Below are 92,185 nucleotides of genomic sequence, written 5' to 3' on the forward strand. Positions count from 1 at the left end.
CACGGCGCGCAGCCCCATCACCGAATTACACAGGAACATTTGCATCGATGCGTCAAGCTGCTCGAGCCGTAGATCGGTCACGCAGGGGTTCAAGCCGTGCGCCGGCGCGATGTCGAGCACCGCCTCGCGCACCACGCCGGCGATACCGCAACGGGACAGGTCCGGGGTCAGCAAGCTGTCGCCCTGCACCACGAACACATTGCTGCGTATGCCCTCGATGACGCGATCGTCGATGTCCAGCATCAGTCCTTCGAAATATTCCGGCGCCGGCCACTCGGCGCTCGCCAATACCTGCTCGAGACGGTTGAGATGCTTGATGCCGGCGAGCCGTGGCTGGTGCCCAAGTCGCTGGCGGCAAACCCATACGCTGACGGGCCGCGCGACGTCCGCCTCGAGGTCGCCAGGCCATGCCTGCAGGCTGACGATGCGGCGCGGACGAGCCTCGGCGGGTGGACGGTAACCGCGCCCGCCGCTGCCGCGGGTCACGACTATCTTGATGACCGCCTCGCTGTGCGAAGCCAGCAACGCAAGCGCTTCGTGGCGCAACAGTGCGGGCTCGGGCGGCGGTAAGGACAGCGCCACGCAGCCACGAGCGAGGCGCGCCATGTGCGCGTCCCACGCCAGCAGCCGGCCGTCGCGCACGGCCACGGTCTCGAACAGGCCGTCGCCGTAGGCGAGACCGCGATCGAGAAGCAGTGAACTGTCGCAAGGTTGTCCGTCAAGCAGCATCATGGCGGCGTGCCCGGGTGGGCGACGCGTGTGGCTGACGTCACACGCGCCATGACAGCGTCAGAACTGGCGGAACACCAGCGTGCCGTTGGTGCCACCGAAGCCGAACGAGTTGGAAAGCGCCACCTTGATCTTCATCGGACGCGCCACGTTCGGCACGTAGTCGAGGTCGCACTCCGGATCGGGCGTGGTGAGATTGATGGTGGGCGGCGCCACCTGGTCGCGGATCGCGAGGATGGAGAACACCGCTTCGGCGCCGCCGGCCGCACCCAGCATGTGCCCGACCATGGACTTGGTCGAACTCATGGCGAGCTTGTAGGCGTGTTCCTTGAATACGCGTTTGACCGCTTCGGTCTCGGCCTTGTCACCGGCCGGCGTCGACGTGCCATGGGCGTTGATGTAGTCGATGTCTTCCGGATTGAGCTTGGCATCGGCCAGCGCCAACTCCATGCAATCGGCCGCGCCTTCGCCGTTCGGCGACGGGGCGGTCATGTGGTAGGCATCGCTGTTCATGCCGAAACCGACCAGCTCGGCATAGATGCGCGCGCCGCGCTTCTGCGCATGCTCGAGCGACTCCAGAACCAGCACGCCGGCGCCGTCGGCGAGCACGAAACCGTCACGCTCGGCATCCCACGGACGGCTGGCCGCCGTCGGGTCGTCGTTGCGCGTCGACAGCGCCTTGGCCGAAGCGAAGCCGCCGATACCGGTCGGACAAGTGGCGAACTCCGCGCCGCCGGCGATGATGATGTCCTGCTCACCGCGCTCGATGGTGCGGGCAGCCAGACCGATGCAATGCGCGCCGGTCGAACACGCCGACACGATGGCGTAATTCGGTCCCTTGAAGCCGTATTTGATCGAGAGATTGCCGGACACCATGTTGATGATGTTGCTCGGCACGAAGAACGGCGAAATGCGCCGCGGGCCGCCATCGAGAAAGGACTGGTAGCCTTTCTCGATGCCCGGCAGGCCGCCGATACCGGAGCCGATGATGGTGCCGATGCGCTTGGCGTTGGCTTCCGTGACCACCACGCCGGCGTCTTCAATCGCCTGGATGGCGGCCGCCAACCCGTAATGGATGAACGGGTCCATCTTGCGCGCTTCCTTGGCGGGAATGAACTGCGTGATGTCGAAATTCTTGATTTCGCCCGCAATCCTTGCGGAAAACCCGGACGCGTCAAACGACACGATCGGCGCAATGCCGCTCACCCCGTTCTTCGTGTTTTGCCACGACGACTCGACCGTGTTGCCATTGGGCGCAACCAGTCCCATGCCTGTAACCACCACCCGCTGCGCCAACTTGACTGTACCTCTTGCCGGGATCTAGAAATGGAAAAGGCCGCGTTCTGGAACCGAATCGCGGCCTTATCGCAAATGCTTGTGGGTATTATGAATCCAGATGATCGTTGATGTAATTGATGGCCTGCTGAACGGTCGTGATCTTTTCAGCTTCTTCATCAGGAATTTCAGTCTTGAATTCCTCTTCGAGCGCCATTACCAGTTCGACCGTGTCAAGCGAGTCCGCACCCAAATCATCGACAAATGATGCTTCGTTAGTGACCTCTTCTTCTTTGACCCCTAATTGCTCGACGACGATCTTCTTGACACGTTCTTCAACGCTACTCATCGCTTGAAGTTCCTCCCAATGATGGTGCCGCCTTGATTGCGGCGCATGCTAGTTTAGTGAAAACCGACCAAACTGCAAGAAAACTTTAATGGTTTGCTTGCAGTAACCCTTTGAAATCAACTTTAAAAACTTCACAGACCCGTATCGCCGGGCACGCGCTGTCGAGGCTCCTCGGGGAACCGCGGCGACGATTATGTCAGGCCATGTACATCCCGCCATTGACGTGGATCGTCTCGCCGGTGATATAGCCCGCCAGCGGCGAAGCCAGGAACGCGACCACCGCCGCCACCTCCTCCGCCGAGCCCATGCGTCCCATCGGGATCTGGCCCAGGGCGGCGTCGCGCTGCTGCTGGGTCAGCTTGCGCGTCATGTCGGTGTCGATGAGTCCCGGCGCGACCGCGTTGACCGTGATGTTGCGGCTCGCCACTTCGAGCGCCATCGATTTTGTAAAGCCGACCACGCCGGCCTTGGCCGCCGCGTAGTTGGCCTGGCCGGCATTGCCGGCGGCGCCGATCACCGAGGTGATGTTGATGATGCGGCCGAAGCGCGCCTTCAGCATGGTGCGCACGCAACGTCGGCTCAAGGAGAACACCGCGCTCAGGTTGGCGGCGATGACCGCGTCCCATTCGTCGTCTTTCATGCGCAACAACAGGTTGTCGCGGGTGATGCCGGCATTGTTGACGAGAACGTCTGGCGCCAGGCCGCGCTCGTCCATCTGCGCGAAGAAGGCGTCGATGGAGGCGCGATCGAGTACGTCGAGCGTGAGGCTTGCACGCAGCGCGCCACTCGCGCCGAACGCGGCCTCGATGGCATTCGTACCGGCTTGCGAGGTGGCCGTGCCGACCAGTTCGAAGCCGTCCTTCACCAGCTGTTGCGCGATGGCGAGACCGATGCCGCGGCTGGCACCGGTGACGAGAGCGAGACGTTTGGCGGTCATACCAGTTCGTTCCGAGCGAGGGCGATGAAATCACGCAGGCCGGCCGGCTCGTTCAAGGCCACGGTCTGCAGGTTCTTGTCGATACGCTTGATGAGCGGCGCCAGCACCTTGCCGGGGCCGCACTCCGCGACGTGCGTGACACCGGCGCGCGCGAACTGCTCGATGGTCTCAATCCAGCGCACCGGCGAGTAAAGCTGGCGGATCAGGGCATCGCGCATCGCGGCGGCCTCGCCGTGACTGGCGACGTCGACATTATGCAGCACGGTGATGCGAGGCGTCTCGAACTTGACCTCGGCCAGGCGCGCGGCAAAGGTTTCGGCGGCCGGCGACATCAGCGCGCAATGCGCGGGTACGCTGACCTGCAGTTTCATGGCGCGCTTGGCGCCCTTGGCACTGGCGATCGCGCAGGCCCGATCGACCGCCGCGCTGCTGCCGGCGATGACAATCTGGCCGGGGGCATTGAGATTCGCGCAGGCGCAAACGCCGCCCTCGGCCGCGGCTTCGGCACAGGCTGCCTGCAAGGGTTCAAGGTCTAGACCAAGGATGGCGGCCATCGCGCCTTCGCCCGGTGGCACCGCCTGCTGCATGAGGCGACCGCGTTCGGCGACCAGGCCGACGGCGGTGGCGAACTCGAGCGCGCCGGCACACACCAGGGCCGAGTACTCGCCGAAGCTGTGGCCGGCGATCACCGTGGGCAACGCGCCGCCTTCCTTCAGCCAGATATCCCAGGTCGCCACGCTCGCGGCAAGCAGCGCCGGTTGAGTGTTCTGGGTGCGATTGAGTTCGTCCTCGGGCCCGTCGTTGACGAGCTTGAACAGGTCGAAGCCCAGCACCTCGCTGGCCGCTTCATAGCGCGCCTTCACTTCGCCGAATTCGCCGGCGAGCGCGGCGACCATGCCCACGCTCTGCGAACCCTGGCCGGGGAAGGCGAAAGCGAGTCGGGATGAGGTCTGGGTCTGGCTCATGTGGCTTCGTTACCGGCAAGCATTTCTTCGAGAAGATGGCTGATGCGCTCCGGCACCGCCTTTTCGGTTTCGAGCACGGCGACGTCGATGGCATGGGCGAACGAAAGCGCGTCGGCGCTGCCGTGACTCTTGATGACGATGCCGCGCAGGCCGACCAGGCTCGCGCCGTTGTAGTTGCGCGGATCGGCACGGTCTTTCAGTGCCCTCAAGGCCGGCCGCGCCAGCAGGGCGCCGAGCTTGGACAGGAGGCCACGGGTGAATTCTTCCTTGGCGATGTCGCCCAGCATGCGCGCCACGCCTTCGCTGGCCTTCAAGGCCACGTTGCCGACGAAGCCGTCGCACACGATGACATCGACCTTGCCGGCGAAGATGTCGTCGCCCTCGACGAAGCCAACATAGTTGAGTGCGCTCTGTTCGAGCAGCACAGCGGTCTGCTTGACCCGGTCATTGCCCTTGATTTCTTCTTCGCCGATGTTGAGCAGGGCGACCGTCGGGTTCTGACGATTGTCGACCGCTTCGGCGAGCACCGCGCCCATCACCGCGAAGCGGAACAATTCCTCGGACGTCGAATCGACGTTGGCGCCGAGGTCGAGCACATGGGTCGATTTCAACTTGCCAGGCAAGGTCGCGCAGATCGCGGGGCGGTCGATGCCGGGCAGGGTCTTCAGCACGAAACGCGCGATGGCCATCAGCGCGCCGGTGTTGCCGGCGCTGACACAGGCCATGGCGCGTCCGTCCTTGACCTGGTCGATGGCCTTGCGCATCGACGACTCGCGCTTGCCGCGCAAGGCCGACGACGGCTTCTCGTGCATCTCCACCACCTGCGACGCGTGCTCGATGCTGACGCGGGCATGGCCGCCGAGACCGCTGGCGGTCAGGGCCCGCTCGAGGGTCGGTTCGTCGCCCACCAGCACCAGTTCCAGGTTGGCATGGCGGGCAAGCGCCTGCGCGGCCGCGGCCACGGTTACCACCGGGCCGTGATCGCCGCCCATGGCATCGATTGCGATGCGTATCGTCACTGGAGGACGTGAGTGTCTTTCAGATCGAGGATGGAATGGTGTGAGTGCGGCAGCGAACGGTGCGACGTCCCCCCAAGGACGTCGAGCCGCTCACCGGGCGACTGGATTATTCTTTGTCCGCCAGGACCTTCTTGCCACGGTAGTAGCCGTCGGGGCTGACATGGTGGCGCAGATGGGTCTCGCCGGTGGTCGGCTCTTCCGACAGGGCCGGGTTCTTCAATCGATCGTGGGAACGACGCATGCCCCGGCTCGAAGGGGTCGGTTTGTTCTGTTGGACTGCCATGATGCACTCTCCGCTTCAAATATTCCGTCTGTCTTCACTCTTGCTCGCGTGACTTGAGCAGATCCGCCAAGCCCGCGAACGGCTGCTTGCGATCGCTTGCGACCGCCTGCGCCTCGAAACTGTCGTCTGCCGGGCAGTCCTTGCGCTCATGCATGGGCGCCAAGGGACAACTCAACAAAATTTCGTCCTCTATCACCTCGCGCAACGGCAGCATGCCGTCGACGAGTTCCACACTGTCCTCTTCGTCGTGATCCTGCGACGCTGGCGCCTTGACATGCGCGACCAGGTCCATGTTCACGGTCACCGGCCATGCCGTCCATTCGAGACAGCGCTGGCAGTGGGCTTCGAGCGGCGCGGTTATGCGCGCCTCGATGCGAAAGCCGCCGCCGTCTCGCGCGCTGCAACCAAGCTCCACCGTCACCGCGCCGGTCACCCGGTAGGGCTCGTCGATACGCGCCAGGCGCGCCGGGCTCAATACACCGCTCAGCACCCCCGTGCCCGCCGCGAGTTGGCGGCATTCGATCTGTTCGGGTAGTTCGCTGGCCATGAGGGCGCGGTAGTATAGGCCAAACATCAGCGAGTTAGAACACGAGATTTCATGTCCGGCCCGGCCTCGTCCAATGCGCCCCCCCGCCGCGCCTCAGCCCGCTTGCTGCTCGCGTCCTCGTCCGTCTACCGCCGTGCCCTACTCGAGCGCTTCGGCTGGCCGTTTTCGTGCCGGGCGCCGCACGTCGATGAGCGCGCATTGCCGCACGAAGCGCCCGTTGAGTTGGTCAGACGCCTGTCGCTGGCCAAGGCGCGTGCGCTGGTCGACGAGGCGCCCGACGCACTCATCATCGGCAGCGATCAGGTCGCGGTGCTCGACGGTCGCATGCTCGGCAAACCGGGCGACGAGCCGCGCGCGGTGGCCCAACTCGAAGCCGCCTCGGGACGCACCGTGCATTTCCTGACCGGCTTGTGCCTGCTCGATGCCGCCCGCGACACTCATGAACTCGCGGTGGTCGCCACCGAAGTCCGCTTCCGTACGCTGACGTCGGACGCCATCCGCAACTACGTGCGCCGCGAACAGCCCTTCGATTGCGCCGGCAGTTTCAAGTGCGAGGGGCTGGGCATCGCCTTGTTCGACGCGATCACGTCCGACGACCCGACGGCCTTGATCGGGCTGCCGTTGATCGCGCTGCGCGCCATGCTGGAACGGGCCGGATTCGATGTCCTGGCCGGTTCACCATGACCAGCCGCGGGTACTGACCAGCGTGCTCAGCATCGATACGCCGGTGCGCTTCAAGAGGCCTTCGACGGAATAGTCGCGGGGCGTGAAGTCGACGATTTTCTCCGCGCCGATGACATCGCGGGCGACGCCACCGGCCGAGCCGAATTCGTCCACCAGCCCGAGCTCCAGTGCCTGGGTGCCGGTCCACACCAGCCCCGAGAAGATGTTCGGGTCTTTGCTGAGCTTGTCGCGGCGTTTCTTCTGTACGGTATTGACGAATTGCTGATGGATCTCGGCGAGCAGCTTGTGCACGTGCTCGACGTGCACCGGGTCCAGGTCGCTGAACGGATCGAGGAACCCCTTGTTCTCACCGGCCGTGAACAGGCGCCGCTCGACGCCGAGCTTGCCGAGGCTGTCGACGAAGCCGAAGCCGTCCATGCGCACGCCGATGGAGCCGACCAGGCTGCCCTTGTCGGCGTAGATCTTGTCAGCTGCCGCCGCCACGTAATAGCCGCCTGAAGCGCAGATGTCCTCGACCACCGCGTACAGCGGGATGTCGGGATATTTTTCGCGCAGGCGAAAGATCTCGTCATTGATATAGCCGGCCTGGACCGGGCTGCCGCCGGGGCTGTTGATACGCAGGATGACGCCGGCGGTCGACGAGTTCTCGAAGGCCGCGCGCAGGCCCTTCACCATGTTGTCCGCGCTCGCTTCGCTGCCGTGGGCGATGACGCCCTGCAGGTCGACCAGCGCGGTGACCTTGCCGCCGCCCATGGTCGCGACGTTCCAGTCCGAGGGCAGCGACATCAACATGAAGCCGCTGACATAGAGCACCGCCAGCAGCTTGAAGAAAATGCCCCAACGCCGCGCGGCGCGCTGTTCGCGCAGGAATTCGAAGGACATGCGCTCGAACAGCCGGTTTTCCAGGCCGGTGGACGGTTCGCCGCTGGCCGGCTTGGAAGTGGATGGCGGGTCTTGCTCGGGATTGTCCCAGCCCATGGCCTGTGCTCCTGGCTTAGATCATCGTGGAAAGGCGTTGGTTGAACCCGGCGACGGCATCGGCGAGTTCGTGTATCGCGTCGACCACCAGCGCCGGCCGATGTTCGAGCAGGCGCGCGCGCGGATGCGCGCCGTAGGTGACGGCGGCCGCGTGGGCGCCGGCGGCGTGCGCCATCACGAGGTCGAATTCGGTGTCGCCCACCATCAAGGCTTGCTCGGCCGGCGTATCCAGATCCCACAGGATGTCGCGCAGCATGGCCGGGTCCGGCTTGGGCGCGCATTCCTCTCCGCAGCGGCTGGTGGCGAAATAGTCGCCAACGCCACTCTCCTCCAGCGCGCGGTCTAGGCCGCGACGGCTCTTGCCGGTGGCAATCGCCAGCAGGTAGCCGGCGGCACGCAGCGCCGCGAGGCTCGCTTCGGCGCCGTCGAACAAGGGGCTCGGTATCGCGTGCAGACGCGCATAGCGATTGCGGTAGCCGTCGACGATCGCGCCGAGCCGGGCGGCGGGCAGGCGCGGCGCGAGCCGCGCGACCGCGTGGCCGAGGTCGAGGCCGATGATCTCGCGCACCGCGGAGGCCGCTGGCGGTGGCGCCCCCTCCCCGGCGAAGGCCTGCTGCATGGCGGTGACGATGCGCGCCTCCGAATCCATCAGCGTGCCGTCCCAGTCGAACACGATGAGGGTAATCATCCCGTCCGGCGCAGATCCTTGAGCAGCGCGTCGAGTTCGGCCGGCAGCGGCGCCTCGGCCTCGATGCGACGTGCGCCACTCTCGAAGGCAATCGACGCTGCGTGCAGGAACAGGCGCTTGAGCCCGCGTGCCGCCATGGCGCGGTTGAACTCGTCGTCGCCGTACAGGCGATCACCGGCCACCGAATGGCCGATGTGCTGGGCGTGGGCGCGGATCTGGTGCATGCGCCCGGTCACCAGCCGCAGGCTGACCAGGGAATGGTCGCCGACGGGCTCGACCTTCTCGACGATGGTTTGCGACGCCTTGCCGTCGCTGTTGACGCGCGCGCGCTTCTCGGCGCCCTGCTCGCGGTCGGCGGACAGGGCGGCGCTGATGGACTTGAGGTCGGCCGGCAAGACGCCGCGCATCAAGGCCACGTAGCGCTTCTCCATTTGGCGCTCGCGGATCTCCTCGTGGAGATTGCGCAACACGTCGACCTGCTTGGTGAGAATGAGGCAGCCCGAAGTGTCGCGGTCCAGCCGGTGAGCGAGATCGAGGCGCGCCACCGCCGGGCGCAGTTTGCGCGCAATCTCGATGACGCCGTAGGCGACGCCGGTGCCGCCGTGGCAGGCCAGGCCGGCAGGCTTGTCGACAATCAGGAAATGCTCGTCCTCGAACAGCACGGCGGCCTCGAGCTGTGCGAGGCGACTGTCGGGAATGTGGATCTCGCCCGGCGCGACGGCCACCACCGGCGGGATGCGCAGCACGTCGCCGGCGGACAGGCGGTAGTCGGGCTTGCAGCGTCCGCCGTTGACCCTCACCTGGCCGCTACGCAGCAGCTTGTACACCAGGCTCTTGGGCGCGGGCTTGAGCAGCAGCAGCAGGTAGTTGTCGATGCGTCGACCGGCGTGCTCCGCCGTGACGGTCTCGGCGCGCACCGCGGTACGCGTGCCAGAACTGGACGGATCGGTTTCGTGATTGCTGAGCAGGCTCAAGGTTGTTATAGTCCACGTCGATTTTCGCGCCCCAAGGGCACGGATTTTGAAAGCGGAAATGCCCTATACGATGGGAAGTTACGGCTAGGCTTCGAAGTATTTTAGCAATCCCGTCAGACGTTCTGCCCGCACGCACAGTTTCGCATCCGCGGGGGCAGGACGGTAGCAGTCAGCGTTTATCTGGTTCGAAACGCGGCTTAACACCGGTCTGACCGGGTCATCCCATGCGGGCTCCGCGCAACGGCGGCCGTGGCAGTCAACTCCACGTGCAGTGTATCAATCGAAGTCGGTTCGAGGCAGTCATGCCAGCACCGGCTGGGGTTCGCCAGTGTTTGGCGACGTCCGAGCACGCAAGTGCCGGAACTTTGCGGTTCCACTCGTACGCCTCTCGCTGAAGCCCCGTTACGGGACTTTTGACAATGAAAAGAATGCTGGTCAACGCGACCCAGCCGGAAGAGCTGCGCGTTGCATTGGTCGATGGGCAACAACTGTACGACCTCGACATCGAAGCAACGGGCAGAGAACAGAAAAAATCCAACATCTACAAAGCGAAGATCATCCGCATCGAGCCCAGCCTCGAGGCGGCCTTCGTCGATTACGGCGCCCAGCGCCACGGCTTCCTGCCGTTGAAGGAAATCTCCCGCTCCTATTTCAAGGACAAGGGTAAGGGCACCGGCGGCAACGGTGGCCGCGTCAACATCAAGGACGTCCTGTCCGAAGGCCAGGAACTGGTCGTACAGGTCGAGAAGGAAGAGCGCGGCAACAAGGGCGCGGCGCTCACCACCTTCATCAGCCTCGCCGGCCGCTACCTGGTGGCGATGCCCAACAATCCCCGTGCCGGTGGCGTGTCTCGCCAGATCGAGGGGGATGACCGAGACGAGGCTCGCGAGGCCATGTCCGGGCTCGAAATCCCCGAAAACATGGGGCTCATCCTGCGCACCGCCGGTGTCGGCAAGTCGACCGAAGAGCTGCAGTGGGACCTCGACTACCTCATGCAGCTGTGGAAGGCCATCGACGAGGCCGCCGAGAGCCGCAAGGCGCCGTTCCTGATCTTCCAGGACCGCAACGTCATCATCCGCGCCGTGCGCGACTACCTGCGCAACGACATCGCCGAGATCCTGGTCGACGACCGCAAGCTCTACGAGCAGGCCCAGGAGTTCATGCAGCAGGTCATGCCGCAGAACCTCAACAAGCTCAAGCTCTACGAGGACAGCGTGCCGCTGTTCACGCGCTACCAGATCGAAGGCCAGATCGAGACCGCCTTCGCGCGCTCGGTGCGCCTGCCCAGCGGCGGCTCCATCGTCATCGAGCCGACCGAGGCCCTGATCACCATCGATATCAACTCATCGAAAGCCACCCAGGGCGGCGATATCGAGGAGACCGCGACCCGCACCAACCTCGAAGCCGCCCAGGAAATCGGCCGCCAGATGCGGCTGCGCGACCTGGGGGGACTCATCGTCATCGATTTCATCGACATGCAGTCGGCCAAGAACCAGCGTGCGGTGGAGAACACCCTGCGTGATGCCGTGGCCGCCGATCGCGCACGCGTTCAGATCGGGCGCATCTCGCGCTTCGGCCTGCTGGAAATGTCGCGTCAGCGCCTGCGTCCGTCGCTCACCGAGTTCAGCCACGGGGTGTGCCCGCGCTGCGACGGCGTCGGCACCATTCGCAGCGTCAAGTCGACCGCCCTCGGTGTGCTGCGCCTCATCGAAGAAGAGGCCATGAAGGATTCCACCGCCAAGGTCACCGCCCAGGTGCCGGTGGATGTCGCCACCTTCCTGTTGAACGAGAAGCGTCAGGACGTGACCGGTATCGAGGCGCGCCAGGAAGTGCAGATCCTGCTCATTCCGAATCAGAATCTCGAGACCCCGCATTTCGAGATCCAGCGTATCCGTGAACAGGACCTGCCGAAGATGCATCTCGGTGAGTCCTACGAAATGGTCTCCGAGGTCGAAAGCCCGACGGTCGACCTGACGCGCAGCAAGCCCACCCCGCCGCAACAGCAGCCGCTGGTCAAGGACGTGGTGCGTGCCGCGCCCCAGCCGGAGCCGCCGCCCGCGCCGGCCGCCGACGCACCGCGCCCGGGCTTTTTCGCCAAGCTGTTCGGCGGCCTGTTCGGCGGTGGCGAAGCAGCGCCGGCGCCGGTGCAGCAGACCGGTCGCGCGCGCAGCGCTGGCGAAGAGCGCGGTCGTGGTGGCCGCGATGGCGAACGCGATGGACGTGCCGATGGCGGCCGTCGCAGCCGCGGTGGCGCCAATCGGCGCGGCGGTCAATCCAATCGTGAAGGTGGCAACCGCGAAAGCGGCAACCGCGGCGAGCAGGCCGGTCGTGAAGGCGGCAACCGTGAGCGCGCTAATCGCGACGGTGGCCAGCGCGAGGTCAACGGCAATCGCGAGCAACCCGCCGCGCGCGAAGCGGGCAACCGCGACACCGGCAATCGCGATACCGGTAACCGGGATGGCGGCAACCGTGACGGCGCGCCGCGCGAGGGCGGTGAACGTCGTCGCGGCCGGGGCCGCGGTCGCGGCAACCGCGACAACGCGCCGGTCGTCGACGCCGAAACGGGCGTGGTCAACGACGAGCAACCGCGCGGCGGCGATGGCGAAGGCAACAGCGGTGGCCGTGGTCGCCGCGATGGCCGTCGTGAACGCCCGCGCCGCGAAGAGCAGGCCGGCGCCGTGGCGCTGGTCGAGGTCGCCGACGACGCGCTGTCCGAGACGGTGGAAGCCACGACGACCGTGGCCGCGCATGGCCTCGACGAGTTCAATACGCCGCGCTACGACTACGACGAAGACCCGACCGAGAGAAACCCCAATCCGGTCCCGGAGAACGTGCAGGTGATCGCCGCCGCGGAAGACGAGCCGGCGCCACTGGTCGAAGACGACAAGCCGACGCCGGTCGCGGTGCAGAACCATTTCGAGTTCGAGCCGTCCGAGGCGCCGACCGTGGTGGCCGGTACCGACGCCGAAGTCGAAGCCGCGCCGCCCAGCGCCGCGGTGGAGGAAACGGTGCCGAGCGTTGCTGAAGCGGTGCCGGTGGCGGCCGCGCCGGCTGCAGGCGTCGAGGAAGAGGAAATCCAACCGACCGCCGACCCGGCCAGCGTCGCACCCATCGCCGCCGCCCATCACGGTGAGGACGACGACGACGACAATCGCGGCAACCGGGTCTGAGTCTCTACGGCTGCGGTCGCGCAAGGTGACCGCAGCCTGCTACTCCAGCATTTCGCGCGTGGCGCGGAAGTTGATCTCCGGAAAGCGTTCCTGTGCAAGCCCGAGGTTGACCATCGACGGCGCGAGGTAGGCCAACTGCCCCGCGCCATCGATCGCCAGGTACTGGCCCGAGTGGGCCTTGAGCTTGTCGATGTCCGCGTCCTTGGCCGCCGTCACCCAGCGTGCCGTCTGCACCGAGATCGGTTCGAAGATGCACTCCACCGAGTATTCGTACTTCAGCCGCCACGCCACCACGTCGAACTGCAGCACACCCACCGCGCCGAGCACGATGTCGTTGCGGTTGATGTAGCTGAACACCTGCGCGGCGCCCTCCTCGCACAGCTGCGTCAGGCCCTTGATCAGCGCCTTGCTCTTCAAGGGATCCGCGGTGCGCACGCGGCGGAACAGTTCGGGGGCGAAACTCGGAATGCCGAAGAACTTGAATTTCTCTCCTTCGGTGAAAGTGTCGCCAATCTGGATGGTGCCGTGGTTGTGGATGCCGATGATGTCGCCGGCCCACGCCGACTCGGTGGCGTCACGGCCTTGGGCCATGAAGCGGATGGCATTGGGCAACTGCACCTGGCGAGCGAGGCGCACGTTGTAGAACTTCTTGCTGTCCTGGTACTGCCCGGAGCAGATCCGCACGAAGGCGATGCGATCGCGGTGATTGGGGTCCATGTTCGCCTGGATCTTGAACACGAAGCCGGAAAAGCTCGGCGCGTCGGCCGGTACTTCGCCCTGCGTGGTGTCGCGCGGCAAGGGGCCGGGCGCGTATTCGACGAAGGCGTTCAGCAGCTCGCGCACGCCGAAATTGCGCAGCGCCGTGCCGAAGAACACCGGCGTGATGCGCCCGGCGAGATAGTCCTCTTCGTTGAACTCGGTGCCCGCGCCTTCGATGAGTTCGATTTCCTCCATCAGCGTCTTGGTGCTCTCGGGAAAGCGTTGCCGCGCTTCCTCGAGCGAGATCTGCTCGGCCTCCTCGCGCTGGTCGTTGTCGCCGCCACGCACGTAGGGGATGACGGTGCGGGTGCGAAAATCGAAAATGCCATCGAAATGCTGCCCGGAGCCCAGCGGCCAGGTCACCGGCGCGCATTTGATCTTGAGCACGGTCTCGATTTCGTCGAGCAGGTCCAGCGGATCGCGGGCATGGCGATCGAGCTTGTTGATGAAGGTGATGACCGGCGTATTGCGCAGGCGACACACGTCCAGCAGCTTGATGGTGCGGTCTTCCACGCCGCGCGCGGCATCGATGACCATCAGCGCCGAGTCGACGGCGGTCAGGGTGCGGTAGGTGTCTTCCGAGAAGTCTTCGTGACCGGGCGTGTCGAGCAGGTTGATGACGCGGTCGCGATAATCGAACTGCATCACCGAGGATGTCACCGAGATGCCGCGCTGCTTTTCAATTTCCATCCAATCCGAGGTCGCATAGCGCGCGCTCTTGCGCGCCTTGACGGTGCCGGCGATGTTGATTGCCCCGCCGAGCAGCAGCAGCTTCTCGGTGACCGTGGTCTTGCCGGCGTCGGGGTGGGAGATGATGGCGAAGGTGCGACGACGCGCGATTTCTTGTTGGCTGGTGGACATGGTGTGCTGCGTTGAATGAGATGCTTTGGAGCGGGTGACGATTGCAAGCGGCTGCCCGCCGCTCAGGGCGTTTCGAGGATTACGTAGGCCACCACGAAACCGCCCTCGTCGGTGAGCGAGATGTGGCTTGCCGAGATGCCCATTTCGGTGAACAGGCGGGCCGCCTGGCCGGACACGCCGAGATTGGGTTTGCCACTCGGCGAATGCACGACGTACATCTGGCGCGGCGCCACGCCTTGCTTGAAGCCCGTGCCGAGCGCCTTGGAGGTCGCTTCCTTGGCCGCGAAGCGCATGGCCAGGAAGCGCCCCGGGTTGCGCGTGCGCGCGAAGTCGCGCAGTTCGCTGTCGGAGAGGATGCGTTCCGGAAAGCGCATGCCGAAGCGTTCGTAGGATTCGCTGAAGCGGCGGATCTCCGCCATGTCGACGCCGATGCCGCGGATCACGGTGCGGCCTTGCGCATCGCCAGTTTCATTTCCTCGACCGCGCCGGTCATGCCGACGAACAGCGCGCGCGCCACGATGGAATGACCGATGTTGAGGTCGCGTATCACCTCGATGGCGGCGATCGCCGCGACGTTTTCATAGTGCAGGCCATGGCCGGCGTTGACGATGAGACCGGCGGCGGCGGCCCGCGCCGCGCCGGCTTGGATCAGTGCTAGCTGCTTAGCCTGTTGCCCGGCCTCCGTGGCGTCGGCATAGGTGCCGGTGTGCAGTTCGATGGCGGCCACGCCGAGGCGCGCGGCGGCATCGATCTGCGCTTCGCTGGGGTCGATGAACAGGGACACTTCGATGCCGGCGCGCGCCAGGTGGGCGCACAGCGGGCCGAGCTGTTCGTAGCAGGCGACGACATCGAGGCCGCCTTCGGTGGTCAGCTCGGCGCGGCGCTCCGGCACGATACAGCACGCCCATGGCCGCACCGCGCAGGCGATGGACACCATCTCGTGGGTGGCCGCCATCTCGAGGTTCATGGGCACTTCGAGGCTGCGGCGCAGCTGGTGAACGTCGGCGTCCTGGATATGGCGCCGGTCTTCACGCAGGTGAATGGTGATGCTGTCGGCGCCACCGACCTCGGCGGCGCGCGCGGCAATCGCGAGATCCGGGTAACGGGTACGGCGTGCCTGGCGCAGGGTCGCGACGTGGTCGATGTTGACTCCGAGATTCATGCTTCAAGTTCTCTGCGGCGGCAAGCGCGTGGTGATCGAAAATGCCGGCGCAATTCTACGGCTTTCCGCCCGCCAGCGCTTCGAACAGCTTGCGCGACGTCAGCGGGCGGCCATCGAGATGGTGATTGAGCACATGACGCATGAGGTGCTTGGCCTCGCGCAGTGCCTGGGGTGACAGCGGTTCCTCCGCCGCCAATGCCAGCAGGGTCGCGCCGTGCACCTTCGAGCCGGTGGCTTCGGGCCCGACCGGTACCGCGCCGCGCTCGACGTCGTAGTGATAGCACGCCTCGGCCGCGAGCGCCTGGTCGCCGCCCGCCTCGCAATCGAGCTGCAGGCCGAAGCCGAGCGCATCCAAGAGCTGCTTCTCGAAGCGTCTCAGGATCTCCTCGATGGCGCCCTCGCCGGCCAGCGCCGCCAACGTGGCGCAATAGATCTCGAAAAGTTCATGGTTGGGATCATGGCTGGCGGTCAGGCGCATGACGAGTTCGTTGACATAGAACAGGCAGTAGAGACGCTCACCCGCCAGCATAGGCGGATGGGCCAAGGGTTCGGCGCGCACCAGGTTCATGAGTTCACCGCGGCCGACGAGCTGCAGGCGCAAAGGCACCAGTGGCTGGAGGCTGGCGGCCAGCGCCGAGTTGCGCCGCAAAGCGCCGCGCGCCACCGCCGCCACGCGTCCACGGGTCTCGGTCAGGAATTCGACGATGAGGCTGGTCTCACGGTAGCGGCGACTGTGGAGCACGTAGCCTGAATCATCGGCGGCGTCGGTGGCCATGTCAGTGAGCAACGGCCTGTAGGTGCGAATTCATTCCCACCTACATGGGCGCGTGACATGGGCACACTTCAATCGCCCAGCCCCAGCGGCTGCATGGCCTCGGCGCTGTCGGTCCAGCCGCGCCGGGTCTTGACCCATACGCGCAGAAACACACGCCGCTGCAGCAGTTGCTCGAGATCCTGGCGCGCCTCGGTCGAGATGCGCTTCAACAGCTCGCCGTCCTTGCCGATCACGATGGATTTTTGGCTGTCGCGTTCCACCCAGATGGTCGCGAGGATGCTGGTGAGGTTGTCCTCGTCCTTGAAATCGTCGATCAGCACCGTGGTGCGATAGGGCAACTCGTCGCCGAGGAAGCGCAGGGTTTTCTCGCGAATGATCTCGCTGGCGAAGAAGCGCTCCGGGCGGTCGGTGATCTGGTCGTGGGGATACAGATGCGCACGTTCGGGCATGGCACGACTGAGTTCGTTCACGAGATCATCGACGCCCGAGCCCGTGCGCGCGCAGATCGGAATGATGGCGGCGAACTGCTTGTTCGCGCTGAGTTCCGCGATCAGCGGCAGGAGATCCGCTTTCGATTTCAGGAGATCGTGCTTGTTGAGCGCCAGCACTATGGGCAGACCGGCCTCGCTCAGCATGTCGTACACGACCTGGTCGTCGGCATGCCAATAGCGTGCGTCGGCAACCAGCACCGCGCGGTCGACATCGCCCAGCGCGTGGCGCACCTGGCGGTTCATCTGGCGGTTGAGTTCGTTCTTGGGATGACGCTGCCAGCCCGGCGTGTCGACGAACACCAACTGCGTGTCGTCAATGGTCTTCACACCCAGGATTTGATAACGCGTGGTCTGCGGCTTGCGCGACGTGATGCTGAGCTTTTGGCCAAGTATGCAATTGAGCAAGGTCGACTTGCCGACATTGGCGCGGCCGACGATGGCGACCAGGCCGCAGCGTTCCACGGGCGTGCTCATCGCGGATTCAACAGCTGCAAGGTGGCGCGCGCGGCGGCTTGCTCGGCCTTGCGGCGTGTCGGCCCGCTGGCGACGACCGGCTCCGGCAGGCTGTCGACCTGGCAACTGACGGTGAAAACTTGCTCGTGGGACGGGCCCGATATATCCATGGTCTTATACTCCGGCAGGCTGCGACGCCGGCTTTGAAGGAATTCCTGCAAGGCGGTCTTGGCGTCCTTGCGTGTGCTGTCGGGGTCGATACTGCTGAGCCGCGTGGCGAGCAGGCGCAGCACCGTGTCGCGGCAGGCGTCCATGCCGCCGTCGAGATAGATGGCGCCCAGCAGCGCTTCGACGGCATTGGCCAGGATCGAGTCACGGCGCCAGCCGCCGCTCTTCAATTCGCCTTCGCCCAGGCGGATGAGATCGCCGAGATCGAGACCGCGCGCGACCTCGGCCAGGCTCTCGCGATTGACCAGGGTCGCGCGAGTGCGCGTCAACTGGCCTTCGTCGGCGTCGGGAAACTGCGAAAACAGGTGCTCGGCGACCACCATGCCGAGCAGTGCATCGCCGAGGAATTCCAGTCTTTCGTTATGACGGGCGCCCACGCTGCGATGCGTGAGGGCGCGCGTCAGCAGGCTTTCGTCCTGGAAGGCATAGCCCAGCGTGCGCAGGATTTTGCCGGCGATGTGCTGCAAGATTTCGGCGTCAGTCGGTCTTGACCGGACCGAATTCCTTTACGTTGCGGTAGTTCATGATGACGTCGAGATTGCTGAACAGCGGCGCGCGGATCTCGTATTCGATGACCACGACCTTGTCATTGGTGCCCTTCTTCTTGCCGACCGTCACGACCTTGGACAGGCCCGGGGTGTCGAAGCGATCGACGTCGCTGACGTCGAACTGGCGCATCAAAGCCTGGACCACTTCGCCCTTGCTCATGCGCGCCGCGTCCGGATTGGCGCCGAGATGCTCCATGGCCTGGTCGACTTTCATTTTTTCGTTGTAGACCGGCCACAGCTTCATGGCCAACAACGCGGCCGCGCCCAGCACGATACAGCTGGTGATGAGGCCGCTTAAGGTCACGCCCCGTTGATGTCGCTTCGAATTCATTGCCTATCCCCCCGTTGGTCAGTGAATCATGGATCCGATGCGCTTCACATCGGGGCCGCTGTCCCAATTCATCCAGATGAAGAACGCGCGCCCGACCAGGTTTTGATCCGGAACGTAGCCCCAGTAACGCGAATCGCGGCTGTTGTCGCGATTGTCTCCCAGCACGAAGTAATGGCCGGCCGGCACCTTGAATTCGCCGTTGGGCGAGCCGGCGCCCGGCGTCAACAGGATGTCGTGTTCGACCTCCCCCAGGTGCTCATTGAACATCATGGCGCCGGTGTTGGACGCCGCGGATCGTACACCAACGAATGTTCCCTTCGGAACCGATTCGACCAGTTGGTCGTTGATATACAAGGCCTTGTCGATGTAGCGCACGGTGTCGCCCGGCAGGCCGACGATGCGCTTGATGAAGGGCGTCGAGGGGTCGAGCGGATAACGGAACACCACCACGTCGCCGCGCTTGGGCTGGCCGAGTTCGATGACCTTGCGATTGAGCACCGGCAGGCGGATGCCGTAGTCGAACTTGTTGACGAGGATGAAGTCGCCGATCAGGAGTGTAGGAATCATCGAGCCGGACGGGATGCGAAACGGCTCGACCACGAACGAGCGCAGCAACAGCACCACCAGGAAAATCGGAAAGAACGAACGCGCGTAGTCGACCAGCCACGGCAGTTCTGGCGCATCGAGCGCCAGCGGCGCGTCGACACCCGCGCCCGCCTGGGCCGCCTTGTCGCGCGCTTCTTCGCGCGCGGCGCGCAGTCGCGCCGGCGCGAATACCAGGCTGTCGCAGGCCCAGATCACGCCACTGACGAACACCAGCAGCGTCAGGATCGCGGCGAAGTCCCAAATCATGGCGTCTTGCCCACTTTGAGCACCGCCATGAACGCCTCCTGCGGAATTTCGACCGAGCCGAACTGTTTCATGCGCTTCTTGCCCTCTTTCTGCTTCTCCAGCAACTTCCGTTTGCGCGTCGCATCGCCGCCATAGCACTTGGCCGTGACGTTCTTGCGCAAGGCCTTGACCGTTTCGCGCGCGATGATCTTGGAACCGACCGAGGCCTGGATGGCGATGTCGAACATCTGGCGCGGAATGAGCTCACGCATCTTGGCGGTCAATTCGCGGCCGCGGCGCTGGGCGAGATCGCGATGCACGATGACCGACAGCGCATCGACCTTCTCGCTGTTGATGAGGACATCGATCTTGACCATGTCGGCGGCCTGGTAGTGCGAGAAGTTGTAGTCCATCGAAGCGTAGCCACGGCTGACGGACTTCAGACGGTCGAAAAAGTCGGTGACCATCTCCGCCATCGGCAGCAGGTAGCTGACCGACACTTGGCCTTTGATGAAGTTGAGCTTGGTCTGCGCGCCGCGTTTGTCGATACACAGGCTGATGATGTTGCCGAGGTAATCTTGCGGCACCAGGATGTCGACCGTGATCAGCGGCTCTCGGATCTCCTCGATGGTGCTCGGTTCCGGCAAATGGGCCGGATTGTCGATGTAGCGGGTGTCGCCGTTGCGCATCACCAGTTCATACACCACGGTCGGCGCGGTGGTGATGAGATTGATGTTGTACTCGCGTTCGATGCGCTCCTGGATGATCTCCATGTGCAGCATGCCGAGGAAGCCGCAGCGGAAACCGAAGCCCAGCGCTTCGGAGGTCTCGGGCTCGTAGTGCAACGCGGCGTCGTTGAGGCGCAGCTTGGCGAGCGCCTCGCGGAAGGCCTCGTAGTCGCCTGAGTCGATGGGATAGAGCCCTGCGAACACGTTCGGCTTCGATTGCTTGAAGCCCGGCAAGGGTTCGCTCGCCGGCCGCGCCGCGCCGGTGATGGTGTCGCCGACCGGCGCACCGTCGATTTCCTTTATGCCGGCCACCAGGTAACCGACTTCACCGGTCAGCAGCGCACTCTTCTTGACGCGCTTGGGCGTGAAGATGCCGACCTCGTCGACGTCATGATCGCGGCCGGTCGACATCATGCGGATACGGCTCTTCTGGTGCAGTTCGCCGTCGAACACCCGCACCAGCGACACCACGCCGAGGTAGTTGTCGAACCAGGAGTCGATGATCAAGGCCTTGAGCGGCGCGTCCACGCTGCCGGTCGGCGCCGGCACGCGTTCGACCAGCTGCTCAAGCAGGTCGGCCACGCCGACGCCGGTCTTGGCGCTGACATGGATGGCGTCGGTGGCGTCGATACCGATGATGTTTTCGATTTCGGTGCAGACGCGGTCAGGTTCGGCCGACGGCAGGTCGATCTTGTTCAAGACCGGGATCACCTCCAGACCCTGGTCGACCGCGGTATGGCAGTTGGCGACCGACTGCGCTTCCACGCCCTGCGCCGCGTCCACCACCAGCAGCGCGCCTTCGCAGGCCGCCAGCGAGCGCGACACCTCGTAGCTGAAGTCGACGTGGCCGGGGGTGTCGATGAAGTTCAGCAGGTAGGTCTTGCCGTCGCGCGACTTGAAGTCGAGGCTGACGCTCTGCGCCTTGATGGTGATGCCGCGTTCCCGCTCGATGTCCATGGAGTCCAGCACCTGGGCCTCCATTTCGCGCTCTTCCAGGCCGCCGCACATCTGGATGAAGCGATCGGCCAAGGTCGATTTGCCGTGGTCGATGTGGGCAATGATGGAAAAATTGCGGACGTTTCGATTCGCGGGCTGCATGGGGCTCCGATGGGCGGCGGGCGGTTCGCCCGAAAAGCACGCGATTCTAGCGCAGACTGCCGCCGGACACGATGCCGCGACCGGCCGCCGCGCTCAGCCCGCGGCAAGCGCCGCGGCGGCGCGCTCGGCGCGAAAGCGGAACGCGCAGATCTCCTGCTCGCCACGCAACAGCAGCGGCACGCGCAGGCCGTAGCGCTCGGCGAGCGCCGGCGACGAATCGACGTCGACCACCGCCAGCTCGAAGCGGCCGTGGCCCGCCTCCCACGCGCGCAGCGCCGTTTCGAAGCTCGTGCACAACGGGCAATCGAGGCGCGTCATCAAGGTCCAGCGCGGCGCCTCGCTGGCCGCCGCGCTGCCGGCGCCCGTCTCAGCCATTCTTGGCCGGCACCTTCATGGCCAGGAACAGCGGCCCGCCCTGACGCTGGATGAGGATGGGCACGGTCTTGCCCGGCGTGAGGGCCTCGACCTGCTCACGGAAATCCTTCAGGCCGCCAATCTTGCGGTTGTTCATCTGCAGGATGATGTCGCCGGTACGCAGGCCCGCGCTGTAGGCCGGGCCGTCGGCGATATCTTCGACCAGCACGCCGCCGTCGTTGACCTCGGCCTGCTCGCGCTGCTGCTTGCTGGGCTCGACCACCGCTATCTTGAGCTTGGCATCGAGCTTGGATTTTTGCGCTTCGCCGCCCGCCGCGACTTCCGGCTGCTCTTCCGGCAGCGCGCCGATCTCGATGGTCGACTTCTGGCGCTTGCCGTCGCGGATGAGCTCGACCGCGATCTTGTCGCCGACGTGGGTATTGCCAACCATTGGCGGCAGATCGGAGGAACGCTCGATGTTGGCACCGCTGAAGCTGAGGATGATGTCGCCGGTGCGTAAGCCCGCCTTCTCCGCCGGGCTGCCTTCCAGCACCTTGGACACCAGTGCGCCGGTCGGCTTCTGCATGTTGAACGATTCGGCGAGCTCCGACGTCACGTCCTGGATCAGGACGCCCAGCCAGCCGCGCGTCACGCTGCCGTGGTCGCGCAGCTGCTGGTAGACGTTCAATACCACCTGGATGGGAATGGCGAACGATACGCCCATGAAGCCACCGGTGCGGCTGTAGATCTGCGAGTTGACGCCCACCACCTCGCCCTTGAGGTTGAACAAGGGGCCACCGGAGTTGCCGGGGTTGATGGCGACATCGGTCTGGATGAACGGCACGTAGTTTTCATTGGGCAGGCTGCGGCCCTTGGCGCTGACGATGCCGGCCGTCACCGAATAGTCGAAACCGAAAGGCGAGCCGATGGCGAGCACCCATTCGCCGACCTCGAGCTTGTCCGAGTCGCCGGTGCTGACGGTCGGCAGATCCTTGTCGGTTTCAATCTTCAGTACCGCGATGTCGCTGCGTTGGTCCGAGCCGATGAGCTTGGCGGTGTGCTCGCTGCGGTCGGACATGCGCACGATGATTTCGTCGGCCTCGCGCACCACGTGGAAGTTGGTGATGACGTAGCCGTCCTTGCTGAGGATGAAGCCCGAGCCCAATGACGAGCGCGGGTCCTGGCCGCCGGGTCCGCCGTCGGGGCCGCCCGGCCCCTCGTCGCCGAAAAAGTGCCGGAAGAAATCGCCGAGCGGCCCGTCCTGGGGAATATCGGGCATGTTGAGGCCGGGCGGCAGGCGCTCGCTCAGCTTGGCGGCTTTCATGGTGGTGCTGATGTTGACCACCGCCGGACTGTTCTTCTTGGCCAGCACGGTGAAGTCCGGCAGGCGCACGTCCTGGGCGTGGGCCATGGGCAGGCCGGCGAGGGTCACGGCCGCGATCACGGCCAGCATCAATGCTCTCATCGTCACTCCATCACTCGTTGATCTTGGCTACCGAGGTCGCGATGCGCTTGACGGTCGGCAAGGGCACTTCGCCGACCACGGTAATCTGGTGCATGTCGTCCAGTCGGCTGAAGGCGTTCACCGCGCCGCGCGAGGACTGGCCGCGCAGCGCGCGCTTTTCATCGTCGACGGCCTCGACGAACACCGACACCATCGCCAGCCCGTCGGAATACACCAGGTGACTGACCGGCCCGCGTTTGTCCTCCATGTGCTGCAAACTGCTTTCCTTGAATTCGAAGCCGGGCGGCAACCATGCCGCCTGCCAGTCCGGCGGCGTGCGGCTTTCGTCGCCCGGGTCATCGTAGTCGCCGTCCGCGTCGGTGCGCCAACTGAAGGCGGTGCCCTTGATGCCGGGCTCGAGCAGCTCGGCGGCGATGTCCGGACGCACGTCGAGCTGGGTGAACTGCACCTGCTCCAGCGACTTGCCGTCGCCATTGACGATGGCGGACTTCAACAGCAGCTTGGTGTCGGTGTCCAGCCACAGCCGGTACCCATAGCGGTCAGGCGCGCGCGGTGTGACGGTCACCACCATGGCGTTGCGTCCCGCCACCCGGTCCTGGCCTTCGACGGCGAAGGCGTAGCTGCCCGAAAGCTTTTCCACCGGGGCGGAAAAGCCGATGCCGATGATGTCACGCGGCGGGTTCTTGTCGGCTGCGCCGCCGCCGTCGTCGGCCGACAGGCAGGTCACATCCGAGCCTTTACGAATGACTTCCCGCGCCGGGCCGGACAGCGAGATCAGGCGCTCGCTCTCCACGTCGTCGGCATAGCGATGGATGAGCCGCATGCTTTCCAGCCGGTCGCCGCGCTGGTAGACGAACACGCCGTCATAGCTGAGCGTGCGGGTGGCCTCGTGCATGGTTCGCAGCGCCGCTTCGGCTTCCGGCTCGGCGGCCCATGCAATGCCGCACCACAGCGCGGCGACCAGGGTCGCCGCACCGCGGACCGAGCGAGCGTCAGGGCCGTTCGAAACCGACGATGTGAACATAGGAATGAGTGCCCGGCGCGCTCTGGCGGGCACGCTTGTCGTTGAAGTCGTAGAGGTAGACGTTCAAGCGCCGCTCGGCTTCGTCCTCGCGCACCATGTCGGCCTGGCTGATGGTGGCATTCGGCAAGGGCTCGGCGCTCGGCGCCGTGACCGGCGCCGGGGCGCTGTTCTGTGCGACGGGGTTCAAGGCCGGGCCGGCGTCGGGTCGCGGCGCCGCTATGATCAGCGCGACCGCCGCCAGGGCCGCGGCGGCGGCCAGGGCGAGCCCCACGCGCGGTGCGCGCGGCGGGCTCGAGGGTGCGGGGGCGTTGTGGGCGGGAAAGGCGACGACGTTGTCAGGGTAAGGTTGGGCGGCGATATCGGCGGGTTCGGCGGCGCTGGCGCGCAGCGCGTCGCCGATCAGATGGTAGCGGCCCCAGGCGGCGCGAGCCCGCGGTTCAGCCAGTACTTCGTCCAGCGCAGCGCGCGTTTCGTCGCCGGGCAGCTCATCATCGATCAGGGCTGAGAGTCGTTCATCATTCATGGTCCCGCACCTCGTCAATCTTCCAGCAGCGGTTTCAATCGCAGGTCCACGGCCTCGCGCGCGCGGAAAATGCGCGAACGTACCGTGCCTATCGGACAATCCATGACTGTCGCTATTTCTTCGTAACTCAGGCCGTCCACTTCCCGCAGCATGATGGCGGTGCGCAAATCGTCGGGCAACTTGGCTATCGCATCAATCACGGTCTGGCGGATCTCTTCGGTCAAGAGCAGGCGTTCGGGCGTCTCGAGCGTGGACTGCATGTCCTCGATCTCGAACTGCTCGCCGTCCTCGTTGCTGCCGAGGTCGACGTCGCTAGGACGCCGCGCGGCGGCCACCAGGTGGTTCTTCGCGGTGTTGATCGCAATGCGATACAGCCACGTGTAGAACGCACTCTCGCCCCTGAAATTCGGCAGCGCCCGGTAAGCCTTGATGAACGCGTCCTGGGCAACGTCGAGAGCGTCGGCAGGCTCGCGTACATAGCGGCCTACGAGCTTGACGATGCGGTGCTGATACTTGAGTACCAGCAGATCGAATGCGGACTTGTCACCGTGCTGTACCCGCGCCACCAATTCGGTATCGGTCATGCTGTCGCCCATCGCCGCACTAAGCCTGTATCATGGCGTTGGCGCCGGGCGCAAACTCAAATCGGTTGACCATCGGGGGCTGGGTAAGTTCGTGGTGGCACAGGATCGGGCCAGGCACAGAATTTAGCAAGCGTAACCGTAGACCAGCGCGCGCCGATCGCCGGCCCGGCTGCTTGGCAAGACTTGAGGACGCCCGTCGAGTTCCGCGGCCCCTCGTTTGGAAACATCCAATGACGCGATCGGAATCCTGCGATGTCATGGTCATCGGCAGCGGCGCAGCCGGCCTGTCCCTGGCCCTGACCCTCGCCGCGCGTGACCACCGCGTGGTGGTGCTGAGCAAGAACATCGCCAGTGAAAGCGCCACGCTCTACGCCCAGGGCGGCGTGTCGGCGGTGATGGACCATGCCGATTCCATCGAATCGCACATCGAGGACACCCTGATCGCCGGCGCCGGCCTGTGTCGACGCGAGGCCGTGGAATTCATCGTGCGGCATGGCCGCGAGCGCATCGAGTGGCTGATAGCCCAGGGCGTGCCCTTCACCACCCGCACCTCGAAGTCCGGCGCGGTCGAGGTGCATCTCACCCGCGAGGGTGGTCACAGCCATCGCCGCGTGGTGCACGCCGCCGACGCCACCGGTCGCGCCATCGAAATCACTTTGCTCGAGCGGGTGCGGGCCAATCCCAACATCACCCTGCTCGAACGGCACATGGCCATCGACCTGGTCAGCTCCGGCAAGCTCGGTTCGGTGCCTGACCGCTGCGTCGGCGCCTACGTGTTCGATGTCGAGCATCAACTGGTCAAGACCATCGCGGCGCGCTGCTGCGTGCTGGCGACCGGCGGCGCCGGCAAGGTCTACCTCTATACCAGCAATCCGGATGTCGCCACCGGCGACGGCATCGGCATGGCCTGGCGCGCCGGCTGCGCGGTGGCCAACATGGAATTCGTGCAGTTCCACCCAACCTGCCTCTACCACCCGCAGGCCAAGACCTTCCTGTTGACCGAGGCCTTGCGCGGCGAAGGCGGCGTGCTGCGGCTGGAGAACGGCGAACGCTTCATGCCCAAGTTCGACCCGCGCGCCGAACTCGCGCCGCGCGACATCGTGGCGCGCGCCATCGACCACGAGATGAAACGCCTGGGCCTCGATTGCGTTTACCTCGACGTCACCCACAAGCCGCGCGAGTTCATCCTCGAACACTTCCCGACCGTCTACGAAGAGTGCCGCAAGTACGGCATCGACATGACCGTCGACCCGATCCCGGTGGTGCCGGCGGCACATTATTTATGTGGCGGCGTGGTGACCGACACCGGGGGGCGCACCTCCCTGCCCGGCCTGTATGCCATCGGCGAAGTGGCGTGCACCGGCCTGCATGGCGCCAACCGCATGGCCAGCAACTCGCTGCTGGAGTGCCTGGTGATGGGCGACGCGGCGGCGGCCTCGATCCTCACCGCGCTGCAGTCGCGTGAACCGGCCATCGACATCCCGCCGTGGGACGAGAGCCAGGTGACGGACGCCGACGAAGAAGTGGTGGTGTCCCATAACTGGGACGAGTTGCGACGCCTGATGTGGGATTACGTCGGCATCGTGCGTACCACCAAGCGCCTCAAGCGCGCGCGCCGACGCGTCGAACTGCTGCATGCCGAGATCAGCGAGTTCTACGGCAATTTCCGCGTCACCGGTGACCTCATCGAGCTGCGCAACCTGGTGCAGGTGGCAGAACTCATCATCCGCGCGGCGCTCAAGCGTCGCGAGAGCCGTGGCCTGCACTACACGCTCGATTATCCCGCCACCGATGACGTCAACTACCGGCGCGACACGGTGCTGCGCGCCGGCGATTTCAGTTGAACCAAGATCACGAGCACATGACCCATAGCGGCGAACTGGCGGGCAAGACCGTCCTCATCACCGGCGCGAGCCGCGGTATAGGCCAGGCGGTCGCGAAGGCGGCGGCGGCGGCCGGCGCCACAACCCTCTTGTGCGCGCGTGACGTGCGCGCGCTCGAAGCCATTGCCGACGCCATCGAAGCGGCGGGCGGCCCGGCGCCGATCCTCGCGCCAGTCAACCTCGAAACCGCCAGCCTCGCCGACTACGGCGAACTGGCGGACCTGGTCGCCGCGCGCTGCGGCTGCCTCGATGGCCTGGTCTTCAATGCCGCGGCCCTCGGCGAACTGGCGCCGCTCGCGAGCTACGACCCGGTGACCTGGGCACGGGTATTCCAGGTCAACGTGCACAGCGTGTTCCTGATGTTGCAAACCCTGCTGCCCTTGGCCATGGCAGCGCCCTCGGCATCGGTGTTGTTCACGCTGGCCGCCGAAGGCATGGGCGGCAAACCGCATTGGGGCGCCTACGGCGCGTCCAAGTTCGCATTGCGTGGCCTGTTCGAAATGCTGGCGGCCGAGCATGTGAACAGCGCGTCCCTGCATGTCAACGCCGTGCTGCCGCCACCGACGCGTACGCGCCTGCGCCAGGCGGCCTACCCGGCCGAGCATCCGGGCGCGCTCGCCGATCCGGCCGTCATCGCCCCTCATTACATCCGCCTGCTGAGCACGCGCGCCGCCGACCAGCGCGGGCGACTGCTGACGATTCCTGCCACCTGAGCCGGCTCGCTGCCGGCAATTGTTGCCGGCCAGTTGCGGATTTCCGTCACGAGTCGGACACAAGGCCTTGAAAAACGTGTCGGGAAATTGACCCGTGCCGCCTCCGAGACGGCCTGTTGGCGCCACCAGCCTGCCGCCGGCGCGCGATGGCGCGGCGCAATCCCGCTGAAAACAGGGGTTTTGCAAGACCACCCAGGTTTTGCAACAGATTGGCACGAATCTCGCTAAGAGACCTTCGCCTAACTCAGGACGTGGCTGGGAACGAAAGCGATGAGCACACCAATAAAGCAAGTCATCGGCGCGGAACCGTGGCGCAGCGGCGCATTCGTCAACGAGATCTTGCCCTTCACCGCCGACCAGGCGAGTAGCAAGGACATCGTCTCGGACTCGACCAAACTGCGCATCGCCAACGCGCTGCAGTCCAGTCTGTACGTGCGCGACGTGATACGCGGCTTTGCCCGCGAGGTGCGGCGCATGGTGCGCGGCGTCTCGGTGCGTTACCGCAACAGCGTGCAGAAGGTCTCGATAGACGATGGTACGCGCGAGCTCAACACCTATACCTACGAACTGACCCTGGTCGGGCGCTACCTTGGCGAAATCACCTTCTCACGCGCCAGCGTGCTGGCCGAAAGCGAATTGCAGGTACTGGAAGTCCTGCTCTGCACCCTCATTTACCCGCTGCGCAATTCGCTGCAATACGAACGCGCGCTCAAGATTGCCCTCAAGGATCCGCTGACCGGCGTCAACAACCGCGCAATGCTGAGTGCGCAGCTGAAACACCATATCTCGCTCGCCCAGCGCCAGTTGTCACCGCTGTCGCTCTTGATCATCGACATCGACCACTTCAAGACCATCAACGACCGCTTCGGTCACATCGTCGGCGACGTGGTGCTCACGCAGATCGCCAACCAGATCGTCAAATGCACGCGCACCAGCGACGGCGTGTACCGCTACGGCGGTGAAGAATTCGTGGTCATCCTGCCCAGCACCGGCACCGCCGGCGCGGAGCTGTTGGCCGAGCGCATTCGTGGCGAGATCGAGGCCATGCAGGTCGAGTCCCTGCCGCCGGCCGAAAGGGTCACGGCCAGCATCGGCGTTGCCCATTTCGTCAACGGCGAATCCCATGGCGAACTCATGCAGCGCGCCGACGACCTGCTCCTGATCGCCAAGCGCGGCGGCCGCAATCGCGTGGTGGTGGCCGACCCTAGCTGGGATCCGCAGCCGACAACCAGTCCGTAATTCTCGCCGGCTCGGCCAGCAGCGCTTCGAGCGCCGCTTCGTCCAGCACTGGTATACCGAGCGCAAGCGCTTTGTCGAGCTTGCTGCCGGCTTCTTCACCGGCCACCACCAGGCTGGTTTTCTTCGATACCGAACCGGCCACGTGGGCGCCCAGCGCCTGCAGCCTGGCCTTGGCGTCGTCCCGCGACCAGTTCGGCAAAGTGCCGGTCAATACCACTGTCACCCCTTTCAAAGGCAATAGCTCGGGCGGCGCCACTTCGAACTCCGGCCAGTGCACGCCTTGCGCCACCAGTCGGTCGACCAAGGCCTGGTTGTCCGCATCGCGGAACCATGCGGCGATGCTGGCCGCCACCACCGGCCCGATGTCGTTGACCGCTTCCAGCGCTTCTTCGTCGGCGGCTCGCAGACGCTCGAGACTGCCGAAGGCGGCGGCGAGATTGGCGGCGGTGGCCTCGCCCACTTCGCGTATGCCGAGTCCATGCAGCAGGCGCGGCAGGCTGGTGGCCTTGCTGCGCTCGATGGCGGCGATGACGTTGGCGGCGGACTTCTCGCCCATGCGTTCCAGCGCCGCCAATTGCTCGACGCTCAAGGTGTAGAGATCGGCGACGTCGGTGACCAGCCCGGCCTGTACCAGCTGCTCAATGAGTTTTTCGCCGAGGCCCTCGATGTCGAGCGCGCGACGCGAAGCGAAATGGATGATGGCCTGCACGCGCGCGGCGAGGTCCTGGTCCGGCACGCTGCTCGGCAACTCGTAGGGCACGCTGTCGGCCGGCCGTTCCTCGAGCACCACGCGCACGACCTCGGGGATCACGTCGCCCGCGCGTCTCACCACCACCAGGTCGCCCACGCGTACGTCCTTGCGCCGGATCTCGTCGGCGTTGTGCAAGGTCGCATTGGTGACGGTGACCCCCCCCACCAGCACCGGCTCGAGCCGTGCCACCGGCGTCAGCGCACCGGTCCGTCCGACCTGAACATCGATGCCCAGCACGCGCGTGGTGCGTTCGTCGGGCGGAAACTTGAAGGCCACCGCCCAGCGCGGCGCGCGCGCCACGAAGCCCAGCCGTTCCTGCTGGGCGAGCGCGTCGACCTTGTAGACTATGCCGTCGATTTCGTAGCCGAGCTCGGCGCGGCGCGCGCCGAGTTCCTGGTAGTAGGCCAGCGACTGCTCGACGCCTTCGACCCGCCGGCTTTCGGATGAGACCCGCAGTCCGAGTTCGCGCAGGTAGGCGAGCGTCGACCATTGGGTGTCAGGCCGCGCGGCGGCATCGAATTGACCGATGCCGTAGCAGCACATGGTCAGCGGACGCGTGGCGGTGATGTTGGGGTCGAGCTGACGCAGGCTGCCGGCCGCGGCATTGCGCGGATTGGCGAAGGTCTTGAGGCCCGCCGCCTCCTGGCGCGCATTCATGGCGTGGAAGCCACGCTTGTCCATGTAGATCTCGCCGCGCACTTCGATCAAGGCTGGGGTGGCGCGCAGACGCAGGGGAATGGCGCGGATGGTGCGCACGTTGGCGGTGACGTCCTCGCCGGTCGTGCCGTCGCCGCGCGTCGCGGCGCGCACCAGCACGCCGTGCTCGTAGATGAGACTGATGGCGAGACCGTCGAGCTTGGGCTCGGCGACGAACTCGATGCTCTCCACGCCCAACTGCTCGGCGCAGCGGCGATGGAAGTCACCGAACTCCTCGGCATCGAACACGTTCGACAGCGACAGCATCGGCAGCGGGTGGCGCACCGGCGCAAACTGGCTGGCCGGCGCCCCGCCCACGCGCTGGGTCGGTGAGTCGGGACTGACCAGCTCCGCGTGGCGCGCCTCCAGCACTTCCAGTTCGCGCATCAGCGCGTCGTATTCGGCGTCCGCGACCAGCGGGTCGTCGAGCACGTAATACTGGTAGCTGTGCCGTTCCAGTTCCCGTTTCAGGAACTCGGCGCGGCGTCGCGCCTCGTCAACGGCGGCCATGGGCGAAGCGCGCGGCGCGTTTGCGCAGCCGCGCGATGCTGGGCGGATCGAGCAGGTTCTTGGGATCGACATAGAGCTCGCCGCCGGTGAGCTCGGTCAGGCGTTGCGCGGTGTTCAACAGCAGTTCGAAGGCCACCGGCCCGTCCAGCGGCCCAGGCAATTGCAGGAACAGCGCCACGCCAGCGGTGCGAAAGGCCTCGATGCGGCGCATGTCGAAAGTGCCCGGCTCGAACATGTTGGCGGCGCTGAACACCGGGTTCTGGCATTTCAGCTCGCCGGCGCCGAAGTGATGGAAGATGGCCATGTCCCCGAACTGCATGCCGACCGCGTTCAAGGCCTTGACCAGGGTCGTGCCGCTGAACTCCTTGCCCTCATGGGCGCGCACGTAGAGCGAGATGAGACCCGTCTCGGGCTCGGCGCTCGGCTCCTTGTAGGTGCGACGCCTGACGGCGGCGGGTTCGGGCGGCGCCGCGTCCAGCGGTTCGCCGAACAGGTCGAGCTGGTCGGTGCGCTTGCGCGCATTGCTCGGTTCGGGCGTTGGCGCGACGTCGTTGCGCACCGCCGGCAGCTCGGCCAGCGCTTCATGCTGGGGCGGCAACACGACGTCATGCGGCAGCTTGATGCTGGGCAGCGGCGGTTCATCTTCGACCGCCAGCGTTGACAGCGACGGCTCGCGCGGCGGCGGTGCCTGGAAATCGCCAGCGTCTTCGCTGGCGGCCGGTGTGCCGGGCTGCGCGGCCTGGGCCATGGCCGCGGCGGCGGCGCGCGCCTTGCCGATGAGGCCCTTGCGCGGCGCTGGCTTGACCGGCGGTACGTCGTCTGGTGACAGCGTGCGGATGGCGATGATTTCATCGAAACCTTCGCCGCGGCCGGTCAGCCTCGGCGTGTCGCCGCCATCATCCTCGCCGTCGTGCCGCAGCATGGCGTCCGGCATGTCCATGCGGAAGCGCCGGTCGTAATGCACGCGTGCATCGCGTCGACGCTTGATGGCGGTGAAGGCATAGACCGCCACCACGATGATGGCGCCGATGATCAGTAACAGGGTGCGCAGGGACATCGCGGCTGCGGGTGGGGCTTCAGGCAGTCGCCGCGAGCTGTACCGCTTCCTCCATGTCGACCGCTACCAGGCGCGACACGCCGGCTTCCTGCATGGTCACGCCAATCAACTGCTCGGCGATTTCCATGGTGATCTTGTTGTGGGTGATGAACAGGAACTGCACCGACTTCGACATCGAACGCAGCATCTCGGTCAGACGGATGACGTTGTTGTCGTCGAGCGGCGCGTCCACTTCGTCGAGCAGGCAGAACGGCGCCGGGTTCAACTCGAAGATCGAGAAAATGAACGACACCGCGGTCAAGGCCTTCTCGCCGCCCGACAGGAGGTGGATGGTGCTGTTGCGCTTGCCGGGCGGACGCGCCATCACCGTCACGCCGGTTTCCAGGAGGTCTTCGCCGGTCAGTTCCAAGTAGGCATGACCGCCACCGAACAGCACCGGGAACAAGGCCTGCATGCCGTTGTTGACCTTGTCGAAGGTCTCGCGGAAACGCGAACGGGTTTCCCGATCGATCTTGCGGATGGCTTCCTCGAGGGTGGCGAGCGCTTCGCTGAGATCGGCATGCTGGCTGTCGAGGTAGGTCTTGCGCTCGGACAGCTGGGTGAATTCGTCGATGGCGGCGAGATTGATCGGCCCGAGGCGCGCGATGCGCCCGGACAGCTTCTCCAACTCTTCCTGTATCGACTCCTCGCTCACGCCTTCGCTGAGCTCGGCCAGCGTCTCGTCGAGATTCTCGCCGGTCTGCTCGAAGCGGCTGACCAGTTCCTGCAGGCGCACTTCCAGCGCGCGCTGGTCGAGGCGGATCTGTTCGAGTTGGCGACGTTGCTCGGTGATCGCTTGTTCGACGCTGGCGCGCTCAGAGGCCGCCTTCTGCATGTCGGCGTCGAGTTCGCCGAGCACGCGCCGCGCCTCGGCGAGCTTGTTCTCCGCTTCCAGGCGATCGCGCAAGGCGATGTCGAGCTGGCTGCGCATGTCGGTGCGCGGCGCCTGGTGGGCCTCGATGGCGGCGCCGATATCGGCGCAGCGGCGCTCGGCGCCTTCGCGCGCACCGCCGTTGCGGGCCAGCGCTTCTTCCAGGGTGGCGCGCCGCGAGCGCAGCTGGCCGAGGCTCAATTCCAGCTGGTGGGCGGCGTCGCGCAGATCGCGCCATTGCTGACGGCTGCTGTCGAGTCGCGCCTGGATGGCGCCGCGCGCATCGCTGATCTCGGTGCGCCGTTCGGCATGCTGCTTGAGCGCGGCTTCGGCTTCGGCGCGCTCGGTCTTGAGTTGGGCGAGGTTGTCCTGGTGAGTCGATGACAGCTTGGCGAGACGTTCGAGCTCGGCGGCGACGTCGGCGGCGCGCGCCTGGCGACGCTGGAATTCCGCTTCCAGGCGCCCGAGTTCGGAACGGTGCCGGGCCAGCGCCTGGGCGCCCTGGTCGAGCTGCTGGCTGTGCTTTTGCTCGTCCTGCTCCATCTCGCGAATACGCGCGCGCAGTGCGTCGCTGTCGGCGCGCACGGTGGCGATGTCGGCCTCGTGCCGGGTGATGCGCGTGCCGATCTCCTCGATGGCGCGTTCGCGCGTGAGGATGCTGTCGGACTCGGCCTTGCTGCCCGCGACCTGTACCCAGTTCGAGCCGAACAGAGTGCCGTCAGGCAGAACGATGACCTCCTCCGGCGCGAGCCGCGCGCGCAGCGCCATGGCGGCATCGGCATCGGTCGCCACGTAGACGCCCGCCAACAGCGGCGACAGATCGACCTTGCTGGTGATCTTGCCGAGCAAGAGGTCGGCCGCCAGCCCCGCGCCCGAACGCGCGTCGGCCGCGAGATCGACCACCGTCAGGCCGGCCGCGCCGCGATCGAAGCCGCCGCTGTCGCGGATGCGCGAGGTCAGATCGGGGCCGCACAGGGCGCCGAGCGGAATGCGCAAGGCTGCTTCCAGCGCGCGTTCCCAGCCGGCTTCGATGTCCACGAACGCCGCCAGGCGCGCAAGGTTGTCGATGCCGCGCGCCTTGCAGAATGCCTCCACCGCGCGTTGGTCGTTGCCGTAGGCCGCTTCCTGCAGGGCCTGCAGCGAGGCCAACCGTCCGCGCAACTGCTGCAGCTGGGTCTGGTGTTCGTGCAGGCTGGCGCCGAAGGTCTGCACGCCCTGGCGGGCCTGGCCCAACTCCGCACGCATTGCGTTGCGCGCCTCGGTGAGGGCCGTGCGCTGCGCCTCGCCCTGGTCGATGTCGGCCCGGAACTTGTCGATCTGCGCGACGAGGTCGGCGGTTTCGTTGCGACTCGCTTCGCCGTTCAACACCGCCACGCGCGTGTCGGCGTCGGAAATGCTGGTCAGGAGATGTTCGAGCCGGATCTGGGTGGCATGTTCACGCTGCGCCAGCGCGTTGTGATCGCGGTTGAAGGCATCCCAGGTGTGTTGCCACTGGTCGAGTTCGGCTTCCACCGCGCGCACCGCTTCGAAGGCGCCCTGCTCGGCGGTGCGCTGGCTTTCGAAGCGCGGCTCGATCTCGGTCAGACGCGTTTTGACCTCTTCGAGCTGGGTGCCGTCGGCGGCGATGGTCTCGATGAGCTTGGCGAGCGTCTGTTCGGCGTCCTGCAAATCCTGGCCCAAGGACTGTTCGCGTTCCTCGGCGTGCTTGATGGCCTGTTCGAGGCGCGCGATTTCTCCGCTGCGCGCGTAGAAATCGGTCTGCAGGGTATTGAACTGGTCGGTGGCGGCAATCTGCGCATCGCGGCTCGCCACCTGCCGTGCCTCGATTTCACGCAGGCGCGCGATTTCGGCTTCGAGCTCGGTGGTGCGCTGCTCGGCGATGTCGTGGCAGCGGCCGTGTTCTTCGTTCAGTGCGCGCCAACGCACCGCCAGGCCGCGCGCGGTGGCCTTGCGCTCTTCGGCTTTCAATTCCTGGTAACGCTCGGCGGCGCGTGCCTGGCGCTGCAGGTGATTCAACTGCTTTTCGAGTTCGTCGCGGATGTCGGTCAGGCGCGCCATGTTCTCCTGCGTATGACCCATGCGATTCTCGGTCTCGCGGCGCCGTTCCTTGTACTTGGAAATTCCGGCCGCCTCTTCGAGAAACGCGCGCAGCTCTTCGGGCTTGGCCTCGATGACCCGCGAGATCATGCCCTGCTCGATGACCGAGTAGCCGCGCGAGCCGATGCCGGTGCCGAGGAAGGCGTTGGTGACGTCCTTGCGCCGGCAGCGCGCGCCGTTCAGATGATAGGCCGACACGCCGTCGCGACTGACGGTGCGCTTGATCGAGATTTCGCTGAAGCCCGCGTACTGGCCGCCGATGGTGCCGTCAGAGTTGTCGAACACGATTTCGACGGTGGCCTGGCCGACCGGCTTGCGGGTGTTCGAGCCATTGAAGATGACGTCGACCATCGAATCGCCGCGCAAATGCTTGGCCGAACTTTCGCCCAGCACCCACAGCAGGGCATCGATGATGTTCGACTTGCCGCAACCGTTGGGACCGACGATGCCGGTGAGGTTGCCGGGTAAGGTCAAGGTGGTGGGATCGACGAAGGATTTGAAGCCCGCGACTTTGATTCGGGTGATGCGCATGGGTGCGAAGCATACTCCATCGCGAAAGCGCCGCACAACGCTCGCCCGGGCTCGTTATCTATGGTTCAATTGCTTGAAATTTAGGCCAAAAACCGCATATCGCGAGTCATGAGCGCAGGCTCGCGGCGAGCCTTCTCCAGCATTGCATGCGCAGCGCGCGCAGCCCCATTCGACGACCGGACCCGACCATGACTACCCAAGCGCAGAAGCGACTCGAGACCTTCGCCAATCCCAAGCCCGAACGCGATTTCCTGATCAGCATTCGCCTGCCGGAATTCACCTGCCTGTGTCCCGTCACCGGCCAGCCCGACTTCGCGGAAATGACCCTCGACTACATCGCCGATCGCAGTTGCGTGGAGTTGAAGTCGCTGAAGCTCTACATCTGGTCGTTTCGCAACGAGGGCATGTTTCACGAGGCCGTGACCAATGCCATTCTCGACGACATCGTGGCCGCCTGCGCACCGCGCTACGCGCGCCTGACGGCGGTATTCAACGTGCGTGGCGGCACCTACCCGACCATCACCGCCGAGCATCGGCAGGCGGGCTGGCAAGCCGGTCCCGCCAGCGTGCTGCCGGGTTGACCATCAGCGGGCGACCATGAGCGCGGGGTTCTTCGCCGGCGTGGGTTTCGCCGTGCGCGGCTGCCGGCTGCTGGCGGTGCCGGGCCTGCGACGATTCGTCATCGGTCCCATCGTCATCAACGTGCTGGTGTTCGCGGTCGCGCTGGCAAGCTTTGGCCAGTTGTTCCAGCACCTGCTCGACCGCTACTGCGCGGGCTGGCCGGAATGGGCGTTATGGATAGCGTGGCTGGTGTTCGGCACCCTCGCGGCGGTGAGCCTGTTTTTCACCTTCAGCCTGGTCGCGAACGTGCTGGCGAGTCCCTTCAACGGACTCCTGGCCGAGGCGGTGGAACGTCATCTGCGCCACCCGGACCAGCCGCTTGCGTTCAGCTGGAAGGCGCTGTTCGCCGAGGCCGGGCGCGCGATGTGGGCGGCGCTGCGCAAACTCGCCTACGTTGCCTGGCGTGCCTGGCCGCTGCTCATCCTCAGCGTCATTCCCGGCCTCAACCTGCTCGCACCGCCCCTGTGGATTTTGTTCGGCGGCTGGATGCTCGCCATCGAGTATCTCGACTGCCCGCTCGGCAATCACGGCCAGGTGTTTCCGGTGGCGGTCGACAAGCTGCGCGGCGAGCGCGCCATGGCGCTCGGCTTCGGCGTGAGTCTGAGCCTGCTGACCATGGTGCCGTTCATCAACTTCCTGGCCATGCCCATCGGCGTGGCCGGCGCGACCGCCATGTACTGCGCGCATTTCGCCTCCCATGACTGACGCGACGCCCGCCCCGTCGGGCGTGGTCGGTCGCTTTGCCCCCTCGCCTACCGGGCCTTTGCATTTCGGCTCTGTGGTCACGGCGGTCGCGAGCTATCTCGACGCGCATGCCCAGGGCGGGCAATGGCTGCTGCGTATCGACGATGTCGATCGGCCACGCGTCGAGCGCGGCGCGGCCGGCAGCATCCTCGCCACGCTCGAGGCGCTCGGGCTCGAATGGCACGGCCAGGTGGTCTACCAGAGCACACGCGGCGCGGCCTACGACGCGGCCCTGGCCTGTCTCGAAGCCAGGCAGCTCATTTATCGCTGTCGATGTTCGCGCAAGACCATCGGTCCGCGCGCCTACCCCGGCACCTGCCGCGCCAAGCGCCTCGGCGGTGATGGTGCGTGTCTCGCGTGGCGCGTGCGGGTCGACCACGAGCCCGTGGTCGTACACGACCTGCTGCAAGGCGATTACGCCCAGCAGCTCGCAAGCTACTGTGGCGATTTCGTGGTGCGCCGCGCCGACGGCATCTATGCCTATCACCTGGCGGCGGTGGTCGACGATGCCTGGTCGGGCGTCACCCACATCACGCGCGGCAACGATCTGCTGGAATCGACGCCGCGCCAGGTCCATCTGCAGCGCCTGCTCGGCTTGCCGACGCCGCGCTACGCGCACCTGCCGGTGGTGCTCGACGCCCATGGCGACAAGCTCAGCAAGCAGACCCATGCGCCGGCGGTGGCACCGGCCAACGCCGCGCGGGCGCTGTTCCATGCCCTGGCGTTCCTCGGCATGGCGCCGCCCGCAGCAAGTGAAGGCGCGAATTGTCGGGAGTTGCTGGCGTGGGCGCTGCCGCGCTGGCGGCTGACCGCCATCGATGCCAGGGCGCGCGCCTACACCATGCCGGCGTAAGGCGCGCCTTTCGACTCAGAGGTGGGAGGCGAACATCGCCTTCAGATCATCGTAGGTGCGCGCCACCGGCAGATCCGGATGGGCGGCGGTGACTTTTTCCGAGGGCTGGAACAGGGCGCCGGCGTCGGCGGTGCGCAGCATGCTGATGTCGTTGAACGAATCGCCGGTCGCGACGACCTTGTACTGGAGAGATTTGAACGCGAGCACCGAATGGCGCTTGGGATCGGTCTGGCGCAGCGTGTAGCCGACGATGTTGCCGTCGCTGTCGACCTTGAGCTGGTGACACAGGATCATCGGGTAGCCGAGCTTGGCCACCAGCGGCGCCGCCAGTTCATGGAAGGTGTCGGAAATGATCGCGACCTGGTAGTTGGCGCGCAGCCAGCCCAGGAATTCCGCCGCGCCCGGCAGTGGGTCGAGTGCGCCGGCGGCGGCCTGGATGTCGGCGTAGCGCAGGCCACGCTCACGCATGATCTTCAGGCGCAGGCCCATCAGTTCGTCGTAATCGGGGATATCGCGGGTGGTGACCTTGAGCTCTTCGATGCCGGTGCGCTCGGCAAGACTGACCCAGATCTCCGGCACCAGAACGCCTTCGAAATCCAAACATGCAACATTCATCAGAGGATCCTTGTGAACCGGGCTGCGCCCGCGGGAAAAAAAGGAGCGGCAGTCTACACCAGAAGACCATACGGAGGCGTACCCAAGGCTTCTGTGGGTCAGACTTCAGTCTGACACTTCATGTCGTACGGCCTTGGATTCGAGTTCGAGAATCAAATCGTCAGACTGAAGTCTGACCCACGATGAGGCGTCACCCCCGCTTCCTCGACCACATCACCTCCCCCGCCCCCGAATCGCGCGCGATCACCCGCGCGGCGACGAACAGCAGGTCCGACAGCCGGTTGAGGAACATGGTGGTCTGCGGGTTGACCGCTTCCTCGGCCGCGAGGCCCAGCACCGCCCGTTCGACGCGCCGGCATACCGCGCGCGCCATGTGCGCCAGCGCCGCGCCACGGCTGCCGCCCGGCAACACGAATTCCTTAAGCGGCGGCAGGTCTTCGTTGTAGAGATCGATGGCCTGTTCGAGCTTGGTGACCGCGGCTTCGTGGATGAAGGTGCTGGCCGGGATCGACAACTCGCCGCCGAGGTCGAACAAATCGTGCTGGATGTCGAGGAACAGGTCGGCAAGACCGGCGCGCATGCTCTCGGTCAACATCAGGCCGATGGTGCAGTTCAATTCGTCGACTTCGCCGATGGCGTGCATGCGCGGATTGGTCTTGGCGATCCGCGAACCATCGCCAAGGCCGGTGGTGCCGGCGTCGCCGGTGCGCGTGTAGATCTTCGAGAGGCGATGTCCCATGGGGAAGTCCTGCGTGTGAGCCAAGGCCGGCATTCTGGGTGGCGGTGCGCGAGCCTGTCAAAAGCGCGCGGGCGCGCTGCCTCGCGCCGGGATGCCTGTTAGAATCCGCGCACTTCGCGCCCGCCCCGGCGCGCGCCTGTTCACCCCTGCAACGAGTCCCGCATGACCGCCAGTTCCTCCTCCGCCCTGACGCACGTGCTGTACTCGGTGGTGGTGCCGTTTTTCAATGAAGAGGACAACGTCGCGGCGCTGCTCGGCGAGATCAGCGCCGTGATGGGCGCGCTCGGCGCCTACGAGGTGGTGGCGGTCGACGATTGCAGCACCGATGGCACGGCTGCGCGTCTGCTGGCCTGCGCCGTCGAGCCGCGCCTGCGCGTGGTGGCCCATGGCCGCAATCGTGGCCAGAGCGCGGCGCTGTGCAGCGGCGTCGACGCCGCGCGCGGTGAATGGATCATCACCCTCGATGGCGACGGTCAGAACGACCCGCGCGACATTCCGCAACTGCTCCTGGCGCTCGAAGGCCCTGCTCGTCCGCTGCTGATCTGCGGTCATCGCCAGCAGCGCCAGGACAACGGCCTGCGCCTGTTGTCCTCACGCATCGCCAACGGCGTGCGCTCGCGCATGCTGGGTGACGACACGCCCGACACCGGCTGCGGCCTCAAGGTCATCCAGCGCGCGGCCTTCATGAAGCTGCCGCGTTTCGATCATATGCATCGCTTCCTGCCCGCCCTGGTGCGGCGTGATGGCGGCGCCATCCTGTCGGTGGCGGTGTCCCACCGTCCGCGCGTGCACGGGCGGTCCAAGTACGGCGTATGGAACCGTTTGTGGGTCGGAATCGTCGATCTGTTCGGCGTGATGTGGCTCAAGCGTCGGGCGTTCCGCGCGGCGACGGTCGAGGAGTTGAAGCATGAGCGTTGAACAGTTGTGGGTCACCATCGGCATGGGCGGCAACCTGTTGTTCTTCTCGCGCTGGGTGGTGCAGTGGCTGGCCAGCGAGCGGGCACGGCGCAGCGTCATCCCCGTGACGTTCTGGTATCTCAGCATCGCCGGCAGCGTGGTGCTGCTGGGCTATGCCCTGTATCGCCGCGACCCGGTGTTCATCGTCAGCCAGTTGCCGAACAGCATCATCTACTTTCGCAACCTGCACCTGCTCAGGCGCGAGCGTGAGGCGGATACCCAGGCGTGATACTGCCGCGCTACTTCATCCGCGAGACGCTCAAGATCTCGGCGGCCATCGTCGGCGGCCTGCTGGTGCTGTACCTGACCATGCGCCTCGCGGCGGCGCTCGGTGACGCCGCCGACGGCAAGGTCGCGCCCCAGCACATCGTGCGCATGGTCGGCCTGAAGATGCTGATATCGCTGAAGGACCTCTTGCCGATGTCGCTGTTCCTCGGCACCTTCGCCGCCGCCACCCGCCTGCAGCTCGGCTCGGAGTGGGTGGTGATGCGCGCCGCCGGCATGAGTCACCAGCACCTGCTCAAGCCGCTGGCGGGCGCGGCCCTGGCGGTGGCCTGCGTGGTGGCGTTGATCACCCTGGTGGTCGGGCCGCAGGCCGAGCATTACCTGCGCGAACTGAAGGAGATCACCGAGAACGAGGCGACCATCGCCGGCGTCAAGGCCGGTCGCTTCCGCGACCTGGCCGGCGGGCGACGGGTGTTCTACGCCGAATCCATCGCCGACGACCAGAGGCACCTCGAGCGCGCGTTCGTGCATTCGCGCGACAAGAAGGCCGACAACGGCCGCGAAGGGGTATTGCGCTCGGAACGCGCCGCGATCGAGAACGACCGCCGCAGCCATGGCCGTTTCGCGGTCTTCGAGCGCGGCACGAGCTACGCCGGCGAGGCCGGCCAGGCCGACTACACCATCACCGACTTCAGCCGTTACGGTGTGCGTATCGAAGACCCCGAGCCGACCAACTTCAACGATCACATCGCCTTCGTGCAGACCGCCGACCTGCTCAAGCACGACGAGTTCTATTACCTCGTCGAATTCCAGTCGCGCTTCAACCTGCCGCTATGCACGCTGCTCACGCCGGCGCTGGCCTTCCTGATCGGGGTGGGCAATCGCCGCGGACATTGGTACCTCGGCCTGATGGCGGCGGTGGCCGGCTATTTCGCCTACACCAACCTGCTGGGAGTGGGCCGAGCCCTGTTGTTGAAAGGCGTGATCCCCGCGCAGCTGGGCGTGTGGCCGGTGCACCTGTTGTTCATGCTGGCGCTGGGCCTGCTGTTCGCCTGGCATCGCCGCCGTCTGCGCCTGCCAACGCTGCCGCGCCGCGCCGTCGCCGAGGCGTGATGCGCGCGGCCGCTGCGGGTAAACTGTCCCTCGTGCTTTCCTACCGGTAAGAAGATGCAAAATCCCTCCAGTTTTCGAGACTTTCTCGCGCGCAGGATTGCCGTCCTCGACGGCGCCATGGGCACCATGATCCAACGCCATCAGCTCGACGAGGCGCATTTCCGTGGCGAGCGCTTTGCCGCCCATGGCCGCGATCTGAAGGGCAACAACGATCTGCTGTGCCTGACCCAGCCCAAGCTCATCAAGGGCATCCACCTGTCGTTCCTGAACGTCGGCGCGGACATCATCGAAACCAACAGCTTCAATGCCACCAGCATCTCGCAGGCCGATTACGGCCTCGAGCACATCGTGCGCGATCTGAACCTGGCGGCGGCCGGCGTCGCGCGCGAAGCCATTGCCGACTACCGCGCTGCGAGCGGCGACAACGCGCCGAAATTCGTGGCCGGCGTGCTGGGCCCGACCAACCGCACCGCCTCGGTATCGCCGGACGTCAACGACCCCGGCTTTCGCAACATCGATTTCGAGACCCTGCGCCGCGCCTATTACGAAGCCACCGACGCGCTCGTCGATGGCGGTGTCGATCTGATTCTCATCGAGACCATCTTCGATACCTTGAACGCCAAGGCCGCGATCTTCGCGGCGCGTGAGTGCCTGGCGGCGCGCGGGCTCGACCTGCCGGTGATGATCTCCGGCACCATCACCGACAAGAGCGGCCGCACGCTCACCGGCCAGACCACCGAAGCGTTCTGGAACTCGGTGCGCCATGCCGAGCCGATAGCCATCGGCCTGAACTGCGCGCTGGGCGCCAAGGATCTGCGTCAGTACATCGAGGAACTGTCGCGCGTGGCCGGCACCCACGTCAGCGTGCATCCCAATGCCGGCCTGCCCAACGCCTTTGGCGAGTACGATGAAAGCGCCGCCTACATGGCCGACATCATCGGCGACTTCGCCGCCAGCGGCCTGGTCAACATCGTCGGCGGCTGCTGCGGCACCACGCCCGAGCATATTCGCGCCATCGCCCAGGCGGTCGCCGATCTGCCGCCGCGCCGCATTCCCGAACTCGCGCGGGTGTGCCGCCTGAGCGGCCTCGAGCCCCTCAACATCACGCCCGACAAGGGCTTCATCAACGTCGGCGAACGCACCAACGTCACCGGTTCACCGAAATTCTCGCGTCTCATCAAGGACGGCGACCTCGAAGCGGCGGTGGAAGTGGCGCGCCAGCAGGTCGAGAGCGGCGCGCAGGTCATCGACATCAACATGGATGAAGGCATGTTGGACTCGGTGGCCTTGATGAAGCGCTTCCTGGCGCTGTGCGCCTCGGACCCGGACATCAGCCGCGTGCCGGTGATGCTCGACTCCTCCAAGTGGGAAGTGCTGGAAGCCGGCCTGCGCTGTCTGCAGGGCAAGGGCATCGTCAATTCCATCAGCTTGAAGGAAGGCGAAGACAAATTCCTCGAGCAGGCGCGCCTCGTGCGCCGCTACGGCGCGGCCGTGGTGGTGATGGCCTTCGATGAACACGGCCAGGCCGACTCGACCGAGCGCAAGTTCGCGATCTGCGAACGCTCCTATCGCCTCTTGACCGAACAAGCCGGCTTTCCGCCGGAAGACATCATTTTCGACCCGAACGTGCTGACCGTGGCCACCGGCATCGCCGAGCACAACGACTACGCGCGCGCGTTCTTCGAGGCCACGCGTCTCATCAAGCAGCACCTGCCGCACGCCCTGGTCAGCGGTGGCTTGAGCAACGTGTCGTTCTCTTTCCGCGGCAACAACCCGGTGCGCGAGGCCATGCATTCGGCCTTCCTCTACCACGGCATCAAGGCCGGCCTCGACATGGCCATCGTCAATGCCGGGCAGCTCGGCATCTACCAGGAAATCGAGCCGGCGCTGTTGAAACACATCGAGGATGTACTGTTCAACCGCGACGAGGGTGCGACCGACCGTCTCATCGACTTTGCGCGCACGGTGTCCGGTGAAGCGCGCGAAGTGGAGCGCGATCTGGCCTGGCGCAACGCGCCGGTGCGCGAGCGCATCACCCATGCGCTGGTGCGCGGCATCGCCGATTTCATCGTCGAGGACACCGAGGAAGCGCGCCACCTGTTCGACCACCCGCTCAAGGTCATCGAAGGACCCTTGATGGACGGCATGGGGGTGGTCGGAGATCTGTTCGGCGCCGGCAAGATGTTCCTGCCGCAGGTGGTCAAGAGCGCGCGCGTCATGAAGCGTGCCGTCGCCCACCTCATCCCCTTCATCGAAGAGCAGAAGAAAGCCGCGGGCGACACCCGCGCGCTGGCCAAGGTGGTGCTTGCCACGGTCAAGGGCGACGTGCACGACATCGGCAAGAACATCGTCGGCGTGGTGCTCCAGTGCAACAACTTCGAGGTCATCGACCTCGGCGTGATGGTGCCCATGAAGGACATCCTCGACACCGCCGAGCGCGAACGGGCCGACGTGGTCGGCCTGTCCGGCCTCATTACGCCCTCGCTGGAGGAAATGGTGCTGGTGGCGCGCGAAATGCAAAAGCGCGGCATGGACCTGCCGCTGCTGATCGGCGGCGCCACGACTTCGCGCACCCATACCGCGGTCAAGATCGCGCCGGCCTACCGCGGCCCCACCGTGCATGTGAAAGATGCCTCGCGCGCGGTCGGCGTGGTGTCGAATCTCTTGAGTCGCGATCTGCGCGCCGGTTTCGTGGCCAAGGTCGCCGATGAATACGCGACCGTGCGCGCACGCCATGCCGAGCGCCAGGGCAGCACTTCGCTGGTGGCGCTGTCGGAGGCGCGCGCCAACCGCCTTGCCACCGACTGGCGGACTTACCAGAGTCGTGCACCGGAGAAACCCGGCATCCACGTGTTCGACGATTACCCGCTCGAGGAGCTGGTGCCGTTCATCGACTGGACGCCGTTCTTCATGACCTGGCAGCTGGCCGGCAAGTACCCGCGCATCCTCAACGACGAGGTGGTCGGCGAGCAGGCGCGCCACCTGTTCGCCGATGCCGAGCGCATGCTCGACGACATCGTGCGCAACAAGCGCTTGAAGGCGCGCGCGGTGGTCGGCCTGTTCGCCGCCAATGCCGTCAACAGCGAGGACATCGCGGTGTTCGCCGACGACAGCCGGCGCGAAGCGCTGGCGGTGGTGCATTCCCTGCGTCAGCAGGCCAAGAAGCCGGCGGGACAACCGAATTTCGCGCTGGCGGATTTCCTCGCGCCCGAGGACAGCGCGGTGCATGACTACATGGGCGCCTTCGCGGTCACCACCGGCATAGGCCTCGGCCCCATCGTCAAGGCTTACGAAGCCGAGCACGATGATTACTCGGCGATCATGGCCAAGGCCTTGGCCGACCGCCTGGCGGAAGCTTTTGCCGAATGCCTGCACCAACGCGTGCGCAAGGAGCTGTGGGGCTATGCGCGCGACGAGGCGCTCGTCAATGAGGAGCTGATCGCCGAGCGCTACCGTGGCATACGCCCGGCGCCCGGTTACCCGGCCTGTCCCGATCACACCGAGAAACGCCTGTTGTGGCAGTTGCTGGATGTCGAGAAACGTATCGGCATCGTCCTCACCGACAGTTTCGCCATGGATCCGGCGGCCTCGGTGCGGCTGGTATTTCGCCCATCCCGACTCGCGCTACTTCGGCGTCGGCAAGATCGGGCGCGACCAGGTGGCGGACTATGCCGAACGCAAGGGTATGAGTGTGGCCGACGCCGAACGTTGGCTGGCGCCCAATCTCAGCTACGACCCCGACGAGTAAACAGCATGGCGGCATTTCCCGGACGCGTTCCCTGCGTCGAATTGTTGGCGGCCAGCAGCGCCCACCAGGGCGTGACGGTGGCGGGCTGGGTGCGCACCAAGCGCGAGTCCAAGGAATTTGCGTTCCTGGAATTGAACGACGGCTCGTGCCTGGCCAACCTGCAAATCATCGTCGACGCCAATTCGGCGGGCTACGAGGCGATCGGCGCGATTGGCACCGGCACCGCGGTGGCTGCTCACGGCGACCTGGTGGAGTCGCCCGGCAAGGGCCAGCGCTGGGAACTGCGGGCCGACCGCCTGACGGTGGTGGGCCATTGCGACGATGACTACCCGCTGCAGAAGAAACGTCACTCCGACGAATTCCTGCGTTCGATAGCGCACCTGCGCGCGCGCACCAACAAGTATGGCGCCTTGGCGCGGGTGCGTTCACGCCTGTCCTTCGCCGTGCACCAGTTCTTTCAGCGCCGTGGTTTTCACTACATTCATACGCCCATCATCACCGGCTCGGATTGCGAAGGCGCGGGCGAGATGTTCCGCGTCACCACGCTCGACCCCTACCGCGGACCGACGGCGCCGGCGCAGGCGCGCGACGACGATTTCTTCGGCAAGGAAGCGCACCTGACGGTGTCGGGGCAACTGTCGGTCGAGACCTATGCGCTGGCGCTGTCCAAGGTCTACACCTTCGGCCCGACCTTCCGCGCCGAGAATTCCAACACCAGCCGGCACATGGCCGAGTTCTGGATGATCGAGCCCGAAATCGCCTTCGCCGACATCCATGACGACATGCAGCTTGCCGAGGACATGGTGCGCGAGTTGGTGGCTTTCGCGCGAAGACTGCGCGGCGGACTTGGACCTGTTCGCGAAGTTCGTCGACACCACCCTCATCAAGCGTCTCGACCAGGTGCTGCACAGCGAGTTCGTGCGCCTGTCCTACAGCGACGCCATCGAAGCCCTGCAAAAATCCGGCAGGACCTTCGAGTTCGCGCCCGCATGGGGACGCGATCTGCAGTCCGAGCACGAGCGCTTCCTGACCGAGGAATACTGCAAGGGGCCGGTGTTCGTCTACGACTGGCCGCGCGACATCAAGGCTTTCTACATGCGCTGCAACGACGACGGGCGCACGGTGGCGGCGATGGACCTGCTCATTCCCGAGGTCGGCGAACTCATCGGCGGCAGCGCCCGCGAGGAGCGCCTGCCGGAACTGCGCGCGCGCATCAGCCAGCTCGGTTTCGACGAGAAGGATTACTGGTGGTATCTCGACACGCGGCGTTTCGGCAGCGTGCCGCACGCCGGCTTCGGACTCGGCTTCGAACGCTTCCTGATGTTCGTGACCGGCATCGGCAATATTCGCGACGTCATCCCCTTCCCGCGCACGCCGCGTCATCTCGAATTCTGAACAAGCCTGGAGCGCCGACCATGAAAGTGATGATCGATCTGTGCGTGGTGCCTTTTGGCGTGGGCCTCTCGGCCTCGCCCTATGTCGCCGAATGCGAGCGCCTCATCGAGGCCGCCGGCCTCACGCACCAGTTGCACCCCTACGGCACGGTCATCGAGGGTGAGTGGGACACGGTGTTCGCGGTCGTCAAGCAATGCCACGAGCGCATGCACGAAATGGGCTCGCCGCGCGTCTTCACGACCCTCAAGGTCGGCACGCGCAACGATCGCGAGCAGAGCATGCAGGACAAGGTCGACAGCGTGCGCGCCAAGCTCGCGCACAAGTAAACATCGAAGCGTTTCCGCCGGAGGGTTCCATGGGTGACCGCGTACCGAGCTACGTCAGTGGCACGGCCGAACAGCCGTTGCTGTTTCTGACCATAGGCCAGGCGCTCGAACGCGCCGCGCGACAGTGGGGCGAGCGCGAGGCGCTGGTGGTCTGCCAGCAAGGCGTGCGCATGGACTACCGCACCTTGAATGCCGCCGCCGACGAGTTGGCGGCCGGCCTTTTGAGCTTGGGCCTGGTAGCTGGCGATCGCATCGGCATCTGGTCGCCGAATCGCGCCGAATGGGTGCTGACCCAGTTCGCGACGGCCAAGGCCGGTCTCATCCTGGTCAACATCAATCCCGCCTATCGCCTCGCCGAACTCGACTACGCGTTGAACCAGGTGGCGTGCAAGGCCATCGTCATTGCCGAGAGTTTCAAGAGCAGCGATTACGTCGGCATGATGCGCGAGCTCGCGCCCGAACTCGATGGCGCCGCGCCCGGGGCGCTCGCCTCCAAATGCCTGCCGCATCTGCAATCGGTGATCTGCATGGCCGATCACGCCATCGCCGGCATGTTCCGCTTTGCCGATGTCGCCAAGGCCGGCAGCGACGCCACGCGCGCCCAACTCGCCGCGATCGCGCCGACCCTGGACCCCGACGACAGCATCAACATCCAGTTCACGAGTGGCACCACCGGCAGCCCCAAGGGCGCCACGCTCACCCACTTCAACGTCGTCAACAACGGCTACTTCGTCGGCGAGGCGATGAAGTTCAGCGAGCACGACCGGCTGTGCATCCCGGTGCCGCTCTACCATTGCTTCGGCATGGTGATGAGCGTGCTGACCTCGGTCACCCACGGCGCCGCGATGATCTTCCCCGGCGAAGGCTTCGATGCCGGCGACGTGCTGCGCGCGGTGGCGGCGGAGCGCTGCACGGCGCTGCACGGCGTGCCGACCATGTTCATCGCCGAGCTCGATCATCCCGATTTCGCGCGCACGGATTTTTCGACCTTGCGCACCGGCATCATGGCCGGCGCGCCCTGCCCCATCGAAGTCATGAAGCGCGTGCGCGCCGACATGCACATGGAAGAGGTCACGATTGCCTACGGCATGACCGAGACCAGCCCGGTCAGCTTCCAGAGCGGTACCGACGACCCGCTCGAGAAACGCGTGTCGACCGTCGGCCGCGTGCTGCCCCACGTGCAGGTGAAAATAGTCGACAGCGACGGACGCGTGGTGCCGCGCGGCGAGCGCGGCGAACTGTGCACGCGCGGCTACAGCGTAATGCGCGGCTACTGGGGCGACGCGGAGAAGACCGCCGCCTCCATCGATGCCGGCGGCTGGATGCACACCGGCGACCTGGCGACGCTCGACGACGAGGGCTACTGCAACATCGTCGGGCGCGTGAAGGACATGATCATCCGCGGTGGCGAGAACGTCTATCCGCGCGAAATCGAGGAATACCTGTTCCGTCATCCCAAGGTGCAGGACGTCGCGGTGTTCGGCGTGCCCGACACGCGTTTCGGCGAGGCCGTCGCGGTATGGATCAAGCTACGCGAGGGCGAGCAGGCCTCGGTCGAGGAGATCCGGGCGTTCTGCGAAGGGCAGATCGCTCATTACAAGATCCCCGCCTACGTGCGCTTCGTCGACGGCTTTCCCTTGACCGTCACCGGCAAGATCCAGAAATTCATGATGCGCGACGCGATGGTGGACGAACTCGGACTGAGCGTCGCCGTGACCGCGTGAACGCCACGGCGGCGCGCGCATGAGGGTCGAGCCGCTGGCGCCATTCGTGTGCCCCCTGGACGGCGCCGAGTTGCGCGACGCCGCCGGCGGCCTCGGCTGCGACCACGGTCATCGCTATGACCGGGCCCGCGAAGGCTACGTCAACCTCCTGCCTGTCCAACACAAGGCGTCCCGCGATCCGGGCGACGACAAGGCCATGGTCGCGGCGCGCCGCCGGTGTGCCGATGCCGGCCACTTCGCTCCCCTGCACGATGCGCTGTTCGAGTGGCTGCCTGCAATGCCTGCTCGCGACCGTCTGCGGGTGCTGGACGCGGGATGCGGCGAAGGACATGTGCTGGCGGCGTTGCAGGCCCGCGCCGTAGCCGCGCCGGCCGCGCTGATCCTTGCCCTCGGCGGCTACGATATTTCCAAGTGGGCGGTGCGCGCCGCCGCGCGGCGCGGCGGTGCGACTTCACTGGCGGTGGCCAGTAATCGCCAGCCGCCGTTCGCGGCGCATAGCGTCGATGTCCTGCTGTCCCTGTTCGGCTTCGCCCATTGGCCGGCCTTCGCCGCCCTGCTCGCCGCGGGCGGTCACCTCGTCAGTGTCGACGCCGATGCCGACCACCTGCTGGAACTGCGCGAACTGATCTACCCGGAAGTCACGGCCGGCACGGGCGAACCGCCGCATGAAGCCGTGCAACTCGGTTGGCGGGTCAATCGCTCACGACAGCTGCGTTACCGCATCCACCTCGACACTGCCGCGGCCATCCAGGACCTGGTTGCCATGACGCCCCATGTCCATCGCATGTCGGCCGACGGCCGCGCCGCGCTCGCAAAGTGCGCGCGGCTGGTCGTGACCATGAGCATGGTCATGCGTGAATGGTCGCCGCCTCCGCTGTCGTGAGCAGGCTTGCTCAGGCGCTGGCGCCGCCGAACTCCTCGAAGGCCGCGATGGCGTCCGCCGCGAACATCAGCGACGGACCGCCGCCCATGTAGACGGCCACCGCCAGGGTTTCCATCAACTGGTCGCGCGGCGTCTTGAGACGCGCCAGCGCCTTGGCATGGAAGCCAATGCAGCCATCGCAGTGACCGGCAACGCCAATGGCGAGCGCGATCAATTCCTTGTTCATTTCGCTGAGCGCGCCGGATTTCATGGCGCCCTTGGCAATTTGCATGAAACCGCTCATGGCGTCGGGCTGGGCGTCGCGCAGCTTGGCGATGCCCTTGTTGATGCTGGCGGTGATGTCGGTGTAGGACTTGGTCATGTCGGGACTGGCCTCGTTGCCTGGATGACGAGAACAGCTTAGGTACGGCAGGCGACGGACACTTGACGGGGCGCAAGTGCGGCGCCGGTCCATGCGCCGACGTGCCGTGCGTGTAGGAAAGCGCCGACTTATGGTCGCGCGCGCCGCCCTCTATGCTTGCTCGCAGCAGGCGGCATGTCGCCGCCCCTCGAGGACAACGCCATGACCCAACCTTATCGCCGCCTGGACAAGGCTCAGGCCACCGTGCTGCTGGTCGATCACCAGGCCGGCCTGCTGTCGCTGGTGCGTGACATCGAGCCCGACAAGTTTCGCAACAACGTGCTGGCAGTGGCGGATCTCGCCGCCTATTTCAAACTGCCGACCATCCTCACCACCAGTTTCGAAGACGGGCCCAACGGCCCCTTGATGCCCGAGCTCAAGCAGAAATTTCCGCAGGCGCCATACATCGCGCGTCCCGGCAATATCAACGCCTGGGACAACCCCGATTTCGTGGCGGCGGTGAAAGCGACGGGCAGGCGCCAGTTGATCATCGCGGGCGTGGTGACCGAGGTGTGCGTGGCCTTCCCGGCCTTGTCAGCCATCGAGGAAGGCTACGAGGTGTTCGTGGTGACCGATGCCTCGGGGACGTTCGATGCCATCACCCGCCAGGCGGCCTGGGATCGCATGTCACGCGCCGGCGCCCAGCTCATGAACTGGTTCGGCGTCGCCTGCGAGCTGCATCGCGACTGGCGCAACGACGTGCAGGGCCTCGCCACGCTGCTGTCCAATCACATTCCCGACTATCGCAATCTCATGACCAGCTTCGACGCCTTGAACGCGCGACGCGCCTAGGGGCAGGGCCATGATTCGTCTCCTCGGCATCTCGGGCAGCCTGCGCCAGGGCTCCTACAACACCGCCGGTGCTGAAAGCGTTGGGCGTGCATCAGTGGACAGGCGGACGTCTGCTGGTATCGCGGGCCAACAAAAGCATCGGTGAGGATGGCGCCATCAGCGGCGCCGAACTGAACATGCAGATCAGGGAATTCGTGGTGGGCTTCGCCGCCTTCGTGGGCGCGCAGTGATGCGCTAAGTGTCGAACATCGACAGCTGAACGTTGGGCGTACCTTCGAGCGCCAGCAGGCGACGCTTGGTGGCGGCGCCGCCATGGGCCGAGAAGCCACCGAGGCCGTTGGCCCCCATGACCCGATGGCAGGGCACGACCGGCGCGAACGGATTGGCGCCCATCGCCTGGCCGACGGCGCGCGACAGGCCGAGGTCGCCGAGCCGGCGTGCGATGTCGCCGTGCGAGAGTGTCTCGCCGCGCGGGATGGCGCGCACGATGGCGTACACCTGGCGGTGGAAATCGGGCACCGCGCGCATGTCGAGATGGATGAAATCGAGATCCGGGTTGCCGCCCGCCAGGAGCGCGATGACGGATGCTTCGACGGCGCTAACCTCGGTGCCGGGCGTGGCGATGTCGAGCTCGGGAAAGCGTTTGCGTAATCGGGCCAGCGTTGCCGCGGCGCTGCCCTCCGCCAGCTGCAGCCCGACGATGCCCTGCTCGCGCCACGCGCTGCCGCAGGGGCCGATGGCCGTGTCGAAGATGTGCAGTCCACCGATGCTCATGAGGTCACCGTAGCAAAGCACGGTCGGAGAATGTGGGTCAGCCTTCAGTCTGACATGTCGGCCGTATCCGCACCAACCCAATGTCAGACTGAAGTCTGACCCACAGAGAAAGAGCAGCCGGGGCCACGCATCGCGCGGTCCCGGCGCTTACGCTCAACCCTCGCGCTTGGCCGCCCAGGCGCTGAAGGACGAACCGGCGTCGGCCAGTTCCTTCAACAGCGGCGCCGGCGTCCAGTAGAGATCGCCGTAGCGCTTGCGGTACTTCTCCATCGCCGCGACCACGGTCTTCAGACCGACTTCATCGGCGTACTGCATGGGGCCGCCGCGGTAGCGCGGCATGCCGTAGCCATGCACGAACACCACGTCGATGTCGCTCGGGCGGGTGGCGATGCCTTCGGCCAGGATCAGCGCGCCTTCGTTGATCATGGAGAACAGCAGGCGCTCGATGATCTCTTCGGGTGTCACGGCAATCTGCGGCACGCCGAGACGCTCGGCCTCGGCCTTGGCCAGTGCCGCCACTTCCGGATCCGGCACCGGCTTGCGGTCCACGTACTTGAAGATGCCGGCATTGGTCTTCTGACCCAGGCGACCCATTTCCGTCAGCTTGGCGACCATGCGGCAGTAGGCCGGGTCGCTGGGCTTGTCTTTCCACTCGTTGTTGACCTTGTCGAGCACGTCGAGACCGGAGAGATCCGACACGCCGTTGGGGCCCATTGCCATGCCCCAGTCGTAGGCGGCCTTGTCGATGTACTCCGGCGCGTTGCCTTCGAGGATCATGCGCTGCGCTTCGCGCACGTAGGGGAAGAACATGCGGTTGCCGACGAAGCCGAAGCACACGCGCACCAGCACCGCCTGCTTGCGGATGGTCTTGGCCATGGCCATGGAGGTGGCGATGACGTCGAGCGCGGTCTTGGCGCCGCGCACGATTTCCAACAGGGTCATGACATTGGCCGGCGCGAAGAAGTGCCAGCCGATGACGTCCTGCGGGCGCTTGGTCGCGGCCGCGATTTCGTCGATGTCGAGGGTCGAGGTGTTGCTGGCGAGAATCGCGCCGGGTTTGGCGACCTTGTCGAGCTCGGCGAAGATTTCCTTCTTGAGCGCCATGTTCTCGAACACCGCTTCGACGATCAGATCGCAATCGCCGATGCCGCTGTAATCGACGGTGCCGCTGATCAGCGACATGCACTTGTCGAAGTCGGCCTGGGTCATGCGGCCCTTCTTCAGGGTGTTCTCGTAGTTGCCGCGGATGATGCCCAGGCCGCGGTCGAGGGCCGCCTGGTTGATTTCCTTCAGCACCACCGGGATGCCGACGTTGGCGAAGTTCATGGCGATGCCGCCACCCATGGTGCCGCCGCCCAGCACCGCGACCTGTCTGACGTCGCGCAGCTTGGTCGAAGCCGGCACGTCCGGCACCTTGGCAGTGGCGCGCTCGGCGAAGAACAAGTGGCGCTGCGAACGCGAGTGCGGCGAGGTCATGCATTCCATGAACAGCTCGCTTTCACGCTTGACGGCCTGGTCGTAGGGCAGGTTCACCGCCGCCTCGACGCACTTGATGATCTGCTCCGGGGCGAAGAAGCCACGCGCGCTGCGCGCCACTTCCTTGCGGTAGTTGGCGAAGAACTCGGCGTCGGCGCCGCTCTTGTCGACCGACATGTCGCGAATGCGGCGCGGCTGCGCGCCGTCGGCGATGAGCTTCTTGGCATAGGCGGTGGCGCCGGCCTTGAGATCCTCATCCGCCAGCAGGTGGTCGACGGCGCCGGCGGCCGCGGCGGCCTTGGCCGACATCGGCTTGCCACTGACCATCGCATCGAGCGCGGCCTTGGCGCCGATCAGGCGCGGCAGGCGCTGGGTGCCGGTGGCGCCCGGCAACAAGCCCAAGGTCACTTCCGGCAGGCCGAGCTTGGCGGACGGCACGGCCACGCGGTAATGGCAGCCCATGGCGGTTTCGAGACCACCGCCGAGCGCGGTGCCATGGATGGCGGCGATGATGATCTTGGGCGAAGCCTCCATTTCCTCGATGACTTCCGGCAGCCAGGGATCCTGGCGCGGCTTGTCGAACTCGGTGATGTCGGCGCCGGCGATGAAAGTGCGGCCGGCGCAGATCAGGATGGCGGCCTTCGCGGCGCTGTCCGCCACGAACTGGCGCACGCAGTTCTGGAGACCCGCGCGTACCGGCAGCGACAGGGCGTTGACCGGCGGGCTGTCGACGGTGATGTATGCAATGTCGCCTTCGCGGCTGTAGGTGACTACGTCTGCCATGGGGAGAATCCTCTCTAGTCTTTCGTTCGTTGCTTCGGTGTTGATTTACTTGTTGACGTCGATGACCACGCGGCCACGGATCTCGCCGCGCAGAATCGATGCGCACAATTCAGGCACGCGCGCCAGCGGCTCGACGGTGTAGACGCCCTTGAGCTCGGCCGGGTCGATGAGCTTGGCGAGATCGGCCCATGCGCGTTCGCGCGCCGCCATCGGCGCCATCACCGAGTCGATGCCCTGCAGGCGCGCGTTGCGCAGCAGGAAGGGCATGACGGTGCTCGGCAGGTCGCCGCCGCCGGCGAGACCGCAGGCCGCCACCACGCCGTTGTAACGCAGCTGCGCCAGCGCGCTGGCGAGGGTGGTCGAGCCGACGCTGTCGACACAGGCCGACCAGGTTTCCTTTTCCAGCGGCTTGCTCGCGCGTGCGAGTTCACTGCGCGCGATGGTGTCCTTGGCGCCGAGGCCCTTGAGATAGGCAGCCGTTTCGGGCCGGCCGGTGCTCGCCACCACTTCGTAGCCGAGCTTGGCCAGCAACATGATGGCGACCGAGCCGACGCCGCCGGCGCCGCCCGTCACCAGCACCGGGCCGTCGGCGGGTTGGGTACCGTGATCGCGAATGGCGTTGACCGCCAGCATCGAGGTGTAGCCGGCGGTGCCGATGGCCATCGCCAGCTCACTGCTGAAGGCGTCCGGAATGCGTACCAGGAAATCAGCATTGACGCGCTGCTTTTGCGCGTAGGCGCCCCAGTGGCGCTCGGACAAGCCGTAGCCGTTCACCAGCACGCGATCGCCGGCCTTCCATTTCGACGAGCGCGACTCGACCACCGTGCCAGCGAGATCGATGCCGCACACCATCGGCAGCTTGGCGCAGATCGGGAAGGTGTTGGTGACGGCCAGGCCGTCCTTGTAATTGACGGTCGAGAAATCGATATCGACCAGCACGTCTTCATCGGGCAGGTCGGCGAGGCCTAAGGTGGTCAAGGCGGCGCTGAACTTGCCGTCGGCGTCTTTGCTGGCCAGGATGGCCTTGATTGAATTGCTCAATGGGAACTCCGGGTTCGTGGTTCTGGGTGTTTAGTCGATGGTGATGAACAGTGAGCGGCGCGGCTGTCCGTTCACGGCGCGGCTGATATGGCCCTGGCCGCTGGTGTCCTCGGCCAGCAGGATGTCGCCGGCGCCGAACACGCGGCGCGTGCCGTCGCCAATCTCGACGTCCAGCCCGCCTTCCAGGATCACGATGTACTGGCGCTCGGGCGCGTTGTGCCAGCTGTAGTCGTAGTTGCTGTCGGTGTGGCGGAAGATCAGGCTCTTGACCGGATGGCGCGCCGACAGGTGGCCGATCAGGCCCTGGTCGTCCATCTCGATGTCGAAGTCCTCGAAATGCGACTGCTGGTCGGCGCCCGTGTAGAGACGGGTCACGCGCATGCTGCGTTTGGCGGCGGCCATGGGCTCCTCGAGGCGGTGAAGTGGACGGAACGGAGTCCGCTAGAATAAACCGCCCGGCGCCGCCCTGACCACCCGCAGGACAGGCGCGCGACCGGCCGCAACCGACTACCGCAAGCGAGGAAACCCATGACGGCGAGTGGCGCCTGGCAGCACCCTTTCGGCCGCGTCGATGACGTGGCGGCGACTTTCGATGCCCATGATTACGTGGCCGACCGGCCGCTGTGCCTGACCACCAAGCTGGCCTTCGACCTCGGCAAGCCCATCCTGCTGGAGGGCGAGGCCGGGGTCGGCAAGACCGAGGTCGCCAAGGTGCTGGCCAGCGCGCTCGACACGCCGCTCATCCGCCTGCAGTGCTACGAGGGACTGGATGCCAGCGCCGCCCTCTACGAATGGAATTACGCGCGCCAGATCCTCGCCATCCGCCTGGCCGAGGCCGACGCCGCGCGCCGCACTGAACTCGACAGCGCGATCTTCGGCCCCGAGTTCCTGTTCGAGCGGCCGCTGTTGAAAGCCATCCGCCATCCCGGCCCGCGACCGGCGGTGCTGCTGATCGACGAAATCGATCGCGCCGACGAGGAGTTCGAAGCCTTCCTGCTCGAGATCCTGTCGGACTACCAGATCACGGTGCCCGAGCTCGGCACCTTCAGCGCCGTGCACAAGCCCTGCGTGATCCTGACCTCCAATCGCACCCGCGAATTGAACGACGCCCTGAAGCGCCGCTGCCTGTACCTGTGGATCGATTACCCGAGCCCGGAAAAGGAACGCGACATCATCACCAAGCGCGTGCCCGGCATAGACCTTGAACTCGCCGAAGCGGTGACGCGCGTCATGCAGGGCCTGCGCGCAGTGGATTTCTACAAGCGGCCCGGCGTCGCCGAGGCCCTCGACTGGGCGCGCGCCCTGCTCGGGCTCGAGATCGGGAAGATCGTGCCGGAGACGGTGCTGGAGACGGCGGGCGTGGTGTTGAAGTATCGCGATGACGTGTCGCGGCTCGGCAAGATGGATCTGGATGCGCTGTTGCAGGGGAAGGCAGTGGAGTCGTGAGGCCTGCGCTTGCCAATGTCAGACTGAAGTCTGACCCACACAATGACAGGGGGCGCCGGGCAGCTCCTTGTGGGTCAGACTTCAGTCTGACATTCAGGGCATGGCACCGCGCCGAGCCATGACCTCCCCGGCCGAACCCCTCATCGCCCAGACCCTGGCCCTGTGCCAGGCCGCCCGCGACGCCGGCCTGCCGGTGACCCAGGCGCGCGCCATCGATGTATTTCGCTCGCTCGCGATGATCGACTGGCAGGACGCCGAGGATTACCGCCTCGCCCTGCGCACCAACCTGGTGGCGAGCCGCGAGGACGAGATCCTGTTCGACCGGGTGTTCGCGGTGCATTTCGGCAAGAGCGAGTTCGAACACGACGGCGGCGCGATCCTCGCGCGTAGCGAGCTGTTGCGCGGCAATCTCGAGGCCGGCGGCCGTGCCAACGAAGCGCACCGCGACATGCTGACCGAGGCTGATACGTTTGGCGCGCAGGAGGTACAGCGTCGCGCCAACCTCGCCGCGCGATGGGACGCCGACGCGCCGCCGCTCGAGCAGATCATCCGCGAACTGGCGCGGCGGTTGGCCACGCGCCCGTCGCGACGCACGGCGCCGGCCCGTCACGGTGCGCGCGTGGACCTGCGCCGCTCCATGCGTCGCAGCGTGCGCCACGGTCTCGATCTCGTCCAACTGGCGCGCACCGCGCGCAAGACGCGCAAGACCCGCATCGTCATGCTGTGCGACGTCAGCGGTTCGATGGACGCGTTCAATCCCTTCCTGCTGCAGCTCATGTTCGGCCTGCAACAGGCGCTGAAATCCAGCCGCACGCTGGTGTTCAGCACCCAGGTCAGCGAGATCACCCAGTACCTGCGCCGCCGCTCGGTGCTCGAGACCCTCGCCGAAATCGGCGACAAGGTGCGCCATTGGTCGGGCGGCACCGACGTCGGCGCGGCGCTCGGCCAACTCAATCGCGGCGTGCTGCGCGAAGGCTCGGCGCATGCCACGGTGCTCATCATCATCAGCGACGGTTACGACAACGGCGCGCCCGAGCGCATCGCGGCGGAGCTAGAGGCGGCCAAGCGTCGCGTGCGCACGCTGGTCTGGATCAACCCGATGTATGGCGCCAGCACCTTCGTGGTGAGGGCCGCCGGCATGAAGGCCGCCCTGCCCTACATCGATCATTTCCTGCCGGCCTTCAACGCGCGGGCCTTGCACGACCTGGTGAAGGGCCTGGCCGCCCTGTAGATGCGAATTCATTCGCACATTGATGGGAATGCCGCGTCATTCAATGCGCGAATGAATTCGCACCTACAATGACGTCTTCGCCACCGGGAAGCTGACCATGGAACAACGCATCCGCGAACTGCTCGCCCAGATCAACACCCTGGAGGAAGAGCTCGCGCAGACCCTGCATGAAAAGGAGCAGCGCCTGTTCTACCAGTTCAAGGGGCGACGCATCGAGTTCGAGGACAGCATCCGCGCCACCCACAAGCGCCTGAAGCGCGGCGTGCTGCGCTGGCTGGTGACCGACCGGCCGCAGAATCTCCTGACCGGCCCCATCATCTACAGCCTCATCATTCCGCTGCTGACGCTCGACCTGTTCGTGAGCGTCTACCAGGCGCTGTGCTTCCCGGTCTACCGCGTGGCCAAGGTCAAACGCGCCGACTACGTGGTGATGGACCGCTACCACCTTGGCTATCTCAATTTCTTCGAGCGCTTCCACTGCGCCTACTGCGGCTACGCCAATGGCGTGCTGGCCTACGCGGTCGAGATCGCGGCGCGCACCGAGCAGTACTTCTGCCCGATCAAACACGCGCGCAAGGTGTTGGGCAGCCACGCGCGCGCCCAGCGCTTCCTGGAATACGGTGACGCGACCGATTACCACGCGCGCCTGGAGGCGTTCCGGCAGGCCTTGGATGAAGGCGGTGGATAATCCTTGTGTGGGTCAGACTTCAGTCTGACGAGCTTGCATGCTGCATCCGATGTCCGACTGAAGTCGGACCCACATTGACAGGGCTTCACCCCATCAACTGCTGATACAGCTCCCCGTAAACCGCCGCCGGCCCTGCCCACGACACTTCCTGCGCCATGCCCCGCTGCATGAGAGCTGCCCAACGTTGCGGCTGCTGCTGATAGACCGCGAGCATACGCGCGAGCGTGTCGCGCAAGGCATGGGCGTACGGTGCTTCGAACACGAAACCGGTGCCGCTGTCGCCGGTGCTTTCGTCCACCACGGTGTCGGCCAGCCCGCCGACGCGCCGCACTATCGGCACGGTGCCGTAGCGCAGGCCGTAGAGTTGGGTGAGGCCGCAGGGCTCGAAACGGCTCGGCACCAGGATCGCATCGGCGCCGCCGAACACGCGGTGCGACAGCGCTTCGTCGAAACGGATTGCGGTCGCGATGCGGCCGGGTTCGCGCGCGGCGAGCGCGCTGAAGGCCTGTTCGAGGCCGGCTTCGCCGGTGCCGAGCACCAGCAATTGCATGTCGGCCAGGGCCGGGTCGGCGATCGCTTCGAGCAGCAGGTCCAGCCCTTTCTGATAGGTGAGCCGCCCGACCACCGCGACCAGCGGGCGACGCGGGTCATCGGCCAGCCCGCATTCCTTGCGCAAGGCACGGCGGTTGACGGCCTTGGCGCTCGGCGCCGTGTCGCGCGTGTAGGGCTGCGCCAGCGCGGCATCGCTGCTGCTGTCCCACAGCAAGGTGTCGACGCCGTTCAAGATGCCGAGCAGCCGCGACGCGCGATCGCGCAGCACGCCATCGAGACCTTCGCCGCCTTCCGGCCTCAGGATCTCGCGCGCGTAGCTGGGCGACACCGTGGTGATGGCGTCGGCGGCCAGCAAGGCACCCTTCATGAACGACAGGTCGCCGTGGAATTCCAGCGCGGACGGCGTCAGCTGCGCGGGGCCGAGGCCCAGCGCCGGCCCGACGTCCAAGGGGAAGCGTCCCTGGAAGGCGAGGTTGTGGATGGTGAACACGGTGCGCACCGCGTTGGCCGGATGCTGACGCAGGTAGACCGGCGCCAGCGCCGCGTGCCAGTCGTGGGCATGCACGATGTCGGCCTGCCAGCTGGCGTCGAGACCGCCGGCCGCGAGCTGCGCCGCGACGTGGCCGAGCAGGCCGAAACGCAGGTGGTTGTCGGCCCACGGCAAGCCCGCACCGTCGACATAGGGATTGCCGGCGCGGCCATATAGCCAGGGCGCATCGATGACATACAGACACACCGTGCTGCCCGGCAGCGTTGCGCGCAGCAGTTGAATGCGCGAGGCGCCGAAAGCCGTGCCGAGCGGCGCGCCCACCGGCGTCAAGTGGCCGGCGGCGAAGCCCTGCAGCACCGCTTCGTAGCCCGGCAACAGCAGGCGCACGTCGCAGCCCCGCGCGGCGAGCGCCGGCGGCAAGGCGCCGACCACGTCGGCCAGCCCGCCGGTCTTGACCAGGGGATGGGCTTCGGCGGCGACGTGCAGGACGCGTGGCGTGGCGAGCGTCAAGCGCTGAGCCTCGCCAGCATCTGGCGCGTGACCAGCGTGATGCCCTTCTCGGTGACGTAGAAACGCTCGGCGTCGAGCTCCGGGTTCTCGCCGATGATCATGCCATCGGGAATGCTGCAGCCATGATCGATCACGCAGTGGTTCAGGCGCACGCCGCGCCCGACCTGCACCTCGGGCAGCAGCACCGACGACGCCACGCTGGCGTAGGAATGCACGCGGCACTTGGAGAACAACAGGCTCTTGTTCAATTCGCCGCTGATGATGCAGCCGCCCGACACCAGCGATTCCAGCGCCATGCCACGACGGTTCTGCCAGTTGTGCACGAACTTGGCCGGCGGCAGCTGTTCCTGGTAGGTCCAGATCGGCCACGCCGTGTCGTAGAGATTCAAGGCCGGCACGGTGGCGGTCAGATCGATGTTCGCCTCCCAGTAGGCATCGATGGTGCCGACGTCGCGCCAATAGGGTTCGCGCCCGGGTTCGAGGCCCACGCAGCAGCTCTCGAAGGACAGCGCGCGCGCGTCGCCGCGTTCCACCACCGCCGGAATGAGATTGCGGCCGAAATCATGTTCGGAATCCTCGCGTGCGGCATCGTCGGCGAGCATGTCGAACAGGTACTGGGCGTTGAACACGTAGATGCCCATGCTGGCGAGGGCGATGCCGGGCTTGCCCGGCATGGACGGCGGCTGGGCGGGCTTTTCCAGGAAGTCGGTGATGCGCTGCTCGGCGTCGACGGCCATCACGCCGAAACCCGTCGCCTCCTCCACCGGCACCTCGATGCAGCCGACCGTGCACGGCGCGCCGCTCGCGACATGGCGCGCGAGCATTTCCATGTAGTCCATCTTGTAGATGTGATCGCCGGCCAGCACCAGGATGTAATCGGCGCCATAGCCCTGCACGATGTCGAGATTCTGGAAGATGGCGTCGGCCGTGCCCTTGTACCAGGAGCGCTCGTCGATGCGCTGCTGGGCCGGCAGCAGATCGAGGAACTCGTTCATCTCCGACTTCAGGAACGCCCAGCCGCGTTGCAGGTGCCTGAGCAGGCTGTGGGACTTGTACTGCGTCAACACGCCGATGCGCCGGATGCCGGAGTTCAGGCAGTTCGACAGCACGAAATCGATGATGCGGAACTTGCCGCCGAAGTACACCGCCGGCTTGCAGCGCACGTCGGTCAATTGTTTCAAACGCGAACCGCGGCCACCGGCCAGCACGAAGGCGTAGGAACGTCGCAACAGGCGCAGGCGATGGGGTTGTTCGAAGGTCATAGGGCGCTCTCATGTGGCATGCCGCCCGCAATTGGTGCAGGTCGGGCCGTCACGGTCCGATAGGTAGTCATGGCTAGTTTTCCAGAGCGGGCATCGCGTTACAATCGATTCACCGTGACCGATGCCACTCCACAATTTCCCATCGACCCGCCGCGCAACGATGCCGATTCGCTGCGTCGCGCGGTGGCCCACGCGCTGCTCTACGGCGGAGGTCGTTACCCCGATCTCGCGACGGCGCAGGACTGGTACCTGGCGGTTGCCAGCGCGGTGCGCGACCGGCTGGTCGAACGCTGGATGGAGACCACCCAGCGCTGGCGCGCGGCCGACGCCAAGCGCGTCTATTACATGTCGATGGAGTTCCTGATCGGGCGCACCTTGTCCAACGCCCTGCACGCGCTTGGCCTGTACGACGAACTGGCGCACGCGGTGACTGCGCTGGGCGTGGACCTCGACGAGGTGCGGCAACGGGAACCGGACGCCGCGCTCGGCAACGGCGGTCTCGGCCGTCTCGCTGCCTGTTTTCTCGATTCCATGGCGACCCTCGGCCTGCCGAGCTTCGGCTACGGCATCCGCTACGACTATGGCATGTTCGCCCAGCACATCTTGAACGGTTACCAGGTCGAGCAGCCGGACGACTGGCTGAAATTCGGCAATCCCTGGGAGTTTCCGCGCCCCGACACCACCTACGAGATCCGCTACGGCGGCTGGGTGCGGCGCGACGAGGACGGCGCGCACTGGGTCGATACCGAGTCGGTGCTGGCCATGGCCTACGACATCATCGTGCCCGGCCACGGCACGCGCGCGGTCAGCACCCTGCGCCTGTGGCACGCCAAGGCCGCCGAGTCGCTCGATCTCGCGCTCTTCAACCAGGGCGATTACATGCGCGCGGTGCGCGCCAAGAACCTGTCGGAAAACGTCACGCGCGTGCTGTATCCCGACGATTCCAGCTACCAGGGCCGCGAGCTGCGCCTGCGCCAGGAATTCTTCTTCACCAGCGCCTCCATGCAGGACATCCTCACGCGCTACATGCGTGAGCATGCCGACTTCGAGCAGCTGGCCGACAAGGTCGCGGTGCACCTCAACGACACCCACCCCGCTATCGCGGTGCCGGAGCTGATGCGCCTGCTGCTCGACGTGCATCGCCTCGAATGGGTCGATGCCTGGGGCATGTGCACGCGCATCTTCTCCTACACCAATCACACGCTCATGCCCGAGGCGCTCGAGACCTGGCCGCTGGAAATGATGCGCAGCGTGCTGCCGCGCCATCTCGACATCATCTTCGAGATCAACGAGCGCCACCTGGCCGAGGTGCGTGAGCAGCTCGGTGACGATCCGGCGCTGCTGTCGCGCCTGTCGCTCATCGACGAGGGCGGCGAGCGCCGCGTGCGCATGGCGCATCTGTCGGTGGTGGCGAGCCACACCGTCAACGGTGTCTCGAAACTGCACAGCAACCTCATCCGCGAAACCATTTTCGCCGACTTCGTGCGGCTGTGGCCGACGCGCTTCTGCAACAAGACCAATGGCATCACGCCGCGACGCTGGCTGGTCAGCGCCAACCGCGAGCTGACGGCGCTGCTGGACGCGCGCCTCGGCCTCGGCTGGCGGCGCGATCTCGGCGAGCTCGCCGGCCTGCGCGCGCAGGCCGACGATGTGGCGCTGCTGGAACGCTTCGCCGCCGTCAAGCTCGCCAACAAGCAGCGCCTGGCGGCCTGGGTCGAACGGGAACTCGGCATCGCGCTCGACCCCGCGTCGCTGTTCGATGTGCAGGTCAAGCGCATCCACGAATACAAGCGCCAGCTCTTGAACGCGCTGCACGTGGTGGCGCGTTACCACGCCATACTCGACAACCCCGAGGCCGGCTGGGTGCCGCGCACGGTGCTGTTCGCCGGCAAGGCCGCCTCGGCCTATCGCATGGCCAAGCTCGTCATCAAGCTCATCAACGACATCGCGGTGCGCATCAACAACGACGCGCGGGTCAATCACCTGCTGAAAGTGGTGTTCGTGCCCAATTACAGCGTGTCGATCGCCGAGCTGGTGATGCCGGCGGCCGATTTGTCCGAGCAGATCTCGACGGCCGGCACCGAGGCGTCCGGCACCGGCAACATGAAGTTCGCACTGAATGGCGCGCTGACCATCGGCACCCTGGACGGCGCCAACATCGAAATTCGCGAGGAAGTCGGCGCCGACAACATCTTCATCTTCGGCATGACCGCCGACGAGGTCGAGCGCCTGCGTGCCAGCGGCCACCGTCCGCTCGATATCTACGCGGCCAACCCGGCCTTGAAACGCGTGCTGGACGGCATCGCCGACGGCGAGTTCTCGCCCGAGGAGCCGCAGCGCTTCGTGCCGCTGGTCGATTCACTGCTGCGCTTCGGCGATCACTACCTGCTGCTGGCTGATTTCGCGTCCTATGTCGAGGCCCAGGGTCATGTCGATGCCCTGTATCGCAAGCCGCGTGAATGGGCGCGGCGTGCGCTCTTGAACGTGGCGGGCATGGGCGCGTTTTCCAGCGATCGCACCATCGCCGAGTATGCCGGCGAGATCTGGCGGGTCAGCCCCGTCGTCGACTGACTCCACCATGCACGATGCGCACGACGCCGGACCGACGGTGCCGGACGAGGCCTGGGATGCGCTCGCGCGCGGTGAACACGGCGATCCCTTCGCCCTGCTCGGTCCGCATGCCGATGCCGATGGACGCTGGTGGCTGACGGTCTTCCTGCCGGGCGCGGTGAAGGTCGACGCGGTCACCGCCAATGGCGCGCGCATCATTGCCGCGCTCGAGCCGCGCGACACGCGCGGACTGTTCGCCAATCGCCTGCCGCGCCTGCGTAAACGCCCCGATTACCGCCTGCGCATCGAATGGGCCGACGGCCAGCGCAGCACGGCGCAGGACGATCCCTACCGTCACCTGCCCGTGCTCGGCGAGACCGACCTGTGGCTGCTGGCCGAAGGCACGGAACAACGCCCCTACGACAAGCTCGGCGCGCATCCGCGCCGCATCGGCGGCGTGGACGGCACGCTGTTCGCGGTGTGGGCGCCCCACGCGCGGCGCGTGTCGGTGGTCGGCGACTGGAATGCCTGGGACGCGCGTCGCCATCCCATGCGTTTGCGCCGCGAGGCCGGCGTGTGGGAGATCTTCATTCCAGGCGTCGCGCCCGGTGCACGCTACAAGTTCGCGCTCATCGACATGCACGGCGCCCACGAACCCTGGCGCGCCGATCCCTACGCACGCCAGGCGGAGCTGCGACCGGCCACGGCATCGGTGGTGAGCGCGCCGTTGCCGGCGCCCGCTACGGCCCGTCGCGCGCTCGCTCACGACCAGCCGATGGCCATCTACGAAGTGCATGTCGGCTCGTGGCGGCGCGTCGGCGGCGAGCACGAGCGCTGGCTCGACTGGGACGAACTCGCCGACAGCCTCGTGCCCTACGCCGTCGAACTCGGTTTCACGCATCTCGAACTGATGCCGATAGCCGAGCACCCCTTCGATGGCTCGTGGGGCTACCAGCCCATCGGACTCTATGCGCCGACCGCGCGCTGCGGCGAGCCGGCGGGGCTCTTGCGTTTCATCGCGCGCTGCCACGACGCCGGCCTCGGCGTGATCCTCGACTGGGTGCCGGGTCACTTCCCGACCGATTTGCATGGCCTCGCGCGTTTCGACGGCAGCCATCTCTACGAGCACGCCGACCCGCGCGAGGGCAGCCATCCCGACTGGGGCACGCTGATCTACAACTACGGGCGTTACGAGGTGCGCGATTTCCTGATCGGCAACGCGCGCTACTGGATAGAGAACTTCGGCGTCGACGGCCTGCGCGTCGACGCGGTGGCCTCGATGATCTACCGCGACTACAGCCGTGCGCCGGGCCAGTGGCTGCCGAACGTGCATGGCGGCCGCGAAAATCTCGAGGCCATCGATTTCCTGAAACACATGAACGAAGTGTTGGGCGCCGACCATCCCACGGCCCTCACCATCGCCGAGGAATCGACCAGCTGGCCCGGCGTCAGCCAGCCGACCTCCAGCGGCGGTCTCGGCTTTCACTACAAGTGGAACATGGGTTGGATGAACGACGTGCTGCGCTACTTCGCGCGCGACCCGGTGCACCGGCGTCATCACCAGAACGAACTGACTTTCGGACTGCTCTACGCCTTCGACGAGCATTTCGTGTTGCCGCTATCACACGACGAAGTGGTGCACGGCAAACGTTCGCTGCTGGCCAAGATGCCGGGCGACAGCTGGCAGCGCTTCGCCAACCTGCGGCTGCTGCTGGCTTTCATGTACGCCCATCCGGGCCGCAAGCTGCTGTTCATGGGCGCCGAGTTCGGCCAGGAGCGCGAATGGAACCATGACCAGGGCCTCGACTGGCATTTGCTCGAGGACGCCGCCCATCGCGGCGTGCAGTCGCTGGTCAAGGACCTCAATCAACGCTATCGCAGCCTGCCGGCGCTGCACGCGCGCGACAGTGAAGCGGGCGGATTCGAATGGCTGAGCCACGAGGAACATGCCGAGAGCGTGCTGGCCTTCATGCGCCATGGCCACCAGGCGCGGCACACCGTCATCGCGGTTTTCAATTTCACGCCGGTGGTGCGACACGGCTATCGCCTGGGCGTGCCCGACGACGGCGCGTGGCGCGAATGCCTGAATTCCGATTCGGGCCATTACGGCGGCAGCAATCTCGGCAACCATGGCGCACGCCTGGAGCCGCAGGCGCTGGCCGCGCATGGGCGCAGCCATAGTCTCAGCCTCGATTTGCCGCCGCTCGGCGCATTGTTTCTGCACAGGACCGACTGATTCCATGACGCTAGAAGCCGGCACGCCCTGGCCCCTGGGCGCGACCCTCACCGAGGTGGGGGTGAACTTCGCGGTGTTCTCCGCCCACGCCACGCGTATCGAATTGTGCCTGTACGACCGCGACGGCGTGCGCGAACTGGCGCGCGTGGCCTTGCCGGCCTACACCGACGGCGTGTGGCACGGCCTGCTGCCCGGCGCCGCCGCGGGCCTCGTGTACGGACTGCGCGCCCACGGCCCCCAGGACGCCGCGCGCGGCCACCGCTTCAATCCGCACAAGCTGCTGCTCGATCCCTATGCGCGACGCCTGACCACGCACTGGCGCTGGAGCGAGGCGCATCTCGGTGACGTGCACGACAAGGCCGATCGTCACGTGACGCTCGACAACGCGCGCGACATGCCGAAAGCGGTGGTCGAGCACGAGCACTTCGACTGGCAGGACGACCGCGCGCCGCGCACGCCGCTGGCCGACACCCTGCTCTACGAGGTGCACGTCAAGGGCTTCACCTGGCGTCATGCCGAGGTGCCGGCCGAGCAGCGCGGGCGTTTCTTAGGCGTATCCTCGGCGCCCGCCATCCTCCACCTGCGACGCCTCGGCGTCACCGCCGTCACGCTGTTGCCGGTGCAGCAGCACTTGACCGAGGCCGGCCTCGCGCGGCGCGGCGCCCACAATTACTGGGGCTACAACACCGTCGCCTTCAACGTGCCCGATGCACGTTTCGCCGCCACCGACGCCGTGCGTGAATTCAAGACCATGGTCCGCGGCCTGCACCAAGCCGGCATCGAGGTCATCCTCGACGTGGTCTACAACCACACCGCCGAATCGGACCAGCGCGGTCCAACCGTATCGTGGCGCGGCCTCGACAACGCCAGCTGGTATCGCCTGCGACACGAGGACGCGCGCTTCTACGAGAACCACGCCGGCACCGGCAACAGCCTCGACCTGTCACAACCGCGCGTCTTGCAGTTCGTGCTCGACTCGCTGCGCTACTGGGTGACGGACATGCACGTCGACGGGTTCCGCTTCGACCTTGCGACCTCGCTGGCGCGCGGCGCGCAGGGCTTCGATGCGCGTCATCCGTTCCTGATGGCGATCGCCCAGGACCCCATCCTGTCGCGCGTCAAACTCATCGCCGAGCCGTGGGACGCCGGCCCGGGCGGCTACCAGCTCGGGCATTTCCCGGCCGGCTGGTCGGAATGGAACGATCGCTACCGCGACGCGGTGCGCGCATTCTGGGTGCGCAAGACCGCCGACCGCGGCGAGTTCGCCGCGCGTCTGGCCGGCTCCAGCGAGCTGTTCCACCACGCCGGCCGCGGCGTGTTCGCCGGCATCAATTACCTCACCGCCCATGACGGCTTCACGCTGCAGGATCTCGTCAGCTACGACCATAAGCACAACGAGAGCAATGGCGAGGACAATCGCGACGGCCACGATCACAACCTGTCCTGGAACTGCGGCGCCGAGGGCGACACCGACCTGCTGATGGTCAACACCCTGCGTGGGCGCCTGAAACGCGCCTTGCTCGCCACGCTCATGCTGTCGCGCGGCGTGCCGATGCTGCTCGGCGGCGACGAACTCGGGCGTACGCAGCGCGGCAACAACAATGCCTACGCCCACGACGACGAGACGAGCTGGTTCGACTGGGCGCGCATCGATGCAGACCTGCTCGAATTCACGGCGCAGCTGGCGCAGTTCCGGCGCGCCACGCCGCAGCTGCGCGACGGCCGCTGGTGGAACGGCGAAAGCGACGCCGGCGGTCAGCGTGACGTGGTGTGGTTCGACCGCCAGGGCAAGGAAATGCATGTCGAGCACTGGCAGGACACGCAACGCTTCGCGCTCGGCATGCTGCTCGGCGCGCGCGCCATCGAGGGCACGGCGCCGCTGCTGGCGCTGTTCAATGCCGAGCAGAAGGACTGCCTGTTCACGCTGCCGCGCGGGTGCTGGACGCTGCGCTTCGATACCGCGCTGGCCGCGCCTTTCGCGCTCGACGGTCAAGTCGTTGACGGTGACACGTTGACGGTGAAAGCGCGCAGCGTGACGGTGCTCGAGGGGCGCATCGAGGGCGCGGCATGAGCGCGGCGCGCGCGAGCGGCATCCTGTTGCATCCCACTTCGCTGCCGGCGCCGCTGGATGACGACGGCCAGGCGCGTGATGCCGGCAGCGGCGACTTCGGCGCCGCGGCGCGGCGCTTCATCGACTGGCTGGCGAGCGCCGGCCAGAGCTTGTGGCAGGTCTTGCCGTTCAACCCGGTCGGGCCGGGCTTTTCGCCCTACACCAGTTCCGCCGCCCATGCCGGCAATCCGCTCTTGATCGCGCCCGATGAACTGGCCGCGCTCGGCCTGCTCGATGGCGCCATGCTGGCGAACGAATACGCGCGCCTGCAATGCGCGCCGGATCGCATCGAGGTGGAGAGCTGCCAACGGCTGCGCATGCGCCTCTTGCATCTCGCCGCCGGCGCCTTCTTCGCCGAGGCCGCGCGCTTCGCGCCCCTGCACGAGGAATTCCGCGCGTGGTGCGCGGCCGAGCGCGCGTGGCTGGACGACTACAGCCTGTTCATGGCCCTGCGCGGACGCCACGGCGAGCACTGCCCGTGGACGCAATGGCCGGCGGCGCTGGCGGCGCGCGAACCGGCGGCGCTCCGCACGGCACGCGCGGGCCTGTCGGCGGAATGCGATTTCTGGTGCTTCGTGCAGTGGAGTTTCGCGCGCCAATGGCAGGCGCTGCGCGACTACGGCGCGGCGCGCGGCATACGCATCGTCGGCGATCTGCCGATCTACGTGTCCTTCGACAGCGTCGAGGTGTGGGCAGCGCGTGATTTGTTCGAGCTCGACCAAGCGGGCCTGCCCCTCGTGGTGGCCGGCGTGCCGCCGGATTATTTCAGCGCCGAAGGCCAGCGATGGGGCAACCCGCTGTATCGCTGGCGGCGCCACGCCGAACAGGGCTACGCGTGGTGGCTGGCGCGCATGCGCTCGGCGTTGCGCCACGCCGACATCGTGCGCATCGATCATTTCCGCGCGCTCGAGTCCTACTGGGAAGTCGATGCCGCCGCGCGCACCGCGATCGAAGGACGCTGGCGGCCGGGGCCGGGTCTCGAATTCTTCACCGCGCTCGAGAGCGGCCTTGGACTGGCGCGCGGCGCGTTGCCGGTGATCGCCGAAGACCTCGGCACCATCACGCCGGCCGTGCACGCCCTGCGTCGCGCCGCCGGCCTGCCCGGCATGCGCGTGCTGCAGTTCGGCTTCGCCGCCGACGCGCGCGATCTCAACCTGCCGCACAACCTGCCGGAAGACTGCGCGGTCTACACCGGCACGCACGACAACGATACCAGCCTCGGCTGGTTTGCCGGTGCCGGTGGCCATGAGCGCGACTTCGCGCGCACCTATCTCAAGACCGACGCTCACGAGATCGGCTGGGACCTCATCCACGCGGCATCGATGTCGACCGCGCGTTACGCCATCTATCCCCTGCAGGATGTGCTGGGCCTGGGCAGCGAAGCGCGCATGAACACGCCCGGCGTGGCCGACGGCCAATGGCGCTGGCGCTTCGAGTGGCGGCAGCTACAGGACTGGCAGGCGCGTCGCCTGCGCCAGATCTCGGCGGTACATGGGCGCAATGGTTTGGATATAGGCCAGGCGCTGCGTTGATTGCCGCGCTCGATGTCAGACTGAAGTCTGACCCACAGGGAAAGGCTTCTTGTTTTGTGGGTCGGACTTCAGTCTGACACTTCGCATCGTGTGCGAATGAATTCGCACCTACGGGTCAGGGCGCGGCCGGCTCGGCCTTTTCCGGCTCCACCGCCGGCGTGGTGCCCACCACTTTCTCCAGGCGATTGTCGCGGCGTTCGTGCTGCAGGGCTTCGCGGCGGCGGCTGTCGCTGTCGAACCAGCGGTACTCGAGATTGCCGATGATGCCGGAGATCGGCCGTAGGAAAGCGCCCTTGGTGGTGCCGTCGGCGGCGTGGTTGATGACGTCCTCGAAATTCGATTCCGGCGCCGCCGCCGAGCCCCAGATGCGGAACTCCGGGCCGCGCCAGTAGCCGAGCTCGTTACGCGTGTCCTGCATGAGATCCATGCTGTAGAGGATCGCCGCGCCGCGCCCCAGCATGTCGAGATGGGCGTTCAGCTCCAGCGGCGCGTCGAAGATGTCGCTGCCGTCTTCATGGGCGATGCCGCCGGTGGCGGTCAGCGCGATGGTGGGGCTCAGCACCTGGAACTGTTCGATGGTGACGTTACGTGATTCATCACGCTTGAGATGGATGTCGATGGTGTCGTAATCGATCTGGGCAATGTAGTTGACGAGGCGCGCGATGGCGCCGGCGCCGAAGCCGCCGGTCGGCACGTAGGACAGGGTTTCGCCGACCAGGCCCAGCACGTCCGAGGCGCCGAGCATCAGCCCGCTGTCGGGCGGCAAGGGCCGGAACAGGCCTTCGCGGCTCTGCATGGCGATGTCGAACAAGACCTTGTTGCGCAGCTGCGAGAAATTCGGGAACTGGCCGAAGGCCTTCACGTCGACGCCGAACAGGCCCTCGACGCGCGGCTTCTCGCCCGGCACCAGTTCGGTGAAGAACTGGTTGAGGTTGAAGTCCTTGATGTTGCCGACGATGTCGAGGTCGTAGGGTTGCGCGGCGTCCTTGTCGAAGCGCGTGGTGCCCTCGAAACGCAGCGCGCTGTCGTGGAAATGCGCCTTGATGCCATTGAGGGCGAGCCTGCGACTGCGCAGGTCGACCTGCCCGCCGACGTCGGTGAAGGCCAGGTAGTCGGTGTAGAAGAGCTTGTCGACCTGCAGGTTGACCACCACCGCCGGCGGCACCACTTTCCACGCCGCCTTGGTGTCGGGTGTTTCGTTGAGCGCGAGCTTGGCCGGCTTGGCCGGCGCGTCCTTGGCTTCCGGCGTGGCCGGCAGTGACACGCTGCCGCTCTTGATGGCCTGGGCGGTGGCGAGGATGTCGTTGAGATAGAACACCTCGCTCGCGATGTCGAGATTCAAGATGCGCACTTCGTCCGGCTGCGGCGCGTAGTGCGCGACCACCGTGGCATTGCTGACGCCCGACTTGCCGCGCCCGATCAGGGGCGCATCGAAGCTGAAACCGCGGCCGTCCGCCGCCATTTCTCCCGTGACCGGGAATTCGAAGGTCTGGATGGCCAGCGGCTCATCGGACGCGAGGTTGTCGAGCACCGCGTTGGCGCTGATCTTGCGCGCGCTGTCGACGTCGATCTTGACCGCCAGCTTGCCGCTCTTGAGCTTGTGCCCCGGCATCACCGCCGGCTGCGCGAGGAGCTGCGGCAGATCGGCCTTGAGTTCGGTGGCGAGCGCGGTCAAGGGCACGGTGTTGTCCGGATCGATATCGGCGAGGACATGGCCGGTCAGGGCCGGTGCCGCCGGCTGCGCGGCAAATGTCAACGCCAGCTTGTCGAGATCGGTGCGGATCTCATGGCCTTCGACGCGCACGCTGGCCTCGCTCGCCACCGAGAATTCACGCAGCAGTTCGCGCGGACCGTCGTTGACGCGGATGGCATCGATGCCGAGCGGCGCCAGGGTCGAGGCGCGCAGGATGCGCCCGTCGGAACGGATGCGCAGGCTGGAATTGATCTCGGCGAAACTGACCGGGCCCAAGGGCACGAAGTGGTTCAAGGTCTCGGACGACAGGTCCTTGATGTCGAGCGCCGCCGCGCCGACGAAGTGCTGGGCGAGATCCTCGCCCGCCGCGAGCTGGGTTTTCAGCACCAGGCCCGGCGTCGCTTCCAGCGTCGCGGTCGCACGCTCGCCGACCTTGAGCTCGGCGCGACTGCGCTTGACCTGGATGGTGTCGGCCTGGATGCCGAGATCGAAATCGAGAGCAGCCTTGAGCGGCAGCGCCGGCAGCGGTTCGGCGAGCGCCGAGGCCACCACCGGCTGGGCGGCGACGCGTCCGACATCCAGCGCCAGCCGGCCGCTGGTCGCTACCTGCACGGGCTTGTCGGCCTGCGTGTGCAAGGACACGTTCAGTTCGCCATTGACGAGGCTGCCGCCACCGCTGCGGATGCTGAGATTACGCAAGGCCGCGCGCGTGTCGCTGGCGCTGTAGGCGAGATCGGGGGTGACCTTGATCGACAGGTCACGCAGCAGCGGCTGGCCGTCGCGCGTGACGCTCAGGTGTTCGATGCTGAGTGGCGCCGATGGGCTCAAGGTGACGCTGCCGGCACTGGGCGCCACCAGTTTGAAGTCGGCGCTGGCGATGCGGCCACCGAGCGTCATGCCCTGCAGCAAGGGGTTCAACCACGCGAGTTCGACACTGCGCGTGGCGAGCGTGGCGAGATCGCCCTCGGGGTTGCTGAGCGTGACGCTGTCGCCGAGCGTGAAGTGGAAAGGCCGCAGGCCGTCGAGTTCGACCAGCTTGGGCCGGTCGACGCCGCTCACTTCGAGGGCGGCCTTCTCGATCGACAAGGCCTTGCCGTGCTGCGCGACGATGCCTTTCCAGGCGAGGCTGGTGCCGGCCGGCAAGGGATAATCCTTGATGCGTTCGACGGCGGCCGGCACGCCGGCCACGGCGTCGTAATGCAGCGCCGCCTGGGTCCGGAAACGCCAGGTCGGCTGCGCATCGTCGCTGTGCTTGCTGGCGGCCTTGATGCTGAATTCGACGAGTGGCTGGTCGGCGACGGAGACACTCGCATCGTTGAGTGCGAAGCGCAGGAAATCCGGTGACCAGCTGGCGCTCGGGCTGACGCGCATGTCGAGATTCTCGATGAGCACCGTTTCGCCGGTCGCCTTGGGCGCTTCAGGTGCGGCATCGTCGGCGGGCGGCGCCGATTCTACGCTCGCCACGCGCACCTTGCCGAGCAAGCTGGGCGCCAGCGCCGCCAGGCGTATGCGCTTCTGTTCGTCAATGCCGAGCGCGAACGGCCCGAGCAGTTCGCCGTTCAGCACATGACCGGGCGCCAGGCCCTGCAGCCACGCCAGCGGCAACGGCCCGAGCGCGAGGCGCGCGAGTTCGCGCGGCGTGTCGAGCACGGTCATGGGCTCGGCGAACGGCAAGGTGAACGGTGCACCGAGCACGGCCGACAGGCGATTGACCAGGTTGTTGTCGACCACGTTGACATCGAGGTCGGCGAGCGTGAGCTCTCTGGCGTCGAAACTGGCGTGGGTCGTCAACGCCAGGTCGACGTGCGCCGGCAGGGCCGGCGTTTCACCGAGCACGCGCTCGAGGGCGCTGACGCGGGTGCGCGATTCCAGCGCCAGCGTGCCGCGGGTATGCAGGGTGTCGAATTCGAACTGGCCATGGCTGTCGGTGACGAGTTCCGGCAGCGGCGCGCCGGCGCTGAGCGCGACCAGCAGCTTGGCGATATCGGCGACGCGGTAGTGCCCGCGAAACACGCCGTCCTCGCCATGGTAGCGGCCCGTCACCTCGATGCGCGTCGGCATGTCGTTGCCGAGGCGAATACGCAGTGCGTGGGACTCGGGATCGGGAATGATGCGGGTGCTGCCATCGGCGGCGGACACGCGCCGCGGTTCATGACGCTGCTCGAGCGCTTCCGGCGGCGGCTCGACTTCCAGCATCACTTCCAGGTGTTGAGGATCGGCGGCCGGTGGCAGCGGCAGATCGGTATCGAGCTTCACGTCCAACAGGCGCACGCGACCGCGGTTCAACTGCGTGATGGCCGCCACGCCGCTAACCGCGAGCGGCGGCACATCGGCGCCGCGCTCGAACGCGCCTTCGAGCCTGAGGTTGCCGACCCTGAGCGGTGCGAAGCCGCTGCCGTGCAGGGTCAATGCAAGCTTGTGGTCGTTGGCGAGCAGCACCGACAGGCGCGCGTCGAGAGTGTCGAGTTTCAAGGCGTAACCGCTGTTCATGGCGGCCAGCACGCCGGGGAACGGTGTGCTCGCCGGCGCGCCGGGCGGCACGCGCGACACGTCCACCAGCGTGTCACGCAATTGAAGATCCCGCAGGGAAACGGTATGGGCCAGGGCGGCCAGGGGATTGAAGCCCACGCTGAGAGCGCCGATGTGATAACGACCGCCGCCCACGCTGATATCGACACCGCGCAACTCGGCCGACCACGGCACGACGTGGATGAACTCGATGGCCAGGCTGTCGAGCTTGGGGCCGAGCTTCTCGAGCACGAACTCGCGCTGCACGCTCGGGCGGGTGACATAAATGAACAGCAGCAGCAAGAGCAGCGACACGCCGCCCACCACTGCATGACGGCGCCCGAGCTTGCGTTCGCGGGCCCAGCGCCTCAGCGCTTCGATACGCGGGTCAGGCATGCGCCCTCTTTTTGAGTGTCCGCTGTTCCATGCAGCTTGCTGTCGTCACCGTTGCCGTTCGGCAGGTGGGATATTGGCATGACGTCGCACCGGAATGAAGCGGCCGCGGTCACAAGCTTCGCTGCCTCGAATGCGCAGCGTGACGCGCGACTTGAGCGCAGCACGCGTCGACGCTCATCATAGCCGCCGGGCGCGCGGCCACTCCGCGTGCAAGACATGCAAGAAGCATCATGAGCGCAGCGCCACACTTCATCGACGACCCTGCCTACGCGACGTTTCGCGAAATGGACAGCCGCCATGGCCGCGCCAAGGGCGATGCCTTTCGCGCCTTCAAGGCGCTGGGGGCGCGCCTGGAGGAAGGCCGCGACTTCCATTGCTGCGATCGGCGCGTGGACGGCGAACGTTTCGACCTGCTCGAAGCCAGTGGTCGCCTCTACCGTGGCACCGTGAACGGCGTGTTGCTGGGGCCGGCCGCGCAGGCCGCCATCGCGGCGATGTTCGAAGGCGACCATTCCCCGAGTGCGTAATGCGCGGTGGCGCCGGCCGCCCTAGAATCAGGCGGGCGCGCCGTGGGGCGCGCGCAACCAGTCGGGGGAGACCATGGCCAGCAATCTCGAAGAGATCGAACAGATCAAGCAGCTCAAGGCGCGCTACTTCCGCCACATGGATACGCGGGTGTGGGAAGAATGGCGCAAGTGTTTCACCGCCGACGTGGTCGCCACCTATGACGGCCCGCCGCGCCTGGATCCGACCGCGCCGCTCGATCCCATCACCTGCAGCGGCCGTGACAACCTGGTGGCGGCGGTCAGCGGCCTGTTCGTGGTCGCGCGTTCCATCCACCAGGGCTACATGCCGGAAATCGAACTGACCAGCCCCACCACCGCCAAGGGCATCTGGTCGATGTGGGACTTCATCCGCTCGCCCAAGGGCACCTTCAAGGGCTGGGGCCATTACCACGAGGACTACGTGAAGGAAGGCGACGAATGGAAGATCAAGAAGATCTACCTGTCGCGCCTGCATACCGAGGAGACCTGGGGCGGGGTGTAAAGCTCGCCCGATGCTTTTTGTGGGTCAGACTTCAGTCTGACATCGCTGTCGCCTGCCAACGGGATGAATTGTCGAGTCGTGTCAGACTGAAGTCTGACCCACAAATTTTCCTGCCAGCCTCACACTTCGAGGAGTCGTTTCATGGATTTCGGCATCGTGTGCTTTCCCACCGACACCAGCATCGAGCCGCAGGATCTCGCGCCGGCACTCGAGGCGCGCGGCTTCGAATCGCTGTTCTACGCCGAACACACCCACATCCCGACCAGTCGCCGCTCGCCGTTCGTCGGCGGCGGCGAACTGCCGGCCATGTACTGGCACAGCCACGACCAGTTCGTGGCGCTGTCGATTGCCGCCGCCACCACGCGTACGCTGAAACTCGGCACCGGCGTGACGCTGGTCACCGAGCACGACCCGATCAATCTCGCCAAGGCCGCGGCGTCGCTCGACCGGCTGTCGGGCGGCCGCCTGCTGTTCGGCATCGGCGCCGGTTGGAACGCCGAGGAGATGGAAGACCACGGCGTGGCCTTCGCCGATCGCTGGAAGGTGACGCGCGAACGCATGCTCGCCATCCGCAGCATCTGGCGCGACGACGTGCCGGAATACCATGGCCAGTTCGTCGACCTGCCGCCGATGTGGTGCTGGCCCAAGCCATTGCAGGCCGGCGGCCCGCCGGTGCTGATGGGCGCCTATTCGAAATACGTGCCGGCGCGCATCGCCGAGTACTGCGACGGCTGGATGCCGATAGAAGGCTTGATTGAAGACATCCCGGCTGCGCTCGACGATATTCGCGCCGCCATGCGCGCGCGCGGCCGCGACCCGTCCAAGCTCGACGTCACGGTGCTGGCCGAGGTGCGCGCACAGCGCGGTTTCGACCCGGCGCGCCTCGAACGCATGCTGGCCACGGGCGCCAACCGCGTGCTGTTGCCGCTGGCGGACTTTCCGCGCGACGAGGCGCTCGCCATCCTGGATGACTACGCCGCCGCGATCGCGCGGGTGCGGGGCTGAGCCAAGCCGGCGCCTGCATGGCCGCGCAGGCGCCCGCCATGCGCGGATAATCAGGCGCGAGGCGCGACCTCGTAGGCCTGCGCGTCGGCCGCGTGGGTACGCGCCACGAAGTCATCCATGGTGCCGGGGAAGTTGGTGACGAAACGCCCGCTCGCGGAGCGGTAGTAGAAATCACCGCCGCAGGCGGCCTGCCACACGTCGACGCCCGCCACGTCCTTCTGCAGTTCGTCGTTGTAGGCGGCCATGACTTCCGGACGCACGTCCAGCCACGCCAGCTTTTCGGCATCCAGGCGTTCGAGCTGACGCAGGATGTATTCGACCTGCTGTTCGATCATGAACAGGATGCAGCCCTGGTTGGTGTTGGGGCCGTAGAGCATGAACAGGTTCGGAAAGCCGGCGGTGGTGATGCCGAGATAGGCCTGCGCGCCATCGCGCCAGGCGTCGCGCAGACGCGCGCCGTCGCGACCGCTGACGTCCAGCGCGTTGAGATAGGTGGTGGTTTCAAAACCCGTCGAGTAGACGATGACGTCGAATTCGTGTTCCACGCCATCGCGCGTCAGTATGCCCGTGGCCGTGACGCGCTCGATGCCGTCGGTCACCAGCGAGACATTGTCGCGATTGAATATCGGGTAGTAGACGTCGGAGAACAGCGGCCGGCGGCAGCCGAAGGGATGCTTGGGCGTGAGCTTGCTACGCGTGGCTTCATCCTTGACCTCGGCCAGGCGCTCGAGGCCGGCGCGTTCGATGTCGGCCAGTACGGACTTGTCCTGGAAGGTGCACAGCGAATTCCACACGCGGTAGGTTTCGTCGCGGCTCTTTCTGACTTCCTCGGGATGCGCGCGGTAGAACGCCAGTTGCTCATCGCTGTAGGGCTGGTTGGCCTTGGGCACCACCCAGTTGGCGGTGCGCTGGAAAAGACTCAAGTGCGCGACCTTGGGCGCGAGTTCCGGTGCGAACTGGATGGCGCTGGCGGCCACGCCGATCACGCCCACGCGCTTGCCGGTGACATCGACCGAATGATCCCAGCGCGCCGAATGAAAGTATTTGCCCTTGAAGTCGGCAATGCCGGCGATGGCCGGCCACACCAGGTTGTTGAACATGCCGAGCGCGCTCACCACCACCTGCGCTTGCAGGATCTCACCGCTGTCGGTTTCGACATGCCATAACTGCCGGGCATCGTCCCAGCGCAGCGCCTTGACCGCGGTATTGAAGCGCATGTGCGGGCCGAGACCGTACTTGTCGGCGCACTGCTCGAAGTAGCCCAGGATCTCGCGTTGGCCGGCGAAGGGCCGCGACCAGTCGTTCTTCGGTTCGAAGGAAAAGGAATACAGGTGCGATTGCACGTCGCATTCGGCGCCCGGGTAGCTGTTGTGCCACCAGGTGCCGCCGAGGCCGGCAGCCTTGTCCATCATCAGGAAGTCGTCGATGCCGGCGCGCTTGAGTTGCATCGCCATGCACAGGCCACCGCCGCCGGTGCCGATGATGATGATGCGATGCGCGCGCGCGGTGGACTCGGTCATGGTCGGCTTCCTCGGCGGTGAAGGATGCCATCGACCATAGCGCAGCGCCCCGGCGCGCACTACACCCGAAAGGGCGCAGCGCGCGGGCAGGCCCGGTTCAGGCCGGCAGGATGGTGATTTCGCTGGCCAGCAAGGCGTGATTGTTCAGCAGGGTCACCAGGGTCGACAGCGAGGAACCGTCGCCGAGCGCGTCGTAGGACAGCACGCCACTGTCCTGGTCGTACACCAGGTGCGCGCCATTGGGCGCGTCGCCGGCGGCGCGCAGCTCCGCGGCGTCGAGCGTCCCCGATCCCGTGATGGCAGCGACGGCCGCGTGCGTGATCGCCAAGTGGTCGCCGGCCAGCAGGTCGGCAATGCGCAGCGTGTCGCCGGCGCCGCCGGTGACGATGAAGGTGTCCGCGCCGCCGTTGCCGACCAGCCTGTCGTCGCCATGGCCGGGCTTGAGTACGTTGTCGCCGGCGTTGCCGCGCAACAGGTTGTCGAGCGCGTTGCCGGTGGCATTGATGTCCGCGCTGCCGAGCAGGGTCAGGTTCTCGACGTGGGTCGGCAGGGTATAGCTGACCGTCGAGCGTATGGTATCGGTGCCCTGGCCACTGCGCTCCACCACCACGTCGTTGCGGTGGTCGACCATGAACTGGTCATTGCCGAGCCCGCCGTCCATGCGGTCGATGCCACCCTTGCCGTCCAGGCGATCGTTGCCGGCGAGCCCACGCAGGGTATTGGCGGCACTGTTGCCGAAGATGTCGTTGCCGAGCGCATTGCCGGTGGCGCTGATGGCCTTGCTACCGCCGAGCGTCAGCGTTTCGAGATTCGCGCCCATGGTCCAGGTCACGCTGGACTGGGCCTTGTCGGTACCGCTGGCCACGCTCTCGCTGACGATGTCGTTGGCGTTGTCGATGGTGTAACTGTCGTTGCCCTTGCCGCCCGCCATCACGTCCCGGCCCAGGCCACCATCGAGACGGTCGGCGCCGAGGCCGCCGCTCAGGCTGTCGTTGCCGGCCGCGCCGCGCAGGATGTCGTTACCAGCGTTGCCGAACAGCTTGTCACTGCCGGCATAGCCGAGCAGGACGTCACCGAAAGCGCTGCCCTGCACCGCCACGCCCGACGCCACGTCGCGCAGCATGAAGGTCGCGATGGTCTGCACCTTCTCCTGGCGCCCGATATCGGAGAACGACACGTCGCCGACGTTGGCCACCGACATCAGGAAGTGTTTCGACTTGTCGAAGAACGCCACGCCGGTGACATCGCTGTCGCGCAGCGAGTTCTCATTGCTGAACTTGAACTTGCCGGACAGCACCATGCTGCCGCCCTTGGTGGTGCCCGCCGTCACTTCGGTCTTGCCGTTGGCGGTGATGGCGGAGATGTCGCCGAGCAAGGTGTTGAGCGCGGGGCTCGTCAGGGACTTGCTGCGCATGTCGGCCTCGAGGCCGAATTTAATCGTGATCATGGGGAGGCCTCGGCGTTGGACTTGCGATTATCAGGGCAGGCGCGGGGACCAACAAGCTGCCCCCGCCGCTCGGACTCGGGGCGCGTACAAAAATTCACAGGCGCGGCGCGCGATTGACGATGAGGCGCGGCGACGGTGAACAAATGTTACCGCTGCGCGCCGCTGGCGATGCTCGAGGCCGACGACTGTCGCCGGCCTCGCCTTGCTCAGGAGATGCGCAGCACCAGCTTGCCCATCTGCTCCGAGTCCTGCATGCGCTTGTGCGCGGCCACTGCCTCGGCGAAGGGATAGACGTGATCAACCACCGGCTTGAGCTTGTGGGCGTTGACGCACGCGACCATGGCGCGGAATTCCTCGGGCCGGCCCATGGTCGTGCCCTGGATGCGCACCTGGCGGAAGAACAGCTTGGCCATGTTCAGACCCTTCTCGGCATTGCCGCGCGTGGCGCCGAAGAACACGTAGCGACCGCCGTTGCCGAGGGTGTCGAGCACATCGTGCAGACCTTCGCCACCGGCACTGTCGATGACGATGTCGATGGCGCCGGCCGCGGCTTTCAATTGCTTGACCCAGCCTGCATCGCGGTAATCGAAACCGGCGCGGGCGCCGAGTTTCACGGCCTCGGCAATCTTGTCGGCGCTGCTGCTGGTGACATAGACCTCGGCGCCATGGGCAAGTCCCCAGGCCAACGCGAAGGTCGCACAGCCGCCGCCGATGCCGGTCACCAGCACTTTGTGGCCACGTGCGACTTCGCCGTGGGTGACGATCGCACGCCAGGCGGTGAGGCCCGCCAGGGGCAATGCCGCCGCTTCTTCCCAGGACAGGTGCGCGGGCTTGTCGACCACCGAGTCGGCCGGCACGCAGATGTATTCAGCGAAGGTGCCTTGATCGGGCATGCCCAGCACGCGGAAGTTGGCGCCGCCGCAGCGCGGATCATCGCCCCACTCCAGCGCCGGGTAGATGATCACTTCGCGTCCGACCAGGCCGGCATCGACGCCCGCGCCCACGGCATCCACCACGCCGGCGCCGTCGGAGCCGGCGATGGCGGGAAACTGGATGCGCGGATAGGCGCCGACCGTGATCCACACGTCGCGTCGGTTGAGCGCCGCGGTCTTGATCTTGACGCGCACCTGGCCGGCGGCCGGCTCGGGCGTCGGGATGTCTTCGATGGCGAGCTTGTCGGGCCCGCCGAGTTCACGCAGAACGAGTGCTTTCATGCTGATCACCGCCCCTTGAACTCGGCCTTCTGCTTGTTGGCGAAGGCGTGGATGGCGGTGGGTGCATCCTCGGTGTAGCGCACCAGCCCGGAGATGGCGCGCGTCTCCATTTCCATCTGCGTCTCGATGGTGTTGGAGAAGCTGTCGGCGATGAGACGCTTGGCTTCGCCGTAAGCCATGGTCGCGCCCTTGGCGAGCTGCTGCGCGACTTCCATCACGCGCGGCATGAGTTGCTCATCGGCCACCACTTCGTTGACCAGCCCCCATTCCTTGGCTTGGCTCGCACTCAACAGGTCGTTCATGAGGATGAGCTGCATGGCCTTGGCGTGGCCGACCAGGCGCGGCAGGAAATAGCTCGCGCTGCCGTCCGGCGAGACGCCGGCGCGGGTGTAGGCCATGGTGAACTTGGCCGATTCGGCGGCGAAGATCATGTCGCCGGTAATGGCCATGCTGAAACCGGCGCCGGCCGCCACACCGTTGACCGCCACCAGGAACGGCGCATTCATGCGCGTGAAGCGCGAAATGGCGGCATGCAGGCCGGTGGTCGCGTAGCGCATGTATTCGCCCATGGCCTCGCCCTGGGCGGAGAAACTCACCAGGTCGCCGCCGGCGGAGAACATCTTGCCGGCGCCGGTGAACACCACGCAGCGGATGTCGGGGTTGGAGTCGCAGTGGGTGGCGACCTTCACCAGCTCTTCCGACATCTTGACGTTGAGGCTGTTGGCAGCGTCCGGACGATTGAGCGTGATGATGGCGACCGCACCGTCGCGCTCGAACTTGAGGGTTTCGAAATTCATGAGGACCTCCCACTGTGTGAGTCTTGTTGTGCTTGTTGATACTGTTCACGGCGCACGTCCAGCGCCGTCATGATGCGTTGACGCTGCTCGGCCGAGTATTGACTCCACGCGCCGATTTCGTCGAGCGTGCGATAGCAGCCGCGGCACACGCCGTGCTCCTCGTCGAGTATGCAGATGTTGATGCAGGGCGATTCCACGGCGTCTGCTCAGGCGGCGCTGGCGCTGAGCGCGCCGGCGTAATCGGCCAGGTAGTCGAGCCCGGCGATGGCGCGACTGCCGTACCAGGACACCATCTCGCCGTCGATCAAGCGCACCGGGATGGCGGCGCCGAGCAAGGATTTCAGTTCGGCGATGTGCTTGTCACGAAACGGGTAGGGCTCGCTGCTCAAGAGACACAGCTCGGCGCCGAGCGTCGCGAGACTTTCGCTGGCCAGTGCCGGGTAGCGCACCTCGCTGCGCATCGGCACGGTGTGCCAGCCGAGCAAGGCCAGCATGTTCGAAATATAGGTGCCCTGCGCCACCGTCATCCACGGCTCGCGCCAGATGAGGTACAGCACGCGGCGCGATGGCTGCGCGGCCGCCGCGCGCGCCAGGCGCGCCATCGCGAGCGTGAGCTTCTCGACCAGCGTCGCCGCGATGCGCTCGCGGTTGAACACCGTGCCGATGAGCTCATATAGCGCGACGTTGTCAGCCGGCGCGTTGGGATGGGTGACCAGCACGTGCGGCACACGCCCGCGCAGGGCCTCGAAGGTCTCGCGCGTGTTCTCGTCGATGTTGACGATGACGTGGGTCGGCGCCAGCGCCAGCAGCGCGTCGATGTCGACGTCCTTGGTGCCGCCGAGCTTGGGCACGCCGCCCAGCGCCTCGCGCGGGTGGATGCAGAAGCCGGTGCGGCCCACCACCTCGGCGCCGAGCTCCATGTCGAACAGGAGTTCGGTGATGCTCGGCACCAGCGACACGATGCGCGCGCCTCCCCCGGCTCGCGTGTGTCGCTGGCCATGGGCATCCACCAGCCGCGCATCGCTATCCACCTGCGTCACCCGTCAACCCGCCCGCGCCGCGCGGCGCTTACATGTTGCGCCGATATTCGCCGCCGACGTGATACAGGGCGCCCGAGATCTGGCCGAGCGACGCGTGTTTCACCGTTTCCATGAGTTCGGCGAAGCAGTTGTCGCGACGCCGCGCCACGGTCTGCAGCGACGCCAGGCGCGCGCCCCGCTCGCCTTCATGGATGGCCTGGAAGTTGCGCACCGAGCTTATCTGGTCGCGCTTCTCGTCGTCGGTCGAACGCATGAGCTCGATGGTCGTCACCTGGTCTTCCTCGCCGGCCTTGGGCAGGAAGGTGTTGACACCGATCAGCGGCAGGCTGCCGTCGTGCTTCTTGTGCTCGTAGTAGAGGCTCTCTTCCTGGATCTTGCTGCGCTGGTACATGGTGTCCATGGCGCCCAGCACGCCGCCGCGCTCGGAAATAGCCTCGAACTCCTTGTATACCGCCTCTTCGACGAGATCCGTCAACTCGTTGACGATGAACGAGCCCTGCCACGGGTTCTCGCAGAAGTTGAGCCCCAGCTCGCGGTTGATGATGAGCTGGATGGCGACCGCGCGCCGCACCGAGTCTTCGGTCGGCGTGGTGATGGCCTCGTCGTAGGCATTGGTATGCAGGCTGTTGCAGTTGTCGAACAAGGCATACAGCGCCTGCAGGGTGGTGCGGATGTCGTTGAAGTTGATCTCCTGCGCATGCAGGCTGCGGCCCGAGGTCTGGATGTGGTACTTCAACTGCTGGCTGCGCGGGCTGGCGCCGTAGCGCTCACGCATGGCGCGCGCCCAGATGCGCCGCGCCACGCGGCCGATGACGGTGTATTCCGGGTCCATGCCGTTGGAGAAGAAGAACGACAGGTTGGGCGCGAAGTCGTCAATCTTCATGCCGCGCGCGAGGTAGTACTCGACGATGGTGAAGCCGTTGGAGAGCGTGAACGCGAGCTGCGAGATCGGGTTCGCGCCGGCCTCGGCGATGTGATAGCCGGAAATCGACACGCTGTAGAAATTGCGCACCGCGTGCTCGACGAAGTACTGCTGCACGTCGCCCATCATCTTCATGGCGAATTCGGTGGAGAACACGCAGGTGTTCTGCGCCTGGTCTTCCTTGAGGATGTCGGCCTGCACCGTGCCGCGCACCGATTCGAGCGTGCGCTTCTTGATCGCGGCATAGGTCTCGGCATCGACCACCTGGTCGCCTGATATGCCCAAAAGGCCCAGGCCCAGGCCGTTGTTGCCGGCCGGCAGTTCGCCCTTGTATACCGGCCGCTGGCGGCCTTCGAAATACTTGGCGATCTTCTTCTCGGCCGCCGCCCACTGGCCGCTGTCCTTCAAATGCTTCTCGACCTGCTGGTCGATGGCGGCATTCATGAAGAAGGCCAGCACGATGGGCGCCGGGCCGTTGATGGTCATCGACACCGAGGTGGTCGGCGCGCACAGGTCGAAGCCCGAGTAGAGCTTCTTGGCATCGTCGACCGAGGCGATGGACACGCCGGAGTTGCCGACCTTGCCGAAGATGTCGGGGCGCTCATGCGGATCTTCGCCGTACAGCGTGACCGAGTCGAAGGCCGTCGACAGGCGCGCCGCCGGCTGGCCGGCCGACAGGTAATGGAAGCGGCGGTTGGTGCGCTCGGGCGTGCCTTCGCCGGCAAACATGCGGGTCGGGTCTTCACCCTCACGGCGATAAGGGAAGGTGCCGCCGGTATAGGGATAGGCGCCCGGCAGGTTCTCGCGCATCAGGAAGCGCAGTTGGTCGCCCCAGCCGTCGAACTTGGGCGGCGCTATCTTCGGGATCTTCTGGTGGCTGAGACTGGTGCGGTAGTTATCGCCTTCAATCGCCTTGCCGCGCACTTCGTAGCTGAACTTGGGCGCGGTGATGCCCTTCAGGCGTGCCGGCCAGTCGAGCAGCAGTTGCCGACCTTCGGCGCCGAGGTCATCGAGCGCCGCGTTGTAGCGTTGGCGCAGGGTCGCGAGACTGCGGTCGCCGCTTACCGTGAGCGCGCTCTGCGCATAGGGCGACAGCGCTTCCGGCAGTTCCTTGTCTTCCAGCGCCTTCAGCGCCTCGTACACATGCTGCGCGCGGTTGGCCGCCTCGCACAGGGTTTCGACCTGGGCATTGATGCCGCGGCCCTGCTCGGCGATCTCGGCGAGGTAACGTGTGCGGCTGCCCGGGATCAGCACCGTGGCGCGCGGTTCGCGCAGGCTGGTGTCGAGCACCGGTACCCAGGCCTGGGCATCCAGCGACAGCTTCTCGGCCAGGCGCTGGCACAGGTTGACGAACATCCACGACAGGCCCGGATCGTTGAACTGGCTGGCGATGGTCGGGTAGACCGGGATGTCGGCATCGTCGATGTCGAAGCGGTTGTGATTACGCTTCCACTGCTTGCGCACGTCGCGCAGCGCATCGTCGGCGCCACGCTTGTCGAACTTGTTGAGGATGACGAGCTCGGCGAAGTCGATCATGTCGATCTTCTCGAGCTGGCTGGGCGCGCCGAACTCGCTGGTCATGACGTAGATCGGCAAATCCACCAGGTCGACGATTTCGCTGTCGCTCTGGCCGATGCCGGCGGTCTCGACGATCACGAGGCCGAAGCCGGCGGCCTTCAGGAAGGCAATCGAGTCGCCGAGCATGGCGCTGGTCGAGAGGTGCTGGCGACGGGTCGCCATCGAGCGCATGTAGAGATTTTCGTGCCGCAGGCTGTTCATGCGGATGCGATCGCCGAGCAGCGCGCCGCCGGTGCGACGCCGCGTCGGGTCGACCGCCAGCACCGCCACCTTGCGCTCCGGGAAGTACTGGCAGAAGCGTGACAGGATCTCGTCGGTCACCGAACTCTTGCCGGCGCCGCCGGTGCCGGTGATGCCGATCACCGGCACGTGCTTGCCGGCGAGCTGCCATTCCTTGCGCAGCGTGTCGAGCTTGTTGCCGGCGATGACGCCGTCTTCGAGCGCCGACAGCATCTGCGCGACGGCCAGGTAGTTGTCGCTGCTGGCGGCTTCCGGTGCGCGGCTTGCCACGCGCGCCGCCTCGGTGCGCTGCACGAGGTCGGTGATCATGCCGAGCAGGCCCATGCGCATGCCGTCATGGGGATGGTAGATGCGCTCGACGCCGTACTTCTGCAGGACATCGATTTCTTCCGGGGTGATGGTGCCGCCGCCGCCGCCGAACACGCGGATATGGCCGGCGCCGGCTTCGCGCAGCATGTCGACCATGTAGCGGAAATACTCGTTATGCCCGCCCTGGTAGGAGCTGATGGCGATGCCGTCGGCGTCTTCCTGGATGGCGGCGCGCACCACGTCGGCCACCGAGCGATTGTGGCCGAGATGCACCACTTCCACGCCTTCGCCCTGGATCAGGCGCCGCATGACGTTGATGGCGGCGTCGTGGCCGTCGAACAACGACGCGGCGGTGACGAAACGCATGGGCGTGGTGGCGGCGACGCTGTCGGGCGCGTTGTCGCTGAAATCCTTGGCTCTGGTGTTCATGTCGGTCTCCCCGTTTGCGCGCGCGCCGGACTCAACACCAGCGCGGTCTGTCTCTTGAGTGATTCGTGCAGAAATTGGATATGGTCCTGGGCGTCGGGCGTCACCAGCCACTGGTAGACGATGCCGATGATGGCGGCGCAGAACTGCTCGGCGGTACCGGCGATATCGACATCGGGCGCGATGTGGCCGGCGTCGATGCCGGTCTGGATCCAGGCCGCGACGTCGCGGCGGCGCCGTTCGTGGATGTTGGCCACCACCTGTTTGACTTCCGCGTCGGTCCAATCGAATCGAACCACAGCATGTAGAAGGCGCGGATGTGATCGCTGCCTTCGACAATGAAGCGGAAGTGCGCGTCGGTGGCGGCCGCGATGGCGTCGACGCCAACCTTGTCCTTCACCACGCGGCGCAGTTCGCGCAGCCACGACTCGCCTATCGAGCGAATGATGAAAGCGGACAGGCCGCCCTTGCTCCGGAAACGATAGCTGGCGAGACCGCGGCTGTAACCGGCGCGCTCACCGACTTCCTTGAGCGTGGTGCCGGCCGCGCCGCGCTCGCAGATCAGGGCCACTGCCGCGTCGAGCATGCGCTGGTCCGACAAGGCGGTGCGCTCGGCCTGGGTGCGGCGTTCGTTCTGATCGAGTTTGACGGTGGCGGCCATGGCGCGATTATTCCCCGGAGGCTTACTTGTTTGCAACAAGCAAGTAGAAGCCGGTCGGGTCCGGCCCTCACCGAGAACGTCGGCACACGCACGGGTCGCGTTTTGGCGGGCTTGCTGTAGCATTCACAGGCCCTTGGCCACCACGAGTCCGCCGCCCTGACATCGTCCGACCGCGTTCCGCGATGCGCATGAGATTGCCGAGCAGCGGCCTGGTCATCGCACTGACCCTGGTGGTGGTGGCGGTGGTCGAGTTCTCGGTCGAAGAACTCATCCGTCAGCACGAGCTCCGGCGCGAACAGGAGCACACGCTCTCGACCCTGAACGGCGTGCGCGCCCGCATCGAGAAGCTCATCTACCGCGACCTCTACGTGGTACGCGCTCTCGCCACCCATATCGCCGCCTCGCCGGACATCGACCAAGCGGGATTTTCCAGCTACGTGGAGCAGCTGCTGCGCAAACCGACGGCGCTGCGTCACGTCACCGCCGCACCCAATCTCACCATCCGCTTCATGCACCCCTTGGGCCCGGCAACGAGGCGGTGCTCGGCACCGACTACCTCAAGATCCCCACCGCGCGCGAAGCCGTCAACAACACCATCCTGCGGCGAACCATGATGATCACCGGGCCGGTCGAACTGGTGCAGGGCGGCAGCGCATTCGTGGCGCGCGAGCCGGTGATGCTGCCGGAGAAGCGCGGCCCGCCGGCCATCTGGGGCATGGTCGCGGCGGCCATCGACCGCGACAAGCTCTACCAGGTGGTGGGGCTCGACGAGGCCGCCGCCACGCTCGCCATCGCGGTGCGCGCCGAGGACATTCCCGATGGCGCCCACGACCCGGTGTTTTACGGTGATGCCGCCCTGTTCTCGCGTGACGCCGTGCGCACCGTCGTCAATCTGCCCATCGGGCGTTGGGTGATCGCGGCGCGACCGCACCGCGGCTGGTTGGCCGACATTGCCCCCGCCCTGTGGCTGCTGCGCATCGCGGCGCTGTCCTTGGCGGCGGTGCTGGCGGCGCTGCTGCAATCGCGCGCCCGCCACCTGCGCCAGCAGATCGATGCGCTCGATGCCCTGCAACGTTCCGAGCAGGCCTTGCGGCGCAGCCGCCAGGACCTCATCAATGCCATCGGAGCGCTGGCCGAAGGCTTCGCGCTGTGGGACCAGGACGACAGGCTGAGGTCTACAACCAGCAGTTGTCCAAGCTGTTGCCGGCGCTGGCCGAGGTCATGCACATCGGCATGCCGTTCGAAACCCTGATCCGGACCATGGCCAAGCTCGGTGTGGTCGGCCAAGGTGACGATCCGGAACAGTGGATAGCCCGGCGCATCGCGCAGCATCGCGCGCCGGGCGGGGCAATGGAAGTGCGCACGCGTGCCGGGCGCGTGGTGTCGATCTCCGAATACCACACCGCCGACGGCTACGTGGTGGGCCTGTACACGGATGTCACCGAGATCCGCGCCGCCGAGGAACATGTCCGCTATCGCGCCTATTTCGATCCCTTGACCGCGCTGCCCAACCGCGAAAATTTCGCGAACCAGCTCGGCCAGACCATCAGCGAATCGCAGCGCGACAGCCGCCAGTTCGCGCTGCTGTTCGTCGATCTGGACCGTTTCAAGAACGTCAACGACACGCTGGGTCACGAGGTCGGAGACAGGCTCCTGGTCGAAGCCGGCGAGCGTCTCACTCAATGCCTGCGCCAGAGTGACACGGTGGCGCGTTTCGGCGGCGACGAATTCACCGTCATCATGCGCGACATCGACGATGCCATGAATGCCGCGCATTGCGCCGAAACGCTGATCGGGGCCTTGACCGAAAGCTTCGTGTTGGCCGACCAGGTGGTGCATACCGGCGCCAGCATCGGCATCACGCTCTACCCCGCCGATGGCGGCGATGCCCAACACGCTGCTGCGTAACGCCGACATGGCCATGTACCGCGCCAAGGCGCGTGGCCGCAATACCTTCCGTTTCTTCGCCGCCGAGATGACGACGCGCGCCGAGCATTTCGTGGCGCTCGAGAAAGACCTGCGCGTGGCCCTGGCGCGCCACGAATTCGATTTCGAGTACCAGAGCGTCATGCGCCTGGAGGATGGCACGCTGGCCGGCGCCGAAGCGCTGTTGCGCTGGCGACATCCGACGCGCGGCGCGGTGTCACCCGGCGAATTCATACCGGTCGCCGAGGAAACCCGCCTCATCGTCGATATCGGCGCGTGGGCGCTGCGCCACGCCTGTCGCACCGCCGTGGCCTGGTGCGGGCACGGCGACGGCGGCTTGCCACGCCTGGCGGTGAACGTGTCCGGACGCCAGCTGTGGGGCGGCTTCGACGGTGATTTCGTCGCCGGGGTGCTGGCCGAAACCGGCTTCCCCGCCGAGCGCCTGGTATTCGAGATGACCGAGTCGCTGTTGATCGACGAAGACCGGCGCGTCGGCGCGGTGCTGCGTGACTTTCGCGATCTCGGCATCGGCATCGCGCTCGACGACTTCGGCACCGGCTATTCGGCGCTCGGTTACCTCAGGCGCCTGCCGGTGACGATGCTCAAGATTGATCGTTCCTTCGTTGGCGATATCGAAAGCAACGAAAGCGACGCGCACCTGGTGGAATCGATCATTGCCCTCGGCCGCGCGCTGAACTTGACGGTGGTGGCGGAAGGCGTGGAGACCGCCGGCCAGGTGAGCTTATTGCGCAAGCTCGGCTGCGAACTCGCGCAAGGTTATTTCTTCGCACGGCCGATGGGCGCCGAGGCGTTCGCCGCGCGCTACCGGATGTGAGGGGCTGGTCTGCTAGGCCCGGGGAGATAATCGATGCCGCCCATCCTCGCGGACGGACGGCATCGAAAGGGCAAGTCAGTCTTGACCGCTTACGCCCGGGCGCGACGGCTTGCGCCGCGGCGACCGATGCTGACCATGGCGGCCAGCGCGCTACCGATCATGATGACCGACGACGGCAGCGGCACCGGCGCGGCATTCACCGAAGCGGTGAAACCGGTGCCGAAATCGCCACCATTGCCACCGACCAGCCAGTGGTAGGTGCCGCCGGCCAGCGAGAACACCTGGGAGACGAACCCTTCGGTGGCCAAAGTCACCTTGTAGAGCGGCTCGCGAGGCACCCTTCAGACCGAACACGAACGGACCAGCCGGGTCGGAAATGCCACCGCCAGCAATTCAAGCGTGTAGTCACCGGCCGCCAGCGTGATGTTTCCGCTGTCCGCCCAGCTTCCCACCTTGAAACCGCTGTCCACAACCTGGGCCTGGGGCCCATGCTGAAGGTCAGCAGCACCAGCAGTGCACTGATCATCGAGTACTTACCCAGAACTTTCATATCCATCATCCTTATCAACACTATCCAAACACAGCGCGGTAACTTCCTGAGCCGCGTTTCAGTTTCCGAACGGCTTTACGCCGCCCTTCAACCTGCGATGGACTATAACAATTTCGAGGCCGCCGCTCGTCGCGCCCACGCCCACCCATTCTGGGCGTCTGTCACAGCTTTGACATGAAGCGCGGCGAATTGGTCGGGATCATGACGCGCCGCGCCGCGCGACGCGGGCGTGGTTCGCAAAGTCCGCGGGATGGCCGGTGCATGGGGCGACCATTCATGGCCGCATTCGGGGCACACCAGGTGATCGGCATCACGATACGCGAATTCGGAGCGGCACTCGGGGCAGGCAGGCAGTTCACTCATGGCATTTTGTCCTTGTCGTGGGCGGCGCGCGCCGCAGGCTCGCGGTGACGCGTATCAATCCTTCCTGGGCGACCGACACCACCAGGCGGCCGGCGAGATCGTAGAAGCTGCCGCGAGCGAGCCCGCGTGCGCCGGACGAGGTCACGCCTTCGCACACGTAGAGCAGCCACTCGTCCATCTTGAAGGGGCGATGGAACCACATGGCGTGATCGAGGCTGGCGAGAAAGATGTTCTCGGTCAACACGCGCAGGCCCTGGGGCATGAGCAGCGTAGTGATGAGTCCGTAGTCGGACAGGTAGGCCAGAATGGCGCGGTGCAGGTCCGGCTCATCGGGCAGCGGCGCAACGGTGCGCAGCCATACCCTGCGCAAGGGCGGCTGCCCTTGGCCGGATCGCTGAAATAGGCGTCGATGGGGCGCAGCTCGAACGGCGCGGCGATGTTGGCGATGCGCTGCACCTTGGGCGACGCGCCTTGCGTATTTCAATTCGTCGAACGACACGCGCGCGAAGTTCTTCCGGTCGCGGCACGCTCGGCGCCGGGGCCTGGTATTCGATACCCTTGCTCGCGCGCCTGGAACGAAGCCTCGAGCGTGAAGATCGGCCGCCCGTATTGAATAGCGGTCACGCGCCGCGCGGCCAACGCACGACCATCGCGGCTGCGTTCAACCTCGTAGATGACCGGATTCTGGGAACCGGCTTCCGCGCAGGAAATAGCAATGGATGGAATGCACGTCGCGACCGTCATCTTAACCGACTGCGCGGCCTTGATCGCTTCGCCCAGCACCTTGCCGCCATAGACGCGCTTCAAGTGCGTGTGCCGACCGCGCCGCGAAAGTAGACTTCTTCCGGGCACGTTCGAGGGCCAGCCCCTGGACCAGGCGCGTGAGCGGGATCCATCATCGCGCTCAGGTGAACGCGTGCTCGGCGGCGGGGAAGCTCACGGCCTCACTTCGCGCACGTAGTTCCTGGATGGCGACGTGGATGGAGTCGGCGCCGACCATGTGTTCTTGGAACGCGTGCGCTTGCCGGGCGCGATATCGAGGATGTCGTACAGCACCAGGATCTGGCCATCCACCCGCGGCCCGGCGCCGATGCCGATCACCGGCACCGAGGCGGCCGCGAGTGATCTCGGCGGCGAGCGCGGTCGGCACGCATTCGAGCAGCAACGTCGGCGCCCGCCTGCTCGAGCGCCAGCGCGTCTTCCTTCATCTTGCGCGCCGCCGCTTCTTCACGGCCCCGCACGCGGTAGCCGCCGGACTTGTGTACCGCCTGCGGCGTGAGACCGAGATGCGCGCACACCGGGAATGCCGACATTCGGTGAGACGCGCGACCATATCGATTTCTGAGCTCGCCCCACTCGAGCTTGACCATTTCCAGCGCCGCCCTCCTTCACGAGCCGCGCGCGGCGTTGCGCAGGCACGCCTCGCCCGAGGCATAGCCTCATGAACGGCATGTCGGCCATCAGCAGCGCACGCTTGATGCCGCGTGAAACGAGCCGCGTGTGATAGACCATTTCGTCCATGGTGACGGGAATGGTGCGGTGTGCCCCCGCACCACCATGCCCACCGAGTCACCGACCAGGATGAAGTCCATGCCGGCTTCGTCGAGCACGCGCGCGAAGGACGCGCGTCGTAGGCGGTGAGGCTGGCGACCGCCGTCGATTTTCATCTGGCGCAGGCTGCGCGTGGTGATTACGTCCCGCGACTTCGCGATGCTGGCCCATGGGCGTACCCGAGCTTCTGGCGGTCTTGCGCGCCACTCCTTCCTCGCCGAAACGTTCGAGGGCGACCGGCGCGCGCACGTGAAAACCTTCGCCTATCAGGTCCATGCCGTCATGGGCGCTCACCGCGATGCACAGGCTGCGCGCGCTCACTTCGATGACACGCGCCGGAGGCGGTGACCGTCATGCCGACCGGCGTGGCCGCGAGGTGCTTGACGTCGACACGCGGTGCCGACCGAGACCCAGCTGGCCGGGCAAATAGCGGCGCGATGGCATCGGCGCAGGCCATTTCCATCAGCATGATCATCTGCGGCGAAGCGTACACCGCCGCCGGCAGGCTGGGATAGGCGTGCGCCACCGCCCCTTCGCCTGAAACTGACCACCACCTTGCGGCTGGCCGCGGTGTTCAAGGCTATGAGAGTGGCGGAGATCCATGGTGATTGAGAAGGCACAATGAGGCCTGTAGCTCTTGATCCAGCTCACGCAGCGCATCCGCCATGTCGTCGGCCGAATCTTCCTGCAGGAATTGCAGGCCCTGACGCCACCTCGGTGGTGTTGGGAGCCGCGCGCGCGCGACCTCGGCCGGCGCGCCGTTCGGGTGATCATGCCCCGGCTCGCCGCGTATGAAAGCTTGGGCATGGTCGCGGTCTTGAGATAGGCGCTATAGGCATCGACCAGCGCGCACACGTCGGCGGGCTGATTGCCGAGCCGGATCTGGCGCGGCCAGTGAGCGTCGGCCGGCGACCTTCACCAATCTCAGCGAAACGGCGCGCGGTAGGCGTCCATCTCCTCCTCGCTCAAGGGCGCAGGATGGATTTCTGGCAGCACGTTCTCGACGAACACATTCTTGTTGAGCACGAGATCCTCGCTGGCCTCCGAGCGGAACGCACGAAAGATTCGGTGGCGGCCGCCGGCCATTCGTCCCAGCGTAAGGGTTTGACGATGCCTTCCATGTGCGCAACGCCGGCCACGC

At 66.1% G+C, this 92,185-nt stretch carries 83 protein-coding genes and 3 pseudogenes (1 of these 86 running past the window's edge); 35 read left to right on the forward strand and 51 right to left on the reverse strand.

Annotated features, from left to right (window positions below; translation table 11 throughout):
• The 8 genes from pabC to IPM80_03350 all read right to left on the reverse strand — a co-directional run.
• A protein-coding gene (pabC, locus tag IPM80_03315; GenBank protein MBK8957466.1) for an aminodeoxychorismate lyase crosses the window boundary here: on the reverse strand, positions 1 to 732 show its 5' portion. Its footprint begins 99 nt before the window's first position; the window shows 732 of its 831 coding nt (coding positions 1-732); its start codon is at positions 730 to 732; the stop codon falls past the left edge of the window.
• A gap of 57 nt (positions 733 to 789) precedes the next feature.
• The gene (gene fabF / locus IPM80_03320) at positions 790 to 1,998 is read right to left on the reverse strand and encodes a beta-ketoacyl-ACP synthase II (protein ID MBK8957467.1); all 1,209 of its coding nucleotides are present in this window, start codon (positions 1,996 to 1,998) and stop codon (positions 790 to 792) included.
• Between the two features lie 115 nt (positions 1,999 to 2,113).
• Positions 2,114 to 2,353 (reverse strand): acyl carrier protein, encoded by a 240-nt coding sequence (gene acpP / locus IPM80_03325; protein ID MBK8957468.1) that lies wholly within the window; start codon positions 2,351 to 2,353, stop codon positions 2,114 to 2,116.
• Between the two features lie 196 nt (positions 2,354 to 2,549).
• Positions 2,550 to 3,290 carry a 3-oxoacyl-ACP reductase FabG gene (fabG, locus tag IPM80_03330; GenBank protein ID MBK8957469.1) on the reverse strand — a complete coding sequence of 247 codons (741 nt, stop codon included), beginning with the start codon at positions 3,288 to 3,290 and terminating at the stop codon, positions 2,550 to 2,552.
• Entirely contained in the window at positions 3,287 to 4,255 is a 969-nt protein-coding gene (gene fabD / locus IPM80_03335) for an ACP S-malonyltransferase (protein ID MBK8957470.1), read from the reverse strand. The genes fabG and fabD overlap by 4 nt, the downstream gene beginning before the upstream one ends.
• Positions 4,252 to 5,274: a phosphate acyltransferase PlsX gene (gene plsX / locus IPM80_03340; GenBank protein MBK8957471.1), complete on the reverse strand. Its 1,023-nt coding sequence runs from the start codon at positions 5,272 to 5,274 to the stop codon at positions 4,252 to 4,254. Before plsX ends, fabD begins: the two co-directional genes overlap by 4 nt.
• A 106-nt stretch (positions 5,275 to 5,380) precedes the next feature.
• Positions 5,381 to 5,557: a 50S ribosomal protein L32 gene (gene rpmF / locus IPM80_03345; protein ID MBK8957472.1), complete on the reverse strand. Its 177-nt coding sequence runs from the start codon at positions 5,555 to 5,557 to the stop codon at positions 5,381 to 5,383.
• A 34-nt stretch (positions 5,558 to 5,591) separates the two neighbouring features.
• Entirely contained in the window at positions 5,592 to 6,104 is a 513-nt protein-coding gene (locus IPM80_03350; GenBank protein ID MBK8957473.1) for a DUF177 domain-containing protein, read from the reverse strand.
• Positions 6,105 to 6,155: 51 nt separating this feature from the next.
• On the opposite strand from IPM80_03350, the gene maf reads away from it, so the two are divergent.
• Positions 6,156 to 6,788, forward strand: a complete 633-nt coding sequence (maf, locus tag IPM80_03355) for a septum formation inhibitor Maf (GenBank protein MBK8957474.1) — start codon at positions 6,156 to 6,158, stop codon at positions 6,786 to 6,788.
• Here maf and IPM80_03360 read toward each other — a convergent pair.
• The 3 genes from IPM80_03360 to IPM80_03370 all read right to left on the reverse strand — a co-directional run bounded on the left by IPM80_03360 (position 6,780) and on the right by IPM80_03370 (position 9,371).
• Positions 6,780 to 7,670 (reverse strand): S49 family peptidase, encoded by an 891-nt coding sequence (locus IPM80_03360; GenBank protein MBK8957475.1) that lies wholly within the window; start codon positions 7,668 to 7,670, stop codon positions 6,780 to 6,782. The genes maf and IPM80_03360 overlap by 9 nt on opposite strands.
• Before the next feature lie 112 nt (positions 7,671 to 7,782).
• Positions 7,783 to 8,454 carry an HAD-IA family hydrolase gene (locus IPM80_03365; GenBank protein ID MBK8957476.1) on the reverse strand — a complete coding sequence of 224 codons (672 nt, stop codon included), beginning with the start codon at positions 8,452 to 8,454 and terminating at the stop codon, positions 7,783 to 7,785.
• Entirely contained in the window at positions 8,451 to 9,371 is a 921-nt protein-coding gene (locus tag IPM80_03370; GenBank protein MBK8957477.1) for an RluA family pseudouridine synthase, read from the reverse strand. The genes IPM80_03365 and IPM80_03370 overlap by 4 nt, the downstream gene beginning before the upstream one ends.
• Before the next feature lie 476 nt (positions 9,372 to 9,847).
• On the opposite strand from IPM80_03370, the gene IPM80_03375 reads away from it, so the two are divergent.
• Positions 9,848 to 12,598: an Rne/Rng family ribonuclease gene (locus IPM80_03375; protein ID MBK8957478.1), complete on the forward strand. Its 2,751-nt coding sequence runs from the start codon at positions 9,848 to 9,850 to the stop codon at positions 12,596 to 12,598.
• A gap of 39 nt (positions 12,599 to 12,637) precedes the next feature.
• Here IPM80_03375 and IPM80_03380 read toward each other — a convergent pair whose 3' ends face one another.
• The 14 genes from IPM80_03380 to rpoE form a co-directional block, all read right to left on the reverse strand.
• On the reverse strand, positions 12,638 to 14,218 hold the full coding sequence (locus IPM80_03380) for a peptide chain release factor 3 (GenBank protein MBK8957479.1): 1,581 nt from the start codon (positions 14,216 to 14,218) through the stop codon (positions 12,638 to 12,640).
• Between the two features lie 62 nt (positions 14,219 to 14,280).
• On the reverse strand, positions 14,281 to 14,661 hold the full coding sequence (locus IPM80_03385) for a holo-ACP synthase (protein MBK8957480.1): 381 nt from the start codon (positions 14,659 to 14,661) through the stop codon (positions 14,281 to 14,283).
• The gene (locus IPM80_03390) at positions 14,658 to 15,380 is read right to left on the reverse strand and encodes a pyridoxine 5'-phosphate synthase (protein ID MBK8957481.1); all 723 of its coding nucleotides are present in this window, start codon (positions 15,378 to 15,380) and stop codon (positions 14,658 to 14,660) included. The genes IPM80_03385 and IPM80_03390 overlap by 4 nt, the downstream gene beginning before the upstream one ends.
• Before the next feature lie 55 nt (positions 15,381 to 15,435).
• Entirely contained in the window at positions 15,436 to 16,155 is a 720-nt protein-coding gene (gene recO, locus IPM80_03395) for a DNA repair protein RecO (GenBank protein MBK8957482.1), read from the reverse strand.
• A 68-nt stretch (positions 16,156 to 16,223) separates the two neighbouring features.
• Positions 16,224 to 17,120 carry a GTPase Era gene (gene era / locus IPM80_03400; GenBank protein ID MBK8957483.1) on the reverse strand — a complete coding sequence of 299 codons (897 nt, stop codon included), beginning with the start codon at positions 17,118 to 17,120 and terminating at the stop codon, positions 16,224 to 16,226.
• On the reverse strand, positions 17,117 to 17,794 hold the full coding sequence (gene rnc / locus IPM80_03405; protein MBK8957484.1) for a ribonuclease III: 678 nt from the start codon (positions 17,792 to 17,794) through the stop codon (positions 17,117 to 17,119). Before rnc ends, era begins: the two co-directional genes overlap by 4 nt.
• Before the next feature lie 10 nt (positions 17,795 to 17,804).
• Positions 17,805 to 18,206: a DUF4845 domain-containing protein gene (locus IPM80_03410; protein MBK8957485.1), complete on the reverse strand. Its 402-nt coding sequence runs from the start codon at positions 18,204 to 18,206 to the stop codon at positions 17,805 to 17,807.
• 18 nt (positions 18,207 to 18,224) lie between these two features.
• Positions 18,225 to 19,058, reverse strand: coding sequence for a signal peptidase I (gene lepB, locus IPM80_03415; GenBank protein MBK8957486.1), 834 nt, complete (start codon positions 19,056 to 19,058; stop codon positions 18,225 to 18,227).
• Complete coding sequence (gene lepA / locus IPM80_03420) at positions 19,055 to 20,863, reverse strand: elongation factor 4 (protein ID MBK8957487.1); 1,809 nt, start codon at positions 20,861 to 20,863, stop codon at positions 19,055 to 19,057. Before lepA ends, lepB begins: the two co-directional genes overlap by 4 nt.
• A 93-nt stretch (positions 20,864 to 20,956) precedes the next feature.
• Positions 20,957 to 21,181, reverse strand: coding sequence for a glutaredoxin family protein (locus tag IPM80_03425; GenBank protein MBK8957488.1), 225 nt, complete (start codon positions 21,179 to 21,181; stop codon positions 20,957 to 20,959).
• Between the two features lie 49 nt (positions 21,182 to 21,230).
• Positions 21,231 to 22,682 carry a DegQ family serine endoprotease gene (locus tag IPM80_03430; protein MBK8957489.1) on the reverse strand — a complete coding sequence of 484 codons (1,452 nt, stop codon included), beginning with the start codon at positions 22,680 to 22,682 and terminating at the stop codon, positions 21,231 to 21,233.
• 10 nt (positions 22,683 to 22,692) lie between these two features.
• Positions 22,693 to 23,577, reverse strand: a complete 885-nt coding sequence (locus tag IPM80_03435) for a MucB/RseB C-terminal domain-containing protein (GenBank protein MBK8957490.1) — start codon at positions 23,575 to 23,577, stop codon at positions 22,693 to 22,695.
• Between the two features lie 97 nt (positions 23,578 to 23,674).
• On the reverse strand, positions 23,675 to 24,229 hold the full coding sequence (locus tag IPM80_03440; protein MBK8957491.1) for a sigma-E factor negative regulatory protein: 555 nt from the start codon (positions 24,227 to 24,229) through the stop codon (positions 23,675 to 23,677).
• Between the two features lie 14 nt (positions 24,230 to 24,243).
• A complete protein-coding gene (gene rpoE / locus IPM80_03445) occupies positions 24,244 to 24,825 on the reverse strand; it encodes an RNA polymerase sigma factor RpoE (GenBank protein MBK8957492.1) in 582 nt (193 codons plus the stop codon).
• 218 nt (positions 24,826 to 25,043) lie between these two features.
• Between rpoE and nadB the strand changes: the two genes are divergently transcribed.
• The 3 genes from nadB to IPM80_03460 all read left to right on the forward strand — a co-directional run bounded on the left by nadB (position 25,044) and on the right by IPM80_03460 (position 28,648).
• Complete coding sequence (nadB, locus tag IPM80_03450; GenBank protein MBK8957493.1) at positions 25,044 to 26,657, forward strand: L-aspartate oxidase; 1,614 nt, start codon at positions 25,044 to 25,046, stop codon at positions 26,655 to 26,657.
• Positions 26,654 to 27,409 carry an SDR family NAD(P)-dependent oxidoreductase gene (locus IPM80_03455; protein ID MBK8957494.1) on the forward strand — a complete coding sequence of 252 codons (756 nt, stop codon included), beginning with the start codon at positions 26,654 to 26,656 and terminating at the stop codon, positions 27,407 to 27,409. The genes nadB and IPM80_03455 overlap by 4 nt, the downstream gene beginning before the upstream one ends.
• A gap of 270 nt (positions 27,410 to 27,679) precedes the next feature.
• A complete protein-coding gene (locus IPM80_03460) occupies positions 27,680 to 28,648 on the forward strand; it encodes a GGDEF domain-containing protein (GenBank protein MBK8957495.1) in 969 nt (322 codons plus the stop codon).
• Here IPM80_03460 and ligA read toward each other — a convergent pair.
• From ligA to smc, 3 genes are read right to left on the reverse strand one after another with little or no spacing between them, the layout of a single operon-like run.
• Entirely contained in the window at positions 28,614 to 30,605 is a 1,992-nt protein-coding gene (ligA, locus tag IPM80_03465) for an NAD-dependent DNA ligase LigA (GenBank protein MBK8957496.1), read from the reverse strand. The two genes, IPM80_03460 and ligA, sit on opposite strands and share 35 nt — an antisense overlap.
• Positions 30,592 to 31,662 (reverse strand): cell division protein ZipA, encoded by a 1,071-nt coding sequence (gene zipA / locus IPM80_03470; GenBank protein ID MBK8957497.1) that lies wholly within the window; start codon positions 31,660 to 31,662, stop codon positions 30,592 to 30,594. Before zipA ends, ligA begins: the two co-directional genes overlap by 14 nt.
• A gap of 19 nt (positions 31,663 to 31,681) precedes the next feature.
• The gene (gene smc / locus IPM80_03475) at positions 31,682 to 35,200 is read right to left on the reverse strand and encodes a chromosome segregation protein SMC (protein ID MBK8957498.1); all 3,519 of its coding nucleotides are present in this window, start codon (positions 35,198 to 35,200) and stop codon (positions 31,682 to 31,684) included.
• A 188-nt stretch (positions 35,201 to 35,388) separates the two neighbouring features.
• On the opposite strand from smc, the gene queF reads away from it, so the two are divergent.
• From queF to gluQRS, 3 genes are read left to right on the forward strand one after another with little or no spacing between them, the layout of a single operon-like run.
• Positions 35,389 to 35,781, forward strand: a complete 393-nt coding sequence (gene queF / locus IPM80_03480) for an NADPH-dependent 7-cyano-7-deazaguanine reductase QueF (protein MBK8957499.1) — start codon at positions 35,389 to 35,391, stop codon at positions 35,779 to 35,781.
• A 16-nt stretch (positions 35,782 to 35,797) separates the two neighbouring features.
• On the forward strand, positions 35,798 to 36,526 hold the full coding sequence (gene cysZ, locus IPM80_03485) for a sulfate transporter CysZ (GenBank protein MBK8957500.1): 729 nt from the start codon (positions 35,798 to 35,800) through the stop codon (positions 36,524 to 36,526).
• Entirely contained in the window at positions 36,519 to 37,418 is a 900-nt protein-coding gene (gene gluQRS / locus IPM80_03490) for a tRNA glutamyl-Q(34) synthetase GluQRS (GenBank protein ID MBK8957501.1), read from the forward strand. The genes cysZ and gluQRS overlap by 8 nt, the downstream gene beginning before the upstream one ends.
• Positions 37,419 to 37,433: 15 nt before the next feature.
• Here the strand turns inward: gluQRS and thrH are convergent, their stop codons facing one another.
• Positions 37,434 to 38,033: a bifunctional phosphoserine phosphatase/homoserine phosphotransferase ThrH gene (gene thrH / locus IPM80_03495; protein MBK8957502.1), complete on the reverse strand. Its 600-nt coding sequence runs from the start codon at positions 38,031 to 38,033 to the stop codon at positions 37,434 to 37,436.
• A gap of 190 nt (positions 38,034 to 38,223) precedes the next feature.
• Positions 38,224 to 38,772, reverse strand: coding sequence for a cob(I)yrinic acid a,c-diamide adenosyltransferase (locus IPM80_03500; protein MBK8957503.1), 549 nt, complete (start codon positions 38,770 to 38,772; stop codon positions 38,224 to 38,226).
• Positions 38,773 to 38,934: 162 nt separating this feature from the next.
• On the opposite strand from IPM80_03500, the gene IPM80_03505 reads away from it, so the two are divergent.
• From IPM80_03505 to IPM80_03540, 8 genes and pseudogenes are all read left to right on the forward strand, one after another.
• A complete protein-coding gene (locus tag IPM80_03505; protein MBK8957504.1) occupies positions 38,935 to 39,690 on the forward strand; it encodes a glycosyltransferase family 2 protein in 756 nt (251 codons plus the stop codon).
• Positions 39,680 to 39,958: a lipid-A-disaccharide synthase N-terminal domain-containing protein gene (locus IPM80_03510; GenBank protein MBK8957505.1), complete on the forward strand. Its 279-nt coding sequence runs from the start codon at positions 39,680 to 39,682 to the stop codon at positions 39,956 to 39,958. Before IPM80_03505 ends, IPM80_03510 begins: the two co-directional genes overlap by 11 nt.
• Complete coding sequence (lptF, locus tag IPM80_03515) at positions 39,955 to 41,067, forward strand: LPS export ABC transporter permease LptF (protein MBK8957506.1); 1,113 nt, start codon at positions 39,955 to 39,957, stop codon at positions 41,065 to 41,067. The genes IPM80_03510 and lptF overlap by 4 nt, the downstream gene beginning before the upstream one ends.
• 54 nt (positions 41,068 to 41,121) lie before the next feature.
• Positions 41,122 to 44,815: pseudogene (gene metH / locus IPM80_03520) on the forward strand (methionine synthase).
• Between the two features lie 5 nt (positions 44,816 to 44,820).
• Positions 44,821 to 46,210 (forward strand): annotated as a pseudogene (gene asnS, locus IPM80_03525) (asparagine--tRNA ligase).
• Positions 46,211 to 46,230: 20 nt separating this feature from the next.
• Positions 46,231 to 46,536 (forward strand): MTH1187 family thiamine-binding protein, encoded by a 306-nt coding sequence (locus IPM80_03530; protein MBK8957507.1) that lies wholly within the window; start codon positions 46,231 to 46,233, stop codon positions 46,534 to 46,536.
• Between the two features lie 29 nt (positions 46,537 to 46,565).
• Positions 46,566 to 48,260 (forward strand): AMP-binding protein, encoded by a 1,695-nt coding sequence (locus IPM80_03535; GenBank protein MBK8957508.1) that lies wholly within the window; start codon positions 46,566 to 46,568, stop codon positions 48,258 to 48,260.
• A gap of 19 nt (positions 48,261 to 48,279) precedes the next feature.
• The gene (locus IPM80_03540; protein MBK8957509.1) at positions 48,280 to 49,143 is read left to right on the forward strand and encodes a methyltransferase domain-containing protein; all 864 of its coding nucleotides are present in this window, start codon (positions 48,280 to 48,282) and stop codon (positions 49,141 to 49,143) included.
• A 10-nt stretch (positions 49,144 to 49,153) separates the two neighbouring features.
• Here IPM80_03540 and IPM80_03545 read toward each other — a convergent pair whose 3' ends face one another.
• A complete protein-coding gene (locus tag IPM80_03545) occupies positions 49,154 to 49,504 on the reverse strand; it encodes a carboxymuconolactone decarboxylase family protein (GenBank protein ID MBK8957510.1) in 351 nt (116 codons plus the stop codon).
• 201 nt (positions 49,505 to 49,705) lie between these two features.
• On the opposite strand from IPM80_03545, the gene IPM80_03550 reads away from it, so the two are divergent.
• On the forward strand, positions 49,706 to 50,335 hold the full coding sequence (locus IPM80_03550) for a hydrolase (protein ID MBK8957511.1): 630 nt from the start codon (positions 49,706 to 49,708) through the stop codon (positions 50,333 to 50,335).
• An 86-nt stretch (positions 50,336 to 50,421) separates the two neighbouring features.
• Complete coding sequence (locus tag IPM80_03555) at positions 50,422 to 50,565, forward strand: hypothetical protein (GenBank protein MBK8957512.1); 144 nt, start codon at positions 50,422 to 50,424, stop codon at positions 50,563 to 50,565.
• Positions 50,566 to 50,569: 4 nt separating this feature from the next.
• Here IPM80_03555 and IPM80_03560 read toward each other — a convergent pair whose 3' ends face one another.
• The 4 genes from IPM80_03560 to IPM80_03575 all read right to left on the reverse strand — a co-directional run bounded on the left by IPM80_03560 (position 50,570) and on the right by IPM80_03575 (position 54,790).
• Positions 50,570 to 51,109 (reverse strand): methylated-DNA--[protein]-cysteine S-methyltransferase, encoded by a 540-nt coding sequence (locus IPM80_03560; protein MBK8957513.1) that lies wholly within the window; start codon positions 51,107 to 51,109, stop codon positions 50,570 to 50,572.
• Between the two features lie 153 nt (positions 51,110 to 51,262).
• The gene (locus IPM80_03565; GenBank protein MBK8957514.1) at positions 51,263 to 53,368 is read right to left on the reverse strand and encodes an enoyl-CoA hydratase/isomerase family protein; all 2,106 of its coding nucleotides are present in this window, start codon (positions 53,366 to 53,368) and stop codon (positions 51,263 to 51,265) included.
• A gap of 45 nt (positions 53,369 to 53,413) precedes the next feature.
• The gene (locus IPM80_03570) at positions 53,414 to 54,409 is read right to left on the reverse strand and encodes an oxidoreductase (protein MBK8957515.1); all 996 of its coding nucleotides are present in this window, start codon (positions 54,407 to 54,409) and stop codon (positions 53,414 to 53,416) included.
• Positions 54,410 to 54,439: 30 nt separating this feature from the next.
• The gene (locus IPM80_03575; protein ID MBK8957516.1) at positions 54,440 to 54,790 is read right to left on the reverse strand and encodes a hypothetical protein; all 351 of its coding nucleotides are present in this window, start codon (positions 54,788 to 54,790) and stop codon (positions 54,440 to 54,442) included.
• Between the two features lie 147 nt (positions 54,791 to 54,937).
• Here IPM80_03575 and IPM80_03580 point away from each other — a divergent pair, with 147 nt between their 5' ends.
• The 3 genes from IPM80_03580 to IPM80_03590 all read left to right on the forward strand — a co-directional run bounded on the left by IPM80_03580 (position 54,938) and on the right by IPM80_03590 (position 57,774).
• The gene (locus IPM80_03580; protein MBK8957517.1) at positions 54,938 to 55,855 is read left to right on the forward strand and encodes a MoxR family ATPase; all 918 of its coding nucleotides are present in this window, start codon (positions 54,938 to 54,940) and stop codon (positions 55,853 to 55,855) included.
• 118 nt (positions 55,856 to 55,973) lie between these two features.
• Positions 55,974 to 57,086, forward strand: coding sequence for a VWA domain-containing protein (locus IPM80_03585; protein MBK8957518.1), 1,113 nt, complete (start codon positions 55,974 to 55,976; stop codon positions 57,084 to 57,086).
• A gap of 97 nt (positions 57,087 to 57,183) precedes the next feature.
• Positions 57,184 to 57,774, forward strand: coding sequence for a hypothetical protein (locus IPM80_03590; GenBank protein MBK8957519.1), 591 nt, complete (start codon positions 57,184 to 57,186; stop codon positions 57,772 to 57,774).
• Between the two features lie 85 nt (positions 57,775 to 57,859).
• Here IPM80_03590 and glgA read toward each other — a convergent pair whose 3' ends face one another.
• Positions 57,860 to 59,326, reverse strand: coding sequence for a glycogen synthase GlgA (glgA, locus tag IPM80_03595; GenBank protein MBK8957520.1), 1,467 nt, complete (start codon positions 59,324 to 59,326; stop codon positions 57,860 to 57,862).
• Positions 59,323 to 60,588, reverse strand: a complete 1,266-nt coding sequence (glgC, locus tag IPM80_03600; GenBank protein ID MBK8957521.1) for a glucose-1-phosphate adenylyltransferase — start codon at positions 60,586 to 60,588, stop codon at positions 59,323 to 59,325. Before glgC ends, glgA begins: the two co-directional genes overlap by 4 nt.
• A gap of 69 nt (positions 60,589 to 60,657) precedes the next feature.
• On the opposite strand from glgC, the gene IPM80_03605 reads away from it, so the two are divergent.
• From IPM80_03605 to malQ, 4 genes are read left to right on the forward strand one after another with little or no spacing between them, the layout of a single operon-like run.
• Positions 60,658 to 63,159 carry a glycogen/starch/alpha-glucan phosphorylase gene (locus IPM80_03605; protein ID MBK8957522.1) on the forward strand — a complete coding sequence of 834 codons (2,502 nt, stop codon included), beginning with the start codon at positions 60,658 to 60,660 and terminating at the stop codon, positions 63,157 to 63,159.
• 7 nt (positions 63,160 to 63,166) lie between these two features.
• Complete coding sequence (gene glgB / locus IPM80_03610; GenBank protein ID MBK8957523.1) at positions 63,167 to 65,374, forward strand: 1,4-alpha-glucan branching protein GlgB; 2,208 nt, start codon at positions 63,167 to 63,169, stop codon at positions 65,372 to 65,374.
• Entirely contained in the window at positions 65,304 to 67,445 is a 2,142-nt protein-coding gene (gene glgX, locus IPM80_03615) for a glycogen debranching protein GlgX (GenBank protein ID MBK8957524.1), read from the forward strand. Before glgB ends, glgX begins: the two co-directional genes overlap by 71 nt.
• Positions 67,442 to 69,016 (forward strand): 4-alpha-glucanotransferase, encoded by a 1,575-nt coding sequence (gene malQ, locus IPM80_03620; GenBank protein MBK8957525.1) that lies wholly within the window; start codon positions 67,442 to 67,444, stop codon positions 69,014 to 69,016. The genes glgX and malQ overlap by 4 nt, the downstream gene beginning before the upstream one ends.
• A 115-nt stretch (positions 69,017 to 69,131) precedes the next feature.
• Here the strand turns inward: malQ and IPM80_03625 are convergent, their stop codons facing one another.
• Complete coding sequence (locus IPM80_03625; GenBank protein MBK8957526.1) at positions 69,132 to 73,613, reverse strand: hypothetical protein; 4,482 nt, start codon at positions 73,611 to 73,613, stop codon at positions 69,132 to 69,134.
• Between the two features lie 230 nt (positions 73,614 to 73,843).
• Between IPM80_03625 and IPM80_03630 the strand changes: the two genes are divergently transcribed.
• The 3 genes from IPM80_03630 to IPM80_03640 all read left to right on the forward strand — a co-directional run bounded on the left by IPM80_03630 (position 73,844) and on the right by IPM80_03640 (position 75,665).
• Positions 73,844 to 74,140 (forward strand): hypothetical protein, encoded by a 297-nt coding sequence (locus IPM80_03630; GenBank protein MBK8957527.1) that lies wholly within the window; start codon positions 73,844 to 73,846, stop codon positions 74,138 to 74,140.
• A 73-nt stretch (positions 74,141 to 74,213) separates the two neighbouring features.
• The gene (locus IPM80_03635; protein MBK8957528.1) at positions 74,214 to 74,660 is read left to right on the forward strand and encodes a nuclear transport factor 2 family protein; all 447 of its coding nucleotides are present in this window, start codon (positions 74,214 to 74,216) and stop codon (positions 74,658 to 74,660) included.
• A 141-nt stretch (positions 74,661 to 74,801) separates the two neighbouring features.
• Positions 74,802 to 75,665 carry an LLM class F420-dependent oxidoreductase gene (locus IPM80_03640; GenBank protein MBK8957529.1) on the forward strand — a complete coding sequence of 288 codons (864 nt, stop codon included), beginning with the start codon at positions 74,802 to 74,804 and terminating at the stop codon, positions 75,663 to 75,665.
• 50 nt (positions 75,666 to 75,715) lie between these two features.
• Here IPM80_03640 and IPM80_03645 read toward each other — a convergent pair whose 3' ends face one another.
• The 8 genes from IPM80_03645 to IPM80_03680 all read right to left on the reverse strand — a co-directional run bounded on the left by IPM80_03645 (position 75,716) and on the right by IPM80_03680 (position 85,819).
• Complete coding sequence (locus tag IPM80_03645; protein ID MBK8957530.1) at positions 75,716 to 77,185, reverse strand: NAD(P)/FAD-dependent oxidoreductase; 1,470 nt, start codon at positions 77,183 to 77,185, stop codon at positions 75,716 to 75,718.
• A gap of 97 nt (positions 77,186 to 77,282) precedes the next feature.
• A complete protein-coding gene (locus IPM80_03650) occupies positions 77,283 to 78,632 on the reverse strand; it encodes a hypothetical protein (protein ID MBK8957531.1) in 1,350 nt (449 codons plus the stop codon).
• A gap of 206 nt (positions 78,633 to 78,838) precedes the next feature.
• Complete coding sequence (locus IPM80_03655) at positions 78,839 to 79,846, reverse strand: zinc-binding dehydrogenase (protein ID MBK8957532.1); 1,008 nt, start codon at positions 79,844 to 79,846, stop codon at positions 78,839 to 78,841.
• A 5-nt stretch (positions 79,847 to 79,851) separates the two neighbouring features.
• Positions 79,852 to 80,643 carry an enoyl-CoA hydratase/isomerase family protein gene (locus IPM80_03660; GenBank protein MBK8957533.1) on the reverse strand — a complete coding sequence of 264 codons (792 nt, stop codon included), beginning with the start codon at positions 80,641 to 80,643 and terminating at the stop codon, positions 79,852 to 79,854.
• The gene (locus IPM80_03665) at positions 80,640 to 80,840 is read right to left on the reverse strand and encodes a DUF1289 domain-containing protein (protein MBK8957534.1); all 201 of its coding nucleotides are present in this window, start codon (positions 80,838 to 80,840) and stop codon (positions 80,640 to 80,642) included. The genes IPM80_03660 and IPM80_03665 overlap by 4 nt, the downstream gene beginning before the upstream one ends.
• 9 nt (positions 80,841 to 80,849) lie before the next feature.
• Complete coding sequence (locus IPM80_03670; GenBank protein MBK8957535.1) at positions 80,850 to 81,674, reverse strand: ABC transporter substrate-binding protein; 825 nt, start codon at positions 81,672 to 81,674, stop codon at positions 80,850 to 80,852.
• Positions 81,675 to 81,711: 37 nt separating this feature from the next.
• Positions 81,712 to 85,098, reverse strand: a complete 3,387-nt coding sequence (locus IPM80_03675; GenBank protein MBK8957536.1) for a methylmalonyl-CoA mutase family protein — start codon at positions 85,096 to 85,098, stop codon at positions 81,712 to 81,714.
• Between the two features lie 163 nt (positions 85,099 to 85,261).
• Entirely contained in the window at positions 85,262 to 85,819 is a 558-nt protein-coding gene (locus IPM80_03680) for a TetR/AcrR family transcriptional regulator (GenBank protein ID MBK8957537.1), read from the reverse strand.
• A gap of 188 nt (positions 85,820 to 86,007) precedes the next feature.
• On the opposite strand from IPM80_03680, the gene IPM80_03685 reads away from it, so the two are divergent.
• From IPM80_03685 to IPM80_03700, 4 genes are read left to right on the forward strand one after another with little or no spacing between them, the layout of a single operon-like run.
• Positions 86,008 to 86,433 carry a hypothetical protein gene (locus IPM80_03685; protein ID MBK8957538.1) on the forward strand — a complete coding sequence of 142 codons (426 nt, stop codon included), beginning with the start codon at positions 86,008 to 86,010 and terminating at the stop codon, positions 86,431 to 86,433.
• A complete protein-coding gene (locus tag IPM80_03690; protein ID MBK8957539.1) occupies positions 86,358 to 87,071 on the forward strand; it encodes a CHASE domain-containing protein in 714 nt (237 codons plus the stop codon). The genes IPM80_03685 and IPM80_03690 overlap by 76 nt, the downstream gene beginning before the upstream one ends.
• Complete coding sequence (locus IPM80_03695; protein MBK8957540.1) at positions 86,969 to 87,727, forward strand: diguanylate cyclase; 759 nt, start codon at positions 86,969 to 86,971, stop codon at positions 87,725 to 87,727. The genes IPM80_03690 and IPM80_03695 overlap by 103 nt, the downstream gene beginning before the upstream one ends.
• Positions 87,705 to 88,580, forward strand: a complete 876-nt coding sequence (locus IPM80_03700) for an EAL domain-containing protein (protein MBK8957541.1) — start codon at positions 87,705 to 87,707, stop codon at positions 88,578 to 88,580. The genes IPM80_03695 and IPM80_03700 overlap by 23 nt, the downstream gene beginning before the upstream one ends.
• A gap of 89 nt (positions 88,581 to 88,669) precedes the next feature.
• On the opposite strand, the gene IPM80_03705 is transcribed toward IPM80_03700, so the two are convergent.
• Positions 88,670 to 88,894 (reverse strand): hypothetical protein, encoded by a 225-nt coding sequence (locus tag IPM80_03705; protein ID MBK8957542.1) that lies wholly within the window; start codon positions 88,892 to 88,894, stop codon positions 88,670 to 88,672.
• Positions 88,895 to 89,068: 174 nt separating this feature from the next.
• Here IPM80_03705 and IPM80_03710 point away from each other — a divergent pair, with 174 nt between their 5' ends.
• Positions 89,069 to 89,308: a hypothetical protein gene (locus IPM80_03710; protein MBK8957543.1), complete on the forward strand. Its 240-nt coding sequence runs from the start codon at positions 89,069 to 89,071 to the stop codon at positions 89,306 to 89,308.
• Here IPM80_03710 and IPM80_03715 read toward each other — a convergent pair.
• The 4 genes and pseudogenes from IPM80_03715 to panB form a co-directional block, all read right to left on the reverse strand.
• Positions 89,233 to 89,493, reverse strand: a complete 261-nt coding sequence (locus IPM80_03715; GenBank protein MBK8957544.1) for a hypothetical protein — start codon at positions 89,491 to 89,493, stop codon at positions 89,233 to 89,235. The two genes, IPM80_03710 and IPM80_03715, sit on opposite strands and share 76 nt — an antisense overlap.
• Positions 89,486 to 89,863 carry a thioesterase family protein gene (locus IPM80_03720; GenBank protein ID MBK8957545.1) on the reverse strand — a complete coding sequence of 126 codons (378 nt, stop codon included), beginning with the start codon at positions 89,861 to 89,863 and terminating at the stop codon, positions 89,486 to 89,488. Before IPM80_03720 ends, IPM80_03715 begins: the two co-directional genes overlap by 8 nt.
• A 110-nt stretch (positions 89,864 to 89,973) precedes the next feature.
• On the reverse strand, positions 89,974 to 90,300 hold the full coding sequence (locus IPM80_03725; GenBank protein ID MBK8957546.1) for a thioesterase family protein: 327 nt from the start codon (positions 90,298 to 90,300) through the stop codon (positions 89,974 to 89,976).
• Positions 90,301 to 90,429: 129 nt separating this feature from the next.
• Positions 90,430 to 91,085: pseudogene (gene panB, locus IPM80_03730) on the reverse strand (3-methyl-2-oxobutanoate hydroxymethyltransferase).
• Positions 91,086 to 91,176: 91 nt separating this feature from the next.
• On the opposite strand from panB, the gene IPM80_03735 reads away from it, so the two are divergent.
• Both IPM80_03735 and IPM80_03740 read left to right on the forward strand, forming a co-directional pair.
• Positions 91,177 to 91,392: a hypothetical protein gene (locus tag IPM80_03735; GenBank protein MBK8957547.1), complete on the forward strand. Its 216-nt coding sequence runs from the start codon at positions 91,177 to 91,179 to the stop codon at positions 91,390 to 91,392.
• 289 nt (positions 91,393 to 91,681) lie between these two features.
• Positions 91,682 to 91,870: a hypothetical protein gene (locus IPM80_03740; protein ID MBK8957548.1), complete on the forward strand. Its 189-nt coding sequence runs from the start codon at positions 91,682 to 91,684 to the stop codon at positions 91,868 to 91,870.
• Positions 91,871 to 92,185: the final 315 nt, after the last annotated feature.

This window comes from Pseudomonadota bacterium, assembly GCA_016719885.1.
In the GTDB taxonomy this organism is placed as follows: Bacteria; Pseudomonadota; Gammaproteobacteria.

Bases quoted from the DNA above. Each gene is read 5' to 3' on its own strand.
- fabF (MBK8957467.1), bottom strand. From the start codon at position 1,998: ATGGGACTGGTTGCGCCCAATGGCAACACGGTCGAGTCGTCGTGGCAA.
- acpP (MBK8957468.1), bottom strand. From the start codon at position 2,353: ATGAGTAGCGTTGAAGAACGTGTCAAGAAGATCGTCGTCGAGCAATTA.
- fabG (MBK8957469.1), bottom strand. From the start codon at position 3,290: ATGACCGCCAAACGTCTCGCTCTCGTCACCGGTGCCAGCCGCGGCATC.
- fabD (MBK8957470.1), bottom strand. From the start codon at position 4,255: ATGAGCCAGACCCAGACCTCATCCCGACTCGCTTTCGCCTTCCCCGGC.
- rpmF (MBK8957472.1), bottom strand. From the start codon at position 5,557: ATGGCAGTCCAACAGAACAAACCGACCCCTTCGAGCCGGGGCATGCGT.
- IPM80_03350 (MBK8957473.1), bottom strand. From the start codon at position 6,104: ATGGCCAGCGAACTACCCGAACAGATCGAATGCCGCCAACTCGCGGCG.
- maf (MBK8957474.1), top strand. From the start codon at position 6,156: ATGTCCGGCCCGGCCTCGTCCAATGCGCCCCCCCGCCGCGCCTCAGCC.
- IPM80_03360 (MBK8957475.1), bottom strand. From the start codon at position 7,670: ATGTCCTTCGAATTCCTGCGCGAACAGCGCGCCGCGCGGCGTTGGGGC.
- IPM80_03365 (MBK8957476.1), bottom strand. From the start codon at position 8,454: ATGATTACCCTCATCGTGTTCGACTGGGACGGCACGCTGATGGATTCG.
- IPM80_03375 (MBK8957478.1), top strand. From the start codon at position 9,848: ATGAAAAGAATGCTGGTCAACGCGACCCAGCCGGAAGAGCTGCGCGTT.
- IPM80_03380 (MBK8957479.1), bottom strand. From the start codon at position 14,218: ATGTCCACCAGCCAACAAGAAATCGCGCGTCGTCGCACCTTCGCCATC.
- IPM80_03390 (MBK8957481.1), bottom strand. From the start codon at position 15,380: ATGAATCTCGGAGTCAACATCGACCACGTCGCGACCCTGCGCCAGGCA.
- recO (MBK8957482.1), bottom strand. From the start codon at position 16,155: ATGGCCACCGACGCCGCCGATGATTCAGGCTACGTGCTCCACAGTCGC.
- era (MBK8957483.1), bottom strand. From the start codon at position 17,120: ATGAGCACGCCCGTGGAACGCTGCGGCCTGGTCGCCATCGTCGGCCGC.
- IPM80_03410 (MBK8957485.1), bottom strand. From the start codon at position 18,206: ATGAATTCGAAGCGACATCAACGGGGCGTGACCTTAAGCGGCCTCATC.
- lepB (MBK8957486.1), bottom strand. From the start codon at position 19,058: ATGATTTGGGACTTCGCCGCGATCCTGACGCTGCTGGTGTTCGTCAGT.
- lepA (MBK8957487.1), bottom strand. From the start codon at position 20,863: ATGCAGCCCGCGAATCGAAACGTCCGCAATTTTTCCATCATTGCCCAC.
- IPM80_03425 (MBK8957488.1), bottom strand. From the start codon at position 21,181: ATGACGCGCCTCGATTGCCCGTTGTGCACGAGCTTCGAAACGGCGCTG.
- IPM80_03430 (MBK8957489.1), bottom strand. From the start codon at position 22,682: ATGAGAGCATTGATGCTGGCCGTGATCGCGGCCGTGACCCTCGCCGGC.
- IPM80_03435 (MBK8957490.1), bottom strand. From the start codon at position 23,577: ATGCACGAGGCCACCCGCACGCTCAGCTATGACGGCGTGTTCGTCTAC.
- IPM80_03440 (MBK8957491.1), bottom strand. From the start codon at position 24,229: ATGAATGATGAACGACTCTCAGCCCTGATCGATGATGAGCTGCCCGGC.
- rpoE (MBK8957492.1), bottom strand. From the start codon at position 24,825: ATGGGCGACAGCATGACCGATACCGAATTGGTGGCGCGGGTACAGCAC.
- nadB (MBK8957493.1), top strand. From the start codon at position 25,044: ATGACGCGATCGGAATCCTGCGATGTCATGGTCATCGGCAGCGGCGCA.
- IPM80_03460 (MBK8957495.1), top strand. From the start codon at position 27,680: ATGAGCACACCAATAAAGCAAGTCATCGGCGCGGAACCGTGGCGCAGC.
- ligA (MBK8957496.1), bottom strand. From the start codon at position 30,605: ATGGCCGCCGTTGACGAGGCGCGACGCCGCGCCGAGTTCCTGAAACGG.
- zipA (MBK8957497.1), bottom strand. From the start codon at position 31,662: ATGTCCCTGCGCACCCTGTTACTGATCATCGGCGCCATCATCGTGGTG.
- smc (MBK8957498.1), bottom strand. From the start codon at position 35,200: ATGCGCATCACCCGAATCAAAGTCGCGGGCTTCAAATCCTTCGTCGAT.
- queF (MBK8957499.1), top strand. From the start codon at position 35,389: ATGACTACCCAAGCGCAGAAGCGACTCGAGACCTTCGCCAATCCCAAG.
- cysZ (MBK8957500.1), top strand. From the start codon at position 35,798: ATGAGCGCGGGGTTCTTCGCCGGCGTGGGTTTCGCCGTGCGCGGCTGC.
- gluQRS (MBK8957501.1), top strand. From the start codon at position 36,519: ATGACTGACGCGACGCCCGCCCCGTCGGGCGTGGTCGGTCGCTTTGCC.
- thrH (MBK8957502.1), bottom strand. From the start codon at position 38,033: ATGAATGTTGCATGTTTGGATTTCGAAGGCGTTCTGGTGCCGGAGATC.
- IPM80_03500 (MBK8957503.1), bottom strand. From the start codon at position 38,772: ATGGGACATCGCCTCTCGAAGATCTACACGCGCACCGGCGACGCCGGC.
- IPM80_03505 (MBK8957504.1), top strand. From the start codon at position 38,935: ATGACCGCCAGTTCCTCCTCCGCCCTGACGCACGTGCTGTACTCGGTG.
- IPM80_03510 (MBK8957505.1), top strand. From the start codon at position 39,680: ATGAGCGTTGAACAGTTGTGGGTCACCATCGGCATGGGCGGCAACCTG.
- IPM80_03530 (MBK8957507.1), top strand. From the start codon at position 46,231: ATGAAAGTGATGATCGATCTGTGCGTGGTGCCTTTTGGCGTGGGCCTC.
- IPM80_03535 (MBK8957508.1), top strand. From the start codon at position 46,566: ATGGGTGACCGCGTACCGAGCTACGTCAGTGGCACGGCCGAACAGCCG.
- IPM80_03540 (MBK8957509.1), top strand. From the start codon at position 48,280: ATGAGGGTCGAGCCGCTGGCGCCATTCGTGTGCCCCCTGGACGGCGCC.
- IPM80_03545 (MBK8957510.1), bottom strand. From the start codon at position 49,504: ATGACCAAGTCCTACACCGACATCACCGCCAGCATCAACAAGGGCATC.
- IPM80_03550 (MBK8957511.1), top strand. From the start codon at position 49,706: ATGACCCAACCTTATCGCCGCCTGGACAAGGCTCAGGCCACCGTGCTG.
- IPM80_03560 (MBK8957513.1), bottom strand. From the start codon at position 51,109: ATGAGCATCGGTGGACTGCACATCTTCGACACGGCCATCGGCCCCTGC.
- IPM80_03565 (MBK8957514.1), bottom strand. From the start codon at position 53,368: ATGGCAGACGTAGTCACCTACAGCCGCGAAGGCGACATTGCATACATC.
- IPM80_03575 (MBK8957516.1), bottom strand. From the start codon at position 54,790: ATGCGCGTGACCCGTCTCTACACGGGCGCCGACCAGCAGTCGCATTTC.
- IPM80_03580 (MBK8957517.1), top strand. From the start codon at position 54,938: ATGACGGCGAGTGGCGCCTGGCAGCACCCTTTCGGCCGCGTCGATGAC.
- IPM80_03585 (MBK8957518.1), top strand. From the start codon at position 55,974: ATGACCTCCCCGGCCGAACCCCTCATCGCCCAGACCCTGGCCCTGTGC.
- IPM80_03590 (MBK8957519.1), top strand. From the start codon at position 57,184: ATGGAACAACGCATCCGCGAACTGCTCGCCCAGATCAACACCCTGGAG.
- glgC (MBK8957521.1), bottom strand. From the start codon at position 60,588: ATGACCTTCGAACAACCCCATCGCCTGCGCCTGTTGCGACGTTCCTAC.
- IPM80_03605 (MBK8957522.1), top strand. From the start codon at position 60,658: ATGGCTAGTTTTCCAGAGCGGGCATCGCGTTACAATCGATTCACCGTG.
- glgB (MBK8957523.1), top strand. From the start codon at position 63,167: ATGCACGATGCGCACGACGCCGGACCGACGGTGCCGGACGAGGCCTGG.
- glgX (MBK8957524.1), top strand. From the start codon at position 65,304: ATGGGCGCAGCCATAGTCTCAGCCTCGATTTGCCGCCGCTCGGCGCAT.
- malQ (MBK8957525.1), top strand. From the start codon at position 67,442: ATGAGCGCGGCGCGCGCGAGCGGCATCCTGTTGCATCCCACTTCGCTG.
- IPM80_03625 (MBK8957526.1), bottom strand. From the start codon at position 73,613: ATGCCTGACCCGCGTATCGAAGCGCTGAGGCGCTGGGCCCGCGAACGC.
- IPM80_03630 (MBK8957527.1), top strand. From the start codon at position 73,844: ATGAGCGCAGCGCCACACTTCATCGACGACCCTGCCTACGCGACGTTT.
- IPM80_03635 (MBK8957528.1), top strand. From the start codon at position 74,214: ATGGCCAGCAATCTCGAAGAGATCGAACAGATCAAGCAGCTCAAGGCG.
- IPM80_03640 (MBK8957529.1), top strand. From the start codon at position 74,802: ATGGATTTCGGCATCGTGTGCTTTCCCACCGACACCAGCATCGAGCCG.
- IPM80_03645 (MBK8957530.1), bottom strand. From the start codon at position 77,185: ATGACCGAGTCCACCGCGCGCGCGCATCGCATCATCATCATCGGCACC.
- IPM80_03650 (MBK8957531.1), bottom strand. From the start codon at position 78,632: ATGATCACGATTAAATTCGGCCTCGAGGCCGACATGCGCAGCAAGTCC.
- IPM80_03655 (MBK8957532.1), bottom strand. From the start codon at position 79,846: ATGAAAGCACTCGTTCTGCGTGAACTCGGCGGGCCCGACAAGCTCGCC.
- IPM80_03660 (MBK8957533.1), bottom strand. From the start codon at position 80,643: ATGAATTTCGAAACCCTCAAGTTCGAGCGCGACGGTGCGGTCGCCATC.
- IPM80_03675 (MBK8957536.1), bottom strand. From the start codon at position 85,098: ATGCGTTTCGTCACCGCCGCGTCGTTGTTCGACGGCCACGACGCCGCC.
- IPM80_03680 (MBK8957537.1), bottom strand. From the start codon at position 85,819: ATGGCCGCCACCGTCAAACTCGATCAGAACGAACGCCGCACCCAGGCC.
- IPM80_03685 (MBK8957538.1), top strand. From the start codon at position 86,008: ATGAGATTGCCGAGCAGCGGCCTGGTCATCGCACTGACCCTGGTGGTG.
- IPM80_03700 (MBK8957541.1), top strand. From the start codon at position 87,705: ATGCCCAACACGCTGCTGCGTAACGCCGACATGGCCATGTACCGCGCC.
- IPM80_03710 (MBK8957543.1), top strand. From the start codon at position 89,069: ATGCTGAAGGTCAGCAGCACCAGCAGTGCACTGATCATCGAGTACTTA.
- IPM80_03715 (MBK8957544.1), bottom strand. From the start codon at position 89,493: ATGAGTGAACTGCCTGCCTGCCCCGAGTGCCGCTCCGAATTCGCGTAT.